Origin of the sequence: Polaromonas sp., from assembly GCF_012927455.1 — a bacterium.
Lineage (GTDB): Bacteria > Pseudomonadota > Gammaproteobacteria > Burkholderiales > Burkholderiaceae_C > Polaromonas.
Map to the genome: position 1 here is coordinate 1 of NZ_JABBPE010000003.1, position 115343 is coordinate 115343.

Annotated in this window: 96 protein-coding genes, 1 tRNA gene and 3 pseudogenes (1 of these 100 running past the window's edge); 52 read left to right on the forward strand and 48 right to left on the reverse strand. The window is 61.3% G+C overall.

What is annotated here, in order from left to right:
• Positions 1-14: 14 nt before the first annotated feature.
• The 3 genes from HHJ18_RS04385 to HHJ18_RS04395 all read left to right on the forward strand — a co-directional run bounded on the left by HHJ18_RS04385 (position 15) and on the right by HHJ18_RS04395 (position 1628).
• Positions 15-179, forward strand: coding sequence for an ABC transporter C-terminal domain-containing protein (locus HHJ18_RS04385; RefSeq protein WP_296912259.1), 165 nt, complete (start codon positions 15-17; stop codon positions 177-179).
• A gap of 262 nt (positions 180-441) precedes the next feature.
• A complete protein-coding gene (locus HHJ18_RS04390; RefSeq protein WP_296911951.1) occupies positions 442-753 on the forward strand; it encodes a hypothetical protein in 312 nt (103 codons plus the stop codon).
• A gap of 14 nt (positions 754-767) precedes the next feature.
• A complete protein-coding gene (locus HHJ18_RS04395) occupies positions 768-1628 on the forward strand; it encodes an enoyl-CoA hydratase-related protein (RefSeq protein WP_296911953.1) in 861 nt (286 codons plus the stop codon).
• Between the two features lie 165 nt (positions 1629-1793).
• Here the strand turns inward: HHJ18_RS04395 and HHJ18_RS04400 are convergent, their stop codons facing one another.
• The 6 genes from HHJ18_RS04400 to HHJ18_RS04425 form a co-directional block, all read right to left on the reverse strand.
• Positions 1794-3134: an anaerobic C4-dicarboxylate transporter gene (locus tag HHJ18_RS04400; RefSeq protein ID WP_296911954.1), complete on the reverse strand. Its 1341-nt coding sequence runs from the start codon at positions 3132-3134 to the stop codon at positions 1794-1796.
• 205 nt (positions 3135-3339) lie between these two features.
• Positions 3340-4185: an NADPH-dependent 7-cyano-7-deazaguanine reductase QueF gene (gene queF, locus HHJ18_RS04405; RefSeq protein WP_296911956.1), complete on the reverse strand. Its 846-nt coding sequence runs from the start codon at positions 4183-4185 to the stop codon at positions 3340-3342.
• A 191-nt stretch (positions 4186-4376) separates the two neighbouring features.
• Positions 4377-5153, reverse strand: coding sequence for a peroxide stress protein YaaA (gene yaaA / locus HHJ18_RS04410; RefSeq protein ID WP_296911958.1), 777 nt, complete (start codon positions 5151-5153; stop codon positions 4377-4379).
• A gap of 86 nt (positions 5154-5239) precedes the next feature.
• Positions 5240-5830 (reverse strand): DUF3501 family protein, encoded by a 591-nt coding sequence (locus HHJ18_RS04415; RefSeq protein WP_296911960.1) that lies wholly within the window; start codon positions 5828-5830, stop codon positions 5240-5242.
• Positions 5831-5842: 12 nt separating this feature from the next.
• Complete coding sequence (locus HHJ18_RS04420; protein WP_296911961.1) at positions 5843-7192, reverse strand: heterodisulfide reductase-related iron-sulfur binding cluster; 1350 nt, start codon at positions 7190-7192, stop codon at positions 5843-5845.
• A gap of 108 nt (positions 7193-7300) precedes the next feature.
• Positions 7301-7723 (reverse strand): rubrerythrin family protein, encoded by a 423-nt coding sequence (locus tag HHJ18_RS04425; RefSeq protein ID WP_296911963.1) that lies wholly within the window; start codon positions 7721-7723, stop codon positions 7301-7303.
• A gap of 387 nt (positions 7724-8110) precedes the next feature.
• Between HHJ18_RS04425 and HHJ18_RS04430 the strand changes: the two genes are divergently transcribed.
• The 5 genes from HHJ18_RS04430 to galU all read left to right on the forward strand — a co-directional run bounded on the left by HHJ18_RS04430 (position 8111) and on the right by galU (position 15495).
• Positions 8111-8785 (forward strand): VOC family protein, encoded by a 675-nt coding sequence (locus tag HHJ18_RS04430; RefSeq protein WP_296911965.1) that lies wholly within the window; start codon positions 8111-8113, stop codon positions 8783-8785.
• Positions 8786-8889: 104 nt separating this feature from the next.
• Positions 8890-10677, forward strand: coding sequence for an FAD-dependent oxidoreductase (locus HHJ18_RS04435; RefSeq protein WP_296911967.1), 1788 nt, complete (start codon positions 8890-8892; stop codon positions 10675-10677).
• Positions 10674-10910, forward strand: coding sequence for a DUF2783 domain-containing protein (locus HHJ18_RS04440; RefSeq protein ID WP_296911969.1), 237 nt, complete (start codon positions 10674-10676; stop codon positions 10908-10910). The genes HHJ18_RS04435 and HHJ18_RS04440 overlap by 4 nt, the downstream gene beginning before the upstream one ends.
• 556 nt (positions 10911-11466) lie before the next feature.
• Positions 11467-14370, forward strand: coding sequence for a valine--tRNA ligase (locus HHJ18_RS04445; protein ID WP_296911970.1), 2904 nt, complete (start codon positions 11467-11469; stop codon positions 14368-14370).
• A 201-nt stretch (positions 14371-14571) separates the two neighbouring features.
• A complete protein-coding gene (gene galU / locus HHJ18_RS04450) occupies positions 14572-15495 on the forward strand; it encodes a UTP--glucose-1-phosphate uridylyltransferase GalU (protein ID WP_296911973.1) in 924 nt (307 codons plus the stop codon).
• Between the two features lie 14 nt (positions 15496-15509).
• Here galU and HHJ18_RS04455 read toward each other — a convergent pair whose 3' ends face one another.
• The 3 genes from HHJ18_RS04455 to cysM form a co-directional block, all read right to left on the reverse strand.
• A complete protein-coding gene (locus HHJ18_RS04455; protein WP_296911974.1) occupies positions 15510-15737 on the reverse strand; it encodes a sulfurtransferase TusA family protein in 228 nt (75 codons plus the stop codon).
• Positions 15738-15822: 85 nt separating this feature from the next.
• Entirely contained in the window at positions 15823-16356 is a 534-nt protein-coding gene (locus tag HHJ18_RS04460; RefSeq protein ID WP_296911976.1) for an NUDIX domain-containing protein, read from the reverse strand.
• A gap of 109 nt (positions 16357-16465) precedes the next feature.
• On the reverse strand, positions 16466-17368 hold the full coding sequence (gene cysM, locus HHJ18_RS04465) for a cysteine synthase CysM (RefSeq protein ID WP_296911977.1): 903 nt from the start codon (positions 17366-17368) through the stop codon (positions 16466-16468).
• 40 nt (positions 17369-17408) lie between these two features.
• On the opposite strand from cysM, the gene HHJ18_RS04470 reads away from it, so the two are divergent.
• A tRNA-Leu gene (locus HHJ18_RS04470) sits at positions 17409-17493 on the forward strand.
• Positions 17494-17577: 84 nt separating this feature from the next.
• Here HHJ18_RS04470 and HHJ18_RS04475 read toward each other — a convergent pair.
• The 4 genes and pseudogenes from HHJ18_RS04475 to HHJ18_RS04490 all read right to left on the reverse strand — a co-directional run bounded on the left by HHJ18_RS04475 (position 17578) and on the right by HHJ18_RS04490 (position 21393).
• A pseudogene (locus HHJ18_RS04475) lies at positions 17578-19326 on the reverse strand (type VI secretion system Vgr family protein).
• Positions 19327-19395: 69 nt separating this feature from the next.
• Positions 19396-19650, reverse strand: coding sequence for an acyl-CoA-binding protein (locus HHJ18_RS04480; protein ID WP_296911979.1), 255 nt, complete (start codon positions 19648-19650; stop codon positions 19396-19398).
• 219 nt (positions 19651-19869) lie between these two features.
• Entirely contained in the window at positions 19870-20637 is a 768-nt protein-coding gene (locus tag HHJ18_RS04485; protein ID WP_296911981.1) for a type III pantothenate kinase, read from the reverse strand.
• A gap of 87 nt (positions 20638-20724) precedes the next feature.
• A complete protein-coding gene (locus HHJ18_RS04490; RefSeq protein ID WP_296911983.1) occupies positions 20725-21393 on the reverse strand; it encodes a helix-turn-helix transcriptional regulator in 669 nt (222 codons plus the stop codon).
• A 90-nt stretch (positions 21394-21483) separates the two neighbouring features.
• On the opposite strand from HHJ18_RS04490, the gene HHJ18_RS04495 reads away from it, so the two are divergent.
• Entirely contained in the window at positions 21484-22785 is a 1302-nt protein-coding gene (locus HHJ18_RS04495) for a HAMP domain-containing sensor histidine kinase (protein WP_296911985.1), read from the forward strand.
• Positions 22786-22831: 46 nt separating this feature from the next.
• Complete coding sequence (locus HHJ18_RS04500) at positions 22832-23833, forward strand: response regulator (protein WP_296911987.1); 1002 nt, start codon at positions 22832-22834, stop codon at positions 23831-23833.
• A gap of 9 nt (positions 23834-23842) precedes the next feature.
• Here the strand turns inward: HHJ18_RS04500 and cqsA are convergent, their stop codons facing one another.
• Both cqsA and HHJ18_RS04510 read right to left on the reverse strand, forming a co-directional pair.
• On the reverse strand, positions 23843-25096 hold the full coding sequence (gene cqsA, locus HHJ18_RS04505) for an alpha-hydroxyketone-type quorum-sensing autoinducer synthase (protein ID WP_296911988.1): 1254 nt from the start codon (positions 25094-25096) through the stop codon (positions 23843-23845).
• 209 nt (positions 25097-25305) lie between these two features.
• Positions 25306-25758 (reverse strand): rhodanese-like domain-containing protein, encoded by a 453-nt coding sequence (locus tag HHJ18_RS04510; RefSeq protein ID WP_296911990.1) that lies wholly within the window; start codon positions 25756-25758, stop codon positions 25306-25308.
• A 210-nt stretch (positions 25759-25968) separates the two neighbouring features.
• On the opposite strand from HHJ18_RS04510, the gene HHJ18_RS04515 reads away from it, so the two are divergent.
• Positions 25969-26883: a PPK2 family polyphosphate kinase gene (locus HHJ18_RS04515; RefSeq protein WP_296911992.1), complete on the forward strand. Its 915-nt coding sequence runs from the start codon at positions 25969-25971 to the stop codon at positions 26881-26883.
• A 30-nt stretch (positions 26884-26913) separates the two neighbouring features.
• Here HHJ18_RS04515 and HHJ18_RS04520 read toward each other — a convergent pair whose 3' ends face one another.
• From HHJ18_RS04520 to HHJ18_RS04535, 4 genes are all read right to left on the reverse strand, one after another.
• Positions 26914-27636, reverse strand: coding sequence for an ABC transporter ATP-binding protein (locus HHJ18_RS04520; protein ID WP_296911994.1), 723 nt, complete (start codon positions 27634-27636; stop codon positions 26914-26916).
• A 17-nt stretch (positions 27637-27653) separates the two neighbouring features.
• Positions 27654-29594, reverse strand: coding sequence for a branched-chain amino acid ABC transporter ATP-binding protein/permease (locus HHJ18_RS04525; protein ID WP_296911997.1), 1941 nt, complete (start codon positions 29592-29594; stop codon positions 27654-27656).
• A 14-nt stretch (positions 29595-29608) separates the two neighbouring features.
• Positions 29609-30484 (reverse strand): branched-chain amino acid ABC transporter permease, encoded by an 876-nt coding sequence (locus tag HHJ18_RS04530; protein WP_296911999.1) that lies wholly within the window; start codon positions 30482-30484, stop codon positions 29609-29611.
• Between the two features lie 103 nt (positions 30485-30587).
• Positions 30588-31823, reverse strand: a complete 1236-nt coding sequence (locus HHJ18_RS04535) for an ABC transporter substrate-binding protein (protein ID WP_296912001.1) — start codon at positions 31821-31823, stop codon at positions 30588-30590.
• Between the two features lie 677 nt (positions 31824-32500).
• On the opposite strand from HHJ18_RS04535, the gene HHJ18_RS04540 reads away from it, so the two are divergent.
• The 5 genes from HHJ18_RS04540 to HHJ18_RS04560 all read left to right on the forward strand — a co-directional run bounded on the left by HHJ18_RS04540 (position 32501) and on the right by HHJ18_RS04560 (position 40545).
• Complete coding sequence (locus tag HHJ18_RS04540; RefSeq protein ID WP_296912003.1) at positions 32501-33610, forward strand: TRAP transporter substrate-binding protein; 1110 nt, start codon at positions 32501-32503, stop codon at positions 33608-33610.
• A gap of 87 nt (positions 33611-33697) precedes the next feature.
• Complete coding sequence (locus HHJ18_RS04545; protein WP_296912006.1) at positions 33698-34324, forward strand: TRAP transporter small permease subunit; 627 nt, start codon at positions 33698-33700, stop codon at positions 34322-34324.
• A 3-nt stretch (positions 34325-34327) separates the two neighbouring features.
• Positions 34328-36286, forward strand: a complete 1959-nt coding sequence (locus HHJ18_RS04550) for a TRAP transporter large permease subunit (protein WP_296912008.1) — start codon at positions 34328-34330, stop codon at positions 36284-36286.
• A 147-nt stretch (positions 36287-36433) separates the two neighbouring features.
• Positions 36434-39823 carry a fused isobutyryl-CoA mutase/GTPase IcmF gene (icmF, locus tag HHJ18_RS04555; protein ID WP_296912009.1) on the forward strand — a complete coding sequence of 1130 codons (3390 nt, stop codon included), beginning with the start codon at positions 36434-36436 and terminating at the stop codon, positions 39821-39823.
• 56 nt (positions 39824-39879) lie between these two features.
• Entirely contained in the window at positions 39880-40545 is a 666-nt protein-coding gene (locus HHJ18_RS04560) for a c-type cytochrome (protein ID WP_296912011.1), read from the forward strand.
• A gap of 140 nt (positions 40546-40685) precedes the next feature.
• Here the strand turns inward: HHJ18_RS04560 and HHJ18_RS04565 are convergent, their stop codons facing one another.
• Positions 40686-40850 (reverse strand): hypothetical protein, encoded by a 165-nt coding sequence (locus tag HHJ18_RS04565; protein ID WP_296912013.1) that lies wholly within the window; start codon positions 40848-40850, stop codon positions 40686-40688.
• Positions 40851-40900: 50 nt separating this feature from the next.
• The gene (locus HHJ18_RS04570) at positions 40901-41971 is read right to left on the reverse strand and encodes a DUF6352 family protein (RefSeq protein WP_296912015.1); all 1071 of its coding nucleotides are present in this window, start codon (positions 41969-41971) and stop codon (positions 40901-40903) included.
• A 357-nt stretch (positions 41972-42328) separates the two neighbouring features.
• On the opposite strand from HHJ18_RS04570, the gene HHJ18_RS04575 reads away from it, so the two are divergent.
• From HHJ18_RS04575 to HHJ18_RS04600, 6 genes are all read left to right on the forward strand, one after another.
• On the forward strand, positions 42329-44707 hold the full coding sequence (locus HHJ18_RS04575) for a DUF6600 domain-containing protein (RefSeq protein ID WP_296912017.1): 2379 nt from the start codon (positions 42329-42331) through the stop codon (positions 44705-44707).
• A gap of 495 nt (positions 44708-45202) precedes the next feature.
• Positions 45203-45976, forward strand: coding sequence for an ABC transporter ATP-binding protein (locus tag HHJ18_RS04580; RefSeq protein ID WP_296912018.1), 774 nt, complete (start codon positions 45203-45205; stop codon positions 45974-45976).
• A gap of 60 nt (positions 45977-46036) precedes the next feature.
• Positions 46037-46741, forward strand: a complete 705-nt coding sequence (locus tag HHJ18_RS04585) for an ABC transporter ATP-binding protein (RefSeq protein ID WP_296912020.1) — start codon at positions 46037-46039, stop codon at positions 46739-46741.
• Positions 46742-46829: 88 nt separating this feature from the next.
• Positions 46830-48023: an ABC transporter substrate-binding protein gene (locus HHJ18_RS04590; protein ID WP_296912023.1), complete on the forward strand. Its 1194-nt coding sequence runs from the start codon at positions 46830-46832 to the stop codon at positions 48021-48023.
• Between the two features lie 92 nt (positions 48024-48115).
• The gene (locus tag HHJ18_RS04595; RefSeq protein WP_296912025.1) at positions 48116-49000 is read left to right on the forward strand and encodes a branched-chain amino acid ABC transporter permease; all 885 of its coding nucleotides are present in this window, start codon (positions 48116-48118) and stop codon (positions 48998-49000) included.
• A gap of 135 nt (positions 49001-49135) precedes the next feature.
• Complete coding sequence (locus HHJ18_RS04600; RefSeq protein ID WP_296912260.1) at positions 49136-50035, forward strand: branched-chain amino acid ABC transporter permease; 900 nt, start codon at positions 49136-49138, stop codon at positions 50033-50035.
• 697 nt (positions 50036-50732) lie between these two features.
• Here HHJ18_RS04600 and HHJ18_RS04605 read toward each other — a convergent pair.
• Positions 50733-51458, reverse strand: coding sequence for an SDR family NAD(P)-dependent oxidoreductase (locus HHJ18_RS04605; RefSeq protein WP_296912026.1), 726 nt, complete (start codon positions 51456-51458; stop codon positions 50733-50735).
• A 1-nt stretch (position 51459) separates the two neighbouring features.
• Positions 51460-52866, reverse strand: a complete 1407-nt coding sequence (dbpA, locus tag HHJ18_RS04610; RefSeq protein ID WP_296912028.1) for an ATP-dependent RNA helicase DbpA — start codon at positions 52864-52866, stop codon at positions 51460-51462.
• 672 nt (positions 52867-53538) lie between these two features.
• On the opposite strand from dbpA, the gene HHJ18_RS04615 reads away from it, so the two are divergent.
• The 5 genes from HHJ18_RS04615 (at position 53539) to HHJ18_RS04635 (ending at position 60304) form a co-directional block, all read left to right on the forward strand.
• Complete coding sequence (locus HHJ18_RS04615) at positions 53539-54519, forward strand: alpha/beta hydrolase (RefSeq protein WP_296912030.1); 981 nt, start codon at positions 53539-53541, stop codon at positions 54517-54519.
• A gap of 177 nt (positions 54520-54696) precedes the next feature.
• Entirely contained in the window at positions 54697-56106 is a 1410-nt protein-coding gene (gene gorA / locus HHJ18_RS04620; RefSeq protein ID WP_296912032.1) for a glutathione-disulfide reductase, read from the forward strand.
• 57 nt (positions 56107-56163) lie between these two features.
• A complete protein-coding gene (locus tag HHJ18_RS04625; protein WP_296912034.1) occupies positions 56164-57663 on the forward strand; it encodes an AMP nucleosidase in 1500 nt (499 codons plus the stop codon).
• Between the two features lie 61 nt (positions 57664-57724).
• Complete coding sequence (locus HHJ18_RS04630) at positions 57725-59533, forward strand: sensor histidine kinase (RefSeq protein ID WP_296912036.1); 1809 nt, start codon at positions 57725-57727, stop codon at positions 59531-59533.
• Positions 59534-59668: 135 nt separating this feature from the next.
• Positions 59669-60304, forward strand: a complete 636-nt coding sequence (locus HHJ18_RS04635; protein WP_296912039.1) for a response regulator — start codon at positions 59669-59671, stop codon at positions 60302-60304.
• A 2-nt stretch (positions 60305-60306) separates the two neighbouring features.
• On the opposite strand, the gene HHJ18_RS04640 is transcribed toward HHJ18_RS04635, so the two are convergent.
• The 7 genes from HHJ18_RS04640 to HHJ18_RS04670 all read right to left on the reverse strand — a co-directional run bounded on the left by HHJ18_RS04640 (position 60307) and on the right by HHJ18_RS04670 (position 69829).
• On the reverse strand, positions 60307-61122 hold the full coding sequence (locus HHJ18_RS04640; RefSeq protein WP_296912040.1) for a TlpA disulfide reductase family protein: 816 nt from the start codon (positions 61120-61122) through the stop codon (positions 60307-60309).
• A gap of 257 nt (positions 61123-61379) precedes the next feature.
• Positions 61380-62357, reverse strand: coding sequence for a rhodanese-like domain-containing protein (locus tag HHJ18_RS04645; RefSeq protein ID WP_296912043.1), 978 nt, complete (start codon positions 62355-62357; stop codon positions 61380-61382).
• A gap of 111 nt (positions 62358-62468) precedes the next feature.
• Entirely contained in the window at positions 62469-65627 is a 3159-nt protein-coding gene (locus HHJ18_RS04650; RefSeq protein WP_296912046.1) for a molybdopterin dinucleotide binding domain-containing protein, read from the reverse strand.
• A gap of 10 nt (positions 65628-65637) precedes the next feature.
• Positions 65638-66717 carry an NrfD/PsrC family molybdoenzyme membrane anchor subunit gene (gene nrfD, locus HHJ18_RS04655; protein WP_296912048.1) on the reverse strand — a complete coding sequence of 360 codons (1080 nt, stop codon included), beginning with the start codon at positions 66715-66717 and terminating at the stop codon, positions 65638-65640.
• 3 nt (positions 66718-66720) lie between these two features.
• Entirely contained in the window at positions 66721-67431 is a 711-nt protein-coding gene (gene dsrO, locus HHJ18_RS04660) for a sulfate reduction electron transfer complex DsrMKJOP subunit DsrO (protein ID WP_366558803.1), read from the reverse strand.
• A 139-nt stretch (positions 67432-67570) separates the two neighbouring features.
• Positions 67571-68659 carry a c-type cytochrome gene (locus HHJ18_RS04665; protein ID WP_296912051.1) on the reverse strand — a complete coding sequence of 363 codons (1089 nt, stop codon included), beginning with the start codon at positions 68657-68659 and terminating at the stop codon, positions 67571-67573.
• A gap of 138 nt (positions 68660-68797) precedes the next feature.
• Complete coding sequence (locus HHJ18_RS04670) at positions 68798-69829, reverse strand: c-type cytochrome (protein WP_296912053.1); 1032 nt, start codon at positions 69827-69829, stop codon at positions 68798-68800.
• 151 nt (positions 69830-69980) lie between these two features.
• Here HHJ18_RS04670 and HHJ18_RS04675 point away from each other — a divergent pair, with 151 nt between their 5' ends.
• The 4 genes from HHJ18_RS04675 to HHJ18_RS04690 all read left to right on the forward strand — a co-directional run bounded on the left by HHJ18_RS04675 (position 69981) and on the right by HHJ18_RS04690 (position 76278).
• A complete protein-coding gene (locus HHJ18_RS04675) occupies positions 69981-70349 on the forward strand; it encodes a hypothetical protein (RefSeq protein ID WP_296912055.1) in 369 nt (122 codons plus the stop codon).
• 222 nt (positions 70350-70571) lie between these two features.
• Positions 70572-71609, forward strand: coding sequence for a zinc-dependent alcohol dehydrogenase family protein (locus HHJ18_RS04680; protein WP_296912057.1), 1038 nt, complete (start codon positions 70572-70574; stop codon positions 71607-71609).
• A gap of 356 nt (positions 71610-71965) precedes the next feature.
• A complete protein-coding gene (locus HHJ18_RS04685; protein ID WP_296912059.1) occupies positions 71966-74740 on the forward strand; it encodes an HAD-IC family P-type ATPase in 2775 nt (924 codons plus the stop codon).
• Between the two features lie 71 nt (positions 74741-74811).
• Entirely contained in the window at positions 74812-76278 is a 1467-nt protein-coding gene (locus HHJ18_RS04690) for a DASS family sodium-coupled anion symporter (protein ID WP_296912265.1), read from the forward strand.
• A gap of 154 nt (positions 76279-76432) precedes the next feature.
• Here the strand turns inward: HHJ18_RS04690 and tcuB are convergent, their stop codons facing one another.
• The 5 genes from tcuB to HHJ18_RS04715 all read right to left on the reverse strand — a co-directional run bounded on the left by tcuB (position 76433) and on the right by HHJ18_RS04715 (position 81877).
• Complete coding sequence (gene tcuB, locus HHJ18_RS04695; RefSeq protein ID WP_296912061.1) at positions 76433-77593, reverse strand: tricarballylate utilization 4Fe-4S protein TcuB; 1161 nt, start codon at positions 77591-77593, stop codon at positions 76433-76435.
• Positions 77580-78986 (reverse strand): FAD-dependent tricarballylate dehydrogenase TcuA, encoded by a 1407-nt coding sequence (tcuA, locus tag HHJ18_RS04700; protein ID WP_296912064.1) that lies wholly within the window; start codon positions 78984-78986, stop codon positions 77580-77582. Before tcuA ends, tcuB begins: the two co-directional genes overlap by 14 nt.
• A 19-nt stretch (positions 78987-79005) precedes the next feature.
• On the reverse strand, positions 79006-80007 hold the full coding sequence (locus tag HHJ18_RS04705) for a tripartite tricarboxylate transporter substrate binding protein (RefSeq protein ID WP_296912067.1): 1002 nt from the start codon (positions 80005-80007) through the stop codon (positions 79006-79008).
• Positions 80008-80056: 49 nt separating this feature from the next.
• Complete coding sequence (locus HHJ18_RS04710; protein ID WP_296912070.1) at positions 80057-80812, reverse strand: SDR family oxidoreductase; 756 nt, start codon at positions 80810-80812, stop codon at positions 80057-80059.
• Positions 80813-80944: 132 nt separating this feature from the next.
• A complete protein-coding gene (locus HHJ18_RS04715) occupies positions 80945-81877 on the reverse strand; it encodes a LysR substrate-binding domain-containing protein (protein ID WP_296912072.1) in 933 nt (310 codons plus the stop codon).
• Between the two features lie 381 nt (positions 81878-82258).
• Here HHJ18_RS04715 and HHJ18_RS04720 point away from each other — a divergent pair, with 381 nt between their 5' ends.
• Positions 82259-83581: a hypothetical protein gene (locus HHJ18_RS04720; protein ID WP_296912073.1), complete on the forward strand. Its 1323-nt coding sequence runs from the start codon at positions 82259-82261 to the stop codon at positions 83579-83581.
• Between the two features lie 81 nt (positions 83582-83662).
• Positions 83663-84622, forward strand: coding sequence for a cation diffusion facilitator family transporter (locus tag HHJ18_RS04725; protein ID WP_296912075.1), 960 nt, complete (start codon positions 83663-83665; stop codon positions 84620-84622).
• Positions 84623-84628: 6 nt separating this feature from the next.
• On the opposite strand, the gene HHJ18_RS04730 is transcribed toward HHJ18_RS04725, so the two are convergent.
• A complete protein-coding gene (locus tag HHJ18_RS04730) occupies positions 84629-85771 on the reverse strand; it encodes a mechanosensitive ion channel domain-containing protein (RefSeq protein ID WP_296912077.1) in 1143 nt (380 codons plus the stop codon).
• Positions 85772-85824: 53 nt separating this feature from the next.
• Positions 85825-87051 carry a formate-dependent phosphoribosylglycinamide formyltransferase gene (gene purT, locus HHJ18_RS04735; RefSeq protein WP_296912081.1) on the reverse strand — a complete coding sequence of 409 codons (1227 nt, stop codon included), beginning with the start codon at positions 87049-87051 and terminating at the stop codon, positions 85825-85827.
• Positions 87052-87181: 130 nt separating this feature from the next.
• On the opposite strand from purT, the gene HHJ18_RS04740 reads away from it, so the two are divergent.
• Together HHJ18_RS04740 and HHJ18_RS04745 are read left to right on the forward strand one after the other, a co-directional pair.
• Entirely contained in the window at positions 87182-88129 is a 948-nt protein-coding gene (locus HHJ18_RS04740; protein ID WP_296912083.1) for an ATP-binding cassette domain-containing protein, read from the forward strand.
• Positions 88126-88977 carry an ABC transporter permease gene (locus HHJ18_RS04745; RefSeq protein WP_296912085.1) on the forward strand — a complete coding sequence of 284 codons (852 nt, stop codon included), beginning with the start codon at positions 88126-88128 and terminating at the stop codon, positions 88975-88977. Before HHJ18_RS04740 ends, HHJ18_RS04745 begins: the two co-directional genes overlap by 4 nt.
• A gap of 151 nt (positions 88978-89128) precedes the next feature.
• Here HHJ18_RS04745 and HHJ18_RS04750 read toward each other — a convergent pair whose 3' ends face one another.
• From HHJ18_RS04750 to HHJ18_RS04775, 6 genes are all read right to left on the reverse strand, one after another.
• On the reverse strand, positions 89129-89704 hold the full coding sequence (locus HHJ18_RS04750) for a hypothetical protein (protein WP_296912088.1): 576 nt from the start codon (positions 89702-89704) through the stop codon (positions 89129-89131).
• Between the two features lie 419 nt (positions 89705-90123).
• A complete protein-coding gene (locus tag HHJ18_RS04755; RefSeq protein ID WP_296912090.1) occupies positions 90124-90786 on the reverse strand; it encodes a hypothetical protein in 663 nt (220 codons plus the stop codon).
• A 198-nt stretch (positions 90787-90984) separates the two neighbouring features.
• Positions 90985-91356: a nuclear transport factor 2 family protein gene (locus tag HHJ18_RS04760; RefSeq protein WP_296912091.1), complete on the reverse strand. Its 372-nt coding sequence runs from the start codon at positions 91354-91356 to the stop codon at positions 90985-90987.
• Positions 91357-91706: 350 nt separating this feature from the next.
• A complete protein-coding gene (pcaG, locus tag HHJ18_RS04765) occupies positions 91707-92297 on the reverse strand; it encodes a protocatechuate 3,4-dioxygenase subunit alpha (RefSeq protein WP_296912093.1) in 591 nt (196 codons plus the stop codon).
• A 19-nt stretch (positions 92298-92316) separates the two neighbouring features.
• Positions 92317-93030, reverse strand: coding sequence for a protocatechuate 3,4-dioxygenase subunit beta (gene pcaH, locus HHJ18_RS04770; RefSeq protein WP_296912096.1), 714 nt, complete (start codon positions 93028-93030; stop codon positions 92317-92319).
• A gap of 50 nt (positions 93031-93080) precedes the next feature.
• On the reverse strand, positions 93081-94037 hold the full coding sequence (locus HHJ18_RS04775; RefSeq protein WP_296912098.1) for an SAM-dependent methyltransferase: 957 nt from the start codon (positions 94035-94037) through the stop codon (positions 93081-93083).
• A 124-nt stretch (positions 94038-94161) separates the two neighbouring features.
• On the opposite strand from HHJ18_RS04775, the gene HHJ18_RS04780 reads away from it, so the two are divergent.
• The 6 genes from HHJ18_RS04780 (at position 94162) to HHJ18_RS04805 (ending at position 99325) form a co-directional block, all read left to right on the forward strand.
• Positions 94162-94617 carry a MarR family transcriptional regulator gene (locus tag HHJ18_RS04780; protein ID WP_296912100.1) on the forward strand — a complete coding sequence of 152 codons (456 nt, stop codon included), beginning with the start codon at positions 94162-94164 and terminating at the stop codon, positions 94615-94617.
• Between the two features lie 80 nt (positions 94618-94697).
• Positions 94698-95117 (forward strand): organic hydroperoxide resistance protein, encoded by a 420-nt coding sequence (locus HHJ18_RS04785; RefSeq protein WP_296912102.1) that lies wholly within the window; start codon positions 94698-94700, stop codon positions 95115-95117.
• Positions 95118-95366: 249 nt separating this feature from the next.
• A complete protein-coding gene (locus HHJ18_RS04790; protein WP_296912104.1) occupies positions 95367-96428 on the forward strand; it encodes a serine/threonine protein kinase in 1062 nt (353 codons plus the stop codon).
• Positions 96429-96557: 129 nt separating this feature from the next.
• A complete protein-coding gene (locus tag HHJ18_RS04795; RefSeq protein WP_296912106.1) occupies positions 96558-97526 on the forward strand; it encodes a tripartite tricarboxylate transporter substrate binding protein in 969 nt (322 codons plus the stop codon).
• Positions 97527-97566: 40 nt separating this feature from the next.
• Positions 97567-98544, forward strand: a complete 978-nt coding sequence (locus HHJ18_RS04800; protein WP_296912108.1) for a tripartite tricarboxylate transporter substrate binding protein — start codon at positions 97567-97569, stop codon at positions 98542-98544.
• Positions 98545-98623: 79 nt separating this feature from the next.
• On the forward strand, positions 98624-99325 hold the full coding sequence (locus tag HHJ18_RS04805; RefSeq protein ID WP_296912110.1) for a substrate-binding domain-containing protein: 702 nt from the start codon (positions 98624-98626) through the stop codon (positions 99323-99325).
• 48 nt (positions 99326-99373) lie between these two features.
• Here the strand turns inward: HHJ18_RS04805 and htpG are convergent, their stop codons facing one another.
• The gene (gene htpG, locus HHJ18_RS04810) at positions 99374-101284 is read right to left on the reverse strand and encodes a molecular chaperone HtpG (protein ID WP_296912113.1); all 1911 of its coding nucleotides are present in this window, start codon (positions 101282-101284) and stop codon (positions 99374-99376) included.
• A 265-nt stretch (positions 101285-101549) separates the two neighbouring features.
• On the opposite strand from htpG, the gene HHJ18_RS04815 reads away from it, so the two are divergent.
• The 5 genes from HHJ18_RS04815 to HHJ18_RS04835 are packed head-to-tail and all read left to right on the forward strand — an operon-like array spanning position 101550 to position 106695.
• Complete coding sequence (locus HHJ18_RS04815; protein WP_296912115.1) at positions 101550-101999, forward strand: spore coat protein U domain-containing protein; 450 nt, start codon at positions 101550-101552, stop codon at positions 101997-101999.
• Positions 102000-102012: 13 nt separating this feature from the next.
• Entirely contained in the window at positions 102013-102477 is a 465-nt protein-coding gene (locus tag HHJ18_RS04820) for a hypothetical protein (RefSeq protein WP_296912117.1), read from the forward strand.
• Positions 102478-102506: 29 nt separating this feature from the next.
• Entirely contained in the window at positions 102507-103283 is a 777-nt protein-coding gene (locus HHJ18_RS04825; RefSeq protein WP_296912119.1) for a fimbria/pilus periplasmic chaperone, read from the forward strand.
• Positions 103284-103333: 50 nt separating this feature from the next.
• Positions 103334-105844, forward strand: a complete 2511-nt coding sequence (locus HHJ18_RS04830) for a fimbria/pilus outer membrane usher protein (RefSeq protein ID WP_296912122.1) — start codon at positions 103334-103336, stop codon at positions 105842-105844.
• The gene (locus tag HHJ18_RS04835; protein WP_296912125.1) at positions 105841-106695 is read left to right on the forward strand and encodes a spore coat U domain-containing protein; all 855 of its coding nucleotides are present in this window, start codon (positions 105841-105843) and stop codon (positions 106693-106695) included. The genes HHJ18_RS04830 and HHJ18_RS04835 overlap by 4 nt, the downstream gene beginning before the upstream one ends.
• A 449-nt stretch (positions 106696-107144) precedes the next feature.
• Here HHJ18_RS04835 and HHJ18_RS04840 read toward each other — a convergent pair whose 3' ends face one another.
• Positions 107145-108281, reverse strand: coding sequence for a PilT/PilU family type 4a pilus ATPase (locus tag HHJ18_RS04840; RefSeq protein ID WP_296912127.1), 1137 nt, complete (start codon positions 108279-108281; stop codon positions 107145-107147).
• Between the two features lie 613 nt (positions 108282-108894).
• Between HHJ18_RS04840 and HHJ18_RS04845 the strand changes: the two genes are divergently transcribed.
• The gene (locus HHJ18_RS04845; protein ID WP_296912129.1) at positions 108895-109377 is read left to right on the forward strand and encodes a hypothetical protein; all 483 of its coding nucleotides are present in this window, start codon (positions 108895-108897) and stop codon (positions 109375-109377) included.
• A 32-nt stretch (positions 109378-109409) separates the two neighbouring features.
• Here HHJ18_RS04845 and HHJ18_RS04850 read toward each other — a convergent pair whose 3' ends face one another.
• Both HHJ18_RS04850 and rsmI read right to left on the reverse strand, forming a co-directional pair.
• A complete protein-coding gene (locus tag HHJ18_RS04850) occupies positions 109410-110639 on the reverse strand; it encodes a multidrug effflux MFS transporter (RefSeq protein ID WP_296912132.1) in 1230 nt (409 codons plus the stop codon).
• Entirely contained in the window at positions 110636-111508 is an 873-nt protein-coding gene (gene rsmI / locus HHJ18_RS04855) for a 16S rRNA (cytidine(1402)-2'-O)-methyltransferase (protein WP_296912267.1), read from the reverse strand. Before rsmI ends, HHJ18_RS04850 begins: the two co-directional genes overlap by 4 nt.
• Before the next feature lie 50 nt (positions 111509-111558).
• Here rsmI and HHJ18_RS04860 point away from each other — a divergent pair, with 50 nt between their 5' ends.
• The 4 genes and pseudogenes from HHJ18_RS04860 to HHJ18_RS04875 all read left to right on the forward strand — a co-directional run bounded on the left by HHJ18_RS04860 (position 111559) and on the right by HHJ18_RS04875 (position 115051).
• Entirely contained in the window at positions 111559-112032 is a 474-nt protein-coding gene (locus HHJ18_RS04860) for a YraN family protein (protein WP_296912134.1), read from the forward strand.
• Between the two features lie 339 nt (positions 112033-112371).
• Positions 112372-113557 (forward strand): annotated as a pseudogene (locus HHJ18_RS04865) (IS3 family transposase).
• Between the two features lie 400 nt (positions 113558-113957).
• Positions 113958-114759 (forward strand): annotated as a pseudogene (gene istB, locus HHJ18_RS04870) (IS21-like element helper ATPase IstB).
• A 169-nt stretch (positions 114760-114928) separates the two neighbouring features.
• Positions 114929-115051, forward strand: a complete 123-nt coding sequence (locus tag HHJ18_RS04875) for a hypothetical protein (RefSeq protein ID WP_296912137.1) — start codon at positions 114929-114931, stop codon at positions 115049-115051.
• A 16-nt stretch (positions 115052-115067) separates the two neighbouring features.
• Here HHJ18_RS04875 and HHJ18_RS04880 read toward each other — a convergent pair whose 3' ends face one another.
• Positions 115068-115343 carry the 3' portion of an XRE family transcriptional regulator gene (locus HHJ18_RS04880; RefSeq protein WP_296912139.1) on the reverse strand. It continues 318 nt past the right edge of the window, so the window shows 276 of its 594 coding nt (coding positions 319-594); its start codon lies off the right edge, out of view — the gene reads right to left on this strand; it ends in the stop codon at positions 115068-115070.

Genomic DNA, 115343 nt, shown 5'->3' on the forward strand with positions numbered 1-115343 from the left:
CCCTGCCGGCGCTCATCGCCCAACTCGAGGCGCAGCAAAAAGCCATCGCGCAGGAACTCTTCGACGGCTCGCTGTACGCCAGCAATGCCAGGCGCGCCGCCGAACTCACTGCGCGTAACACTACCCTTGAGGAAGACCTCATGCAAGCCCTGCAGCGCTGGGAAAACCTGGCGGCTTGAGGCCAATTGAATGGCGCTTGCTGGCGCAGCACAGGATGCTGGTTTCAGCATGATTATGGCCTTTAGCTCAATAGACACGGGCGTAAACAGCTATCTAATTAATAGCAAACCGCTTTTGCCGCCCACTGCCGGCCCGGGGTAGCGCCGCGCGGCCGGCTAATTTAGAACGCTCTTTTACGAAAAATCCTCGGCAGAACTGTTGACAGGTGTTGACAGTACCTTTCACGAAACTTACATTGAAAGCTTCGCACGGAGGCTTTCAATGTCAGTTCCTTCTAAACCTTCCAGAACCCATCCCTGGGACCACCTCGGTTTGACACAATTACAGCGCATCAAGCGCTGGCAGGTCGACCATCAAGGCGCGCGCCCGCTGGAATACCAGGCATGGGAAGCGGCGCTGACGTTCTGGGTGATGGGCTGGATAGGCTGGCTGCCGGCCTTTGCGTTTGAGGCGCCTTGGGCCTACCCGCTGTGCCTGCTGGGCATTCTTACGCCCAAGCTTTATGTATACGGGCGCGCCCGGGCGCAGACGGCTGGGCGTCTCAGGTGCGACTGGCTGGACCTGCTGGCCTGACTTACATTGCAGGCATGCATCCCATCAGCCACCCTCCCCTGACCTGTTTCAGCCTCACCACCACCGACCAGATTGCGCACCTGGTGCTCAACCGCCCGCAGGCGATGAACACCATGAGTCCGGTTTTCTGGCGTGAACTCGATCAGCTGCTGACGACCCTTCACCAGCAGGGCGAGGCACGCGTGCTGCTGATCTCCAGCACCGGCAAACACTTCAGCGCCGGCATGGCGCTGGAAACCTTTGGTGGCGACATCGCCATGGACGACCAAAGCCCCGAAGGCCGCGCGGCGATATTCGACCTGCTGGGCAATATGCAGGCCACTTTCAGCAAGCTGGAGACGCTGCGCATCCCGGTGATTGCAGCAATTCAGGGCGGCTGCATTGGCGGCGCGGTGGACATGGTGAGTGCCTGCTGCCTGCGTTACGCCAGCGCCGACGCGTTTTTCTGCATCCAGGAAATCAACATCGGCATGGTCGCCGATGTCGGCACCTTGCAGCGCCTGCCCAAGCTGATTCCGCTGGCGCTGGTCAAGGAATTAGCCTACACCGGGCGCAGGCTCAGCGCAGCCAGGGCTTTGGGCTGCGGCCTGGTCAACGAGGTGTTCGAGTCGCCCGAGGCCATGCTGGCCGGTGCGCTGCAGTGCGCGCGTGAAATCGCCAGCAAACCGCCCGTCGCCATTTGGGGCAGCAAGCAGGCAATTCACTATGCGCGCGACCATTCGGTAGACGATGCGCTGAAACAAATGGGCTGGCTGCAGGGCGCTATCTGGAGCAACCAGCATGTGCGCGAGGCGGTGACGGCCATGAAGGACAAGCGCCCCGGCAACTTTCCAGCCCTTATTCCGCTTAAAACTTTTGATGAGACCGGGCTGTAGCCCAATCAATACGGGGGTAAGTAGCTATCACTTTAATAGCGGTTGGCGCCCGTATTGATTGGGCTAGAAGCCAAACCTCTTTGCAAGGTTGACCGCACAGACGCAAGGCTCGCTGCGTCTGCTGTTTTTAAGGATTTTTGCGGAAGCCCGTAGCCGGTCCCGCCATCAAATCAGCCCGCGCGCCGACACCAGCAAAAAGCCAATCAGGCAGGAGGTAGAGACGCCGATCAGCCCGGGCAGGATGAAGCTGTGGTTGACCACGTACTTGCCGATGCGCGTAGTGCCCGAACGGTCGAACTGGATTGCGGCCAGGTCGCTCGGGTAGGTTGGCAAGATGTAGTAGCCGTAAGAGGCCGCCGCGAAGGCGACGATGTAGCCCGGCGGCACGCCAATCGACAGACCCACTGGCACCATGGCAGCAATAGCCGCCGCTTGGGAATTGACAAGTTTGGACACCAGCAGCAGCGCGATGGCAAAAGTCCAGGGCTTGGTCTTGATCAGGTCGGTCAGTGCGGCTTTCAGCTCTGGCAGGTGGGCCTCGAACACCGTATCGGCCATCCAGGCGATGCCAAACACCGCCACCACCGCAATCATGCCGGCGCGAAACACCTCGCTCTTGCCAATCAGCATGGGGTCGGTTTTGGTGAACAGAATCATCAGGGCACCGGCCAGCAGCATGAACATCTGGATCGTCAGCACCATCGACACGGGCTTGCCGTTAAAGACTGGGCGCAGCGACGGGAAAGCACCGAGCACCGCCACCACGGCAATGGCAGTGACAAAAATCCACATCGCGGTCCACTGATCCGTCGACAGTTTTTTGCCCATCAGCGTGTTGCTCTCTCCGAAGATGATTTTGCGCTGTTCCGGGTCAGCAATGCGGGCCTGAAACGCCTCATCACGGTCGAGGTCCTTGCCGCGAAACCAGCTGAAGATGCCAATGGCCAGCACACCGGTCAGTGTCGAGGGAATGGTGATTGACAGCAGCATGATGAAATCAATCGGCGCGCCGCCCTCTGGCGCCTTCGCCAAAAAAGCCACCAGCGATACCACCGCCACCGAAACCGGGCTGGCCAGAATGCCCATCTGGCTGGAGATCGAGGACGCCGCCATCGGCCGCTCGGGCCGGATGTTGTTCTTGATGGCCACGTCATAAATAATCGGCAGCATCGTGTACACGACATGCCCGGTGCCGCACAGCATGGTCAGCAGGCAGGTGACGAACGGCGCCAGGATGGAGATGAATTTCGGGTTGCGGCGCAGCACCCGTTCGGCACCTTTGAGCAAAACTTCCAGCCCGCCGGAGGCCTGCAAGGTCGCCGACGCCGCCACCACCGCGATGATGGTGAGCATCACGTCCACAGGCGGCTTGCCCGGCGGCAGTTTGAAGGCAAACGTCATGATGACGATGCCAAGCCCCCCCAGCAGTCCCAATGCCACGCCGCCTTTGCGCGCACCGTAAAACAAGCAGATCAGAATCACGGCGAGCTGTAATAGAAGTGTCATTTTTGGATACCATTGGTAAATTTCATTACTTGAAATATAACACTGGTAAAAACCCTTAATTCTCCAAAAATATGACTCAATTCGAAGAAAGTCATGAATGCCGTCATCGCGAGCCGGGCGGCGCTGCTTGCCGCCTGTGCCAGCCCGTAGGTCGCTTTTGTGAACAGACCGGTGGCGCCGACAGATTCAGCCCCGAAGCGTGGGCTTACTGCCGCGCCGTTCTCGTATTTGCGGGCAAACCTTGAGGATGACTGGTGCGAAACGGGTTGATGTCCAGCCCGCCGCGGCGCGTGTAACGCGCATAAATTGACAGCTTGGCCGGCCGGCAGCGCGTCCACAGGTCCATGAAGATGCGCTCGACGCACTGCTCATGAAACTCGTTGTGGTTGCGAAAGCTCACCAAGTACTGCAGCAGGCCCTCCTGGTTGATCTGCGGACCCGAATAACTGATCCGCACGCTGCCCCAGTCGGGCTGGCCCGTTACCAGGCAATTGCTTTTAAGCAGATTGCTGGTCAGCACCTCGCTCACCGGCGGCTCATCAACGGCGGCGCTCAGCAGGTCGGGGGCCGGCGTGTAGCGGCTGCACTCAATGTCTAGCCGGTCCAGGCTCAAGCCATCGAGTTCGGCTACCGGCTCGCGGTCAAACAGCTCGGGCAGCAGCAGTTTTACGCCCACGATGGACGGCTGCGGCGCGCCGCGCCAAGCCGCTTCACTGATGTCGGCGCGCAGCCGCGCCTGCACCTCGGCAGCGTCGGAAAACCGCGTGTTGTTAAAGCTGTTCAGGTAGAGCTTGAAGGATTTGCTCTCGACGATGTTGGGCGTTTCGCAGGGCACGGTGAAGTGCGCCAGCGCCACCTGCGGCTTGCCGCGCGCGTTAAGCCAGCTCAGCTCGAAGGCGGTCCACAGATCGGCGCCAAAAAATGGCGGGGTGCCGGCGACGCCTAGCTCCAGGCGCTTGGCGGCGCGTGCCATCGGAAACAGCAGCGCGGCATCGTATTGGTCGGCATAGCCGGACGCCTTGCCCAGTTGGGATTGATCAGGGGTGTTCATGGGTAATTTGGCTTCAATTTGATTTTGCACCCTTGCCATGCGGAACCGGCAAGGCCCGCAATTTCAGCCGTCACGCGTCAGAATTGCTATTATTTTCACAGCTGCTTGCACCCGTAGATACTGGGCTAGAAAGGTATTTCATTCAACAATCAAGAAAACCGCGCGGTCAGGCGGCTAACATCCCTGGCGTTTCAGTGGCCCGGCCCGCGCCTGAACACCAAACGATCGGGTTCGGACGCGGCGGCTTCGAATTGATAGCCTTCGGCGTCAAAGCCCTGCAGCTTGCTTACCGCGGTCAGCTTTTTTTCAATCGCGTAGCGCAGCATCAGGCCGCGTGCGCGCTTGGCGTTGAAGCTGATGATCTTGTACTTGCCGCTCTTGAACTCTTCAAACACGCAGCTCACCACACGCGCTTTCAAAGCCTTGCGGTCCACCGCCTTGAAGTATTCCTGGCTGGCCAGATTGACGATAACCGGCGAGCTGTCGGCGGCGGCACGTTCATTGAGGTAGTCGGCAATTTGGGCACCCCAGAACTGGTAGAGATTTTTGCCCTGCGCGGTTGCCAGCGCGGTGCCCATTTCCAGCCGGTAGGGCTGCATCCAGTCGAGCGGGCGCAGCACGCCGTAAAGGCCGCTCAAAATGCACACATGCTGCTGCGCCCAGCCCAGCTGCGCCTCACTGAGGGTTTTGGCCGCCAGCCCGCCGTAGACATCACCATTGAAGGCGAGCACCGCCTGCCGGGAGTTTTTGGCTGTGAATTTTGGCGACCAGACCTGGTAGCGCGCCACGTTCAGGCCCGCCAGCGCATCCGACAGCTTCATCAGCGTGCTGATTTGCTGCGGTGTTTTGGTTTTGAGCACATCGATCAGCTGGGCCGACTGCTGTGTGAAAAGCGGCTTGCTGTGCGCCGCGAGGGGCAGCGCAGTAATGTAATCCAACGCTTTGGCGGGAGAGAGTAAAAACAGCATGGCTTGAGGTAGTTGGGGCGAAGCAAAGCCCTGACTTTACGACAGCGGCACCGCGCCGCGGGCGGCGCAGCCGGCAAAGCCCGGGATCAGCGCAGATCGCTGGCCAGCGACGTCAGCGTTTCTGCGGGAATGGTCACATGCGCCGGGTAATGCGTGTGGTCGCAACCGAGCTTGACGCCGGCGCCGGCCTTGACGGCCGCGCACATGGCTGGGTCCAGCTCGAAACGCACAAAATGCACGGCCGAGGTCTTCTCGTCGTTTTCGCGGTCCATGTCTTCATCGGCAATCGCATAGACGTGGACGTGGCCCTCGACTTCTACAAACAGCCTGTCCTCGACCCCAATCAGACGCGCCAGCTCCCGCTTGCGCTCATTGACGTCGGGGTACTCGATCAGCATCGTGGCCTTCCAGTTGCTGCCATCGGGCATCAAGGGCGCATAGGCGTCGATTTCCTGTTGAATCGCGTCTTCCTCAAAGATTTTTTCAAGGCGCAGCATTTCCTGTATCTGGTAGCGGATGCTGGTTTCGCTCTCGAACTGCACATTGATGTGCTCGCCCAGATGCACGCTGCGCAACTGGCGGTGCGCCATGACCTCCAGTTTTTTTTCCTTGCGGTACTTGCTGTAAGCCTCCAGCGTCATGAGGCTGTCTGCGGTGATTTTTCCGATGGTTTTCATAGTCAATCCAGGTCAGTCAAGACCGTAGGCCGTGCGTATCAGCGTCAAGGGGTGTTTTTGTGGCGGCGTGCCAAGCTGATTGACTTCAAAGCCCTGCGCAATGTGGTGCCCGCCCAGCGGACAGTCGCTGCTGATGACATCGGGCAGGCCGCCATCCTTGTGGCTGGCCATGGCTTTAAACAGCGGTTTTCCGATTTTCATAGCCTGTTGGTGGTAGGGCACTTTCACGCCGAAGGTGCCGGCGTGGCCAGAGCAGCGCTCGTGCGTCTGCACGCTGGTGCCAGGCACCATCTTGAGCATTTCCTCGGTCTTCTTGCCGATGTTCTGCACGCGGCCGTGGCAGGGGATTTGGTAGCTGATCTTGCCGAGCGGCACGGAAAATTCGGTCTTCAGCAAACCATCGCGTTTGCGCGCCATCAGGTATTCAAACGGGTCCCACATGTGCTCCTTGACCAGCTGCACGTCAGCGTCATCGGGGTACATCAACGGGATTTCCTGCTTGAACATCAGCGTGCAACTGGGCACCGCGCTCAAGATGGCGTAGCCCTCTTTGGCGTATTTCACCAGCACCGGAATGTTGGCTTCTTTGCTGCGGTTGACCGCGTCCAGGTCGCCAAGCTCCAGCTTGGGCATGCCGCAGCATTGTTCTTTTTCCACCAGTACATAAGGCACTTCGTTATGACTCAGCACCTTGAGCAGGTCGTGGCCAATGCCGGGTTCGTTGTAGTTGATGTAGCAGGTGGCATAGATCGCCACCTTGCCAGGTGTCTTGACGCCGTCTTTGATCGGATACGGCAGCGACTCCAGCGCGCCTGAGCGGAATTTTTTGGTCGCCAGTTCGGGCAGCCAGGCGTTTTTATCGACGCCCAGCACTTTTTCCATCACGGCGCGCGCCGGTTTGGTTTTATTCACCGCGTTGGCCAGCTGCACCACGATGGGAATGCCGGCAAACTTGCCGTGCACATCGGTGGAGGCCAGAAACTTTTCGCCCAGCCCGACCTCGCCTTTTTTGAACTTGATGGCCTTGGCGCGCAGCATGGTGTGCGGAAAGTCCAGGTTGAACTGGTGCGGCGGCACGTAAGGGCACTTGGTCATGTAGCAGAGGTCGCAGAGGTAGCACTGGTCCACCACCTTCAGGTAGTCCTTCTTGTCCACCGCATCGACCTCGCCGGTTTTGCTGGCATCGACCAGGTCAAACAGCGTGGGGAAAGAGCCGCACAGGCTCACGCAGCGACGGCAGCCATGGCAGATGTCGAAGATGCGCTCCATCTCGTGCAGGCAGGCTTCCTCGTTGTAGTAGTCGGGATTTTTCCAGTCAATGGCGTGACGGGTGGGGGCTTGCAGATTGCCTTCAGTGGCCATGGGTCTGTCTCTTGTTGGAAGTTCGGAAGTTAGCAAGTTGGGAAAGGTCTGGATTGGGCGCTCAAAAGAGCGCCCAACACGCACCATTCAGTGCTTAGTCAACGAGTTTTAGTCAACCAGTTCAGCCAACGCCTTGGTGTAGCGGTTGGCATGCGAACGCTCAGCCTTGGCCAGGGTTTCAAACCAGTCGGCTACTTCGTCGTGACCTTCGTCACGCGCAGTTTTGGCCATGCCGGGGTACATGTCGGTGTATTCGTGGGTCTCGCCTGCGACGGCAGACGCTAGGTTTTCACGGGTGGCGCCGAAAGGCATGCCGGTAGCCGGGTCGCCGCACTGCTCCAGCCACTCAAGGTGACCATGGGCGTGGCCGGTTTCGCCTTCCGCGGTAGAGCGGAACAGCGCTGCCACGTCGGGCTGGCCTTCAATGTCGGCCTTGTTTGCAAAATACAGATAACGGCGGTTCGCCTGTGATTCGCCGGCAAATGCAGCTTTCAGGTTTTCTTCCGTGCGGGAGCCTTTGAGAGCAGCCATGGAAATCTCCTTAGTGTGTTGATGAAATAAATACAGTGAGGCGCTTCGATCCAAAGGGCCGAAGACCCAACTACATTAACGCGATTAAAGCGCTGCGTCTAATTGCCTCCATCAATGCACATAGTTGATAAAAACTATCCGACAAGTCATATCAATAATCATTTTTTATTTAACCATGGTTGGCTTGTTTTCGCCCTTTGTTACTCACGCCTGGCACCAGCACTTTGCCAGGCTTGGCAGGCCCACCGCGTTACGGTACAGTGAATTGGTTACGTCTGGGCTCAATGGGCGCCCGCTCAGCGGTGGAGACGGCAAATTACGGCGCAGACAGCGCAGACAACGGATAGCGCGCATAAAGGGCGCTAAAAAAGGTTCAGGAGATTGCTCATGAATTCACCCATCAAAGACTCGCCTTTCATTGCGGCGGCTCGGGGCCTGCCCCTGACCAGCCTGCCCGCCGCCGCGCCCATCCACCAGCTGCACCACTACGCCTACCGCGCCAAAGACGCCGAGGAAACGCGGCATTTCTACGAAGACATTCTGGGCTTGCCGCTGTACCACATCATCCAGAGCGACTACGTGCCCAGTACCGGCGAATACTGTCCCTACACGCACTTTTTCTTTCGCCTGCAGGACGGCTCCTTCATCGCGTTTTTTGACCTAGGCAATGACGAGGCGGCCTTGCCTTCGCCCAATACGCCGCTGTGGGTCAACCACATTTCATTTCGTGTCGATTCCGTTGCCGACCTGGAAGCCATGAAAATGCGGCTGCAGACCAACGGCGTCGAGGTGCTGGGCGTGACGGACCACCATATCTTCAAGAGCATTTACTTTTTTGACCCGAATGGCGTGCGGCTTGAACTCACCGCGCAGCTGGCGGACGCGGTGCAGATGCAGCAGGAAAGCCAGACCGCCCACGCGCGGCTGGCCGAGTGGACGGCGCGCAAGCAGCAGTGGCGCCAAGAGCGCGCCCAGGGCCAGGCCCCCGAGGCGCTAAAACCTCAGCAAAACGACCGGCCCGAAGTGACCGGAAAATCGGAAAAGGCCGCCAAGCGGGCTTAGCCTGGCGACGGCATTTGCTATGTTTTTAATAGCTGCTAGCGCCCTTCCCATATGGGCTAGAGCCCTAAATCATTGATAAAAGCTGTTGCAGGAGCACCCCACCCATGCTGAAGACCCCCCAAGACGACGCAGTCGCTGCTTCGCTAACCTCGGCAACACTGACTCCAGCTTTTACCAACGGTTATGAATTTGCCCAGGGCGCGGGCTACGTGCTACCCGAATACCCGTTTGTAGAACCGCCCGAGCTCGGCAGCGGCGAAATAATGCGACACCCTGTCGTTATTGTGGGTGGCGGCGTCACCGGCCTGAGCCTGGCCTGTGCACTGGCGCAGTACGGCGTCAAGGCCTTGCTGCTCGACGAAGACAACACGGTGGGCGTCAAGGGGGCGTCGTCGCGCGGCATTTGCTATGCGCAAAAAACGCTGGAGATCTTCAAGCGCCTGGGTATTTACCAGCGCATCGCCAACAAGGGCGTGCAGTGGAGCGTGGGCCGCACTTTTGCCGGGGCCGACGAGGTTTACTCCTTTGACCTGCGCCAGCAGCAGGCGCACTCGCTGAGCCAGCAGCCGCCTTTCATCAATATCCAGCAGTTTTACATCGAGGGCTTTCTGGTCGAGCAGCTGTGCCAAGCCGATGCGCAAGAGCGGCTGATTGACATCCGTTGGAGCCACCGCATCACGGCGTTCAAACAGAATGCCGAATTCGCGACGCTGTCCATCGTGACCCCGGCCGGCCCGTATTTTCTGGAGGCCGAGCATGTGATTGACTGCAGCGGCTCCAAAAGCCCCTTTCGCGCCTGGTGCGGTGCCACGCTGACGGCCAAAAAAGGCGACGACCGCTGGTGCATTGCCGACGTGCGCTTCAAGAACCCGCCGCCGGTTGAACGCCACACCTGGATAGAAGCGCCATTTAACGAAGGGCGCGCCGTCTGGCAGCACCTGATGGCCGACGGCGTCTGGCGCATCGACTACCAGATGCCGCCCGACGCCGACCCGGAGGAAGTCAGCCGCGAAGACGTGGTGCGCGGCCGCCTCAATGCCCAGTTTGGCCGCACGCTCAGCGTTGAGGAATGCGAAATCGTCTGGGTCGGCCCCTACGCCTACCGCAGCGAATGCCTGGACAGCCTGCGCTACGGCCGGGTGTTTTTTGCCGGCGACGCGGCCCATGTGGTGAGCCCGTTTGGCGCACGCGGCGGCAACTCGGGCGTGCAGGATGCCGACAACCTGGCCTGGAAGCTGGCTGCGGTGCTGCAAGGCCGCGCCGCCGCGCCCCTGCTAGACAGCTATGACGAGGAAAGGCATGAGGCGGCGCAACAAAATGTGCGCATCACCAACCGCACCGCACGCTTTTTGCGCCCGGCTGACGGCGCTGAACGGCTGTTTCGCACGGCTGCCCTCAGCCTGGCGCGCCAGCATCTGTTTGCCCGGCAACTGGTCAATACCGGTCGCATGTCCACGCCCAACAACTACACGCGTTCGACGGCCTGCGAGCCCAGCGGCGGCTTGGCCACGCAAAACGTCGCCCTGACCTGGGCCAATGGCAGCCAGGGCGAATTGCTGGACCTCTTTAAATGGGCGGCCGGTCGCTTGCTGTTGCTGATCTTCGGCGACCTGTCGGCCGCGGCAGCAGCGCGGCTGCGGGCGCTTTCGCTCCAGTCCGACATACGCTGCGTGCAGGTGATCGCGCCGGGTGACCGGGCGGTGGCGCTTGAACATGTCGTGGACCAGCACGGCCACCTGCAGGCCACCTGCCACGTCTTTGGCCACGCCTGGGCGCTGCTGCGGCCCGACAGCTATGTCGCCGCCACCGGCGAGAGCATTGACGCTTCGCTGGTGCATGCCCTGTCTGCGGCGCTGGGCACCGGCGCCAACCTGCAGCAGGAGGCCGCATGACCTTATCGAGAACTTCCAACGCCTTCAGCGCCAGTGAAACCACGCTTAAAACCAGTCTGCATTTTCAGGATGCCGACACGTTTTACGAGAACCTGCTGGACGCCCACCATGGCCTAAGCCCTGAAGAGTCCGAGCGATTCAACGCCAGGCTGATCCTGATCATGGCCAACCAGCTGGGCAACACGGTTTTGCTGCAGGCCTGCATTGCCGCAGCCCGCGAGCCAGCCGCCTAGACGGCAGAGCCAGTGCTCGACGGCACCAAAGTCAAAACCATCGTGCTACAGACGCAGGACGCATGCTAACGTTGAAAAAGGCGGTCGGGATCTGCTGTTTCCGTCGTTCCCGCGACGGCGGAAACCCAGTTGCACATGCGCCCGCGTGACAAAAGCGCGCACGTATGACGGCAGGCGTTTAACCCACGCGGCGCCAACTCCGTGTCTCCAAGCGCTATAAATTCAATAGCTGCTCACGCATGTTTTTAGGAGGCTGCAGGCCTTTTTAATGCATGAAATAGGCAAAAATGACCGCCGGAAAGGGTTTGAATCCGGTTCAAACTGCCCCCGCAAGTCAGAAAACAGCCGTTTTACGCCTAAAAAAGGCCCGCAAGCCAATAAATCCGGGCGTTACCAGCTAGCAATTCAATAGCACTGCAAAATCCATTCAATGCTGCCGCCTACAGGCGCAGGCCGTTTATGGCCGCAGGCGGGCGGAGCAGGCTGTCGAATAAAATCAGGCAAGTCCCATCCACCCCAGGCGGCATCCCTGCGATGCCGTTTTTTATTGCCCGCCATGACAGACGCCGCCACGCCCACCCCTGAAGCCCAAAAAGAATTCCCGCCCACGCCAGCGCTGGACAGCCTGGCCAAGTCGTTTGAACCGGCGGCGATTGAAAGCCACTGGGGCCCGTTGTGGGAGCAAAGCGGCCAGTACGAGCCGACGCTGGACGCCGCCAAGCCCTCGTTTTCCATCCAACTGCCGCCGCCCAACGTGACCGGCACACTGCACATGGGCCATGCGTTCAACCAGACCATCATGGATTCGCTGACGCGTTACCACCGCATGCTGGGCCACAACACGCTGTGGCTGCCCGGCACCGACCACGCCGGCATAGCGACGCAAATCGTCGTCGAGCGCAAGCTGCAGGGTGAAGGCAAGACCCGTCATGACCTGGGCCGCAAAAACTTCGTCAGCAAGGTGTGGGAATGGAAGGAAGAGTCCGGTTCGACGATTACGCGCCAGATGCGCCGTATGGGCGACTCGGTGTCGTGGAAGCACGAGTACTTCACCATGGACCCGAAAATGTCCAAGGTGGTCACTTCGACCTTTGTGCAGCTGTATGAGCAGGGCCTGATTTACCGGGGCAAACGGCTGGTCAACTGGGACCCGGTGCTGAAATCCGCGGTGAGCGACCTGGAAGTGGAAAGCGAGGAAGAAGACGGCTTCATGTGGCATATCCGCTACCCGCTGGCCGACGCAGATGGAAAGCCGTCTGCCGACGGAGGCTCGCTGACCGTGGCCACCACGCGGCCCGAAACCATGCTGGGCGACGTGGCGGTGATGGTGCACCCGGAAGACGAACGCTACCGGCACCTGATTGGGAAGGAAGTTACGCTGCCGCTGTGCGGCCGCAACATCCCGGTGATTGCCGACGATTACGTGGACAAGGAATTCGGCACCGGCGTGGTCAAGGTCACGCCCGCGCATGACACCAACGACTATGCGGTCGGCCAGCGCCACCAGTTGCCAATCATCGGCGTGCTGACGTTGGACGCCGCGATCAACGACAACGCGCCCGAGAAATACCGGGGCCTAGACCGCTTCGTCGCCCGCAAGGCCGTCGTGGCTGACCTGGAAGCGCAGGGCTTTCTGGTCGAAGTGAAAAAGCACAAGCTGATGGTGCCGCGCTGCACCCGCACCGGCCAGGTGATCGAGCCGATGCTGACCGACCAGTGGTTTGTCGCCGTGAACAAGGTTAGCGACCAAGACCCGACCGGCAAATCCATCGCCCAAAAAGCGATTGACGCGGTGGACAGCGGCGCCGTGAAATTCGTTCCCGAGCAGTGGGTGAACACCTACAACCAGTGGATGGGCAACATCCAGGACTGGTGCATTTCGCGCCAGCTCTGGTGGGGCCACCAGATTCCGGCGTGGTACGACGAAGACGGCAGGGTCTATGTCGCCACCGACGAAGCCGCCGCGCAGGCCCAGGCGCCTGGCAAAACCCTGCGCCGCGATGAGGACGTGCTGGATACCTGGTACTCGTCGGCGCTGGTGCCCTTCTCGTCGCTCGGCTGGCCTGAAAAGACCAAGGAGCTGGACCTGTTCCTGCCATCCAGCGTGCTGGTCACGGGCTACGACATCATCTTTTTCTGGGTCGCCCGGATGATCATGATGACCACGCATTTCACCGGCCAGGTGCCGTTCAAACACGTGTATATCCACGGCCTGGTGAAGGACGCGCAGGGCAAGAAGATGAGCAAGTCTGAAGGCAATGTGCTCGACCCGGTGGACCTGATCGACGGTATCGAACTCGCCCCGCTGTTAGAGAAGCGCTCGCAAGGCCTGCGCAAGCCCGAAACCGCGCCGCAAGTGCGCAAGAACACCGAAAAGGAATTCCCCACCGGCATTCCCGGCTATGGCGCCGATGCGCTGCGTTTCACGTTCGCGTCCCTCGCCAGCCTGGGCCGCAGCATCAACTTTGACAGCAAGCGCTGCGAAGGCTACCGCAACTTCTGCAACAAGCTCTGGAACGCCACGCGCTTCACGCTGATGAACTGCGAAGGCCAGGACTGCGGCTTGCAAGAGTACAGCAAGGCGCAAGGCGCGCCCGGCGGCGAGTTTGAAAACTACCTGTCGTTCTCACAGGCCGATCGCTGGATTTCGTCGACCATGCAGCGCGTCGAGCTGGACGTGGCCAAGGGCTTTGCCGAGTACCGTCTGGACAACGTGGCCGGCAGCATCTACCAGTTCATCTGGGACGAGTTTTGCGACTGGTACCTGGAAATTGCCAAGGTGCAGATCCAGCAAGGCAACGATGCGCAAAAACGCGCCACGCGCCGCACGCTGATCCGCACGCTCGAAGGCATATTGCGGCTGGCCCATCCGGTGATTCCCTTCATCACCGAAGAACTCTGGCAAAAGGTGGCGCCGGTGGCGGGCAAAAGCGGCGCCTTCATCGGCCTGGCGGCCTATCCGCAAAGCCAGGCTGAGAAGATTGATCCACAGGCCGAAGCGCATGTGGCCAAGCTCAAGACGCTGGTCGATGCCTGCCGCAACCTGCGCGGCGAAATGAAGGTGTCGCCGGCCACCCGCCTGCCGCTGTTCGTGCTGGGCGACAGCGCCTTCATGAGCGCCGTGGCACCGGTGCTCAAGGCGCTGGCCAAGCTCAGTGAAGTCAAGGTGTTCACCCTGGAGGCCGAATGGGCGGCCGCTGCAGAGGCAGCGCCCGTGGCCGTGGTCGGAGAGGCTAGAGTTTGCCTGTACATGGAAGTGGATGTGGGCGCTGAAAAAGCCCGTTTGGGCAAGGAAGCCACGCGCCTGGAAGGCGAACTGGTCAAGGTCCATGCCAAGTTGGCCAACGAGACTTTTGTGGCCAAGGTACCACCGGCCGTACTGGAGCAGGAGCGCAAGCGCCTGGCAGACTTCACGGCCACACTGGAAAAAATCAGGGAACAACTGCTACGCTTGAAATAGCCGAGCGGCTATTCAACTATTTGGTGGCCGCCGGCATCAAGACATCCAAAAGTAAGATGCCCACCCGGCCATCCCTTTTTTTGAAGCTTTCTTGCAGACTAGCGCGCTTACGCGAATTTCTCACGCCAGGTCGGGCTCTAGTCCGGCGACGTGACAGTCAAAAAAACGTCAGACTATAGACTTTTATTTAGGAAGAGCCCGATGCAAAAATTCAAGTTACGCAAAGCAGTTTTTCCAGTCGCCGGGCTGGGCACCCGCTTTTTGCCCGCCACCAAGGCCAGCCCCAAGGAAATGCTTCCCGTCGTGGACAAGCCGCTGATTCAGTACGCGGTGGAAGAGGCTTATTCGGCAGGCATACGTCACATGATTTTCGTGACCGGCCGCAACAAGCGGGCGATTGAAGACCACTTTGACACCGCTTATGAGCTGGAAAATGAGTTGGAAATGGCCGACAAACACGCCTTGCTTTCGCTGGTGCGTTCGGTTCAGCCCAACGACATGAACTTTTCCTATGTTCGCCAGCCGCGCTCGCTGGGCCTCGGGCACGCCGTGCTGTGCGCCGAACACTTGGTCGGCCAAGAGGCCTTTGCCGTACTGCTGGCCGACGATCTGATGGTAGGCCCGAAAGGTGGCGAGCCGGTCATGTCGCAAATGGCGGCGCAGTTCGAGGAACTGCAGCAGTCAATCATCGCGATTCAGGAAGTGCCCGCCGAGCAAACCCGCCGCTACGGCATTGTGGCCGGCGACGAAGTGCGCCCGGGCCTGATCAAGATCAGCCACATGGTCGAGAAACCCGCCCCCGAGGACGCACCCTCGCGCATGGGCGTGGCGGGCCGGTACATTTTGACGCCCGCTGTGTTTGAGCACATTCGCAATCAGTCGGGCGGGGTCGGCGGTGAAATTCAACTGACCGACGGCATTGCCGGGCTGATGCGTGACGAGAGTGTTTACGGCTTTCAATATGCCGGCAAGCGCTACGACTGCGGCAGCAAGGAAGGCTTTTTGGAAGCCACCGTCGAACTGGCTCTGCAGCATCCGGAAGTCGGCGCGCATTTCAGAAACTATCTTGAAAATCTGCAGATCGGCTGGTCTGGCAAGGAACGCAGACTTGACAAGTCGCTGTAAAGCGTTATTGAAAGTCAGCGCCGCTTCAATACGTGAATGAAGTCGCTGCCGGCAGCTTGCTGATCGATCAGCTCGTTGCCGGTCTGCCTGGCAAAGGCCTGAAAGTCGCGGGTTGAGCCGGAATCGGTGGACACCACGCGCAGCAACTGGCCGCTCAGCATTTCGGCCAGCGCTTTTTTGGCTTTCAAAATAGGCAGCGGGCAATTCAGGCCGCGGGTGTCGAGTTCTTTGTCGATGTGCATGGTGAGTCCTTGAATTGGAGTCATTTTAAGTAATAACAGGGCACCACTCGGGTCATCCGGGCCACAGGCTGCAACAGTCCCGCATTTAGGCGGGCTTGCTGTCCCACTCCATGAACTCCGGCGCATAGCCGCGCGTGCGTAGCCAGTCCGCCAATGCGTAGCCGGTGCCTGCCGGCCAGCACCTAATTTTTTCAAAATCGTAGAGTCGGTACTCTGCCAGTTCGGGCGACAGCCTGACCTCGCCAGTGCAGACGGCGTGATACGCAATGATGATCTGGTTCATGCGCTGAAAATCGTAGACGCCGATCAGGTCGAGCGCCGTCGTGTCCAGATTGGTTTCTTCCTTGATCTCGCGCGCAATGCCGCCCTGCGGCGTTTCGCCGGCCTCCATGAAGCCGGTGATCAGCGCAAACATCTTGCCGGTCCATGCGGCGTTGCGCGCCAGCAGAATCTGGCCCTGGTATTCGACCACCGCCGCCAACACCGGGGTGGGATTGTTCCAGTGCGTGTAGTTGCAGGCAGGGCAACGCAGGCGCGCCTTCTCGCCGCTGTCCTCCATTTGCGACAACAGCGCCAGCGGCGTCGCACAGCGCGGGCAAAAGTGGAATTCTTCGGTCATGGACAGTCAGTCGAGGTAAGTGAATGCTATTATTTTTATAGCTGATTACGCCCGTCCCGTAAGGACTACAGGCAATTTTGTTTAAAAATAGAAGAAACGATGTGGAGCATCAGGCCGGAAAGACGCCCGTGGAGAGGTAGCGGTCACCGCGGTCGCAGACGATGAAGACAATCACCGCATCTTTCACCGTCTTGGCAATTTCCTGCGCCACCCAGCAAGCGCCGGCCGCTGAAATACCGGCAAAAATGCCCTCCTCGCGCGCCATCCGCCGGCACATCTCTTCAGCATCGCCTTGGCTGACCAGCACCAGTTCATCCACATGGCTGGGGTCATAAATTTTGGGCATATAGGCCTGCGGCCATTTGCGAATGCCCGGAATGCGCGAGCCTTCTTTGGGCTGGGCGCCAACAATCCGGATGGCTGGGTTTTTTTCCTTCAAATAACGCGAGACGCCGGTAATCGTGCCGGTGGTGCCCATGGCACTGACAAAATGCGTCACCTTGCCAGCCGTATCGGTCCAGATTTCGGGCCCGGTGGTCTCAAAATGGATGCGCGGGTTGTCCATATTGGCGAACTGGTCAAGCACCCGGCCCTTGCCCTCTTTTTGCATCTGGTCGGCCAGGTCTCGCGAGTGTTCCATGCCGCCACTCTTGGGCGTTAGGATAAGTTCAGCGCCAAAAGCTTTCATGGTCTGCGCGCGCTCAATGCTCAGGTCCTCCGGCATGATCAGCACCATGCGGTAACCCTTGATGGCGGCGGCCATGGCCAGCGCAATGCCGGTGTTGCCCGAGGTGGCTTCAATCAGCGTGTCGCCGGGCTTGATCTCGCCGCGCTCTTCAGCGCGCCGAATCATCGCCAGCGCCGGCCGGTCTTTCACTGAGCCGGCCGGGTTGTTGCCTTCAAGTTTGCCCAGAATTACGTTGCCACGTAATTCGTTTTCTTCGGCAGCGATGCGTTGCAATGCGACCAGCGGCGTTTTGCCGATTGCGTCTTCAATGGTTGGAAAGTTCATACGACACACTGTGCCATAATTTCGCTCTTCGCTTCTTCTTGCCCGGGTGGTGAAATTGGTAGACGCAGGGGACTCAAAATCCCCCGCCGAAAGGCGTGCCGGTTCGATTCCGGCCCCGGGCACCAGTCGATCGAGTCAGACAGACTCAGAACTCCTCAGAACCCGCATGTCGCCTAGGCATCGCGGTTTTTTTGTTGTCTCATGCGGCTTCACCGACCACCATGACATACCCTCAAAACGATGGTGTTCGTGATGGTACCAGCGCCTTCCGGGCCACTCAGACTGTGGCTGTGCCAGCCCGACAGCGTGCCGCCGTGGTTCACGCCCGTGTCCGCTCCAGTCTCCGTCAAGCCGCCCACGTTCGGACTGGCGCCGCGCTGCCAGGCGAACTGCAATTTCACGCGGTGGTTGCGCTCGGTGGTGAGTTGTTCACCGGGCAAGCCCAGCACCAGGGCGGTCTGCGGGCCGCTGGCCACAGCCACGGCAGGCGTGCTACCGGCCAGAGGCAACACCGGCACGGCTACGCGAACGGCGCAAAAGCGGTTGCGGTAAGTGCCGCGCTCCAGACGGCTCAGGTCGCCGGAATCATCATTGCTCCTGTTTTGATAGCTGCTTGCGCCCGTAGCTATTGGGCTGTCGGCCGATTTGGCACCTAAACTGGTACTTCCCGTACTGCCTACGCGCTGCAGCAGCTGGCTGACCTGCGCTGGCAGGTTGTTGGCGGCGGCGTGCTCGACCCTCAAGAGCTTGAATTGGCTTTGCTCGCCTGTGTAATGGGCGTGCCCGGTCAGGGTAAAGCGCGCGCCTGCGCTCATCTGGCGGGCACTGCCTGCGCCATGAAAGGTTTTGTTGGGAAGCTCCAGGGCGGCCAGGCGCAGCTGGGCCATTTGCTGGGCAGCCGCTGCATTGGCATAGCGGCGCTGGCCGGCGCCGTCGTACTGCGCCAGGGTGGGCAGGGCGCCAGCGTTCAAACCACTGGCAAGCTCGGCACTGGGGGCCAACAATTGCTGGTGGTCCCAGCTGCTGAGGGCCACGGCGTTGGCGCCCACCTGGCGCTGGGCCGAGAAGGCGGTGATGGTATCTAGCTTTTCTGTGGCGGCGGTGCGGTGAAAGCGAATCGAGGTTAGCGAGGCAGAGGGCGATACGGCAGGCCATTGGTTGAGGCTGGAGGCGGCATCAAAAATCACCAGGCAGTGTTTGGCGTGGGCCGCTGGTTTGTCGTTTGCCTCGTCTCGCCGGGCACTTGTTTTGTCACCTGGCTGCTCGTGTTTAAAGCGGTGACTCAGGCCTTCGCTGGCCAGCAGGCGGCTCAAAAAATCCAGATCGCCTTCCTAGTATTGGGTGCAAATCGCGCGCTTGGTTAGAAGCTGCGTGACCTCGAAGCGAAGATTGGCCTGCGGGTGGTCGGCCAGCAGCTCTTGGGCAATGCCCAGCGCATCTTTGTCTTGAAAGAGGAAAGCGTCGCGGCGCAGCGCCAGGAAAGCTAAAAAAGGTGACAGCGTGAGGCGGTAACGCGCCAGCCCGCCGTCGGCGCCCAGCCAGGCGGCTTCGGTGCAATAGCCGTGCCAGGCGCGGTGGTCACCGCCGGGCAACAAGACACGCAAGGTGGGTTGCTCGCCGATGAATTGCTTAAGGTCCAGCGAGGTGGAACCGCTCAGGCAATCGATGTCAAAGCGAAGCAGGGGATTGACGGCTTCCACGCCATGAAAGCGCTCGACCACCAGCCGGTCCGGCAGCGCCAAGCCCTGGGCGGTTTCCAGCTCAATCAGCCGGGCGCGCTGGGACAGGCCGGTGCCGAACAGGGCCAGCAAATCGGCGGGGTTCAGCCCTGGGGTGTTGAGGCCTTCGGCGCTGGCAAATGCCTGCCCGGCTGCGGCTGGGTTGTTCGTGGTTTTTTCCTCCTCTGGTACCGACAAAAAACTTGGCCACATGCGTATTTTTGCGGCTCCTTGGAACATTAATTGCTATTATTTTGATAGCTGTTAGCGCCCGTATCTATTGGGCTACAGCCGTTTTTACAGCCTATTTCAGCTCAATTCCGCAATCAGGTCGATGTACATCTGCATGGCTTCGTCCTGCGACGTGCCCTTGAGCTTGTTCCAGGCGTCCCACTTGGCTCTGGCCACCATGTCGCTGAAACCGGGTTTTTGCTCAGTGTTGTCCCCCGTGCTGCCTTGCTTGTAGAGGGCGTAGATTTTCAGCAGCGTGGCATTGTCGGGGCGCTCGCTGAGGTACTTCGAATCGGCCATGGCTTGGGCGAAGGTGGCTTGCAGGTCTGACATGGGAACGCTCCTTGTTCAAAAAAATTGCACCCCGAAGAAGGGCTGGGGTCGTGGGGCTATCTTAGCGACCGCCTATTTTCCAAGGCAGGCGGCCTTGAGTTGCTGCTGCGGGGTTGCGGTGAGTTGCGGTGGGCAGCACCAAGTCAGGGCTACTTAATGGCTGCAACCCAATGAAATCGTGCGCAAGTAGCTATGCTTTTAATAGCTAACCAAGACCCATCAGGGGGCAAAGCGGCGCGCGGCGACCTCCAGCAAGCCGTCAAAAATCAGGTTGTCCACCAGCTCAAACCTGACCGACAGGCTGGGTGCCATCTTCCAGCCGGCGCCGCCGGTCATGATGCACTCGGGCGTCTCGCCGCAATGGCGCGTGACGTTTTCCACCATGCGCTGCACCGCGCCGGCGATAGCGAAGGTGCCGCCGCTGGTCAGCGCGTCACTGGTGTTGGTGGGAAAGTCGCGCACGTCGCCGGTGGGCACATGCAGGCCGGCGGTGCCCGATTCAAGCGCGCGCAGCATGATGCCGTGGCCGGGCAGGATGATGCCGCCCAGGAATTTTCCGGAGGCGTCAATCGCCTCGACCGTCACCGCCGTACCGACCATGACCACCACGCAGGGCTTGCGGCTGCCACGCGCCAGCAGGCGGTGGTACGCCCCTATCATGGCGACCCAGCGGTCGGCTCCCAGGCGCGCCGGGTGGTCGTAGCCGTTGCTCAGGCCGGCTTCCTGCGGACTTGACACGACCCAGACCGGGGCGACGTCCCACAGGTCCATCTGCTCTGCCAGGCGCCGCTTGATGGCGTCGCCCGCGACGATGCAGCCGAGAATTCGCGACGGTGGCGGCAAGGCGCGCCATTCGTCCTCGGCCAACCGGTCGATGTTTTCCAGAAACACCGCGCCTTGCGCCAGCAGCTTGGCGCCCACCACGGGCGTGTCGTAGTGGGCCCATTTCAGGCGGGTGTTGCCTACGTCAAGCGCTAGAAAGGTCATTGGGCTGAATTATGAACAGGTTTGCCGCGTGCGCCCGAGGTCGCCCGGCTAAAGTTTTTTGACTGGACACGGCGTCAGGGCTCGCCATCAAATCAGGCCGAACCAGCAAGCGCGCTGCACCGCCGCCAGCTTGTTGTCGACCTTGAGCTTGGTCATGGCATTGGCCAGGTGAAAGTTGACGGTGCGCTCGCTGCAGAGCAACAACTCGCCGCTTTTGCGCGCCGTCGTGCCCTGAAAAGCCAGCTTCAGGCATTCGAGTTCGCGCGGACTCAAGGGGCTGCGGGCCTCTGCCAACGCCCGCTTGAGCAGCGGCCAGATGTTGAGCGCGGACCAGGCCAGCGCCGCCGCCTCGCTGCGGTCGTGCCACTGGCGCGGGCTGAAAAGATAGCACTCGAAAGCGCGCCCAACCGTCAACGGAAACGCGATTCGGACGACGCTCTGGTAGCCATGACCGAGCCAGAGCCTGCGCCAGCGACTGAGATTTTCGAAAGCCGACTTGGATATATCCTGCCAGGCCACCAGCGGCGCATCGGAATCGCGCCAGAGCGCGCCAAAATCCCGGCTCTCGGCTAGCGCCTGGGCGGCTTCAAGCAGGCGCGGCGGATGCAGGGCCAGCACCAGTCGGTCCTCATCACCGGCGAAAGGGTCAGGGCCCAGCACCATCAGGGCTTCGACCGAAAACTCATGCAGGGCGCACATCCAGTCGCTGATGACGCCGTCCAGGCTGACACTGTCAAAATTAGCAGGTAGCTGCATTAGCTCGGCCGCAGGAGAACAAGGACAATGCAGCCAAATGTCAAATACGTCATCAGTGAGGATTCAGCTTGTGCTTGAGAGGTTTTTAAAGTGAGGGTGGTTGACGTCTACGCACGGCTTGCGCAGCGTCCCTGGTTTCAGTGGCTGCGCGAGGAGTTGGTCGTGCCGCCGTTGGAGCCTATTTTGCATCCATCGCCCCGGCGCCTTTGGTGGCTGGGGCTGATGATGCTTTTGGGCAATGCCTTGTTTGCCTGGATCTGGTCGGTCTGGCTGCCGCAACCCTACGAAAACCTGACGCTGCGGGTTATCGCCAGCCTGCTGGGCTTCAGCCTGATGGCGCCGCAAGTGAGCCTGCACCCCGACAGCGCGCTGGTGCAGAAAATTTTTGGTCTCCTGTTCTGGCTGGAGTTACCGGTCTTCTTCAGCTGGATGTACCTGTGCAACAGCGGCAGCGCCGTCTGGCTGGCGACGCTGGCGGTCATGGTGCTGGTTTACTACCATGTCACCGACTGGCGCTTCGCCACCCTGGGCATCATCACGGGCAGCCTGCTGGCTTGGGTGCTGTTTCGCTTCTTGGGACCGGGCGTCCCACCGATCGCGGAAAACCAGCGCATCGTCCATGCCGTGGTGTTTGCATTTGCGTGGACCTGCGCCCTCGTGCTCAGCCTGTCGTCGGCCACTTTGCGGCGGACACAACTGGCGCACGCGCTGACGACCATGGGCATCATGGCGCATGAACTGCGAACGCCGTTGTCTACGGCGGCGCTGATTGGTGACGCGATTGAACTGGAAGTCGAGCGCCAACCGGACAATCCACGCTCGCCGCAGCTGGAAAAGCTGGCTTCGCGCCTGCACGCGCTGGCGCGCAACATGAACCACCAGATCGACACGCAGATCGCCAATGCCAAACTGATGCAGCTGCCGAGCCACGCCGAGCGGATTTTTGCTGCCGAGCTGGTGCAGCAGGTGGTGGCGTCCTATCCCTTCGCCGCCAGCCGCCAGCGTGACTGCGTGCGGGTGCTGATCCACCGTGACTTTACCTTCCTCTCGTCATTCACCCAGTTTTCCCAGGTGCTCGACAACCTGATGAAAAATGCACTGTATTCGCTAATGGCAGCTGACTCCAGGTACCATCCGGGCGCGCTGCGCATCGAAGTCGGCATGCTGCACCAGCGTGGCCGCATCGTCGTGAGCGACGACGGCATGGGCATTGATGCTGCGCTGCTGCCGCATATTTTCAAACCGTTCTTCTCCAGCAACCACGGCACCGGCCACGGCCTGGGCCTGGCTTTTTGCCAGCAAGTGGTGCGCAGCGCGAGCGGCAGCATTTCCGTGAAATCACAATTCGCCGTTGGCGCCACGTTCACGATTGAGTTGCCGCTGGCGGGCTGAGGCTGTGGCCATGACCGTGCTCCAGCGCTGATTTTCAGGAACCCAAATGACTCCGACCCCCTTATCCTTTGCCCTGTACCGCCGCCCGGGCGGCGTGATTTTTCTCGATGACGATAGAGACTACCTTGAGATGCTGGCCGAAGTCATGCCGCCCGACTGGTACGTTCGCATGTTCCTGCGTCCCGTGGCCTGCATTGAGCAGTTGCTGAAGGAGACCCTACAGTGGGAGGCAGACGCCTGGGCACAGCAGGAAATCATCAATCGCTGGCGCGAGGGGGTCTCACTGATTCCGCAGATCCTGCAGTACTGGCGTGACGACGGCATAGCGCGTTTTGCGCTCTCCCGGGTCTGCGTGGTGGACTACGCCATGCCGGCGATGAGCGGGCTGCGGGTCTTGAGCGAACTCACGGGCTGGTCCGGTTCGCGTATTTTGCTGACGGGCCGGGCCGATGAGCAACTCGCGGTATCGGCTTTCAATCGCGGTCTGATCGACCAGTTCATTGCCAAGCAGTCGCCCGGGATTCGCCTGCGCCTGACCGAGGCCATCCAGGGCCTGCGCCACATTCCAGACACACGCCATCAACAGATCTGGCGCGCCACCTTGTCGCGCGCGCAGCATGCGCTGCTGTGTGAACCAGCGATTTCAAAAGCGCTGGAAAAGTTGACGCTGCAGCAGGGCTGGATAGAGCGGGTGGTGATAGGCGCACCGTTCGGCATATTGGCGCTGCACCCGCAAGGTGGCGCAAGCTGGCTGCAACTGGAGCCCTCCGAAAACCTGCAGGAGCTCGCTGAAATGGCCGAATCCCAAGGCTTCGACGCGACCACAGTGGGGGACATCCGCGCCGGCAGACGACTCGTGGACCTGGAACTGCAGCTGGCCCTGGGTGGCGGCCAAAAACCCCGGCCGCAGCAGGCCTTTGCCATCGCCAGCGAGCCGGCGCGCCTGTACGCCGCCATCTTTGCGGTCCCGGAAAGCTTCAGCTCCGGTGAGGCGTCCAGTTACGCGCGTTTTATCACCACCGTGGGCGATCGTGAACTGCAGGACTAGACACCGGGACTAAGAGGAAGCCTGAGCAGCGCGGGCACGCCGTGCGATCGGCCAATCCCAAGGTTTGACGAGGGGCGCAATCTCGCGCGCCACCGCCTCTACGTGGTCCAGTTCCGAATCCATCAGGCCGGCGTTCAACGTGAGCCGCATCATCGCGCGCTTGCTGCTGGTGGCCGGCGCGCAAAACATGGCCGAAAACACGTCGCGCTCCTCCAGTCGGTCACGCAGCACCATGGTGTCGCATTCCATGCCAACTTCAAGCGCGATGATTTGCTGGCTTCCCTGGTGAATCGGGTAACCCAGATCACTCAGGCTGGCGCGCAGGCGCGTAGTGTGCGCCAGCAGGCGGCTGCGTGCCTCATCACTTTGGCGAATCACTTCCAGCGTGGCCGTCAGCCCGGCAATTTCGTGCGGCAGCAAGCTGGAGCTGAAAATATTGGGAAAGCTGGTACAAAAAATGTAGTGCCGCATGTGCGCCGGTGCCGTGAAGAAACCGGCGCGCCCGGCAAAGGCTTTGGCCAGGCTGGCGGTGATGAAGTGCACCCGCTCCGACAAACCGAGCGCGGCGCACAGGCCGGCGCCCTGAGGGCCGTGGGTGCCCAGCGAGTGCGATTCATCGACCAGGATCATGCAGCCGTACTGTTCAGCGACCTCAACGACTTCCACCAGCGGGCAGAGCGCGCCTGTCGTGCTGTAGACGGAATCCACCACCACCAGGCCAGGTCCGGTCCTGGCAATCATGCGCGCCAGGTGGGCCGGGTCGTTGTGCCGAAACGCACAGGCCGGCGCCCGTGCCGCATGGGCGCCCTCCCAGAGGGACGCATGCGCCAGCGAATCCAGATAGACCGGTGTTTGCGCATCGGCAATGGCCTGCAGCAAACCCACATTGGCGGCATAGCCTGACTGGCAGATGAAGCCATCGTCTTTGCCAACCCAATTGGCCAGGGCCAACTCCAGCGCACGGGCTGGATGCTGGTTGAGGTGAAACACGCCGGACTGGACCACAAACTCCTGCTGCTTGCGCAGCGCATCGACCTGGGCCTGGACGATGAGCGGGTGCCCCGTTAAGCCCAGGTAGTCATTGCCGTCCAGCCGTATTGCATTGGAGCCGGGCGGTTTGCCGTGCAGGACAAATTTTCCGCCCCACTGCTGATTCCAGCGCGGTGTGAAGTCGCGTGCGATGCGCTGGGTCAGCTGCGTTCCAAGGGAAGGGTTGCCCAAAGGGCGGGCGGCAGGGGCGAGTTTGCGTTCGAGTGCTTGCATGAAGAGTTCCAATAGAAATGAACTCTCATTGAAAACTGTTACACAAATTGATACGTCTTACCCCCTGTTAGAACTGTCAGGGGTAAAACGCTATCGCCATGAATTATCCAATTAGACTAGAACTATATAACTCATTACTAAATATTTTTGTAGTTATTTTTATTTACTCTAACTGGTCTCAAAAAGTAACTTGTTGCAATACCGCACACCTAACTCTGTTGCCATGGCAGCCCACGAAAGCGCCAGCCTCCCAGATGACCGCGCTGCCCCTGCGCGTCAGCATCTCCTTCGAAGCCTTCCAGAATGTTGTAGGCCTCTATCCCGAGTTCAGTGGCTCGTTGAGCAGCAGCGATAGAGCGGACCCCGCTGCGGCACAACAGCACGACTTTCTTGCCCGGCGGCACGGCGGCTTTCAGGCATTCGTCAAAGCTGGGGTTGACCTCCATGCCAGGCCACTGCTTCCAGGCCAGCGCCACCGCGCCGGGCACATAACCGACCCAGGCGCGCTCGGCGTCGCTGCGCACATCCACCAACACTGCCTGGGCCGACTGCAGCCATGCAAAGGCCAGCTGCGGCAGAATGTCACCGGCGTAGCCCGGCGCCGGCTGTTTCTGCTGTCCCTGGAGCGGAGTAGGAGAGTCCGGTGGGGTGCTGATGCTCATCTGGGAACCTGTCGTATTGAAAGTTGAATCATCTCCATGTTGCGCCGTCAGGCGTGCGTTGGGCAGTAGGCGACCATGGTGAAACTGAAAGTATTTTCCAGCGATCCACCACTGCATGGCAAGTTGAGGAGGCAACTTTTGCAGTGCGCGTTCGATGGCAGGCAAAATCAAGCGAAGCGCAAACACAGCAAGCAACTACCGGAGACTCTAATGCCCCCAAATGGTGACGCCCCTTACACGACGGACTCGCCGCCTACCAAGGCGGACCTCAAGTCCATGGCCAAAATGCTCGCCCCGTGGCAGCCGCCCGAGACCAGCGGCAGCGCCAATAACGCCAACAAAAAGGGCAAGGCCTGCAGCCTCAATGACTTCGATCCTGCAGCCAAGCCTTTTTCTAATGGAGACAAACAGCTTGACAAGGCGGCGGTCGAAGCCCTGGCCAACGAGCTCGACGAGCTGCAAAACTGCTTTTACGGCGACAAACGCTACAAGCTGCTGGTGATTCTGCAGGGCACCGACACGTCCGGCAAGGACGGCGTGCTGCGCGGCGTGTTCGGCCGCATCAGCCCGCTGGGGGTTCGCACCATGGGATGGAAAGCCCCCAGCGAAGAGGAGCGCGCCCACGACTATCTGTGGCGCATCCACCAGGCGGTGCCCGGCGCGGGCGAGTTGATGATTTTCAACCGCAGCCATTATGAAGATGTGCTGGTACCGCCCGTCAATGGCTGGATCACGGCGGCGCAAACAGCGCAACGCTACCAGCACATCAACGATTTTGAACGCATGCTCAGCGAGACCGGCACCGTGATCTTGAAGTTCATGCTGCACATCAGCTTGGACGAGCAACGTGAGCGGCTGCAAGCCCGGCTCGACGACCCTGCCAAACACTGGAAGTTCAGCCTGGGTGATCTGGAAGTTCGCAAACAGTGGAAGCAGTACCAAAAGGCTTACGAAGGCCTGCTCAACGCAACCAGCACTGCCTGGGCGCCCTGGACCGTGGTGCCGGCCAATTCCAAGACTCACCGCGACCTGATGATTGCAAAGCTGGTGCACCATGCCCTGCACAAACTCGATTTGCGCTACCCGCCGGGGGATCCTGCGTTGGAGGGCATTAAGGTCAGCTGACGAGCAAACCCGCGTCAGGGCTCGGCAATATCAGTGGCCGCCCCCCAGGTAGGCCGCCCTGACAGCCGGATCGTCGCGCAGGCTGGCCGCCTCGCCGTGAACCGAGATGCGCCCGTTTTCCAGTACGTAGCCGTAGTCGGCCACCTTCAGGGCGGCGGCGGCGAACTGCTCGACCAGCAGCATGGTCACACCACGCGATTTCAGGTCGGCAATGATGCGAAAAACTTCTTCCACCAAAATGGGCGCCAGGCCCATGGAGGGCTCGTCGAGCAGGACGATTTCGGGGTTCAGCATGACCGCGCGCGCCATCGCCAGCATTTGCTGCTCGCCACCGGACAGCGTCCCGGCTAGCTGGGTGCGGCGCTCCTTTAAACGCGGAAACAGCTCCAGAGCGCGTTCCAGGTCGCCCGGCACATCGCCCTTGGGGCGGCTGCCGGTCAGGCGCGGAAAGGCGCCCAGCAGCAAGTTGTCGGTCACCGTCATGGTGGCAAACACGCGCCGGCCTTCGGGCGAATGCGCCAGGCCCTGCTTGGCAATGGTGTAGGACTCCAGCCCATCGACACGCTTGCCGTGCAGCGTGATTTCACCAGAAGTAGGCTTGATCATGCCGGAGATGGCCCGCATGGTGGTGGTCTTGCCAGCGCCGTTCGAGCCAATCAGCGTGACCACTTTTCCCTTGGGCACCTCCATCGAAATGCCGTGCAGAACCTGCACTTTGCCGTAGCCAGCTTCGAGGTTTTTGATACTCAACATATTGAATTTCTCTTTACTTATGCGGCCGTGCCACCGAGGTAAGCCTCGATCACTTTTTCATCAGCCTGCACCTGGGCGGGCTTGCCTTCAGCGATCTTCTGACCGAAATCAAGCACCGACACCGAGTCGCAAATGCTCATCACCACGTCCATGTGGTGCTCAATCAAAATCACCGTGATGCCGTGGTCGCGGATCTTGCGGATGATGGTGATCAGCTCCTTGATGTCGGGCGCGGTGAGGCCAGCCGCCGGTTCGTCAAGCAGCAGCAACTGCGGATCTAGCGCCAGCGCGCGGGCGATTTCGAGTAGGCGCTGCTTTCCGTAGGGCAGGTTGCGCGCCTCTTCAGTGGCCAGGTCCGCCAGACCGACAAAGCGTAGCAGGCCCAGGCCGCGTTCAGTCGCTGCTTTTTCTTCGCGCTGGTAGCGCGGCGTGTGCAGCGACACGTCAATGATGTTGCTGGCAAAGGTGTGATGCAAACCCACCTGCACGTTTTGAAGCGCCGTCATCTCGCCGAACAGCTGCACGTTCTGGAACGTGCGTGCGATGCCCGACAGCGCGATATCGGACGAGGTGCGGCCCACCACCGAGCGGCCGGCAAACTCGATGCTGCCAGCGGTCGGTACGTAAATGCCAGTCAGCACATTCATCATGGTGCTTTTGCCAGACCCGTTGGGGCCAATCAGCCCGTGAATGGTGCCGCGCTTGACGTGCAAATCCACCTGGTTGATGGCCTTGAGGCCACCAAACTGCATGAGCACGCCTTGTGCGATCAAGAGGTCGCTTCCCGCCTCGCCAGCACCGGCGCTGGTAGCAACCATGACCGCGTCTTTGCCGGTATCGGCCGCCGCCAAGACCCCGGCATCTATATCGACCACCTTGGGCACATGAAACAGGCTTCGGACAAAACCGACGATGCCGTTCTGCAGGTAATACACCACGAACAGAATCATCAGACCGAAAATACTGAGGCGCCAGTCGGTGATCGATTGCAGCCAGAACGAAAAACCGGCCAACGCCATCGTGCCAACGACCGGAATCGCCATGGCTTTTGGGGTGGTGATTTTTTTGACCACCGCGACCACCGCGCCTACCGCAATCAGCAAGGCCAGTGCCGAAGCCACGATGCGGAATAGTTCAAGATCGTCCAACAGTTTGGGCAAAATCACAATGATGGCAGCGCCCAGCAAGGCCCCAGCGCGGCTCTTACGGCCACCCATGATGACGGCCAACAAAAACAATACCGTCAACTCAAAGTTGTAGGTGTTGGGCGAGATGTATTGCTCCGAGTAGGCATAGAGGCAGCCGGCCAGTCCGGCGAAGCCCGCGCTGATCACAAACGCATATACCTTGTAGCGGTAGACCGACACACCCATACAGTCTGACGCGACAGGGCTGCCACGCAAGGCCTCAAAGGCGCGGCCCAGTTGCGATTTAAGAATGCGGTGCACCACCACCAGCGACACCACCATGAGCGTGAACACCAGCCAGTAAAAACCATGTTCATCGAGCTTGTAACTGCCGATGGACGGTTTGGGAATAGTGATGCCTAGCGGTCCTTCGGTAAGAAAAGTCATCTCGTTGATCAAGATCTGGATGATGGTGCCGAAAGCCAGCGTCACCATGGCCAGATAAGGGCCCGTAACGCGCAGGGCCGGCAAGGCCAGCAAAGCACCGAAAGCGGCTGTCACGGCGATGCTGGCGGGAATGATGACCCACAGCGGCGCGCCCAGCTTCATGAACAGCACGCCGGCCGTGTAGGATCCCACACCAAAAAGACCGGCATGGCCAAGCGACACCTGGCCGGTGTAACCCACCACAATGTCCAGGCCGAACAGCAAAATTGCGTAGATCATGATCGTGCCGATCATGTGGATGTAATACGAGTTGCTGGTAAACAGCGGTGCGGCAGCCAGCAGGGCCAGGCCAATCACCGCCGCAATCAAAGTCTTGCGGTTCATCTTGAGGCTTTCTCTTAGACTTTTTTGATGGCGGTTTTACCAAACAGGCCCGCCGGTTTGAAGGCTAGCACCAGCAGCAACAGGACCAGACCGGGCACATCTTTGTAGCCGGTAGAAAGGTAATAACCGGTGGTGGTTTCAGCCACACCGAGGATGATGCCGCCCACAATAATGCCCATGCCGCTGGTCAGTCCGCCAATGATGGCGACCGCAAAAGCCTTGAGCCCCAGCACGGCACCCATGGTGGCGCCAGTCAATGTCAACGGTGCAATTAACGCACCCGCAAACGCGGCAGAGGCGGAGGACAGCGCATAGGAAAAGGTGATCACCAAGCCGGTATTGATGCCCATCAGTTTGGCCGCATCGCGGTCGTTAAACGTGGCCACCACCGCTTTTCCGTAAATCGTCTTGCGATTGAAAAATTCAACCGCCAGCATCATCAGCACAGCACCCACCACCACGAGAATTTCCATGGGCAGCACATTGGCACCAAGAATCTTGAGGGGCGACTCGGGCAGCGGTGAGGGGAACTTCATGTCGTCCCGGCCCCAGACGTTCTCCGCCACGTTTTTGAAAATAATGCCCAGCGCGATGGTGGACATGATCCAGCCGAACTCGCTCTTGATCTTGATCGCGGGGCGCACGCCAATACGCTCGACCAGACCGCCCTGAAACAGACCAAACACAATGACCAGCGGCAGCATGAGCCAGTAATTCACGCCCATATTTACCAGCGTCAAACCGACCATCGCGCCAAGCATGAGTGCATCGCCCTGGCCGAAATTAAGGGTGTCTGAAGTTTGAAATGTCAGCTGGTAGCCAAATGCAATGACGGCATAGATCATGCCCATCGCAATACCGCTGTAGACAAGTTGAAGCAGGATTTCCATAGATTCACTTCCGCGCAATGGCCTTCAAACGGTGGCCGAAAAAAAAGCGCCGCGCCAGCCGTATCAGCTGGCGCGGTTCCATCATTCAATTTGAATCGAAAAACTACTTCTTGACGACTGGCGTGCCCTTCGCGCTGGCGTCTTTCAAGCGAACTTCGGAAGCCTTTTTGAAGTCATCGGGATAGGCATACACCACGCGTTGGCCCTTGACCTCGCCGAAGACAGGGATGTTGGCTGTAATGGCTTCGTGGTCGTTGGCTGTAAATGGTTTGTTGTAGGTGGTCACAACGCCCTCAACCGGAGCCTTCAGCTCTTCCAGCGCAGCCTTGATCTTCGGGCCTTCGGTCGAGTTGGCCTGCTTGATTGCCGCGGCCAGCAGGTACACCGAGTCGTAGCCCTGGGCTGCCGACACTGGCGAGTCGATTCGCGCGTTCTTCGGGTTGAAGGTCTTGAGGTAGTTGATGATGAAGGACTGACGCTTGGGCGTTGTCGGCTCCTGGATAAAGGTTTGCGGCATGCGCGCGCCCTCCCCACCGGGGCCAGCGTTGTCGATGTAGTTGGCCATAGAGAGTGTCCAACTGCCGACCATGGGAACTTTCCAGCCCAGTTTGGTCATGCCGTTGGCAATCTGCGCCAGCTCAGGGCCGATGCCGTAGGTCAGTACGGCTTCGGCGCCGGCTTCCTTGGCCTTGAGCAGTTGGGCGGTCATGTCAACATCCTTGATGTTGAACTTCTCGACGGCGACGGGCTTGATGCCTTTTGCCTCCAGCGCCTTTTCGAGGTCGGCGCGGCCGAGTTGGCCGTAGTTGGTGGAGTCAGCCAGGATTGCGACCTTTTTGAAACCGCGGCGTGTTATGGCTTCTTCCACAATCATCGGCGCCTGAATGCTGTCATGCGCGGAGTTGCGAAAGATGTAATTTTCGGGCTGGTCTTTAAACTGCGTGGTGATGACACTGCCAGTTGCCACGTTATTCATCACAGGAATTTTGGCTTCCTGAAAGAAGCGCTGCGATGCCAGTGCCACACCGGTATTGATGTAACCCACCACAGCGGTAACTTTTTCCTTGTTGATAAGTTCCTGGGCGATTTGCACGCCGCGCTCGTTCTTGGCCTCATCGTCACGCTCAACCAGCTGGATTTTGCGGCCAAGAACGCCGCCAGCCTTGTTGATTTCTTCAGTGGCGAGCCGGACGCCATCACGCATGCTGACACCCATGGACGAAGAACCCCCGGTGAAAGGGCCGGCCACACCGATCTTGATAGGTTCGGCTGCAGCAGCCATTCCAGCGATGCTCAAAACCGCTGACGCAACGGCCAGTTTTGCAAAACGAATGTTCATGTTAGCTCCATAGTGATAAATAAACTTGACGCGCGGTGAACAGCGCGACAACGCCACTTCAGCTCCTGCAGATCGAGGTCGAGCGACTAATCTATCCGACTTGTCGGAAAAATCTGTTAGTGGTTTCCGCAAAAAAACCCCAATACACGGCAAAACGCCGTGAACATTTTTTAGGATTTCACCAAAAATATTTCAAACCTCCTTCTTGCACGATGCACAAGCGCGCAAGAATCTACGGGTTAACCCCACGCCGCAAGCCTCATCCAGCTGCCAGCCTTGCCGATCGCAGCGCGCATGAGGTGCCGTGCGCGCCAGCGCCTGGCGACTTTGCTGGCGTCGTGCATTCAGACGCTGCGGCGAGAGGGGCGCCGTCGTCACCGGTCCCGCTTCGGTGGTCGGACCGGGACAGCTGGCCCCAGGAGCGCACCCGCTGCACCTGCGCACTGCCATGACGCCTTTTCACCGTGCTCCGTATCGCGCTGCGATTTGATGCGAACCAGGTTGCGAGAAACCAGCACCGCCCGGCCCGACGGTCCGCCTTAATGGACAAAGGCAGTTTCACCCCGGCCGGGCGGGTGAGGCAATTGCCGGCAAACCTTGGTAAAAACCCTCTTACACGCCGCGCGCCAAAGGCGAAAGATAACGTGCCAACGTTTTTTTACAAAAGGAGACAAACCATGACAGATATCAAGACCCCCCGCCGCCGCGGCCTGCTGAAAGGCGCTGCTGTCGCCGTCGGCGCGATGTCCGCCCCCATGATCGCCAAGGCACAGACCACGTCTTTTCGTTTCCAGAGCACCTGGCCGGCCAAGGACGTCTTCCATGAATACGCCAATGATTTTGCGAAAAAGGTCAATGACATGGCCGGCGGGAAGCTGAAGATTGAAGTACTGCCTGCCGGTGCCGTGGTGCCCGCATTCCAGCTGCTGGAAGCCGTCAACAAGGGCACGCTAGACGGCGGTCACGGCGTGGTGGCGTACCACTACGGCAAGCAAGCAGCGCTCGCGCTGTGGGGCTCCGGCCCTGCTTATGGCATGGACCCCAACATGGTGCTCGCCTGGCATAACTACGGTGGTGGCAAGGCGCTGCTGGAAGAAATCTACAAATCGATCAACATGGACGTCGTGTCTTACCTCACGGGACCGATGCCGACCCAACCGCTGGGCTGGTTCAAAAAGCCCATCGCCAAAGTCGCCGACATGAAGGGCCTGAAGTTCCGCACGGTTGGCCTGTCGGTGGACATCTTCACCGAGTTGGGCATGGCGGTCAACCCACTGCCGGGCGGAGAAATCGTGCCGGCACTGGACCGCGGCCTGATTGATGCAGCCGAGTTCAACAATGCCACATCCGACCGTATCCTCGGCTTCCCAGACGTGGTGAAAAACTGCATGCTGCAGAGCTTCCACCAGAGTGGTGAGCAGTTCGAAATCCTGTTCAACAAGCCGAAGTACAACGCACTGCCGCAAGAACTCAAGTCCATCATCGACTACGCTGTGCAGGCCGCCAGCGCCGACATGAGCTGGAAGGCGGTCGAACGCAACTCGCAGGACTACATCGAGCTTAAGAAGCAAGGCATCAAGTTCTACAAGACACCCGATGCGATCCTGCGCGCCCAGCTAGAGGCTTGGGACAAGGTCATCGAAAAGAAGAGCAAGGACAATCCGCTGTTCGTCAAGGTGCTGGCCTCGCAAAAGGCCTTTGCGGCCCGCGCCAGTCAGTGGCAAAACGACTACATGGTGGATTTCAAAATGGCCTACAACCACTACTTCAGCAAGAAGAAAGTCTAAGCCCGGACTTCAAGTACACCAGCCATCCGGTTCATCTGGATGGCTGGTTTTTGTTTGTGCGCCCCGCAAGGGCTAACAGGTATTTTTATGCGTGTCCAACGAGTTCTTCATATGGCGGACGAGATCAGCACCTGGGTCGGCAAGGCGGCCGCCTGGCTCATCGTGGCGCTGATGCTGCTGGTCTGCGCCGAAGTCTTCAAACGCTACGCACTCAACGCGCCGACCGCCTGGATTTATGACGTCAACAACATGCTGTACGGCACGCTGTTCATGCTGGGCGGAGCTTACACCCTGGCGCATGACGGGCACGTGCGCGGTGACTTTTTCTACGGCAACATGAAACCGCGCACGCAAGCCTCGCTGGATTTTGTGTTGTATCTGCTGTTTTTCATTCCAGGTATTGCGGCACTCACCTGGGCAGGGTGGACTTATTTTCAGGATTCCCTGGCGATGCATGAACAGACCTTCAATGCCGATCCAATTCCGCTTTACCCTTTTAAGTTCGTCATTCCAGTGGCCGGAGCAATTGTGCTAATGCAGGGCATCGCCGAAATCGTTCGCTGCGTGGTGTGCATCAAGACCGGCGAATGGACCCCACGGCTGAAGGATGCCGAGGAGTCCGATGTGGTGGCGCAGCAACTCGCCGGCAGTGAATACGTCGACGAGGAAGCGCGTCAATTAGCCATCGAGAAATCCATCGGGATGAAGGGCTAAATCATGAGCAACGCAGCACTCGGCATGACCATGCTTTGCCTCATCGTGGTTGTCATCATGATGGGTTTTCCGACGGCTTTTACCCTGATGGGTCTGGGCATGCTGTTCGGCTATGTCGCCTTTTACGATCCCGCAGCCTCCTGGCTGGACAACCGGATTTTCGACCTGATGGTTCAGCGCGCCTTTGGCGCGATGACCAACGAGACACTACTGTCCATCCCGCTTTTTGTGTTGATGGGTTATGTGATGGAACGCGGCGCGCTGGTGGACAAGATGTTTCACAGCGTCCAGCTGGCGTTTCGCAGCGTGCCTGGCTCCCTGGCCGTCACCACCTTGATCATCTGCACCTTCTGGGGCATTGCCAGCGGCTTGGTGGGTGCCGTGGTGGTGCTGATGGGTGTGATCGCGATGCGGCCCATGCTCAACGCCGGTTACGACACGCGGCTGGCCGCCGGCGTGATTACCGCCGGAGGCACCCTGGGCATCCTGATCCCGCCGTCGGTGATGATCATTGTGTATGCCGCCGTGGCCGGCCAGTCTGTCGTCAAGCTCTATGCGGCGGCGATGTTCCCCGGTTTCTTCCTGGCGCTGCTTTATCTCATTTACATCATCGGCTGGGTGCTGATCAATCCGAAAATTGCCCCAAAGCTTCCGCCTGAGCAACAACAGGTGCCGGTGCCGCCTTGGCTCAAGCACCTGTCGAATGCCTATTCCCGCCGCATATTGCCTGCCTTGGCCACTGCGGTGGCTGCGCCGGACAAAGCGCTGCGGCGCAGCGTGGAAGGCGCGCAAATCACCTGGGGCCTGCTGGTTCGCAGCCTGGCGATGTCCCTCGTACCGGTGGCGTTGGTAGCGCTCACGCTGGGTACCGTTTGGTGGTACGTGGTCATTCATTCCCAGGAAGATAACCATAAGCTCCAAATGACGCAGCAAGCGGAAGTCAACACCGATACCGGCGCGACTACTTCCTTGACCAAGCCAGCGGCCAGCGGCGTGCAAGAAGCGCCAGGCGCTACTGGTCTGCAGGAGCCACCCGCCGAAGGCGAACTCAAGGAACTCGGTAATGACGGCGGCCTGGAAGCCCCATCGGGCTCTAGCGAAATGCAGGCCCCCCCCGCAGGTGGCAAAGAACCAATCGAGCCGGCGATGCAGCAGTTGGGCGACCCCGCGGAGCAGGGGCCGCTGACTCCGGCCGTACCTCCAGCCTTTTATACGGGGTTCTGGATCACCTGCGCGCTGGCGCTGCTGCTGCTGGCCTGGTATTACTGGCGTTTTGATGCCGAACAGTTCGAGATCCTCAGAATGCTGGTGTCATCGGTGATGCCGCTGGCCCTCCTGACCTTCTTGGTGCTGGCCGTCATCTTGTTTGGCCTCACCACCGCCACCGAGTCAGCGGCGGTGGGGGCTGCCGGAGCTTTCCTGATGGCCTGGCAGGCGCGCACGCTGAACTTCCAGCGCATCAAGGAAGCGGTGTTCCTGACCGCCAAGACCACCTCCATGGTGTGCTGGCTATTTGTCGGCTCGGCGCTCTTCTCGGCCGTATTCGCCCTGCTAGGCGGCCAGCGTGTGGTGGAAGAATGGGTTCTGTCCATGAACCTGTCGCCGATGCAGTTCCTACTGCTGTCGCAGGCCATCATCTTCATTCTCGGCTGGCCGCTGGAGTGGACCGAGATCATCGTGATTTTCGTGCCCATCTTCCTGCCGCTGCTGGCGCATTTCCAGATCGATCCCATCTTGTGGGGTGTGCTGGTGTTCGTCAACTTGCAGGCGGCCTTCCTGTCGCCACCGGTGGCCATGTCAGCCTTTTACCTGAAAGGGGTGTCGCCGGCGCACGTGACTATCAACCAGATTTTCGCGGGCATGATGCCCTATATGCTGATCGTCATTCTCTGCATGGTGTTCATGTACATCTGGCCGGGGCTGACACTGTGGCTGCCCAACTACCTGTACGGTGGCGGCTAATTCTTCCAGCCTGAGTATAAAAAAGGGTGCTTGGGCACTCGTTTTTAGGCAAAGCAGGTAAGATTGACGTTTACGTAAACGTCAACTAGAACCACAATTTCGTTGAGTATTGCCTTACCCTCAAGTCGCAGCTACCCGGAGATCTGCATGACCGACCTGTCCGCCGAATACAAAGCGCTCGCCAATTACCGCCCCACGCACAAGGTGCGTTTTGTCACGGCCGCCTCGCTGTTCGACGGACACGATGCCGCCATCAACATCATGCGGCGCATTTTGCAGGGCATGGGCGCCGAGGTGATTCACCTGGGCCACAACCGCAGCGTCGAAGAGGTGGTGACGGCCGCCCTGCAGGAAGACGCGCAGGGCATCGCCATCAGCTCCTACCAGGGTGGCCATGTCGAGTACTTCAAATACATGGTCGACTTGCTGAAAAGCCGCGGCGGCGAGCATATCCAGGTCTTTGGCGGCGGCGGCGGCGTGATTGTGGGCCCGGAAATCCGCGAGCTGCAGGCCTACGGCGTGGCGCGCATTTTCAGCCCCGAGGACGGCCAGAAGATGGGCCTGGCCGGCATGATTGGCGAAATGGTGATGCGCTGCGACCAGGACCTGACCGGCTTTGCGCCGACCGACGTGCAAGCCATCGAAGGCCATGGCGAAATGGCCTGGCGGGCGCTCGCGCAACTCATCACTGCGCTTGAAAACGAGAAGGCTAATGAGGCTGTAGTCCAAGCGGTACGGGCGCAAGCTGCTATCAAAAAGATACCAGTTTTGGGCATCACGGGCACCGGTGGCGCCGGCAAGTCATCGCTCACCGACGAGCTGATCCGCCGGCTGCGGCTGGACCAGAACGACCAGTTGCGCATCGCCATCATCAGCATAGACCCGTCGCGCCGCAAGAGCGGCGGCGCCCTGCTGGGCGACCGCATCCGCATGAACGCCATCAATCCCTGGAATTCACAGGCCCCCACGCTTGTCGCTTCGCGTGCCGCGCTGCCCCCCGAGGGGGCTGAACTTGCTTGGGGCGGCCCGGCGCTGCGTTCGTTGCCACCCGGCGGCCAACGTGTTTTCATGCGCTCACTCGCCACGCGCGACTTCGGCTCGGAAATCAGCCCGGCCTTGCCCGACGTGATTGCCGCCTGCAAGGCCGCCGGCTTCGACCTGATCGTGGTTGAAACCTCCGGCATTGGGCAGGGCGACGCCGCCATCGTGCCGCATGTCGATGTGCCGATGTATGTGATGACGCCGGAGTTCGGCGCCGCCAGCCAGCTGGAAAAAATCGACATGCTGGACTTTGCCGAGTTCATTGCCATCAACAAGTTTGACCGCAAGGGCTCGCTCGATGCGCTGCGTGATGTGGCAAAACAGGTGCAGCGCAACAAGGAAGCCTGGAGCACGCCGGCCGATCAGATGCCGGTGTTTGGCACCATGGCCGCGCGCTTTAACGACGACGGTGTGACAGCGCTGTACCAGGCGCTCAAGCCCCGCCTGGCCGCGCTCGGCCTGCATTTTGAGGACGGCATACTGCCCGAGGTCAAGGTGCGCCACAGCACCAACCAGACCCCCGTGGTGCCGGCGGCCCGCACGCGCTACCTGGCCGAAATTACCGATACCGTGCGCGGCTACAAGAAACGCGGCCACGAGCAAGCCACGCTGGCCCGCGAAATCCAGCAGTTGCGCGCCGCCGCCGCCATGCTGACCGCGAGCAAGCCCGACAAGGCCCGAGCCGCCGAGGCCGCCATCGACCTGGCGGTGCAGCGCGAGCAAATTCAGGAGCCGTCTGCTAAAAAACTGCTGGCCCAGTGGCCGTTGATGCAGAAAGCTTATGCCGGCGACGAATACGTGGTGAAGATCCGCGACAAGGAAATCCGCACGGCGCTGACCACCAAATCACTTTCCGGCACCACCATTCGCAAGGTTTGCCTGCCCAAATACGAAGACCACGGTGAAATCCTCAAGTGGCTGATTCTGGACAATGTGCCCGGCAGCTACCCCTACACAGCCGGAACCTTTGCCTTCAAGCGCGAGGGCGAAGACCCGACCCGCATGTTCGCCGGCGAAGGCGACCCGTTTCGCACCAACACGCGCTTCAAGTTGCTGAGCGACGGCATGGCCGCGAAGCGCCTGTCCACCGCGTTTGACTCGGTCACGCTGTATGGCAACGACCCGCATGTGCGGCCTGACATTTACGGCAAGGTCGGCAATTCGGGCGTGTCGATTGCCACGCTGGACGACATGAAGGTGCTGTACGGCGGCTTTGACCTGTGCAGCCCGACCACCAGCGTGTCCATGACCATCAACGGCCCGGCACCGAGCATTCTGGCCATGTTCATGAACACCGCCATCGACCAGAACCTGGAAAAATTCAAGGCCGACAACGGCCGCGAAGCCACCGATACGGAAGCCCTGAAGATCCGGGAATGGGTGCTGGAGAACGTGCGCGGCACGGTGCAGGCCGACATCCTGAAAGAAGACCAGGGCCAAAACACCTGCATCTTCTCGACCGAGTTCAGCCTGAAAGTGATGGGCGACATCGCCCAGTACTTCGTGCACAACCGGGTGCGCAACTTCTACAGCGTCTCAATCAGCGGCTACCACATCGCCGAAGCCGGCGCCAACCCGATCAGCCAGCTGGCCTTCACGCTGTCCAACGGCTTTACCTTTGTGGAAGCCTACCTGGCGCGCGGCATGCACATCGACGACTTCGCGCCCAACCTGTCCTTTTTCTTCAGCAATGGCATGGACCCCGAATACACCGTGATGGGCCGCGTGGCGCGCCGCATCTGGGCCGTCGCCATGAAAGAGAAATACGGCGCCAACGAACGCAGCCAGAAGCTGAAATACCACATCCAGACCTCAGGCCGCAGCCTGCACGCGCAGGAAATCCAGTTCAACGACATCCGCACCACGCTGCAGGCGTTGATCGCGATTTACGACAACTGCAATTCGCTGCACACCAACGCCTTTGACGAAGCCATCACCACGCCGACCGAAGACTCGGTGCGCCGCGCCATGGCGATCCAGCTCATCATCAACCGCGAATGGGGCCTGGCGAAAAACGAAAATCCGTCACAGGGCGCTTTCATCATCGAGGAGCTGACCGAACTGGTCGAAGAAGCCGTGCTGATCGAATTCCAGAACATCGCCGATCGCGGCGGCGTGCTGGGCGCGATGGAAACCGGCTACCAGCGCGGTCGTATCCAGGACGAATCGATGCATTACGAAATGCTCAAGCACACCGGCGAGCTGCCCATCATCGGCGTCAACACCTTCCGTAACCCGCATGGCGACGCGGTTCACGACAAGCTGGAACTGGCGCGCTCGACTGATGAAGAAAAGCAGAGCCAGCTGACGCGGCTGGCCGACTTCCAGCAGCGCCACGCCAAAGAGTCACCGGCGATGCTCAAACGCCTGCAGACGGCGGTGATCGAGAACAACAACGTGTTCGAAGTGCTGATGGACGCGGTGCGCGTCTGCTCGTTGGGGCAGATCACCAACGCGCTGTTTGAAGTGGGCGGGCAGTACCGCCGCAATATGTAAAAAGGCGAAACGCATGGGCCTAAAATATTCCCTTATTCATTAGGGAAGAATTAACGATGGCAATGCGAAATTCAGTGGCACTGGCCACTTTGCTGGTGTCAATGTTTGTCGCTTTTCCGGCCATCTGCCAGCCCGTCAAAGCCATTCCGGCAGCAAGCCTGGACCTGGCTGCGCGCCTGCAAGAGGAGGAAAGCCATCCGGGTCAACGCGAGGCAGCCTACAAGGCCGGCGGCAAGGTCGCGGCTTTCTGCGCCAACTGTCATGGCGAGGGCGGCAACAGCAACAATGCCGCCATTCCCAACCTGGCAGGGCAGAACCCCACGTATTTGCTGGAGCAGCTGCGCCAATTCAGCGATGGGAGCCGCCGCAACGAGTTCATGGAGCGAATGATCAAGGCTCTCAGCCCCGCCGAAAAAATCGGTATCGTTGTTTTCTATTCCAGCCAGGAAGTCACGCACAAGCCATCGGCGAACGCCGCACTGGTCGGCCAGGGATTGGCGTACTACAACAATGTTTGTGCGCGTTGCCATGGCGCGCAGGGTCGCGGAAATGCGAAAGTCGCACGAGTCGCCGGACAGCAGCCAGACTATCTGAACGTGACGCTCAAGCGCTACCGGGACGGTTCAGGTGTGCGCAACGAGCCCCTGATGGCGGCCAATACGCGGCTGATGACAGACGCCGATATCGCCGCCGTCGTTGCCTACGTCTCGTCCATGAAATAGGAGGTCTTGCGCCTGCCCGCTGCGCGCGCAACGGGTGCGGCAAGACCATCCAGGCAAAAAAAAACACCTGAGGCGCCATAGGCTTGAGGTGTTCAGGTGGCAGGCGCGGCGGCGAACAGACAACTCCCGCCGACGCGCAATTAACCGCCTTTTTTCGGGCGTTTGCCGGCGTTTTTCTTGTTGCGGGTTGAAGAACCGCGCTCAAGGCTGATCTTCTGGCCATGGCCAGAGCTGGGGGTGAAGCCCTTGGGGGGCACTGGCTTGGGGGCGCAGATGTCGGCTTCGACTCTGATTTTCTTGGGCATGAAGACTCCGGGTTTAAAAATGGCTTAACGCGTGATTTTAAGCCACAGCGCTACACCGGCTTGCGCAGCGGCAGGTTGATCAGCAAATTCTGTGGTTTCAACCTGAACACGCTTTCGGTATTCATCATCAGTCCCAGATAAACCGGCTTGCCCGCCACATCGGCGCGCATCTCCTGCGGATCGGCAAAATCCAGCCGGAACAGGCTGACCAGGCGCTGCATCCGGTCCGGCTCAATCTCTTGGCCTTCATACAAATCGTTGAGTAGCGCCGTCGCTTCAACATCCAGTCCGACGTGCCAGCGCCAAGCCGCGTCATCGACTTTTTGCAGCGGCTTGATGCTGACGGCGATGCCCAGAAAGTGTTGCACCCACCTGGCCAGCACGCTGGTCAGCGCCTTCAGTCCTGATCGGGCGCGCGTCATCTTGAACACCAGACCGTGGCTCAGGTCGTTGCTGACTTCATGGGTCAAATCGAGCAGAAAGCTGTGGCGACCGCTGCTTTGCCAGTAGTCGGGCGCGTTGATGTCGGTCAGCACCTGCATGTCAATACTGCGCAGCGGCGCCTTGGCTTCCGCCAGAAAGCGCCCAAAGTCGCCCAGTCCGCCGGTCTCATGGAGCATGTCGATCACCTCGCGGTCACCGCTCAGCACTTGGCCGTCCTGCGTGCTGATACGCTGGCTGCGAAACAGCATTTCTGCGGCGCGCAGCTCGTAGGCATCGGTGCCCTGTTCCAGCAGGCTGTGCGTGATGGCCTGCACCAGCAGATCGATGAAAAGCGGCGGGATGTCGATGCGGCCCGCGCCGTCGCGCGGAAACAAACTCAGGTAATAGGCCTCCAGCGTGCCGGCGGCCAGCAGGCCATCGCGAAAGCGCAGAAACAGCGTATAGCTTTCCCGCGCATCGGCATCCTGCACGGCCTGCAAGGCGCTGACCGCGACCAGACCCGAAGGAGAATTAACCAGCGCCGCGTGCAGGGCACGCTCGGCCGGGCAGGATTCGGGCAGCAGCGCCAGCTCGGGCCGGGCCAGAAAAAGCCGCAGGTAGTCGTCGGTGGGCAGCAACCAGCCGCGCGGGTTGCGCTGAAGCTGAAGAAACCCACTAGAAGGCCAGAAATTTTGCATGGACGCAATCGTCGCATATTGCACGGCTGGTTTTTTATTGCCTCTAAAGCGCTACTGTTTTAATAGCTGCTTGCGCCTGTATTTATTGGGCTAGACCCATATTTCATTACTTATTTTGCGTTCAGACGGTCGGCTGGCCAGCCAGTGTTATGCCTTACATCCGCTTGCATGACCTGACCAAATGGCGCACTCTTTACCGGCGCTTAGCAGCCCCACCCGCCGGCTGGCCCGTTATCAGGCTTAGTGCCTCATCAAATGCGGCATGCAACACAGGAAGTGAGCGACCACATGACAACATCCCGCATTGAATCCCGCACTGTTTTGGCAAGCCCTGGTTTTCGGTTTCTCCCGCGTTTTATGGGGAATTTGCTGCTGTTCGCCGCCCCGTTGCTGCTGTCGCTGGCAGCGCTGCCCTCCGTGGCATCGGCGCAGAACACCACGCAGCAAGGCGCGCCGCTAGACCCCCCGGGCCGCGTCGGCCGGCTCAGCCTGACCGAAGGGGCCGTGAGCCTGGCGCCGGCCGACCGCGACGGGCGGCCCGGCAACGATGCATGGACCCCCGCGTCGCTGAACAGGCCCCTGACCAGCGGCGACAAATTGTGGACCGGCCCCCGCGCCCGCTCGGAACTGCACATCGGCTCAACCGCGGTACGCATGAGCGAGCAGACCAGCCTGGATTTACTGGCCCTGGACGACGACGTGACCCAGCTGCGCCTGGCGCAGGGCAGCCTCAAGCTGCGCGTGCGCACCTTGTTTGAAGGCCAGCGCCTGGAAGTCAACACGCCCAACCTGGCTTTCGTCATTACCCAGCCTGGCGACTACCGCCTCGACGTCAACCCCGCCAGCGACGTCACCCGAGTGGTGGCGCAGTCGGGTGGCGGCGTGATTTATGGCGACAACGGCGCGCGGGTAGAGCTGGGCAGCCAGCAACAGGCCAATTACAGCGGCACGCAACTGACACCCGCCGCACTGGGCGCCGCGCAACAAGACGGCTTTGACGCCTGGGCCACGGCGCGCGACCGGCGTGAGGACCGGTCGGTGTCGGCGCGCTATGTGCCACGCGAAACCGTCGGCTACCAGCAACTCGACAACTACGGCGACTGGAGTCAGGATCCGACCTATGGCGCGGTCTGGCAGCCGCGCGCCGTACCGGCCAACTGGGCGCCCTACCGGGCCGGCCACTGGAGCTGGATAGCGCCCTGGGGCTGGACCTGGGTGGACGACGCGCCCTGGGGCTTTGCCCCGTTTCACTACGGCCGCTGGGCCCAGATCGGCCCGCGCTGGGCCTGGGTGCCGGGGCGCATGGCAGCGCAACCGGTCTACGCTCCGGCGCTGGTCGCCTTTGTCGGCGGCAGCAGCGGCGGCGTGAACTGGAACATCTCGATCGGCTCGGGCGGCCAAGCGCGGCCCGGCCTGGGCTGGTTCCCGCTGGCACCGGGCGAGGCCTACCGTCCGGCTTACCGAGCCAGTCCGCGCTACGTGACTCAGGTCAACCAGAACATCGTGGTCAACAACACGGTGAACGTGACTAACATCTACCGCTACCAGCGCCAGCCCGCCGCCGTCACGGCGGCCAGCCGGGAAGACTTTGTGCGTGGCCGGCCTCTGCGTGGCAGCCAGCAGGTGCTGAGCGCCATCGACTTGAACCGCGCCCAAGTTGTGCGCGACCACAGCGCGCTGCCGCAGCGCCCTGAACGCAACGAGCGCGAACGGCCAAGGTCTGTTGCAGCCGCCGCCCTGCCACCTGCCGCGCTGGCCGCACGGCCTGTCGTGGGCAGTCGTGACGAGCGCCGCCAAGAAAGGCGCGATGACAGGCGGCCAGATGAAAACCGCGCTGAAAAACGCGATATGGGCCAGCCCGGTCGTATCGACAATCGTTTGAACGGCGCTGATGACGCGCGCCGCGCTGGCCGGCCCGACAACAGGGAGCGCAATGGCCGCACCCTGCCGCCCGTGTCTGCGCCGCCAGCCGCCGTCGGACTTCTGGGCGCGCAGCCACCTGTCACCAAGCCGATGCCGGTCGCGCCGCCGGGCGCGCGTCCAGCCCAGTCGCCGCCTATTGACCGCACCGCCCAGGAAGCCGAACAACGGGCCAGGCGCGAGCAGCAGCGTCAGCAACGTGACGTAGACCGGAAGCAAAACGTCCAGCGCTCGCCAACTGAAGCATCGCCGGGGCAGCGCGCCATGCGTGAGCAGCCGCAGAAAAACGGCAACGCCCCGCCAGCGGCTGTGCAGGCGCCAGCCGCACCGGAGCGTCGTGCGGCAGAGCAGGCGCAGCAACTTGAGCGTGACCAGCAGCGCCAGCAAACCGAAGCGGCGCAAGGCCAGCGCGCCCAGCGCGAGCAGGTACAAAAGCAGCAGGCATCCGATCAGGCCGCGCTGGCACAGCGACAACAGCAACGTGCCCAACAAGACCAGCAGGGCCAAGCCCGTCAGCAACAGGCACAACAGCAACTGCGTGACCAGCAGCGCCAGCAAAACGAAGCAGCCCAAGGCCAGCGCACCCAGCGTGAGCAGGCGCAAAAGCGGCAGGCATCCGATCAGGCCGCGCAAGCACAGCAACAACAGCAACGTGCCCAACAAGACCAGCAACGCCAAGCCCGCGAACAGCCGCAACCGCCGCCACAGGAGCGGCAAAGGGCACCAGACCCGGAACGGCAGAAAAAGCGCCGGGCAGACACCGCCAACACAGCGGGCAACCCCCAGCCTGATGGCGAGCCCAATCGCAACCGCTAGGCCACGTCGCATTTTGGACCCCGCCTTAGTTCGCTATGTTTTTTATAGCTGACTGCGCCCGTAAAACATGGGCTAGAGGCTCTTTTTAATCAGAATTTGTACTCAATCAAGTGACGCCCTGACCGGTGTCCCTGAACCGGTGCAGTTCCGGCGCAGTTCCGGTGCAGTTCATTCCCTCATTGAACGGAAGGCGCAGAACAGGTCATCAGCCGGTTCAGCAACGAGCCGCCGGGCCACTGCCCGCGTTTGACCGCACCGAATCTGACGGGCTGGCTGGCTGGCTGGCTTTGTCCGTCCGTTCACACCCAAGCCGCAGCTGCTTTGGAGATGGCGCGCCTGGCGCTTAACGCAAAACTACTTAAGGGTCTTACCCGGTAGCACGGCCCTGCCCCCGTAGCTACGATTGGCATAGCGTTTCACGGCGGTTAGCCTGCGCTTGTAGCGGTGCCCAGCCCGACTCCGTGAATTCAATCCCATCACTTGCCGGAGAGTAATTTGTCAGTGGAGTTCATTCTCGAAACACGCGGGCTCACCAAGGAATTCAAGGGCTTTGTGGCCGTCAACAAGGTAGACCTGAAAGTGCAGCGCGGCCACATCCATGCGCTGATCGGCCCCAACGGCGCCGGCAAAACCACTTTCTTCAACTTGCTGACCAAATTTCTCACCCCTACCCAAGGCACCATCGTTTTCAACGGCATCGACATCACCCATGAAAAGCCGGCGCAAACCGCGCGCCGCGGCATCGTCCGCTCGTTTCAGATTTCGGCAGTTTTCCCGCACATGACCGTGCTCGAGAACGTGCGTGCAGCGCTGCAGCGCGACCTCGGCACCTCGTTTCATTTCTGGAAGGCCGAAGACACACTGTTTCACCTGCACGAGCGAGCCAGAGCCTTGCTGGCCGAGGTCGACCTGAGCCACTTTGCCGATGAGCTGACCGTCAACCTGCCCTACGGCCGCAAGCGCGCGCTGGAGCTGGCCACCACGCTGGCACTCGAGCCCGAGCTAATGCTGCTGGACGAGCCCACGCAGGGCATGGGTCACGAAGACGTGGCGCGCGTGACCCAACTCATCAAAAAGGTCTCCGTGGGGCGCACCATCCTGATGGTGGAACACAACATGAGTGTGGTCTCTTCGATAGCCGACCGCATCACCGTGCTGCAGCGCGGCGCCATCATTGCCGATGGGCCGTATGCCGAAGTGTCGAAAAACCCGCTGGTCGTCGAAGCCTATATGGGTACGACCGATGCCGCCTTGCAGGGAGCCCACTGATGCATAGCGCCCTTACGCTTTTCACTTCATGCAATACGCCGCCCTCCATTGAAGCCTCGCATGACTAAAGAACTGCTCCGCATCGAAGACCTGCACGCCTGGTATGGCGAATCGCACATCCTGCATGGCGTGAACCTCTCGGTGAACGAGGGAGAAGTCGTGACCCTGCTGGGCCGCAATGGCGCGGGTCGCACCACCACACTGCGCGCCATTGTTGGCATGACGGGTGCCCGCAAGGGCTCGATTCGCATCAATGGCGAAGAAGCCCTGAAACTGGCACCGCACAAAGTGGCGCGGTTGGGCGTCGGCTACTGCCCGGAAGAACGCGGCATTTTCGCCAGCCTGTCGGCCGAGGAAAACCTGATGCTGCCGCCGACGATTGGCCCGGACGGCATGAGTCTGGCCGAAATTTACGCGATGTTTCCCAACCTGAAGGAGCGTGCCAGCAGCCCTGGCACCCGCCTGTCGGGCGGCGAGCAGCAGATGCTGGCGGTGGCGCGCATCTTGCGCACTGGCGCCCGCCTGCTGCTGCTCGATGAAATCTCTGAAGGCCTAGCGCCTGTCATTGTGCAAAAGCTGGCCGAGATGATCCTAAACTTGAAGGCCAAAGGCTACACCATCGTGCTGGTCGAGCAGAACTTCCGCTTTGCCGCGCCGCTAGCCGACCGTTTCTACGTCATGGAACACGGCCAAATCGTCAAGCAATTTGCACAGACCGAGCTGCAGCAAAACATGGGCATGCTGCAGGAATACTTGGGGGTCTAGGCGGTTTACGCTGCCTGCCCCGTTTTTTTTACGCTAACTCAGCGTAATCCCGCCTAACCTCAACTCATCGATTTAACAGGAGAACTCCATGAAACTGAAAGCACTTGTCGCCGCCCTGGCCATTGGTTTGGGCGCAACCGCTTACGCGCAGAACACCGGCCCGGTCAAAATCGGCTTCATCACCGACATGTCCAGCCTGTACGCCGATATCGACGGGCCGGCTGGCGGCGAAATGATCAGGTGGGCAGCGCAGGACTTTGGCGGCAAGGTGCTGAATCGCCCCATCGAAGTGTTGACCGCCGACCACCAGAACAAGGCCGACGTGGCCAGTTCCAAGGCGCGCGAGTGGATGGACAAAGACGGGCTGAGCATGCTGATAGGCGGCACCAGTTCGGGCACGGCGCTGGCCATGTCCAAAATCGCGGCCGAAAAGAAGCGCCCCTTCATCTCCATAGGCGCGGGCTCTGCCCGCCTGACCAATGAAGACTGCACGCCTTACACCGTGCATTACGCCTATGACACCGTGGCGCTGGCCAAAGTGGCCGGCTCGGCCCTGGTCAAGGCTGGCAACAAGAACTGGTTCTTCCTGACAGCCGACTACGCATTTGGCTATTCGCTGGAGGGCGACGCTTCCACCGTGGTCAAGGCCAACGGCGGCACCGTGGCGGGCGCCGTGCGGCACCCCCTCAATGCCTCTGACTTTTCATCGTTCCTGTTGCAGGCGCAATCTTCCAAGGCGCAGATCCTCGGTCTGGCCAACGCCGGCGGTGACTTCACCAACGCGATGAAGGCGGCCAAGGAATTCGGCATCACCAAGACCATGAAAGTGGCGGGCTTGCTGGTGTTCATCAACGACGTGCACAGCCTGGGCCTAGCCAATACTGAGGGCCTGCAACTGGCCGACAGCTGGTACTGGAACCAGGACGACGCCTCCCGCAAGTTTGCCAAGCGCTTTTTTGACAAGTACAAGCGCATGCCTTCAAGCCTGCAAGCGGCTGATTACTCTGCCGCCACCAACTACCTGAAGGCCGTGCAAACCGCCGGCACGACTGATGCCGACAAGGTGATGAGCACACTCAAGAGCATGAAGATTGACGACTTCTACAACAAGGGCCAGATCCGCGCCGATGGCCGCATGATTCACGACATGTACCTGTTCGAAGTAAAGAGCGCCAAGGAGTCCAGCACGCCATGGGATTACTACAAAACCGTGGCCAAGGTTCCGGGTGAACAGGCCTTCACGACGGCTGCCGAGTCCAAGTGTTCGCTAATGAAGAAATAAGCCGATCCCCGGTGGCTGTGCGCGCTTGCATGCGGCCACTTCTTTCGCTTATTCTCTTTTCATCTCCTCACGACGTGCACTGACGGGTCCTCATGGAAATTTTCGGCATTCCCCTTCAAGCGTTTTTGGGCCAGCTTTTGCTCGGTCTGGTCAATGGCGCGTTTTACGCCCTGCTCAGCCTGGGGCTGGCGGTTATTTTTGGGCTGCTCGGCATCGTCAACTTTGCGCACGGTGCGCTGTACATGCTGGGCGCGTTTGCCGCCTGGATCATGCTTGACCAGTTCGGTATCAACTACTGGGCCGCGCTGTTTCTGGCCCCGCTGGTCGTAGGCGTCCTCGGCATGGTGATCGAGCGCCTGTTCCTCAAACATCTGTACAAGCTTGACCCGCTGTACGGGTTGCTGCTGACCTTTGGCCTGGCGCTGATCGCTGAAGGCCTTTTCCGCGAGATGTATGGCGTGTCGGGCCAGAACTACAACGTGCCCGAACTGCTGTCCGGCGCGACCAATCTCGGTTTCATGATACTGCCCAACTACCGCGCCTGGGTGGTCCTGGTGTCGCTGGTGGTTTGCCTGGGCACCTGGTTTCTTATTGAGCGCACGCGGCTGGGCGCCTATCTGCGCGCCGGTACCGAGAACGCGCCGCTGGTGCAGGCGTTTGGCGTCAACGTTCCCATAATGGTGATGTGCACTTATGGCGCGGGCGCCGCACTGGCCGCGCTGGCCGGCGTGCTGGCCGCGCCCATCATCCAGGTCAACCCGCTGATGGGCTCCAACCTGATCATCGTGGTGTTTGCCGTGGTAGTCATAGGCGGCATGGGCTCGATTCTGGGCTCCATCGTGACCGGCCTGGGGCTGGGTTTGATCGAGGGCATGACCCGCGTTTTTTACCCGGAGGCGTCCAATATCGTGGTGTTTGTCATCATGGTCCTGGTGCTGATGGTCAGGCCGGCAGGCCTGTTTGGCAAGGAGGCATGAGCCATGACTGAAGCTGTGAACCCTACCACCTCCACCTCCGCGCCGTTGAAGCCGCCCGCGAACCCTGCGAGCAGATTCAAACAGATCACTCGCATCACCTATCTGGCGTTGCTGGCGCTGGCGCTACTGGCACCCATGATTGGCCTGTACCCGGTGTTTGTCATGAAGCTGCTGTGCTTCGCGCTGTTTGCGTGCGCCTTTAATTTGTTGCTGGGCTTTACCGGTTTGCTGTCGTTTGGCCACGCCGCCTTCTTCGGCTCGGCCGCCTACGTGACCGGCTGGTTTGTCAAATCACAAAACTGGACGCCCGAGATGGCCGTGCTGGCTGGCGCCGTGGCGGCCGGGCTGATTGGTCTAGTGGTGGGTCTGGTCGCCATCCGGCGTCAGGGCATTTACTTTGCCATGATCACGCTGGCGATTGCGCAAATGGTGTATTTTGTCTGCCTGCAGGCATCTTTTACCGGCGGCGAGGACGGCTTGCAGGGGGTGCCGCGCGGCCAGCTACTGGGCCTGTTCTCGCTCGAATCCGACACCGCGATGTATTACTTTGTCGTGGCGGTTTTTGTACTGTGCTTTCTGTTCATCGCGCGCATCGTCAATTCACCGTTTGGCCAGGTGCTCAAGATGATCCGCGAGAACGAGCCGCGCGCCATCTCGCTGGGCTACCAGGTCGACCGCTACAAGTTGCTGGCTTTCATGCTGTCGGCTGCGCTGGCCGGGCTGGCGGGCTCGCTCAAGACGCTGGTTATGGGTTTTGCCACACTGTCCGATGTGCACTGGTCCATGTCGGGCGAGGTAATTTTGATGACGTTGCTGGGCGGCGTGGGCACCTTCTTCGGCCCGGTCTTCGGCGCAGGCGTGGTGATCTCGCTGCAAAACCTGCTGGCCGACAAAGTCGGTTCCTGGGTCACAGTGATCATTGGCGCCATCTTCGTGATCTGCGTGCTGGCCTTCCGCAAAGGTGTGGTCGGCGAACTGCAGGCGTTCATGGAACGCCGGCGCAATGCTGCTTTGAAGGCCAAGCCGGCCAATTAAGCCGCCTCCAATGAAACGCTTCGGAGCCCCATTTCTGACCGTCAGCCGCCAGCCAATCAAGCCAGCGCCGGCCCGCACCGCCTGGCGCATGAAAAACCTGCACCCGCGCGACAAAATCTGACGCAAACCGCGGTGCAGCACCATGGCACTATTCGCACTATTCGCACTATTCGCCCAGTTTCCCCCGGCTTCAAGCTGCAGAGGCACCATGAACCTCGCCTCCCTGCGTATCGCCATCAGCGCTTGGCGCCTGCGCTTCCATCAGCGTCAACCCGCCTGGCGTGTATGGCCGCGTGAACAGGGGCGAGCCCGTTCCCCAAGCCGCATGGGTCAACGCCCGCCCGGCGGTAATTACGCAAACGCCTGTGGCTGTGCAGCGCCAGCCCATCGACCTCTATGCGCTGCCGGCACACTCCAAGCAACTGGTCGCGTTGTAGCGGCCGTTACAACGCCTGCGCCCAGCCCGTCGTCTTTGGGACCGTTGGGTACGCAACCGCCATGCGCAGGCGCTCTGCGGAAATAATCGCGACCGTGATGGCTACGGCGTGCGCAGCTCGCGGGGCGGTCAGCCTAACAACCCCAACCGGCGTTGACTGACACCGACCGTTGGGACAGCAAGACGGTGATTTGCTATAAATTTAATAGCTGCTCGCGCAAGCAGCGCTTGCGTCAGGGGACTAAAATGCTTAAAAATTACTTAAAACGGCAGTTTTTGATTCCGGTAGTCCACCAGACACCCTGTATCAGCCGGCACCAGCCCGCCGAGCACCGCCAGCAAATCATCAGCGGCGTCTTGCGCCGGCCGCACCTTCAAACCCGTTTTGGCAAAGGGCTGGCTTAACGCCGTATCTACCGTACCCGGATGCAGCGCCACGCAAATGCTTTGCCGGTTGCGGCGCGTCAACTCAATCGATGCGGTTTTGACCAGCTGGTTCAACGCCGCCTTGGACGCCCGATAACCGTACCAGCCACCCAGTGCGTTGTCGCCAATGCTGCCGACCCTGGCCGATACAAACCCCGCCACGCAGCGACCCTGCCGGGGCAACAGCGGCAGGAAATGCTTCATCACCAGCGCCGGGCCCAAAGTGTTGATGGCGAACACGTGGGTCAGGTAGGCCGCGTCCAGATTAGCCCAGCTGCGTTCAGGCTGGCCGGGCTCACCATGAAGAAAACCGGTGGCAACCACCAGCAGGCGAAGCTCAAGACTCGCCTGCCTGCACACCGCTGCCACCGCCTGCGCTGCGGCAGCGATGCTGCTTTCATCCAGGTAGTCGATGCGCAACTCCGCATGGCGCCCCAAACCCAGCACGCGGGCGTAGCTGCCCTGCTGCAATCGGGCCAGCAAGGCAGCGCCCAGCCCGCCACCCGCGCCTATCACTGCGGCCAGGCCGGCAGACGCGATGGCAGCGGGCGTCCCGGTCATCTCAAGCCTCGTCCATGAAACGCACTTTGACGCTTTTCCCCTTGACCTTGCCGCTGGAGAGCTTTTGCTGCGCCTCATTGGCAATCGCGCGATCCACTGCGACATAGGTGGAAAACTCGTTGACGTTGATCTTGCCGACCTGCTCGCGCGTGAAACCGGCCTCGCCGGTGAGAGCACCCAGCACATCACCGGCGCGGATTTTCTCCTTGCGGCCGCCGACAATTTGCAGCGTGACCATGGGCGGCAGCAAGGGCTCGTTGCTGGCCGGCGTCAGATCGCCCAGCTTGTGCCATTCGGACTCGGCTTTTTGCAGCTGCTCGATTTTTCCGACCGAGCCCATCTCGTCCATGCTGGCCAGGCTGATCGCCCAGCCTTCTTCGTCGGCACGGCCGGTGCGGCCAATGCGGTGAATGTGGACTTCGGCATCGGGCGTGACATCGACATTGATGACCATCTCAAGCTGCGAAATATCGAGCCCGCGCGCCGCCACATCGGTGGCCACCAGCACCGAGCAGCTGCGATTGGAAAACTGCACCAGTACCTGGTCGCGCTCGCGCTGCTCCAGCTCACCGAACAGCGCCAGCGCACTGAAGCCCTGGCTTTTGAGCAGCGCCACCAGCGCGCGGCATTGCGACTTGGTGTTGCAAAAAGCCAGTGTGCTGGCGGGCCGGTAGTGGCGCAGCACTTGCGCCACGGCATTGAGGCGCGCCTCGTCATGGTCGCTATCGGGCACCTGGTACCAGCGCTGGCGGATTTTGCTTTTTTCGTGCTGCGCCTGCACCGCGATGGTTTGCGGCTGCTTCATGAACTGCTGGCTGATTTTGGCGATACCTTCCGGGTAGGTCGCCGAAAACAGCAGGGTTTGCCGTTCTTTAGGGCACTGTTTGGCCACCGTCGCAATGTCGTCATAGAAGCCCATGTCGAGCATGCGGTCGGCCTCATCCAGCACCAGCGTGTTCATGGCCTCCAGATTGAGGTTGCCGCGCCCCAAGTGGTCCATGATGCGGCCCGGCGTGCCGACCACAATGTGCGCGCCGTTCTCCAGGCTAGCCGTCTGGTTGCGCAACGGAACACCGCCGCACAGCACCACCACCTTGACGTTTTCTTCAGCCCGCGCCAGGCGGCGGATCTCGGTCGCGACTTGATCGGCCAGTTCACGCGTCGGGCACAGCACCAGGGCCTGCACGGCAAAACGCCGAACGTTGAGCTTGGCCAGCAGCGCCAGCGCAAACGCCGCCGTCTTGCCGCTGCCGGTCTTGGCCTGGGCAATCAGGTCTTTGCCGAGCAGCGCCACCGGCAGGCTGGCAGCCTGAATCGGCGTCATCTGCAGGTACCCGAGCTGCTGCAGATTGGCCAGCACGTGGGCCGGTAGCGAGAGGGCGCTGAAGTCAGTAGGAGAAGTAGTCATATACCCCGATTATCGTGACTCGCGCCTTGCCCGCAGTGCAGCAGGGCTGGCAAGCAACATACCGGTAGGCCGTGGACGGTCCCGCTGGCTTGAACTTTTTGGCCGCTTTTGATGATTCAGCACCCCATGCAACTTGGATTAACTCAAGCGACGGCAAGGCACTTGGCGTGTTGGACCAGTTGTTTTCAGACACAGTTCAAACAACGCTTTCGCCAGGCGTTTTCCGGGCATTTGCCTTGTTGACTCACCTTGGCGATCGTTCATGCTGACCGGCCTGGCCGTGGCAGGCGACTTTGCTCTGGCAACGCAGTGACGGCCGTGGTCCTCGTCGTTTGCGCCAGCCGGGGTTTTAGTACGGATGCATTTCACCACCGATGTGCTGGCCGGCATGGCTGGCGGTCTGCATCGGCGCGGTTTTCTGGTACCGTACCGCCGGCATGGGTGGGCAGGCACCCCGGCCTGAAACCTGCCTCTGGCCATAGGTCGCCTGGCGAGATCGGCGTATCCCGGACCCAAAAACGATGCCCCGGCGACCTCGCGCGCAAAGCGCGATTCCGGCGAGCAGGTTATTATATATTGCGTGCAATTTAATTTTTCTCAATATATAACGGCGCCCCAAACTCATGATGCCGTTCTCTGCTTTTTTAACCTGACAACGAAAGCGAACCCTCCATGTCCAAAAACAACGTCACTGCCAACGCAGGTCAATCGCGTCGCCATCTGCTTGTTGGCAGCCTTGCCGTGGCAGCCAGTGCAGGCGCGGCGGCTGCAACCCATGCCGGCAACGCTGCCCCCATGAAAGCTGACCACACAGCAGCCCGCCGCACCAACATGATCACCACCAAAGACGGCACCCAAATTTCTTACAAAGACTGGGGCTCCGGCCCGAACACCGTGGTCTTCAGCCATGGCTGGCCTTTAAGCGCTGACGCCTGGGAAGACCAGATGATGTATCTGGCCTCCAACGGCTACCGCTGCATTGCGCATGACCGGCGCGGACACGGCCGTTCCAGCCAGCCCTGGGAAGGTAACAACTACGACACCTTTGCGGCCGACCTCGACACCCTGGTGACGACACTGGACCTCAAAAACGCAACCTTCATCGGTCACTCCATGGGCGGCGGTGAAGTCGCTCGCTACCTTGGCAAGTTCGGCAGCGCGCGCGCTTCCAAAGCGGTGCTGATCGCTGCGGTGACGCCGCTGATGCTCAAGACCGACAACAACCCCGAAGGCACACCCATGAGTGCTTTTGACGGCATCCGCGCCGGCCTGCAGGCTGACCGCGCGCAGTTCTACAAGGATCTGACCACCCCGTTTTTCGGCTTCAACCGCACCGGCATCAAGGACTCGCAAGGCCGCCGCGACACCTTCACCGCGCTCGGCATGCAGTCCAGCCTGCGCAGCTCGTACGAGTGCGTCAAGCAGTTTTCAGAAACCGACTTCACGCAAGACCTGAAAAAAATGACGCTGCCGACGCTGGTCATCCACGGAGATGACGACCAGATCGTGCCTATCGCCCCGTCCGCCATTGCGGCATCAAAGATTCTGAAAAATGCCCGTCTTGAAGTTTACAAAGGCGGCTCGCACGCGATTCCGCAAATGAACAAGGACAAGCTCAATACGGACTTGCTGGCGTTCCTTAAGCAGGTCTGAGCAGCGACGGGCGGCGGCTTTACGGGAGCAACAGTCAAATAGGCGCCAGGTTTTTGATGCATTGAGCCGCCCATCTGCCGGTATGCTGGCATGCGCGGGGACATGACCCCACCGGCGAGCGGTTGCTGCCCGGTGGTAAGGTCAGTACGCCCCTTCGCGTAAACAGGAAAAACCTATATGCAGACTTTCGACTTCGATCTTTTTGTTATCGGCGGCGGTAGTGGCGGTGTGCGCGCCGCCCGCATGGCGGCCCAGCGCGGCGCCCGTGTTGGCTTGGCTGAAGTGGCCAAGATGGGCGGCACCTGTGTCAATTTGGGCTGCATCCCGAAAAAGCTCTACAGCTACGCGGCGCACTTTGCCGAAAGCTTTGAAGAATCGCACGGCTTTGGCTGGGTTGGCGAGGCGCCCAGGCTGAACTGGGAAACCCTCAAATCCAATCGCGCCCGCGAGATTTCGCGGCTCAACGGCATTTATCTGCAGCTACTCCAAGGCTCGGGCGTACACATTCTTGAAGGCTGGGCCACGCTGGTCGATGCGCACACGGTAGCGGTAGCCGGCCAGCACTACACGGCTAAGTCGATCCTGATTGCCACCGGCGGCAAACCCAGCATTCCCGCCGTGGCGGGCTGCGAGCATGTCATCACGTCCAACGAGATGTTTGACTTGTCGCCCTTCCCGCAGCGCCTGCTGGTGGTGGGCGGCGGCTACATCGCCTGCGAGTTTGCCTCGATCTTCAACGGGCTTGGCAGCCAGGTCACGCAACTCTACCGCGGCCATCAGGTGCTGCGCGGCTTTGATGAGGAAGTTCGCGCCTTCATTGCCAGTGAAATGGTCAAGACCGGCATCACCCTGCACCTCAATACCGACGTGGCCGCCATAGCGCGCTCCGGCAAGGACCTGCAGGTGCGGCTGGTCGATGGCAGCCACATCAGCGTCGATGCGGTGCTGTACGCCACCGGCCGGGTTCCGCTGGTCGAGGGTTTGGGCCTGGAAACAGCGGGCGTCAAGCAAAACGCGCTCGGGGCGATTCAAGTGAACGAGCAGTACCAGACCTCGGTGCCGTCTATCTACGCGCTGGGCGATGTGACCGCGCGCATCCAGCTCACGCCGGTGGCGCTGGGCGAAGCCATGGTGGTAGTCGATCAGCTGTTTGGCCCGCAAGCAGGCCAAAAACCGCGCAGCATGAGCTACGAGTTCATTCCCACGGCGGTGTTTACCCATCCGAATATCGGCACGGTCGGCTATTCCGAGGCGGATGCGTGCGAAAAATTCGGCAAAATCCGCGTTTACCGCAGCGACTTCAAAGCGCTCAAGCACACGCTGAGCGGCAGCACCGAGCGCACGCTGATGAAGCTGCTGGTTGAAGACGCCACCGACCGCGTGGTCGGCCTGCACATGGTCGGGCCGGACGCCGGCGAGATCGTGCAGGGTTTTGCCGTGGCCATGAAGGCCGGAGCCACCAAGGAAATCTTCGACAGCACCATTGGCATACACCCCACCGTGGCTGAAGAATTTGTGACGATGCGCGAGCCCGTCAACGCCGGTGCCGGGTTGCCGACCGTGACGACACGCATTGACAGCCCTTGATGACCCAGCTCAGCATCACCGTAGCGCCCGCCTCCATCCAAAAAGCTAAAGCCCCCCATGCCCTACCTGTCGCCCTTCATCGCCCCCACCCGCTACAACGATCCGGCAGCGGCGCTGGCGCAGGTCCGCGCCATTTACGACCAGCAGATTGCCCATCTGCGCAGCGCCATGCAACGCTACGTCGCTGGCGAAACGCTGCCCGGCCATGTGCGGGCCTGTTACCCCTTCGTGCGCCTGCACACCGAGACCGTGGCGCGCGCCATTCTTGAAACGCCTGACATCTCACAACTCAGCTACGGCTTTGTGGCCGGCCCCGGCCGCTATGAAACCACGCTGACGCGGCCCGATCTGTACGGCCACTACTACCTGGAACAATTCCGGCTGCTACTGCAAAACCACAACGTTGAACTTGAAGTCGGCACCAGCACCCAACCCATCCCGGTCCACTTTTCATTCGCCGAGAACGATCACATCGAAGGCGCCATGAGCGCTGAACGCCACATGCTGATGCGCGACCTGTTTGACTTGCCTGATTTGGCCGCGATGGACGACGGCATTGCCAATGGCACATATGAACCACGCCCGGGCGAGCCACAACCGCTGTCGCTGTTCACGGCGGCGCGGGTCGACTACTCGCTGCAGCGGCTACGCCACTACACCGGCACCTCACCCGACTGGTTCCAGAATTTTGTGCTGTTCACTAATTACCAGTTTTATATTGACGAGTTCGTTCGCCTTGGCCACGAAACCATGGCGGACCCGAACAGCGAATACATCGCGTTTATCGAGCCCGGCAACCTGGTGACCCGGCGCGTCGGCTTGCCTGCTCGGGCCGGCGACGAACTGGGCGTGGCACCGCCCCGCCTGCCGCAAATGCCGGCGTATCACCTGCTGCGCGCGGACCGCAGTGGCATCACCATGGTTAACATCGGCGTCGGGCCGGCCAATGCCAAAAACATCACCGACCACATCGCGGTGCTGCGCCCCCACGCCTGGATCATGCTGGGCCACTGCGCCGGCCTGCGCAACAGCCAGCAGCTTGGTGACTATGTGCTGGCGCACGGCTATGTGCGCGAAGACCATGTACTCGACGAAGACCTGCCACTGTGGGTGCCGATTCCGGCGCTCGCTGAAATCCAGCAAGCACTCGAGCAAGCCGTGCAGGACGTGACACACGCCGAAGGGCTGGACCTCAAGCGCATCATGCGCACCGGCACCGTCGCATCCACCGACAACCGCAACTGGGAACTGTTGCCCAGCAACCAGGTGCAACGGCGCTTCAGCCAGAGCCGCGCCATTGCACTGGACATGGAGAGCGCCACCATTGCCGCCAACGGCTTTCGCTTTCGCGTGCCTTACGGTACCCTGCTGTGCGTCAGCGACAAGCCACTGCACGGCGAGATCAAGCTGCCGGGTATGGCTAACCACTTTTACCGCGAACGCGTTGACCAGCATCTGCGCATCGGCATACGCGCCGTAGAACTGCTGCGCCCGCCAGGCAGCAGCCAGCTGCACAGTCGCAAGCTGCGCAGCTTTTCGGAAGTGGCTTTTCAGTAAACATCCCTGACACTTTTTTTGCCGCTGCAGCGACCCAGATTCAGGGGTGGAAGATAAATCCATGTTTTTGTTCCGCCAGATAGTCCAGTTCGGGCTCTTGTTGATGGGTTCGGGTTTCTTATTTCAGCCGTCTATTGCCGACAGCGGCGATAAGGCGGTAGTACGCATTGGCGTGTTGGCCTATAGAGGTCCAGAGGCCGTACAGGAGGACTGGTCTGCTCTCAGAAACTGGCTTGACGCCGCTCTTCCGGACCGCCGTTTTATTCTGCTTGATTTCGATCAGTCCGGCCTGACGCGTGCAGTGCATGACCAAGCCATTGACTTCGTCATCACCAGCAGCGGTCACTATGTCGCCCTCGAAGACAGCGAAGGCGCCAGCCGCATTGCCACCATCGATTCGCCCTGGGCTGTGTCACCGCGGAAATCGATTGGATCGACCATCGTGGTTCGTCGCGACGCACCGCTCCAGACGCTGGCCGATCTGGCCGGCAAGCATGTCATGGCGGTCGGACCGGATGCCTTCGGCGGTTACCAGATTGCCGCCGGTGAACTGCTGTGGGCAGGTGTCGATCCCGAGCGCGATCTGGGCCGCCTGCAGTTCACGGGTTTTCCGATTCAGAAAATCGTCCATGCGGTTCGCGCCGGCCAGGCCGATGCCGGCATCATTCGATCCTGCCTGCTGGAGCAGATGATCCGAAGCGGCGAAATCGGCAAAGAAGAATTGCGCGTGCTGGCGCCCATCGCCACTCCAGGCATGAAGTGCCAAACATCATCAAAGCTTTATCCCGACTGGCCCTTCGTCACCTTGCATCAGACCCCGGCGGATTTATCCAAACGTGTCGCCATGGCTTTGCTGGCGATGCCCAACAGCGCCGAGGGCTATAGCTGGACAGTGCCCAGTGATTACAAGGTGGTCGATGACTTGTTTCGGGAACTCAAAATCGGCCCCCATCGCTATCTGCGCGAATGGACTTTCGAGTGGCTCTTGCGGCGCTACTGGGGCTGGCTACTGCTGGCTCTGGCCCTGCTGGTGGTCTGGGCCGTCTACACCGTGCGGGTCGAACAGTTGGCAAGCCAGCATAGCCGCGCACTGCGCGCCGCACAGGAAGATCAGCGCCGCATGGCCGAGGAGGCACGCCTGCGCCAGGCCACGCTGGACCATACCGCGCGACTGGCCATTCTTGGTGAAATGGCCAGCGCGATTGCGCACGAATTGAACCAGCCGCTGGCGGCGATCGGCAACTTCGCCCAAGGCATGGCTAGGCGCATTGGCGCAGGACGACTGGAGCCGGAGGTATTGCTGGAAGGAACCGGTGAAATCGTCACGCAAAGCGAACGGGCTGCCAGCATCATTCGCAACATCCGCGCTTTTGCCCAAAAAAGACCGCCTGAACGGAAGTCGCTCGACTTCAGCGCAGTCGTGGGTGAGACCATCGCCCTGTTCAGCGGTGCCCATCCGCAAGCGCGCCTGAGCTGGCAGCCCGCCGCCACACAGACACCAGCCATCGTGATGGCCGACGCCTTGCAGCTTCAGCAGGTCATGATGAATCTGCTGAAAAACGCACTTGATGCGCAGCAGACTGCCGGTCATGCCCAGGCGCCCATCAAGCTGCAATTGCGAACCGATGACGGCGCCTGCCTGGTCACCGTCAGCGACGCCGGCTGCGGTCTTGCGCCCGAACAGTTTGCGCGCCTGTTCGAACCTTTTTTCACCACCAAACCCGATGGCCTGGGCCTGGGTTTGTCGCTGAGCAAAGGCATCATCGAATCGTTTGGGGGAACGCTGTCGGCCAGGCCCAATGATGGCCAGGCCGGGCTGACGGTTTGCATCAGCCTGCCACTGCAAGCGTTATCCTGCACTGCCGCTTAAAGTTTGACAGCTAAAAAATCTCTTAATGAAAACACTTTTCTCTGACTTCCAACCTACTCACTTTTGGGCTCAAGGCACCGCTTACCCCGTGCGGTTTGCAGCATGACAGCTCAGCCTATAAACGCACGCGATGCCATGCTTTTTGTCGTTGACGACGATGCGGCCATGCGCCGCTCGCTGGCCTACCTGTTTGATTCAGCAGGCTGGCGCGTCGCGTCTTTCGAGTCGGCGCATGACTTTCTTGACCGCTACGACGGACATGTGCCGGGGTGCCTGGTGCTTGACGTGCGCATGCCGCTGATGAGCGGGCTGGAACTGCAGCAAGCGCTCAAGAATCGTGCTATCAGCTTGCCCATCATCTTTCTGACCGGCCACGGCGATCTGGCGATGGCGGTACAGGCGATGAAAACAGGCGCCTGCGACTTCCTCGAAAAACCCTGCAAGGACCAGGTGTTGCTCGATGCGGTGACACGCGCGGTGCAGCGCAACATCAGGGACTGCGAGGCAAACACCCAATGTCACACGGCCCAGGCGGCACTAGCTGCCCTAACGACACGCGAGCGCGAGGTGGCGGAACTGCTGGCGCTTGGCAAACCCAACAAGATTATTGCCCGCGAACTTGGAATCAGCGAAAAAACGGTCCAGGTGCATCGCCACAACACCATGGAAAAACTCGGCATCCATTCGGCAGCGGAAATCACCCGTTTGCTGATGGCATCAAAGACGGCGCCAGCCGATTCACATCAGGAACCGCCCGGTCAAGCTGCATAGCCTTATCGAGGCTGCGTGCGCAAGCGATTCAATTTACTCGCCAGCGAAGCAGCCGATAGCTCGCCCAGGTGGGTATCCACCAGCCTTCCGCCGGCGTCATAGAACAAGGTGGTTGGCAAGGACCCGGAGCCGACCTCGCGGCCAATGCCGGAAGAAGCATCGAGCAAGACATTGGCAAGGTCGAGCCGATCGGCGGCCAGATACTTCTGCGCGGTGGCTGCGGCTTCACCCTGATTGATAAACACAAAACTCACCCCGGTTTCCCGCTTTTGCGCGGCAGCGAGCACCGGCATTTCGCGCCGGCACGGCGGGCACCAGGTGGCCCAGAGGTTGACGACCATCGGCTTCCCGGCAGCCAGCACGGCAAGCTGGGTTGGCGCACCGGCCAGCGTCGTCAACGCCTGTTGGGGCAGCGCCGGTTGTTGCGTCAGACTTTGCCCCACGAACATCGCGCCGCCCCAGACCAGCGTGCCGGCCACCAGTCCCGAGGCCAGCGGCTTACGCAGTGCGGGCCGGCGCCAGCCACGCCAGAGAGCCAGCAGCAGCGCCGCGCCGATTCCGGCCCAGGGTGTGAAACCGCCATCCCGGATATCGAGCATGGACCAGGGCGCGCTGCGGTAAGTGTCGAACCAGATGACGATGAAAGCCAGGCGCGCCACCAGCGCAGCGGCAATCACCATGTCACTCAAGGTATTGCCCAAGCCCGTCGGCTGGCCGCGCCCGGCCAGCTTGCCCACCCATGCCGCCACCAAGAATGCCAGCGCCATCAGCAGCAAGTTAACCGACACCGCCAGCGGGCCCAGATTCACGGTCAGCATATTCCGACTCCTGACAACAGCATGGCAACTGCCGGCAGTCGCTGCACGGTCTGTCCATGCGCCACCCAATCGGCTATCGCACCGGGCAGCAAGTTCTTATTGATTCGCATAGTGGCTTCCTGTTGGCTTGCAAAATTGGCTCCAGAGTAACCTGCCATGCGCAAAAGCCCAGGCGGGGCAGATCCGCCTGGGCGCGCGAAGGGGAAGGCTGCTAACGCGGTCACACGGTAAACGTTACCGCACTTGCTGCGGCTATGCTATTGCCGCGCAACCGACTCGAGCGCCCGCTTTTCCAGCGTCCACTGATGCATGGAGCCGTCATACAGGCGCGCCTGCTTGTTGCCGAGAATCTCTGACAGCACAAACCAGTTGCCGGCGGCCAGGCTGCCGGTATTGCAATAAGTAATTACGGGGGCTTGCGGATCGACGCCGCTGGCCTTGTAGACATTGCGGTAAGTCGCCAGGGAAAGCATGCGGGTCGCAGCGCCATCGGTCGTCAGCAATTCCGAGGAAACGTTTTTGGCGCCCGGAATATGACCATAGCCCGACACCATGTCTTTTTTGCTCAGCCCCAGATACTGGGAAGTGATGCGCGCATCCACCAGCTGCACGCTCTTGCCGGCAAGCGCTTTTTCAACATCTTCCGAAGTTGCCACCATCTGTGCGCGCTCAGGCTTGGCCACCCAGTTGCCCTCAAGCACTTTGGACGGTGCCGTAGTAAGGTCACGGCCTTCGGCAAGCCACGCCGCTGTACCGCCGTTGACGATGGCAATGTTGTCTTCGCCATACACCTTGAATTGCCAGTACAGACGGGCCGCCTCATTCAAGTCGGAAGGATGCTGACCTGCCGCCACGATCACGACCGGACGGCCCTGCTGCACCCCCCATTGGCGTGCCAGCTTTTCAAAGTCGGCGCGCTGCGGCAGCATGAACTTGACCTTGAGCGCCCCGATGACGCGCTCGACTCGCACGCTGGCGTTATCAACTGGCGCGGCATCCTGAATGTGGCCGCCAAGTTCGCGCAGCACCTTTTTGCCACTCTTCTTGTCGGTCTCAAACTGCGCTGTCGTCAGAAAGGTCTTCTGATCCGGACGAACATCGAGCACCGTGACTTCGGCCTTGTTGCTGGCCAGCCATTCGCCATCCACCACGGGACCTGGTACCTGCAAGGCCCAGCCCCATTGGGCGACGCAAAGCAGGGCAGCGCCCGTCATGTACTTCATCGGCATTTTCATCTTGATTCCTTCAGTGATGTTGATTTGGAACCTGGGCTTGCAGATACAAGCGCGTCTGGCAGCCTCTTATGTCGGTTATGTCCGCTACGTCCGCTCTGTCCGCAATGTCCATCAGGCCCGCACCAGCCTTGCCGGCAAGCCCTGCCGCACCGTGCTGCCCGCCACCGGATCGACAAACACATTGCGTCCGTTGCGCGTCGGGTCGCTCAATCCGAGATCGTTGAGATTGATGCCAGCGCCTATCGCCGCTTCGTGCGGTTGCGCTCTGTCGCCGATGCGGTGCGAGCGCGCACCGAGTTCGCGATGGCCAAAGCCGTGTTCCACCGCCACCACGCCGCGCTGCACGCCGTGGCGCAGCAGCACGGTCGCCCTGGCGCGGCCTCCCGGGGTTTCGAGATAGACCTGGTCGCCGCTGCGCAGGTCCAGCCCGGCCGCATCGTCCGGATGCAGCGCCACCGGGTTGTCCGGATGGATGCCGCGCAAGCGCCGCGCGCCAATACTGTAGGAGTTTTGCAGCGGCGATTTGTAGCTGATCAATTGCAGCGGCCATTGCGCCTCGGGGTAGTGGCTGCGCACCAGAGTCCCATCCGCGAAAGCCGGTTGCTGCCAGGTCGGACTGCCCGAAAAGCGCTTGCCACTCAAGCTGCTTTTGCTGGTGCCGACATTTTCGTTGTACAGCATCATGGGTTTGGTGAAGCGGTACGTGGACCAGTCTGACGGATAAGGCGCTTCTTCCTGCGCTGCAGCAACGACAGCGCCCACGGCCAACGGTAGCCTCATGCCGAACATTTCCTGCAAGCTTTGATAACGCCCTCCCCGCGCCAGCATAAACGCCACCTTGCGCCACTCTTCGGGCTTGAGGGTTTTTTCCAGCTGGGGTCGAATGCGGCTCACGCCCGACAGCAAGAGATCGTCGTCGCTCGCGTCAGGCACCGGCGCCTTGCCCTGCCACGCAATATTGGCACCGCCGCGCAGGTACCAGTCTTCGGGCCGTTCCAGCGCGCAGGGCTCGCCGCTGCTGTCGGTCAGCCCGGCCGCGCCGAAGCCGGGCAGGGCCAGGGCCTTGGCCAGCGCCAGGAAGAAAGTTTCCATGCCGATAGCCTGGCCGTCGGCCAGCTTCTGGGCTTTGGGCTCGACCACTGGCCAGCGTGCCGTGCTCAGTTTGACGGCCACGCCAGCCCAGGCGCCGGCCCAGCCCCAACTTTCATACATCAGCGAATCCGGAACGATGTAGTCGGCAAAAGCGTTGGTTTCGTTGGTGAACGGATCGACGGACACGATCAGTGGCAGCTTCTTCGGATCAGCCAGATCCTTTTCAATCTGGGCGCGCAGCCCGGTGATGCCGTAGAGCGGATTGCAGCTCCACAGGATCAGCGCCTTGAGCGAATACGGATAGCCATTGACGGCGCTGCTCAGCCATTCAGATGCCAGGCCGGGCGCATTGGGGTACCACGGTGCTTGCGCCGGGTAGGCCTTGCCCCCGGCCTTTTTGCGCTTGAACTCGGCGGTTTTTTCGTAAGCAACGTTGCGTCCGAGCGGCATGCCGCCGGGCTTGACCGCGCCGGCAAAGCTTTCCAGGTTGTAGCGCGGCCCGTCGCCGGCATCTTTGAAGCTGCCACCGTTGACCAGCGTGCCGCCCTGGCGGTTCAGATTGCCGATCAGGGTGTTGAGCATGAGCAGCGCGTAGGCATTGTAAAAGCCGCTGCCGGCCATCATGCCGCCATGCGCACTGAGCGCGGCGCGCTTGCCGTGGCTGGTGAATTCGCGCGCCAGCCCCTCGATGACGGGCACGGGAATGCCGCAGGCAGCCGAATAATCGGCCAGGCTGTGCTTGAAGGACTGGTCGCGCAACAGGCTCATCGCGCTTTGCAGCTTCAGCGTTTCGCTGCCGATTTGCAGCGCGCCGTCAAAAAACAGTTCCGCCTTGGCTTTGGCATCGGTGTGAATGACGGCTTGTTGCGCCGCGAGATCGAAGACGACGAAAGGATCCTTTTCCTGGTAGCGCTCTTCTTCGGCCAAAGCCATGCCGAGATCCGAGCCACGCAGGTAGCGGCCATCGCGCGCATGACCGGGCTGCACGATCACCAGGTGGGTGGCGTTGCTCCAGCTCGCCTCGCCGGCGGCCTCGGCCGCCTTCAAGTTGGGCTGAACCAGATAGTGCCGGTCATAGCGTTCCTGCTCGATGATCCAGCGGATCATCGCCATCGCCAGCGCGCTGTCGGTGCCCGGCTTGATCGGCACCCAGCGGCTGCGCTCGGCTGAAGCCAGGCTGTCGGCGTGGCTCAGCACCGGATCGACCACCACGTAGCTGAATTGGCTGTTGCCCGCGCGCGCCTTGGCCAGCAGCGTGCCTTGCCGCTTGAACGGGTTGCCGGCATTGCCGGGCGCGGTGCCGACAAAGATGCAGAACTCGACATGCTCCAGGTCCGGCTTGGCATGCGGCATTTTCTTCATGTCGCCGAACATTGCGCCCGAACCGCTGCGGTAGGCGCCGCCGCAGTAGGACCCATGGCCCACCATGTTCAGGCTGCCGTAAGACTGTTTGAAGAAACGCTCGACAAAGGGCTCGCGGCCCTCGTTGGTGCTCGACATCAGGCCGACCTGGTTGACCCTGGGGCCAAGTTCGGGTTGCTGCGCATCGATCGGCGTTTGCAGGTCGCGCAAGGCGCGCAAACCCTGCACCTCGCCTTCACCGAACAAATTGCCGCCTTCGACGATCTCCTTGACCAGCTGGTCGAACGCGATCGGCTGCCACTGGCCGCTGCCGCGCGGGCCGACACGCTTCATCGGCGCCAGCACGCGAAAGGGCGAATCCATTTGCTCCAGCACGCCGTTGCCGCGCCCGCAGGCGGTCGAGCGGCCTTTCAGTCCTTTTTCCTGGTAGCGCGTGAGCGAGACAAAGCTGCCCCTGATCGAGGTCTGAAAAGGCAGCGGCGGATCAGCTGACAGCGGGCTGTACGGGTTACCGGCCACGCGCAGTACCTTGCCGCCTTTTTTATCAATGCGCACCCGCACACCGCAAAAGGTGGTGCAGCCCATGCACATCGTGTAGCTGACCTGCTGCTCCGGGTTGATGCGCAAGGCGCCGGTGGCCGGATTGACGCTGAACTCGGGCACCAGCGAATTGCCGTGCAGGCGCTGCTGAGGCTTGTCCTTGCCGAGCACATGATCAAGCATGCGCCCTGCCGTTGTCGAGGCGCCGGCGGCAAAGGCCGTGAGGCCGCCGCCAATGGCAGCCTTGCGTAAAAATGAACGCCGTTTGTCTTCCATGAATAACCCCTTAGTGCTCAGCCATCGCGCTATCGGGGAGCGCACTGGCTGGCTGAGTTTTGCGGCTGGCAACGCTGTCAAAGGCCGGCCCGGCCCATGGCAGGTAATCAATCATCAAGATCAGCAATGCGATCCATAAACCAAAGGTGCCGACGATGCCGAGCAGGCCGTCGCTGCCCAGCGGCAGCTGGTAGTCGTACAGGCCTGCGCCGGTTTTAGGAATGTCCTGGCCGCCGATGAGGATGGTCCAGCGCATCATCCAGGCACTGTGCACGGCAATCAGACCGGTCATCAGGCCGCTGCTAGCCGGGCGCCAGATCGCCAGCGCCATCGGCAGGATGCTTGCCAGCACCGCCCACACCGCCGTGAGCTGCCAACGCGGCAGGCCGGCCACCTGATTCAGGGCGGCGCTGTGCGAGGGGCTGAGGCCGGACAGGCTGACGAACAGCCAGCTTCCGCCCAGCGTCAGCACCGCCGCCAGCGCGAGCACCAGCAGGCGGCTCAAACTGATTTCCAGCTGCCTGTCGTGGCGGCCAATCAAGCGGTTGAACAGCAGCAGCAAGCCGACGGCGCCGACAAAGGCCGTCGCGGCAAACTGCAGGGGCAGAAAAGGCGTGTTCCACAGCGGCCGCGCTTGCACCACCATCACCTCCATGCCGGTATACAGCGCCACCAGCACGGCGCCTGCCAGCGTCAGCAGCGCCGCGGCGGCGAGGGCCGGCCGCCTGGCCGGGCCGCCGCGCAGCGCCAGCCACGCATACAGCATCAGGCCGCCGAGATACACCGGAATAAAAAAGGAGCCCCACGACATCCACGATTGCGGCTGGAAATACAGGTAGAAATAATAAAACCGCCCCGGACCGTGCAGGTCGGCCAGCAAGGCCACCGGCGCTGTCAGTCCGCAAACCAGCGCGCCGAGCAGCGCCAAACGGCCCTGTCTCTCATGCTGGGCGCGACCGAAAACAAAATACGGCAGCGTCAGCATGAAGCTGCCATAGCTCAGCCCGATCAGGAAAAAGTACTGCACGGCCCACGGCAACCAGGCGGCGCCGCTGGTCACGTTGAACACTTCGATGATTTGACTGTTCATGGTTCACGCTCCAGCATCGCTTGGTTGCCATAGAGTGCCTTCGCCCTCGACGCGGCCCTGAAAATGCGTTTCCAGTCCCAGGTAAAACACCTGCGGCTGCGATCCCATTTCCGGCTTCAGCACCTTGACCTTGTTTTGCTCAAGCAACTGGCGAACCTGGCTGCCCGCAGCGTTGAGGTCGCCAAAGATGCGCGCCCCGCCCACGCAGCTTTCAACACAGGCCGGTAGCAGTCCGGCATCGATCCGGTGGGCGCAAAACGTGCACTTGTCCGCCTTTCCGGTGTCGTGGTTGATGAAGCGCGCGTCGTAGGGGCAGGCCTGCACGCAGTAGGCGCAGCCCACGCAGCGATCGCCGTCAACCACCACGATGCCGTCGGCGCGCTGGAAAGTCGCGCCGACCGGGCAGACCGGAATGCAGGGCGGCTCCTCGCAGTGGTTGCACAGGCGCGGCAGCATGTAGGTGCCGGTATGCGCGCCGTCATGCACTTCGTAGGTGGAAACGAGGGTGCGAAAACGGTTTTCCGGCACGGCGTTCTCCATGATGCAGGCCAGCGTACAGGCTTGGCAGCCAATGCACTTTTGCAGGTCAACCACCATGGCCCAGCGCTGTTTTCCATCACCTGCTACGGCTTGCGCAGCGATGGCGGGAACCATCGCCGCGCCGGCGCTGATGGCTGGCAGCACGCGTAAGAAGTTGCGTCGTGAGTGAATCAATTGAAGCCCCTGGTGCTGATCGCTTCGCCGCCACCCCTGCCATCAAGGCAGCTGTAATTGCTATTAATTCAATAGCTGCCTGCGCCCGTCCTGATTGGGCTAGAGCCTTATTTGATACATAAATTCGGCTCAAACCCGGTCAATAACCCCAATAGGCCTTGGCTTTCGCCAGCGCATCGGTGATCGGCTGGAACGGCCCGTACTTGTGCTGCGCCAGCGGGAACATCGGCGCAAAGCGCGGGTCATCGCTGGCCAGCCCGAGTCCATCGACGCGCGGCATGGTGTAGTCATAGGCGGCGTCCGGGGCTTTTGAAAACCAGTTCGGCACACCGGTCGGGCTGGTGCCGGTCCAGTCATTGACAAACCTGGCGTCAAACGGGCGGTCTTTCGACAGGATGTAGGCCGTGACGTCCCAGGCATCCTGCGGCGACATCCGCGTGCTCGGGTCCAGGCTGTTGACCTTGTCGTACGGCATGTTGCCATTGACCAGCGTTACCGCCGTGGCCAGCCGTCCCATGCCCGCCATCAGGCCAAAGCTGTTGGCGCCCCACAGCGCCGGGTAGCGGTAGCGCTTCTCGTCGTCGCGCCACACGCCCTGGCCATCTTCCTGGTGGCAACTCTGGCAGCTGTCCTTGTAAATGGTGGCGCCGCGCTGCGGATTGGCGGCGGTGGTCAGCAGGGGCAGCTTGGGAAATTCCTGGCCTGGCACCTGCTTGTAGGTGTAGCCCGCTTGCAGGCCGGTCGACAGAAAGCCGAAGTAGGCAACGATGTCCTGCATCGCCGGGCTGCCTGTGGGCAGCGCCTCGCCGGCCAGCGAGCGCTCGAAGCAGCCGTTGATGCGCGCGGGCAGGTCACGTTTTATGTTCTCCCGCGCACTGAAGGCGCCGGGCGCCGCGTATTTGTAGGTACCCACTACCCAGGGTGAGGCGTTGGGACGCGTGCCATCGTCCAAGTGACAGTTGGCGCATGACAGACGGTTGCCGACGTAGGGCTTGCCATTGGCGGCGCGCTGGGTGCTCTCGGCGCCCAGGTACTTGTAAGTGCTGTGGATGAGTTCCTTGCCCCGAGTGGCTGACGCGTTCATCGTGGCCGGATCAGGCAGCTTGTACGACGGAGCGTAAAAGGCGTTGAAATCCCCGGGGTCGGTGCCGCTGCCCGCCAGCACTGGGCCGGACGCGGCCATGGACGCCGCCAGGACTGTTAACAGCAGATATTGACGTGTTTTCATAACAAGGTTCCTTCTGAGAGACTGTTCGACTTTGCGAAAAGCGCTTGACAAATTGGCGCTGGCCAAGGGCCTGGGCCAGCCGGCCAGCGCGCCCCGTAAGACGCGATGGCCTGGCGGCCTGAAGCGCGCGCTACGGCGTCATTTGGCCGGAGACACGCCTTTTTCACGCGCTGCCTGAATCGGCTGCCACGGGCCATACTTGTGCTGCTCGGCCGAAAAGCCCGGCGTGTAGGGCGGGAACGCCGCATCGACCGGCTTGTTCTTGCGCGCCGGAAAATCCGCCACGGTATTGGCCTTGACCGGGCGCGGCTGGCTGTTGATGAAAGCGGCGACGTCGAAGGCCTGCTCATCGGTCAGCACCGCGTTCAGGTGCGTGATGCCGCTGGGCATGTTGCCCTTGATGAAGCCGGCGGCAAGCGTGATGCGTGCCATACCAGCGCCGTCGTTGTAGCTGTCGGCGCCCCAGAGCGGTGGAAATTGGTAGCCGTTGGCATCGCCGGCCTTGCCGCGCCGCACGCCCTGGCCGTTCTCGCCATGGCAGGCCACGCAGGTGCTTGCATAGACTTGCTTTCCAGCCACCGGGTCGGCTGCGCGTGCCAGCGCTTTAAGCTTGAGCGTGCCGCCGCCTTCCAGCTTGACGCCAACCGGCAGGCCGGTCGACAAGAAGTGCAGGTAGGACATGATCGCCTTCATCTCGGCACTGTCCAGCGGCAGTTTTTTGCCGTTCATGCTGCGTTCCATGCAGCCGTTGACGCGCTCCTCGGTGGTCGAAACCGCGTCTTCGCGGCCGCGGTACTGCGGAAAGCTGACAAAGGTGCCGACCCAGGGGTTGCCGAACTTGCGCCCGCCCGCGTCCATGTGGCACGAGACACAGCCCAGGTTGTTGCCGGCGTAGCGCTTGCTCACGTCCTTCACCTCCGGGCCGATGTGCTTGTAGGTTTCTTCCATCAGGGCCTTGCCCTGGCGCACCGACTGGCCGTACTTGTCGTCGGGCAGTTTGCTGATGTCGGGCGCTTGCCAGTCTTTCTGGACTGGCGCGGCTGCGGCTGGTACAGCGGGTGTGGCGGCAGCCGCCGGTGCAGCAACAACGGCGGGGCTTTGCGCCAAGGCGTTCACCGTCAAGCCTGCGCCTACGGCCAATGCCATGATCAATCTGTGTGTGTGTTTCATTTCAAATTCCTGTTTGCTGCAAGTTAGGCCTGAGGGCTTACATGCATCCTAGGAGCGAAGGGGTCTTGAAGCTATTGGATGTTTGCGGCGGTCGCCTATACAAAGTTGCCAATTTACACAGAGTGGAATTTGTGGCAGGCAGTAGCTAGCCATGCAGCTGCGCGCAGGCCTGCGCGCCACAAGACTGCTGAGCGGCTTCCCAGAAGTGGCTCTCCAGCAGAACTTTTGCTATGTTTTTCATAGCTACTTACGCCCGTATTTATTGGGTTATAGCCATTTTTCTTGTAAAAACATGACTTATCGCCCCCCATTGCAAGCGGTCTTTGCAGTTCGTCCCTGTTTCCGGGCAAAAAGCGCGGCAGTTCTGCGCGCGCTGATTGAAGCCGAACGCCACGCTCCAGGCGTCAAACAAAACCCCCTGACCTCTTTCCGCCAATCCTTGATTTTGCGCAAACCCGCCTGCACGGTCTGGTATGAGACTGTTGCATATTTAACAAGATCTACCAGGCTTTTGAAATAGGGCGAGCGGCAAAATCATTCTTGGCTTAGCCAGCTCCGCCAAATAGCCTAGACAGGCGCTTTCGCCGGGAACCCGGCCATCCATGCGCGACAAAAAAACAAGCATTAAAAATGCAGTGCTGCACGCAAGAACTTTCCGGTGACGCAGCCCAGGCAAGATCCATGAACAACCGATTCCCTCAACCCTGCTAATTAAAAGACCGGCCCTGAAAGGACCCTCGCCATGAAAGCTCTCGTTTACAACGGCCCTGGAAAAAAAGCTCTGGAAGAAAGACCCAAGCCAACCATCAAGGACCCCACCGACGCCATCATCAAGGTGAGCAAGACGACGATTTGCGGCACCGACCTGCACATCCTCAAGGGCGATGTCGCCACCTGCAAGCCCGGGACCATTCTGGGGCACGAAGGGGTGGGGGTCGTTGACTCCGTCGGACCGGGCGTCACCGCGTTCAAGGCAGGTGATCGGGTTCTGATGTCCTGCATCAGCGCCTGCGGCCGCTGCGAATACTGCCGCAAGAGCATGTACTCGCACTGCACGACCGGGGGCTGGATACTGGGCAACAGCATCGACGGCACGCAAGCCGAGTTCGTGCGCATTCCCTATGCCGACACCAGCCTGTACCCAATTCCGAAGGGTGCCGATGAAGAGGCCCTTGTCATGCTCAGCGACATCTTGCCGACCGGCTTTGAGTGTGGCGTGCTGAACGGCAAGGTTCAACCTGGCTCCAGCGTCGCCATCGTCGGCTCCGGCCCCATCGGGCTGGCGGCCCTGCTCACGGCACAGCTCTATTCGCCGGCCGAAATCATCATGATCGATCTGGACGACAACCGCTTGGCCGTGGCCAAACGCTTTGGTGCAACCGCCACCGTGAACAGCGCCGATGGTAAAGCGGCGGCGAAGGTGCTGAAAATGACGGGCGGGCGCGGTGTGGACACGGCCATCGAGGCGGTGGGCATTCCCGCCACCTTCGAGCTTTGTACTGACATCGTGGCGCCGGGCGGCACCGTTGCAAATGTCGGTGTGCACGGCGTGAAGGTCGATCTGCATCTGGAAAAGCTGTGGTCGCACAACGTGACCATCACCACGCGGCTGGTCGATACGGTGTCCACGCCCATGCTGCTCAAAACCGTGCAGTCCAAACGCATCGACGCCAGCCAGCTGATCACGCATCGCTTCAAACTCGACCAGATACTTGACGCCTACGAGACCTTCGGCAAGGCCGCTGACACCAAGGCGCTGAAAGTGATTATTGAGGCGTGAGAACCAGGGGCCGGTGACCTGCTTGCTGCGGGCACCACCCGCAGCCGGCGGCTCGCCTGGATGGACGGCAGCAGTCAATATGCTATGTTTTTTATAGCAATTTGCGCACGTAAGCCCTGGGCTACCGGCTTGAAACACCTCTACTCAAGGGTTTACTCTCAGTCTCGAAACCAATGTCCCGGGAAGCTCGGGTTAGCGCGGCGTAACCCGACCTACATGTGAAGAGCAACGAGTGGCGACGTTCGTTGTATAAATAAGCCGCAGCGCGCTAATTACGTGCGTTAGCAGCTATTTATTTAATAGCAAATGCAATGCCAAAAAACTGATTTCTTCGACGAAGAACATGAAGCAAGCCGATGACAGTCCATAAGACCCCTGCACCGGTCAGCCACAGCGATTCGGACGCCGCGCCGCATGCGCTGACGATCGACGCGCTGGCCGCGCAGCATGATGTTCAACTGGAACTTGGTCTGTCAGCAGAGCAACTTGGACAGCGCAAGAAAAAATACGGGCCCAATCGGCTGCCCGAAGCCCCGCCGCGTTCTGCCTGGCGAGTGTTTTTCGCGCAGTTCAAAAGTATTTTGATCATGATTTTGATCGGTGCGGCGACGCTTGCCGCGCTGATCGGCAACACCAAGGATGCACTTGTCATTGTGGCTGTCGTCCTGATCAATGCCACCGTCGGCTTTTACCAGGAATACCGCGCTGAACAAAGTCTGGCGGCCCTCAAGGGCATGTTGCCGGTGCGGGCACGCGTGCGCCGGGAAGGCAAAAAAATTGAAGTCCCGGCTGAGGATCTGGTGCCTGGGGATGTGGTGCTGCTGGAGGCGGGCGACCCGGTGCCGGCTGACGGCAGATTGCTTCTTGCGGCGGGGCTGGAAGTAGACGAGTCAGCCTTGACGGGCGAGTCGCTGCCGGTCGGCAAGCAGCTTGACGCGCTTCAAGCGCCGGACGTTCCCCTGGCCGAGCGCACCAACATGCTCTACATGAACACCCTGCTCACGCGCGGCCGGGCCGAGATCATCGTCACGGCAACAGGTGCCCACACGGAGATGGGACAGTTGTCGCAGGAACTCGCTGCAACGACTGAAGTGCCCACGCCGCTGCAACTCCAACTCGACCAGTTGGGCAAGCGCCTGGGCGCGATTGCCCTAACGCTGGTAGCCCTGCTGTCCGGCCTGGCGCTCTGGCGCGGCGACGGCCTGGCGCATATTGCGCTGGACGCGATTGCGCTGGCCGTCGCCGCCATGCCCGAAGGTCTGCCGGTGGTGGTGACGGTGACACTCGCGCTAGGCATGCGCAACATGGCGCGCCACCAGGCCATTGTCAAGCGCCTGGCTAGTGTTGAAACACTGGGATGCACGACCGTCATCTGCTCTGACAAGACCGGAACGCTGACGCTTAACCAGATGACGGCGCGCGCTTTCTTTTATCAAGGCGCACGCTTTGACGTCTCTGGCGAGGGGTATGCGACGGATGGAGAAATCAGTGCGGCCGGCGCGGTGGACGCGGCTTCAGCCCTTCCCGATCTGCATGCGCTGTTGCTGCCGCTGGTCGCCTGCAACGACAGCCGGGTTGACAATGGAAAAGTCATCGGTGACCCGATGGAGGGGGCATTGCTGGTGCTGGCGCACAAAGGCGGCCTCAATCCCGCGCAGGTCGCCGAAACACTGCCGCGCCTGGCGGAAATTCCGTTCGATGCGGTCCACAAGTTCATGGCCACTTTTCACCGTGAAGACGGCCAGGTGCGGATGTTCGTCAAAGGTGCGCCTGACGTGTTGCTGGCGCTTTGCACGCAGGTGCTCAATGCAAATACACAAGGTGCGGAAGGTGCGGAAGTTGCGGGGGGTCCGCTCGACGTTGCTGCACGCCAGCTCATAGAGGCGCACTACACGGAACTCGGCAACCAGGGCCTGCGCGGGCTGCTGGTCGCCTCGCGGAGCATTTCTGACAGCGCGTTTGACGCATCAGGCGATCTCGCTGCATGGGTCCGCGACCTCAGCTTCGTCGGCTTGATCGGGCTGATGGACCCACCCCGCGCCGAGGCCAAGGTAGCCATCGCCGAATGCCGGGCGGCGGGCGTTACCGTCAAGATGATCACCGGTGACCACCAGCTAACCGCATCAGCCATCGCGGCTGAACTTGGGCTCAAGGGCAAAGCCATGACGGGCGCAGAGCTTGACCGAATGAATGCGGAACAGCTGGCCGCCGCCATAGACAATGTCGCCGTTTTCGCCCGCGTGACCCCCACTAACAAGGTCAAGATCGTGCGCGCGCTGCAGAAAAAGGGCCATGTAGTGGCCATGACCGGCGACGGCGTGAATGACGCACCGGCTTTAAAAAGCGCCGACATTGGCGTTGCCATGGGCAGCGGCACGGCGGTTGCAAAGGCCGCCGCCACTGTGGTCCTGCTTGATGACAACTTCGCGACGCTGGTCAGCGCGGTACGGCAGGGGCGCACACTCTACGACAACATCGTGAAGTTCGTGCGCTTCCAGTTGTCCACCACCATAGGCGCCATCCTGTCCGTATTCCTTGCGCCGCTGCTGGGCCTGCCCGAACCCTTTACAGCGGTGCAAATTCTGTGGGTCGCGATCATCATGGACGGACCGCCCGCTGTGTCGCTCGCGCTCGACGCCGCGCGCCCGGGCATCATGCACGAGCCGCCGCGCAGCCGGTCCACGCCGCTGCTCACCCTCAACCGCCTGGGCAAGGTCATTGCCTACGGCGTCACCATGACGGTGGGAACGCTGGCGGTGCTGTACTTCTGCCTGCAGGCCGGCATGGCCCAGCAGGCCCCAACCCTGGCGTTCACTACCTTCGTGCTGTTCCAGTTTTTCAACGTGTTCAACGCACGCGTCGAACGCGGCACGGCATTCAACCGGCAGTTCTTCAAAAACGCGATGCTCTGGGCTTCGCTGGCCGGCGTGATCGGCCTGCAGGTTGTTGCCGTGCATTGGCCGCCTGCCCAGTCCATTTTTGGAACCTGGCCCCTGTCCCTCGGTGAATGGGGCATCGCCACCGGCGTAGCGGCCACCATCTTGCTGCTGGAAGAAGCGCGCAAGCTGACGGTGGCTTTGTTTGAACGCCTGCGTTCAGGAACGAAGAAGCCTGGACCCCGCACACAGTAGGAGGACGCACCGTAACCACCGCACCCAACCCGTCCTCCGGGGCATCGTCGTCGCCCAGGTCCAGCGCCAGCATCGTCAAACGCGCCGGCCTGTTTGTCGCGCTGGCCGCATTGCTGGCCATCTTGTGGATGCCCACGCCACAGGGCCTGCCACCCGCCGGTCAGGTGATGCTGGCCATCCTCGCCTTAGCCGTGGTGGTCTGGATGACCGAGGCGCTCGACTATGCGGTGAGTTCGGTGGTGATAGGCGCGCTGATGATTTTCCTGCTGGCCTATGCGCCCGATTCGGCCAAGCCCCTGGCTGCCGACATGGGCACCGGGGCGGCGCTCGGCCTGGCCTTGTCGGGGTTTTCCAACAGCGCCGTCGCGCTGGTGGCGGCGGCCTGCTTCATTGCCGCGGCGATGACCGCCACCGGGCTGGACCGGCGCATCGCGCTGGTGGTGCTGTCCAAAGTGGATGCCGACACCAACCACATCGTGTTGGGCGCCATGGTGGTGGGTCTTCTGCTGTCCTTCGTCGTGCCGAGCACGACTGCGCGCGTGGCCTGCCTGGTGCCCATCATGATGGGCTTCATCCTGGCCTTCAAGGTCGACAAACGAAGCCGCTTTGCCGGACTGCTGGTCATCACCGCCGCGCAGACCGCCAGCGTCTGGAACATCGGCATCAAGACCGCCGCAGCCCAGAACATGGTGGCGGTGGGCTTCATTGAAAAACAGTTTGGCACCAGTATCAGCTGGACCGAGTGGTTCATCGCCGGCGCGCCGTTTTCGGCCTTCATGAGCATCGCGGTTTACTTCATCATGACCCGCATGATGAAGCCCGAGATGAAAGAGATTGCCGGCGGCCGCGCCACCATACAGTTGCAGCTTGAGGCCATCGGGAAGATGACGCTGAAGGAGTGGAAGCTGCTGGTGATCGTGCTGGTGTTGCTGGGTTTTTGGTCCACCGAAAAGGTGCTGCACAACTTCGACACCTCGTCGACCACGATTGCCGCCATTGCCCTGATGCTGGTGCCGCGCCTGGGCGTGATGGACTGGAAGGCATCGCAGCGCGGATTCCCGTGGGGGACGGTGGTGCTGTTCGCCGTCGGCATCAGCGTGGGCACCGCCCTGCTGAAGACGAACGCCGCCGGCTGGCTGGCCAACCTGATCGTGCACAACCTCGGGCTGCAGCAGGCCAGCGCCTTCGCCATCCTGATGCTGCTGTCGCTGTTTTTGATCGTTATTCACCTGGGCTTCGCCAGTGCCACGGCGCTGGCGTCCACCATGATTCCGATCATCATCAGCGTACTCACGGCGGTGCAGACGCCGGGCATCAACGTGATCGGCATGACCATGCTGTTGCAGTTCGTGGTGAGCTTTGGTTTCATCCTGCCGGTGAATGCGCCGCAAAACATGATTGCCTACAGTACGGACACCTTCGACGCCCGCGACTTCATCCGCACCGGCCTGGTGATCACACTGGCCGCCGCCGTGTTGCTGGTGATCTTCGCGCTGACCTATTGGCCGTGGATGGGCTACATGAGCAAGGCGGTCTGAAACTACTGCAACGCAATGGTCCAAATACCCAGGAAACAGCATTGTTGCCGCAGCATCGGTTGAATTCGGATCTGCCTGTAAATTGCTATTTATTTTATAGCTGCTTATGCCCGTGTATGTTGGGCCATGGCCTTGTTCTGCACCCGATATCGAGTCAGTCGCTGCCCAGTTTCAGGCGGCTGGGCTGACGTTTTTCAATCGCCCATTTCAGCAGCGCAGCACAGCGGAAAACACCATGGGCAAACTTGCCGTAAGGCAGCGTGGCAAACAGCGCCATCACCACGCCCAGGTGCAGCGCCAGCAGCACAGCCATGGCAGCGCTGTCGCGCCAGAGCAGCAGGGCCAAGCCGCTCAGGCTGGTAAAAAACAGCAGGGCGATGAAGCCGCGGTCCATCGGTTGTTGCGCCGCATCGCCGTGCTGCGGGTGGCGCCGCAGGTTCAGCCACAGCAACCCGGCCGGGCCTATCAACAGGCCGATGCCGCCTGCGCTGCCGAGCAACACCGGCACGCTGTTGAAGCTGTAGGGCGCCGGCCACTTGAGCAGATAGTGGTACAGCGTGGCCACGCAGGTCGCGGCAAAACACAGCATGAAGCCATAAAAAGTCAGGTGGTGAAAACGCCGCCGCCACAGCGTGAAAGCGTCGTCAGCTTCGTTGCAGCCTTCGCCATGGCCGCCGCCCAGATACTTCAGGCGCAGGGAATCCGAGGCCGCTTCGGCCATGGCAGCCCCCGATACATGGCCTGGCGAGACCTCGCGCCAGAACTTGCGCACGCCCAGGCCGAGTGCCAGCGCGGCAAATATAAAAACTGGCGCGAACATTGACACCAGCAGGTTGTGCGGAAAGATGGCGTAGAAGTTGCCCGCCAGCGGCGCGTGCAGCAGCGTGCCTTGCAACGCCACCGCCAGCAGCAAAAACAGCGCCAAGCCTGCTGCCAGCGCCAGCGAAAGCGTCAGGCCGTTGCGCTGGTACAGCGCGCCCAGCGCCGGTGGCCAGGCGTAGTCGGCATAGCTTTGGCCGCGCACCCGGGCCATGGCCTGCGGCACATTGACGGCAAACTCGTGCGGCGGCGCGTACTGGCAGGCGTGCAGGCAGGCGCCGCAGTTGTGGCACAAATTGGCCAGGTAGTGGATGTCGGCCTTGCCAAATTCCAGGCGCCGCGTCATGGCGGGGAACACCGCGCAAAAACCTTCGCAATAGCGGCATGCGTTGCAGATCTGCAGCTGCCGGCTCACTTCGGACTCGTACCGCGTCAGCACCGCTTCACCGCTTGCGAGCGCGCGCGCTTCACGCGTCAAGGCTTCAAGCTGCTGCATGAACTGCTCCTGTATTTATGGCAGCCTGCGCAGCCTGTACGCCGGCTATACGGCCAAAGGCAGTGCCGATCGTCATGCCGACACCGGCCGTATAACCCTTGCCCAGCACGTTGCCGGCCATGATTTCACCGGCGGCAAACAGGTTGGCACTGGGCACTCCGCCAAATCGCACGGCGGTGGTTTCATCGGTCTTCAGGCCGAGGTAGGTGAAGGTGATGCCGGGCTTGAGCGCGTAGCCATAAAACGGCGCCGTGTCGATGGGCCGGGCCCAGTGCGACTTGGCCGGTGCCAGGCCGTCGGTGTGGCAGTCGTCGAGCGCGGTATGGTCGAAGCTGCCGCCGCGGCAAGCGGCGTTGTAATGGTTCAGGGTCTGCGCGAACGTGGCCTGGTCCAGTCCCAACTGGCGCGCCAGATCGGTCAGGCTGTCGGCCTTGACCCCGGCAAACACCGGCGGCATGAAGCGGCCAACGGCCTTGGCGTCGATGATGGAATAAGCCATCTGCCCGGGCTGCTGCGCCACCAGCCGTCCCCAGATCGCATAGCGCTTGGGCCAGAAATCTTCGCCCTCATCGTAAAAGCGCTCGGCCTTCTGGTTCACCACCACGCCAAGCGACACGCAATCGATCCGCGTGCAAATGCCGCCGTCGTAGAGCGGCGCGCGCGCGTCGATGGCCACCATATGCGCCTGCGTCGGCTCGCCAATCGTGTCGGCGCCCTGCTCTATCAGGTCGCGCAGCAGCACGCCCATGTTGAAGCGCGTGCCGCGTATGGCAAAGTTGTCGGCTGGCCATTCACCGGCCTCGTTCTGACCCCAGGCTTCGCGCAGCCACGCGAGGTTGGACTCGAAGCCGCCGCTCGCCACCACGCAGGCACGCGCCTCAATGCGCTTTGACGCGCAGTGCGCCGCGACAAAGCGGCCTGCCTCCAATTCCAGTCGGTCCACTGGCGAGTCGTAGCAGACCTGCACGCCCAGCGCTTCGGCGCTGCGGTAGTAGGCGTTCATCAACGCCTTGCCGCCGCCCATGAAAAAGGCATTGGTGCGCGACAGCTGCAATGTGCCCGACAGCGAGGGCTGAAAGCGCACGCCGTGCTGGCGCATCCAGCCGCGGCAGTGCGAAGACGCCCGAATCGCCAGCCGCGCCAGCGCCTCGTTGGTCTGCCCGCCGGTGACCTTGAGCAGGTCCTGCCAGTACTCCTCTTCCGGATAGGCCTCGCTCAACACGTCCTGCGGCGCATCGTGCATGCAGCGCAGATTGCGCGTGTGCTGCGAGTTGCCGCCGCGCCATTCACGCGGCGCCGCTTCCAGCAGCAACACGCTGGCGCCGGCCTCAACCGCCATCAGCGCGGCGCACAGCGCGGCATTGCCGCCGCCAATCACCAGCACATCAACCATGCAACACCATACTAGTTCCTCAATCGGCGTGAATGCCGGCGCGCTTGACGATGTCGCTCCAGATTTTTTGCTCGTCCGCAATGAAGGACGCAAACTCGTTGGAAGGCCCGCCGCCGCTTATTGCGTTGTCGCTAGCAAAGCGCGCCGTCACGGCCGACGATTTGAGCGCCTTGAGCGATTCTTCCTGCAGGCGTTTGACGATGTCCGCCGGCGTTCCGGCCGGTGCCAAAATGCCGTACCACTGTGAGGTCTCGAAGTTCTTGAAACCCATTTCAGCTACCGTCGGCACGTCGGGCAGCGCCGAGATGCGCTGGCTGGTTCCGACCGCGATGGCGCGCAGCTTGCCGCTCTTGATGTACGCGCTCAAGGCGGGCAGGCCAGCCGACGAAGCCTGGGTGCGGCCCGACAGCAGATCGGTCAGTTGCGGGCCGGTGCCGCGGTAGGGAATGTGCGTGATGAACATGCCGCTGACCAGCTTGAGGTATTCCATTGCCAGGTGCCCGGCGCTGGCGTTGCCGGCCGAGCCGTAATTGAGCACGCCCGGATTCTTCTTGGCGTAGGCCACAAACTCCTTAAAGTTTCTCGCCGGTACATCGGGATGAATCACAAAGACGTTGGGTACCTTGGCCAGCAAGGTCACCGGGATGAAATCCTTGTTCACGTCATAAGGCTGGTTTTTCAGCATGTAGGGGTTGACGGCCAGCGTGCCGACATGGCCCAGGATGATGGTGTGGCCGTCGGGCGCAGACTTTGCCACCTCCTGCATCGCCACTGTGCCGGCCCCGCCCGGCTTGTTCTCTACATAGACGCTTTGCCCAAGCTGTTTGCTAAGTTCGGCGGCCACCGAGCGCGCGACGATTTCAGACGTTCCGCCAGGCGCAAACGGCACCACAAAGCGGACCGCGCGAGATGGCCAGGCCGCTTGCGCCATGGCCGGCAGGCCCAGCGCCAAAGCTCCCAGACCAGCGCCCAGGCCAGCGGCCTGCAGCAGGGTGCGGCGGGAAATTGAATGCTTCATCATGAGATGTCTCTTTCTTTTGGGTTATTGCGCGGGCATCCGGCCGGAACATTTAGAACTGGTAGCGGCGCAAGCCACCATCCACCGGAATCACAGCGCCAGTGATGTAGCTGGCCAGCGGCGACGACAAAAAGCACACCAGGTTGGCCAGGTCTTCCGGCTCGCCATAACGGCCCACGGGGATTTCGTTGTCGCACTGCCACTGCCGGTACTCGGGCGTGTAGTTGCGAAAAATCTGTTCTGAATGAATCCGCCCCGGCGCAATGGAATTGACCGTGATGCCGTTCTTGCCCACCATGCGGCTTAGCCCCTTGGCCCAGCTGTGAATGCCGGCCTTGGCGCAGAACGCGCCATTGACATGGTCGGGCTCGCTCTTGCCGGTGATGCAGATGATGCGGCCCCAGTTGCGTGCAATCATCTGATCGAGCAGCGCCTGCGCGACCTGGCGCGGGCGGTGAAAGTTCAGGGTGATGGCTTCCTGCCAGCGCTCTTCACTGACATGCAGGTCGGCAAAGGAGCGCGAGCCACCGGCGTTGTTGACCAGAATGTCTAGGCCGCCCAGGCCCGCCAGGGCAGCATCGGTCAGCGTTTTGGCGGCGTCTTCAGCGTACAGATCGGACTCGATCACCACCGGACGGTGGCCGCCCCGACTGACAATTTCATCGGCCACCTGGTTGAGCAGCGCCACGCGCCGCGCCGAAATCGCCAGCCTGACGCCCTCGGCCGCCAGCGCCAGCGCAATGCCGCGGCCAATGCCGGTGCTGGCGCCCGTGACCAGCGCGGTCTTATCTTTGAGTTGCAGATCCATGGTGTCTCTCGGTGGCAAAGGTGAACGGTCTTTGAAGCGCAATGTAGCGCTTAAAGCCGCTCGGCGAAAGCCGGCCTCACGCATGAGGCCATCACAAATCGTGATGGCAAAGGCGTGGCCGGCACGGCGGCCTCAGCGGGCCAGCAGCTTGGCCCCGACCCAGCGGCCTGAGCGCACCGCTTCGCTCGCGCAATCGGCCAGCACCACGCGCGCGGCCAAGGCGGCGGGCGACAACTCGTCGTCCGACAGGCTGCACAGCGCGTTGCCGCGACGCGCCAGCGTGTCGGTGATTTGCGCCAGATGAAAGCGCTGCGGCGCATCCTGAAAACGGCTCACCGCAGCCCACGGCTGCAGCGTACAGCCCAGGCCGCTGTCGACCGCATCCATCAGCATGGCCAGCGAGTCGATTTCGGCCACCAGCGTGGGCCTGAATTTGGCCCGCGCAAAGGCGCTTTCCAGCGTGCTGCGCAAACCGTGCAGCCCGGTCGGCAAGATCAGCGGCAGCCCGGCCAGCTGCGCCAGCTTGACGCGGGCCGCTGGTTCGCGCAACAGGGAGCGGCGCGACTGGATCAGGAACAGTTTTTCCTCCAGCAGCGGCATGACGCTCCAGCGCCGCCCTGCCTGGGTGTTGAAGAGCATGGCCAGGTCCAGCTGGCGCGCATTGAGCATGGCCGTCAGGTGCCCGGACAGGCTCTCTACCATGTGCAGGCGCACATCGGGATAGCGTTCACGCATGGCCAGCAGCAAGGGCAGACCCAGCACGGCGGCGGTGCTGGGCGCCAAACCAACGCTGACCGTGCCCGACAGGCGCGACTGCTGCGCCGCACGCGCGGCCTGCTCGGCATGGCGCAGCACCAATTGCGCCTCGCGAAAAAAAGCCAGCCCGGCCTCGGTCGGCGTCACCCCCTTGGGGCTGCGCTGCAGCAACCGGGTCGACAGCTCGCTTTCAAGCCGGCTGATCTGCTGGCTCAAGGCCGATGGCACCAGCTCCAGGTCCAGCGCGGCCCGGCTGATGCTGCCCATCTCAATCACCCGGACCAGATAACGCAGCTGGCGCAGTTCCATGCAGATTCTCCTTGCGTCGCGCTAGACCATCACCATTTGTGATGCCCTCAATGATCGCATGGTGCAGCGCTCCAGCGTCGAAAACGATGATTCCGGCGCGCGCACCCGGTATTGTTGCGGCTGAGAGGCGCGGGTGTTTTCATGATCTGCGTCATCATGCGGCTTGTTGTCAGCTGGCAAACTGAGGCTCTGAGTACTTGGGGTAGCGGCCGCTGCAGAAGGCAAACCGGCTTTGTATATCTTATTTTCACGGAAGCGTTACACCATGAATGCCCATGAAATCCTCCCATGGCCGGCCGGCGCGACTAACTATGATAATCAGCGGAGCGGCACCCTGGCATCGCGCAGCAACAAACTCCCGGTGACTGACGGAATTTTTCAATGACCTCTCCTGTCGCATCCCTCCCAGTGGCGGCCGGCCTTGCCGCATCGCCTAACGCAGCCCTGATCAAGGTGCTCAACAGCAAATGTTTTTGCATCAGCCTGGACGCCGACGCGCTGCAGCAAGCATTGCAATCGGAAATTGGCCAACCCGACCTGTTTGAGCTGATACGCGAGCGCTGCCCGTACCTGTTCGCGGCGCGCCCGGTGTTTGTGTCGCAAACCCACACGGCGCGCATGGCGCAGTTGGTGCAGTCCATTGAGGCGGTCGTCGCACTGCCGGCTTACCGTGAGGAGGTGTTGGCGCAGTCGCCCGCCATCGCGCGGCATGACCCGGGCGGCGCCAAAGGGGTTTTTTTTGGCTACGATTTTCATGTCACCGAAGACGGCTTCGGACTGATAGAGATCAACACCAACGCGGGCGGCGCCATGCTCAATGCCGTGCTGGCGCGGGCGCAACGTGCCTGCTGCCCGGCGATCGACGAAATGGTGCCGACGCCGGCCAGGGCCGATGCGCTGGAACAACGCATCGTGGCGATGTTCCGCAATGAATGGTCGCTGTCGGGTCATGAAGGGCCGCTGCGCAGCATCGCCATTGTTGACGAAGCGCCAGAGCAACAGTACCTGTACCCCGAGTTTCTGCTGTTTCAGCAACTGTTCCAGCGCCACGGCTTGCAGGCGGTGATCGCTGGCCCGGCCGATTTCAGTTTGCGCGATGGCCTGCTCTGGCACGGCAAGCTGGCCATCGACCTGGTCTACAACCGGCTGACCGATTTTTCATTGGCGAGCCCTGCCAGCGCCACGCTGCGCGAGGCCTACCTGGCCAACGCCATGGTGCTGACGCCGAACCCGCAGGTGCATGCGCTGTACGCGGACAAGCGCAACCTGGCCTTGCTCAGCGATGCGAACCGACTTGATGCCCTGGGTGTGCCGCAGGCCACCCAGGACTTGCTGCTGGCCAGCATTCCACACACCGAAGTGGTCAAACCGGAGAACGCCGAGCGGCTTTGGCGCGAACGCCGGCGCCTTTTCTTCAAGCCCTTTGCCGGTTTTGGCGGCCGTGCCGCCTACCGTGGCGACAAGCTGACGCAGCGCGTCTGGCAAGACATTCTTGCGGGCGACTATGTCGCGCAGGCGCTGGTCATGCCCGGTGAGCGAACGATTTCTGGCGAACCGCCAGCGCAGGTGCTGAAGTTCGATCTGCGCGACTATGTCTACGACGGCCAGGTGCAATGGGTGGCGGCAAGGCTTTACCAGGGCCAGACCACCAACTTCCGCACGCCCGGCGGCGGCTTTGCGCCGGTGTATGAAGGGCCGGCATGAGGGCGCCATGCGCCGCAGGCAAGCTAACGCCGTCAAGCCACGCACAACGATGAATACAAGCCAAGCCCCCAGGAAAACACAATGAGCGCCGGACACGACCACGGGCATTCCCATGCCCCCGCCCAATTCAACACAGCCTTCGCCATAGGCATTACGCTGAACATCGCTTTTGTACTCATTGAAGGTTTTTATGGCTGGAAGATCAATTCGCTGGCCCTGCTGGCCGACGCCGGCCACAACCTGAGCGACGTCGCGGGGCTGGTGCTGGCCTGGGGTGGCGCGCTGGCGGGCAGGCTGCGGCCCGATGTGCGCCACACCTACGGCTGGAAGCGCGCGTCCATCCTCGCCGCCTTCGTCAATGCCTTGCTGCTGCTGGTGGCCATGGGTTCGCTGGCCTGGGAAGCGTTCGGTCGCCTGGGCCGGCCGGAGGCCACCGAGGGCTGGACCATCATCGGCGTAGCCGCTGTCGGTATCGTCATCAACACCGCCACCGCTTTGCTGTTTATGCGCGGACGCAAGGACGACCTGAACATTCGCGGCGCCTTTTTGCACATGGCGGGCGACGCACTGGTGTCGCTGGGCGTGGTGATAGGCGGCGCGCTTTACCTGTGGCAGGGCTGGGACTGGATCGACCCGGTGATGAGCCTGGCGATTGCCGTGGTGATCGTGCTGGGCACCTGGAGCCTGTTCAGGCAGTCGCTGCACCTGCTGTTTGACGGCGTGCCCGAGGGCGTCGATCTGGCCGCAGTGCGCCAGCTGCTGCTGGGCCTACCCGGGGTGGCCGAGGTGCACGACCTGCACGTCTGGGCCATGGGCACCTCACAGACCGCACTGACGGCGCACCTCGTGTTGAACGATCAGACGTCCGATGTGGGCGCCGTGCTGCACCAGGCCGAACACGAACTGCACGAGCACTTCAAAATCCGGCATGTCACCTTGCAGGTCGAACCTGCGGCCTATGCGCGCCTGTGCGCGCTGCGTGGCAACACAGGCTGCGCGCAGCCGGGCGGACAGGCCACTGCTGCTGTTGAAATCGGCTGATGTGCCTCAGCCTTTAGGGACCGGACCGATCGGGTCTGCCTGCGATCCCTGCGATCCCTGCAGGCCGTGCGGTGGCGCCGTGGCGATGGCCGCCTTGATTTCAGCCAGTTCGGCCCGCATCAGCGGTAGATGCTGCGGATAGTCGCGCTGCATGAAATCGATCAGCGCCTCGCGCACCTTGCAGCGCAAGTCCCAGTTCAAGCTGGAATTGGCCGAGGTCACCAGGACACGCAGTTGCATGCTGCGCTCACCGGCTTCAACCAGTTGCAGCAGGCACAGCCGCTTGTCCCACTCGGGCGCGGCCTCGCAGGCGCGCTGAGCCGCCTCGCGCAGCGGCGCCAGCGGCATGCGGTAATCGACCCAGACGAAAACCGTGCCGATGATCTGGGCGTTGCTGCGGGTCCAGTTCTGGAACGGGTTTTCAATAAACCATTGCAGCGGAATGATCAGGCGGCGCTCGTCCCAGATTTTCAGCACCACATAGGTGCCGGTGATTTCCTCGACGCGGCCCCACTCGCCCTGAATAATCAGCACGTCGTCAATGCGAAACGGTTGCGCCAGCGCGATCTGTAGCCCGGCGATCAGGTTGCTGAAGACCGGCCGCGCCGCGATACCGGCCACAATGCCGACCACGCCGGCTGAAGCCAGCAGGCTGGCGCCGAACTGCCGCGCCTCGGGGAATGTCATCAGCATCAGCGCCAGCCCGGTCAGCAGCACGATGAACATCGCCGTGCGGGCCAGCATGCGGGTCTGGGTGTGAATGCGGCGCGCCTGCAGATTGTCTTCAACATCCACCGGATGCAGGCGGACAACGCCTTGCGCCAGGCCGCGCGCCACACGCAGGCCCAGCCAGGTCAGGGTCGTCAGCAGCAGCAGCACGTTGGCATGGCGCACCCCGGCGATCAGCGGAAAGGTGTTGGGCGCGACCTGCCAGACGGCTTGCAGCGCAATCAGCGGCAGCAGCAGCAGGGCCGGCGCCCGGCAATGGCGCGCCACCACGTCCGTCACCGGCATGGTGCGCGTCATGCGCAGCACAATCGTCGAACTGATGCGGTGCACCAGCAAGGCCAGCAGGATGCTGATCAGGGCGGCCACCAGGATATGCAACGACGAGTCATCGGCCCAGGAGATCAGCTCAGCAATATTCATGGGCCTTTTCAATTTCGCAATCCTTTAATCCTTCAATGGTCTTGGCCTCGCCGTCACGCAGCGCGGGGCCTGACCAGCGCGGCCGCCAGTTTGGCATTGACACGCGCCAGTTCCACATCGTCGGCAAAGGCCAGCGCCACGCCCATGCGGCGCTTGACAAAACTCTCGGGCTTGCCGAACAGCCGCAAATCGGTGCCCGGCACGCGCAGCGCCTCGGCCACGCCGTCAAAGACGATGCCCTGGGCATCAACGCCACCATAAATCACGGCGCTGGCGCCCGGACTTTTCAGCGCGGTATTGACCGGCAAACCCAAAATGGCGCGCGCATGCAGCTCAAACTGGCTTTGCCACTGCGTGGCCATCGTCACCATGCCGGTGTCGTGCGGGCGCGGGCTGACTTCACTGAACCACACCGCGTCGCCCTTGACAAACAACTCCACGCCAAAAACGCCCAGCCCCGAGGGCTTGCCGTCAAAACCAGCGCCCAGGTTGTCGGTCACGGCCTTGGCGATGTCGCGGCTCTTTTGCAGCGCTGCCGCGGGCATGGCGTGCGGCTGCCAGCTTTCCACGTAGTCGCCAGCGACCTGGACATGACCGATGGGCTCGCAAAAATGCGTTTCAACCTGGCCATCGGCCCCCAGAGCGCGCACTGTGAGCTGCGTGATCTCGTAGTCAAAATCAATAAAGCCTTCAACAATCACGCGGCCACCGGCCACGCGCCCGCCCGCCATGGCGTGGTCCCAGGCGGCTTGCACATCGGACAAACCGGAAATTTTGCTCTGGCCCTTGCCCGACGAACTCATGACCGGCTTGACGACGCAGGGGTAGCCGATCTTGGTGTCGATGGCGGCTTGCAGCTCTTGCGCGGAGTCGCAAAACACATAGGGGCTGGTCGGCAGGTCCAGCGTTTCGGCCGCCAACCGCCGGATGCCTTCGCGGTCCATGGTCAGGCGCGCGGCGCGCGCCGTCGGGATCACGCGCACGCTGCCGGCCGCTTCGAGTTGTTCCAGCATAGCCGTGGCAATCGCTTCAATTTCAGGCACCACCAGATCGGGCTTTTCTTTTTCAATCAGCGCCTTCAATTGCGCCGGGTCGCTCATGGTGATGGTGCGCGCATGGTGCGCCACCTGCTGGCCGGGCGCGTGCTCGTAACGGTCTACGGCAATCGTTTCTACGCCCAGGCGCTGCAGCGCAATCAGCACTTCCTTGCCAAGCTCGCCGGCGCCTAGCAGCATGACTTTGGTGGCGTGGGGGGACAAAGGGGTTCCGATGGTGGGCATAAGGGCCAGAGAAGTAGTTTGAAAAGAGACGCGGCAAAACAGCTGCCGAACGCTGCAATTTACCGCAACTTGTCCGGGGTCTGAGAAATTGGCTTGCCGGCCGCCCGAAAAGTCCGGGGACAATGCGGCGATGACTTCAGCTGCCTCTTCAGTCGCCACCTCACCGATTTTCTCGGTTCAGTCCCTGAGCAAACGCTACGGCACGACCACCGTCGTCAACGATCTTTCCTTCGACATCGCACCCGGTGAATGCCTGGGCGTGATTGGCCCGAACGGCGCCGGCAAAACCACCACCATCCGCATGTGCCTGGGCTTGACGGCGCCCGACGCCGGCCGCATCACGGCCTTCGGCTTGCAGATGCCGCACGATGCGCTGGCCATCAAGGAGCGCCTCGGCATCGTCAGCCAGTTTGACAGCCTGGATCCGGATTTTTCCTGCGCCGAAAACCTGCTGGTGTTTGGCCGCTATTTTGGCCTGAAAGACGCGGTCATCAAGGCGCGCATCCCCAAGCTGCTGGAGTTTGCCGCGCTCACGCACAAGGCCGACGCCAAGCTCAGCGAGCTTTCTGGCGGCATGAAACGGCGTCTGAGCCTGGCGCGCGCGCTGGTCAATGACCCGCAATTGCTGCTGCTCGACGAACCGACCACCGGGCTGGACCCGCAGGCGCGGCATCTGATGTGGGAGCGGCTGCAGCGGCTGGTGCAGCAGGGCAAATCGATTTTGCTGACGACCCATTTCATGGACGAGGCCGAACGCCTGTGCAACCGACTGCTGGTGCTGGACCACGGCAAGAAAATGACCGAAGGCGCGCCGCGCCAGCTGATTGCCGACAACCTGGAGCCCGATGTGGTCGAGGTCTATGGCGCGGGCGCACTGGCGCTCGCCGATTCGCCGCTGAAAGCGCTGGCTGCGCGCACCGAAGTCAGCGGTGAGACGGTATTTTTCTACACGCAAAATGCCAAGCGGCTGCTGGACGCACTGACGGCGTACCCGCAGCTGCGCACGCTGCACCGCCCTGCCAACCTGGAAGACCTGTTCTTGAAGCTGACAGGCCGACAGATACGAGAGGATGCATGATGTCTGCCCTACCCCCACCGGCCCCGCTATCCCCCTTACCTACCCCCACGCCCTGGCGCGACCTGTTCAGGGCGCCGCAACTGAGCTGGCGCTGGTTGCCCGTCTTTCGCCGCAACCTGCTGGTCTGGCGCAAGCTTGCCATTCCCAGCCTGGTTGGCAACATCGCCGAGCCGCTGATCACGCTGGTGGCCTTTGGCTACGGGCTGGGCGCGCTGGTCGGACAGGTTCAGCTTGACGGCGCGGCCGTGCCCTACATCCTGTTTCTGGCCAGCGGCGCGATCTGCATGAGCGCCATGAATGCCGCATCCTTCGAGGCGCTGTACTCGGCCTTTTCACGCATGCATGTGCAGCGCACCTGGGACGGCATCATGAACGCGCCGGTGCGGCTTGACGACGTGGTGCTGGCCGAAATGCTCTGGGCCGCGTTCAAGGCGCTGTTCACCACCACGGTGATTCTGGGCGTGATGCTGGTGCTGGGCATCAGCCACAGCCCCATGCTGCTGCTGGCCTGGCCGCTGCTCGGGCTGGTCGGCATCGTGTTCTCCAGCATTGCGCTGATCTTTAACGCACTGGCCAAGGGCTACGATTTTTTCACTTACTACTTCTCACTGTTCCTGACGCCCACGATGTTTTTGAGTGGCGTGTTCTTTCCGCGCGATCAGCTGCCCGGCGTGATGCGGGTGATTTCCGACTGGTTGCCGCTAACGGCTGCGGTGGAGCTGATACGCCCGCTGTTTCTGGGCCAGTGGCCAGCGCATGCGGCGCAGCATATGGCCGTCCTGCTGGCCTATGCGGTGATTGGTTTCTGGCTGGCGCTGGCGCTGACGCGCAAGCGTTTTCGGAGTTGATCGGCAATTGAGCCGCAACGAGCGCCCATAACCCGATTTACCGACAAATAATGCCTGTAGCCCAATCAGGACGGGCGCAAGCAGCTATCTAATTAATAGCAAAGGACCGGCTCACGCCACCTCTAGGCAGCTCAGCGCACCCGCGCAGCCTTCAACTCACCTTGATCGTCGCCCACATGCCGTCGATGAAGTGCGGACGCACGTTGCAAATCACCAGATAGCTTCCGGGATTGGCGAAAGACACCGACTCCACCCGGTTTGGCGAGTTGGAGGGGTCCGAGGTTGGAGCGATGCCCGGAGGTGGACCGCCTGTCGTGCGAATGCCGAGGTAATGAACCGGCAGCGCGCTGGGCGGCGCCGGCTCATAGAGAAACAGACCGGCGGGCGGCACCACGATTTGCCCCAGCACCACACCCGGCGCAAAAACAATGATCTGGTGAAAGCCGGCAACAACGAAATTCACCACACCAGCCTTGTTCACCTTGATCTCACGCGGCAGGATGTGGTGATTGGCCGCGTTGCCCGGCTGCGCGGTGTTGAGCCCGGCGCCGAACGACACCGTCACGCTGGCACGGTCGTTGTCAATGTCGTGGACATGCTCCTGAACACGGTCTACAAAGCCTTGAAGCTTTTCCTTCGTGCTTCCTTGAGCCCATGAGCGGTGCGGAGCCAGCCCCAACGCAGCGACACCCCATATCAAACCGGTGGAAACCTTGCGACGATCCATAACGATCTCCTTGTGTTTAGTTTTGGGGTTTTGCCACAAGCCCATGAGAAACAGCTCGCCAGACCCCGGCTAACAAGCTGCGCGAACGCTACGCAAAGTGACCCAGCGCCATTTCAGAACGCCGTTTCCTGTCAAAGCTAGCGCCATCCAGCAGTATTTATGAATGCATTCAAATCACCAAGGGACGTTTCCTTTTTGCGCCACATTTACATCTGAAAACTTCCAGCTTCGTGTCAGCCCGCGGGCGCAATCCGGCGCCAACCACGCGTGGCAGCGGGTGGCGACAGGCATTCACAGCGCTACTATTTTCATAGCTACTCACGCCCGTATTACATTGGCTAGCGGCCTAAAAAACCATTAAAAGAAGTTAACGGCAGCGCACAGGGAGCAAAAGCACAGCAAGCGGATGCTGCAGCTGCTCAATTGGCGGCAAAGCAGTACAGCAGCCCGCTGCCACCGGTAGATTTGAGCGCTTCCATGCCGCAGCCGCGCGTGGCGTGCGAGGCGTTCCACGATTTCATCGGGGCAGACTCGTTCAGCCCGATACGGTCGTGGTGGCCGACCATGGCCGAGCCTTCTCCGCTCTTGGTCCAGTTGCCGCAGGTGGTGTCGGCGGCTGAAGTGTCGACGCGGCCATCGGCGCTGGAGCCGGTCAGGATGTCGTGCATATTGACCGTGTCGCCGCGGCCACTGATGACCTCGCCTTTTTCCGTCAGCGAGTTCTGCTTGCTGAGTTTGTTGTCGGGCCCGTGCAGGTCATCGACGCTGCTGGCCACTACCACGCCCTTGGCGTTTTGCCACGGGCCGCGGCCAATGCGGTCGCGCGCATTGACGGCCGCGGCCGCGCCGCTGGCCGTGCTGCTGAGGTAGGCGCGCCAGTTCTTGGCGCTGGAACCGGCTGAGGTGGCAAGCTTCTGGCAATAGGCATCGGCGCCGGCCAGGCCGCCGAGGTCGGCGCCCTGGCCCGGGTTGGCGCTGGTCAAGAAAAAGCTCATCGGGCTCTGCGAGGTCGTGGACATCGGCGCGCAAGCGGCCAGTGCGCAGACCGAAGCCAAAAGAGCGTGTTTGATTTGTGATTGCATGGCTGTCTCCTCGAGCGGGTTGGTTTTCAGGGGGTTGAAATGCCATTGCACGATACCCTGAGTGCCGATCAGATTCAACCGGGTATCCCTCGGGCGCCCGCGCTCGCCGCGCCGGCCCGGCTCAGGCCAATGCTGCGATCGATCTCGCGCTCCGTGGATTCCGTTGGCTCCGCGCCGGCGGGGCAATTTGCCGATCAGCTACATCCCGGTGTCGTAGAAAAACTCCTCGCGCGCTATCTTGCCGTCGCGCACTGTGTAAAGACCGACCTCGTCCAGCTTCATCCGCTTACCCGAGGGCTTGTTGGTGACGTCGTACTGGAAGCCCACGACAAAGCGGTCTCCATGCGGCCACGGGCCCGTCACCACGGCGGAATGCACCTCGTGGTTGTCCCTCCACCATTGGCCCTTAGCTTTGACCGCCGCCAGGCCTTTGGCCTCCTGCTCCATGCCCGGCATGGCCGCGGCTTCCACGCTCACCATGTCGTCGGCAAAAAGTGTCTCCAGCGCCTCGTGGTTTTTGCCTTCCCGGCAAAGCGCCACCATCTTGTTCGCAATCTCCATCGTGTTCATGTGATTTCCTTTGAGTCGGTATTGTTGACACCTGCTGCGCTGCCCGGCGCACGTCAAGCGGCGCGCCGTCTTTGCGCACGCACCTGCTGCACGATGTTGAAACGCCGGCGGCCTGGCCGCAAGCTTCGGGTACAGACCTTAACGACGATTACTTCTACTCACGATCGAGGTTTTAGTTCCCGGCCTTGCCGCTTGCACTGCACCGACCGGTGCCAAGGCATGGCTGGCCAGGGCTGCGAGCAAGCCCCGAAATGCTATTAATTTGATAGCTATTAACGCCCGTTACGTATGGGCTATAGGCTTAAAACACCTGGAAAATAAGTCCAACCCAGTCCTGCGCCCTCCAGCGCTCACAGATCAAAGAAAACCGTTTCCTTATCACCCTGCATGTGAATGTCAAAGCGATACACCGGCCCAGCCCCGGTTATCTCACGCCTGGCCATCAGGGTGGCGCGCCGCCCGGCCGGTACGCTGGTCAGCACCGCATCCGCAGCGTTGGCTTCGGCTTCATCGTCAAAGTAAATCCGTGTGAAGGTGTGCACCAGCAGGCCGCGCATGGTCAGGCAGACGTTAATGAACGGAGCCTGGCCGGGCGCGGCGACGCCGGGCTTGACGGTGTCGAAGGCAAAACAGTTGTGCGCCAGCGTGCCGGTGCCGCAGCGGCCAAAGCCGCTGAAGCCCTTGGCCTGCGCATCGGCCACGGACGTGACGGGCTGGCCGCTGGCGTCGGGCTGGCTGATTTCAAGCAGCGCGTCGCCCACCGGCTGACCGGCGCCGTCAAACACCTGCCCGGTGATGCGGATGTGTTCGCCGGCGGCCTGCGGCTGGGCCAGCAGCGGGCTGAACAGGCTCTTGAGGTCGTAACCGTACTGCGCCGGCGTGAGGCCGTAGGCAAAGTAAGGGCCGACCGTTTGCGAGGGGGTTTGCAGGAGTTTGCGCATGATGGCGGGCCCTTATTCACTACTCAAAACGCGTGCCCTGCGGGCCGCGCAGCACGATGTCAAATACGTAGCCGAGCGCGAAGTCGGGCTCGGTCACGTCCAGGCTGAAGTGGGCGACCATCAGCTCGCGCGTCCCTGGAGGCACGCCCTGGTAGATCGGGTCATGGGCGAGCAGCGGGTCGCCGGGGAAATACATCTGCGTCACCAGCCGGCTGGCAAAGTAGTCGCCGAACAGGGAAAAGTGAATGTGCCTGGGCCGCCAGGCGTTGGGGTGATTGCCCCAGGGATAGGCGCCGGGCTGGATGCTCGTGAAACTGTAGCGGCCCTGCTCGTCGGTCAGGCAGCGGCCCGCGCCAGCGAAGTTCGGGTCCAGCGGCGCCTGGTGCTGGTCCGCCCGGTGCACGTAACGACCAGCGGCATTGGCCTGCCACACCTCGACCAACGTGTGACGCACGGGGCGGCCGTCTTCATCGCTGACGCGGCCACAGACAATGATGCGCTCGCCCAGCGGCTCGCCATTTTTGATGGCGTTTTTGGTCAGGTCATGGTCCAGCGGGCCGAGTTGCGCAGCGCCGTAAACCGGCGCATGAAGCTGCGCCAGCGCTTGCTGGATGGGCAGCAAGGCCTGGGTCGGGCCGCGCAGCAGGGTTGATTTGTAGCCCGGGGAAATCAGCGGCGAATGGCTGGCCCAGTCGCGCGGGGCCAGGGCGCTGGCTTCAGGGTCTGGGTTCATCAAGGTCTCCAATAGTCGTCAGCAACGGTGATCGGTGGTGTCAAAAAAGGCTAGGGCAGCACGGCAAAACGGGTTTCCAGCGCAGCCAGGCCGAGCTCTTGCAGCAGCTGCTGCAAGCGCGCCTGCGCCGCACGGGTTTTGTTGGACTGGCCGGACTGCCCAGACTGCGATGGGGCCGGGCGGCTGGCCAGAATCAGTTCATTTTTCATCGAATGCTCCCAGCCCACCAGTTCGGTCACCGTGACCTGGTAGCCGCTGGCTTCAAGCTGCAGGCAGCGCAGCACGTTGGTGATCTGGCTGCCAAACTCGCGCGCGTGCAGCGGATGGCGCCAAAGTTCGGCCAACGGGGTTTTGACCAGCGCAAGAGCCTTGCTTCTTTTCAGCACGCCGGCCACTTCAGCCTGGCAGCACGGCACCAGCACCATATGGCGCGCCTGCTTGGCCAGGCCAAAAGCAATCGCGTCGTCGGTGGCGGTGTCGCAGGCATGCAGGGCCGTCACGATGTCGATGCGCTCTGGCAGTTCGGACGAGACCGTGGACTGCTGCACCGACAGGTTTAAAAACGACATGCGGGCAAAGCCCAGGCGCGTCGCCAGCGCACGCGACTTGTCGACCAGCTCGGCGCGGCTTTCAATGCCGTAAATATGGCCAGCGGTCTTTTGGCCGGAGTGCGCCACGTTGAAAAACAGGTCGTACAGGATAAAGCCGAGGTAGGACTTGCCAGCGCCGTGGTCGGCCAGCGTGAAATCGCCGTCAGCAGCGGAAACCTGCTCGAGCAGCGGCGCGATGAACTGGTAGAGGTGCAAGACTTGCTTGAGCTTGCGCCGGGTGTCCTGGTTGAGCTTGCCCTCGCGTGTCAGGATGTGCAATTCCTTCAGCAGTTCTATCGATTGGCCGGGGCGAAGCTCTTCAATGACTTGAGGCGGCGCCGTGGTCCGGCCGCTTGTTTGGCGGGACGGCTTGCCGGGGCGTGGGGTGCTGGTGTGTGGGGGACGGGGGTTTGACATGGCCCTCCTAGTTTAGTGTGCCCCCCCCCCCACTTGGGCCATGGCCGCGAAGCCGCAGCACCTCACCTGTTCGCTTTTTTGCATTTACATTGCACACAATTTACTTGCACGATATAATTAATCTATGCATAACAACAAAATAGACAACGCCGACCACATGCTGCAGCTGGACCACCAGCTCTGCTTTGCGCTGTATTCGGCGTCGCTGGCCATGACGCGGATCTACAAGCCACTGCTCGCTGAACTCGGACTGACCTATCCGCAGTACCTGGCCATGCTGGCGCTGTGGCAGCAGGACGGCCTGATGGTGTCGGAACTCGGCAATCGGCTTTTTCTGGATTCGGGCACGCTGACGCCCTTGCTCAAGCGCCTTGAAGCGGCCGGGCTGATCACGCGCTTGCGCGCCGTGCAAGACGAACGCCGCGTTCACATCACGCTGACCGCCGCCGGGCGTCAGCTCAAGGCCCAGGCCGCAAAAATTCCGGGCTGCATCATCAGCGCCACCGAATGCTCCCTTCCCGAATTGATGGCGCTGACCAGCCGGGTGCAGGACTTGCGCCAACGACTGCTTGCGTCATGACTTCGCGCCTGCTGCCGGCTCAATTTTTTTGATTTTTCAACCCCCGCCTTCATCCCAAGGCATTTTTCAAAGGCAACACCATGACCACGAAACTCGACAAAGTGCTTTACACCGCCCATGCCCACACCACCGGCGGGCGCGACGGCCAGTCCAAAACCGACGACGGCCGCCTCGCCGTCACCCTGAGCTCGCCCGGCACCGCGGGCACCGGCACCAACCCCGAGCAGTTGTTTGCCGCCGGTTACTCGGCCTGCTTCATTGGCGCCATCAAGGCAGTGGCGGGCACGCAAAAAATCACCGTACCCGAAGGCACCAGCGTTGACGCCAGCGTCGACCTGGGCAAGATTTCCAATGGCTATGGCATTGCCGTTCGCCTTGAAGTCACCCTGCCCGGCATGGAGCCCGCAGCCGCCCAGGCGCTGGTGGACGCAGCCCACCAGGTCTGCCCTTATTCCAACGCCACGCGCGGCAATATCGACGTGGCGATCACGCTCAAGTAATTGATGGGCCGCCGCGCAGGGGACTTCACTCCGGGCGGCCCGGCATTACAACTGGTGGCGCATCCGATGTGCCGCCAGTTGCTACTGTTTTAATAGCTGCCTGCGCCCGTACCTATTGGGCTAGAAGCATATTTCATCTCTTAAATAGGCTGCAAAGCCATTGCAGACCGGATCAGCCCGGTCAGCCGCTGGCGGCGTGTAGTCAGACCCTGATGCGCTACGGGGCACTTCTGGGTCGACAATTGGGGTATGACTGAACACAACAAGGCAGCTCCGGCGCGCGACGCCGTCCACGCTTATGAAAGCCTGACCCCCGACGTGGTGCTGGACGCACTGGCCAGCGTCGGTTTGCTGGGCGATGGCCGGCTGATGGCGCTGTCTAGCTACGAAAACCGGGTCTATCAGGTCCATCTGGACAGCCCGGCCGGCGATGCCGAGTTGGCCGGCGACATCGTGGTCGTCAAGTTCTACCGGCCGGACCGCTGGAGTGATGCCCAGATAATCGAAGAACATGCGTTTGCCGCCGAGCTGATGGCGGCCGAAATTCCGGTGGTGGGCGCGCTTGTGCTGAACGGTCAGACGCTGAATCACTTCAAGGGTTTCAGTTTCAGTGTTTCGCCAAGTCGGGGCGGGCGCCGCCCGGAACTCGACAACCCGGAAGTGCTGGAATGGATTGGCCGCTTTCTGGCGCGCATCCACACCGTGGGCAGTGCCCAGCCTTTCACGCACCGTCCTGCGCTGAACCTGCAAACCTTCGGCCTCGCCTCACGCGACATTTTGCTGGCCGGCGGTTATTTGCCGCTGGACATGGAGTCGCGTTGGCGCAAGGCGTTTGAAGAGGTAATGGTGGTGGCGCAGACCGTTTTTGAAAGCGTTGCCGATCCGGAGGGCGGTGTGCGCAGCCTGCGTCTGCACGGCGACTGCCACCCTGGCAACATTTTGTGGACGCCCGAAGGCATGCCGGGCGCCGGCCCGCATTTTGTCGACCTGGACGACGCCCGCAGCGGGCCGGCCGTGCAGGACTTGTGGATGCTGCTGTCGGGTGACCGCGCGCAGTGCACGCGGCAATTGGGCGCGCTGGTGGACGGCTATGAAGAGTTTCGCGCCTTTGACCGGCGCGAACTGGCGCTGATCGAGCCGCTGCGCACCTTGCGCCTGGTGCATTACAGCGCCTGGCTGGCGCAGCGCTGGCACGACCCGATTTTTCCCATCAACTTTCCCTGGTTTGGCTCCAGCGACTACTGGAAGGGCCAGGTTGACATGCTGGAAGAACAGCTTGAGGCCATGCAGGACGCGCCACTGGTGGCATAGCCGGCTTTGGAGCGGCGGCCTTGCTGCAGCTAGGGATTGCGATGACGGCCAAAGCGACAGGAACCGTTAGCATGTTCTGACCGGCAGAGCCCCAAGCTACGGTGGCCGCCGGACCACAAGGAGACACGCATGATTCGTCGCTCGCTGCTGCTGGCCAGCCTGCTCATTTTCGCGACCAGCTGGTGCACCGCACAAGGCGCCTGGCCCAGCAAACCCATCACCATGATCGTGCCCTTTCCACCGGGTGGCCTGGCTGACCTGGTGGCCCGCCCGGTGGCCGAAGCGATGTCGCGCGATCTCGGGCAACCGGTGGTGATTGAAAACAAAGCGGGCGCCGGCGGCGGCATTGGCATGGGGCTGGCCGCCAAGGCCAAAGCCGATGGCTACACCATTTTGCTGGCGCTGTCGTCCTTGACCGTATTTCCGGAGGCCGACGTTTTGCTGGGCCGGCCTGCCATGTTTGCTTTGCCTGATCTCAGGCCAGTGGCACGCTTCACAGCCGACCCCACGGTGCTGGCGGTACGCGCCGACGCGCCCTGGAAAACCGTGCAGCAGTTCATTGACGACGCAAAAAAACGCCCCGGCGCCATCAACTACGGCTCGTCAGGTAACTACGGCACCATGCATGTGCCTATGGAAATTCTGGCGCAAAACGCCGGGGTGAAGATGACGCACATTCCGTTCACCGGCGCCGGCCCGGCCGTGGTGGCGCTACTCGGTGGCCAGATCGATGCGGTGTCGTCGGGGCCGGCCACCGTGCTGCAGCAGGTCAAGGCTGGCAAGTTGCGCGTGCTGGCGCACTGGGGCATTGGCCCGCTGGCCGCGCTGCCCGAAGTGCCCAGCCTGAAAGACGCCGGCTTCAATGCCGAGTACGCGCAGTGGTCAGGCCTGTTTATTCCGCAGGCCACGCCAGAACCGATTGCGCAGCGCCTGCGCGCAGCCGCCAAGGCCGCGGCGCAAGACGCCCGTGTCAAAGAAGTCATTCTGGGCGCTGGCAGCCCGGTGCTGTACCAGGACAGCTCCGAATTTGAAAAGTATGTGCAGGCCGATGCCAGACGAATGGCCGATGTCGTTAAACGCATCGGGAAGGTGGAGTAGGCCCTCCGAGCCCGTCACCCCCTTGCCATCGAAGAACTTTATGCAACGTGGTTTCCTTCGTTCACTGGTGTTGCTCATCGGCCTGATGTCATCGCTAGCGGCCGCGCCCGCGCTGGCTCAGAGCTACCCCGGCAAGCCGGTGCGGGTGATCGTGCCCTTTGCAGCGGGCGGCCCGGCCGATGTGTACGCGCGTTTCATGGCGCAGCGCCTGCAGGAGGCGCTGGGGCAGTCCTTCGTGGTGGACAACCGGCCGGGCGCGGGCTCGGTGATTGGCACCGACGCGGTGGCAAAGGCGGCGCCCGACGGCTACACCTTGCTGCTCATGTCCAATGCACACACCGTCAACGAATCGCTGATTCCGAACAAGCCGTTTCAATTGATGCGCGACTTTGTAGCGATTGCGCCACTCAACTACTCCGATTTGGTGCTGGTTGCCAACCCGGCCTTGCCGGCGTCTACCCTGAAAGACCTGATAAGCCAGGCCAAGGCCAGCCCGGGCAAGCTCAACTACGCCTCATCCGGTCCGGGAACGCCCTACCATATGGCGGGCGAGCTATTTAAAAGCATGGCGGGCGTTTACCTGGTGCACATCCCCTACCGCGGAAGTAGCGGCGCGCGCACCGACGTGATAGGCGGCCAGGTCGACGTGATGTTTGACGCGGTCACGACCATGGCCGAACAGGTGAAGGCTGGCAAGGTCAAGGCGCTGGGCACCACCGGCAAGACCCGCTCCGAGGTGCTGCCGGATGTGCCCACGCTGAACGAAGCGGGCGTGCCGGGCTATGAAGCCACCATCTGGCTGGGTTTGATGGCCCCGCGCGCAACGCCCAAGGCGGTGGTCGACAAGCTCAACGATGCAGTCTCCAAAATTGTTGGCCAGCCCGAGATCAAACAACTCTGGGGCAAGCAGGGCGCCGTGCCTCTGGTCATGACGCCCGAGCTGTTTGACAAGTACGTGCGTGACGACATTGCCAAATGGGCACGCGTGATCAAGACCGCCAATATCAAGGTCGACTGAAATCCTGCCTACGCCTTTGATCCCTGGCTTTTTGCCGTATCAGCACTCACGTCACGAACCACTTCACTTATCAGACACCATGAAACTCCTTCATTTGCTCAGCGGTGGCGCAGCCCAAGGGTTGGTCACCCAGCTCGAAGACCGCTTCGAGGCGAAATCGGGCTGCGGGATTGACGCCAGTTTTGGCGCTGTCGGCATGATGAAAGACAGCCTGCTTGCGGGCGCGCCCTGCGACGTGCTCATCCTCACTGAAGCTTTGATCGGCCAGCTCACTGTCAGCGGCGAACTCGTTGCGGGCAGCGCTCAGGCGCTGGGCGTGGTGAAGACCGGCGTCGCAGTCAGGGCCGGCGAGCCAGCGCCTGATGTGGGCAGCCCGGCCGCGCTCAAAGCCGCGTTGCAATCGGCGCGCGGCATTTACTTTCCCGATCCGCTCAAGGCCACAGCCGGCATTCATTTCATGCGCGTGCTCAAGCAATTGGGCCTGGACACCGAGCTGGCCGGCCGGCTGCGTCCGTTTCCGAACGGTGCTACAGCCATGAGAGCGCTGGCGGAGGCGGCAGAAAAGGAGCCCGGGCTGCTGGGCTGCACCCAGATTACGGAGATATTGAACACGCCGGGCGTGCAACTGATCGCACCGCTGCCCAAGGAGTTTGAGCTCGCCACCGTCTACACCGCAGCGCTGTGCACGCGCGCCACCCAGCCGCAGGCGGCGCGAGAGTTGATTGCGTTGCTGGCCAGCGCGGACGCCGCCGCGTTGCGTCGCGTCTGCGGGTTTGACTAACCCGCTTTAAAAAAGCGCCGCCAGCACGGCGACGCCGTCATGGCCCCGTCAGGCTTTTTCCAGCAGCTGATTGACGCGCCGCACATAGGCGGCAGGATCATCGGGCATGCCGCCTTCGGCCAGCAGCGCCTGGTCAAACAGAATGTGCGCCAGATCGTCAAAGTGATCGCTGCCTTCGAGTTTTTTGACCAGCGGGTGCTGCGCATTGATTTCCAGAATCGGCTTGACTTCAGGCGCTGGTTGGCCGGCCTGCTTGAGCATGCGGGCCAGCTGCGTGGACATGTCGCCGTCCTGCACCACCAGGCAGGCCGGTGAGTCGACCAGGCGCGTGGTGGCGCGCACGTCTTTGGCCTTGTCTTTCAACACCTCTTTAAGCTTGTCGAGCATGGGCTTGAACTGGGTTTGCGCTTCTTCCGCGGCCTTTTTCTCGTCTTCGTCCTGCAATTTGCCCAAGTCCACCGCGCCTTTGGAAACCGACTGCAGCGGCGTGCCGTCGAACTCGTGCAGGTAGTTCAGCGCCCATTCGTCGACGCGGTCGGACATCAAGAGCACTTCAATGCCCTTTTTGCGGAATATTTCTAACTGCGGGCTGTTTTTGGCGGCAGCCAGCGTGTCGGCCGTGATGTAGTAAATCGCGTCCTGGCCTTCCTTCATGCGCGCCTTGTAGTCGGCAAAGCTCACGCTGGTGGTGTCAGTCGTGGAACTGGCAAAACGCAATAGCTTGGCCAGGCGTTCGCGATTGGCGAAATCTTCACCCAGGCCTTCTTTCAGCACAGCGCCAAATTCGGCATAAAAGGCCTTGAACTTGTCCGCCTCATTGGCGGCCAAGTCCTCAATCATGGCCAGCACGCGCTTGGTGCAGCCTTCACGAATCGCCTTGACCGCACGACTTTCCTGCAAGAGCTCGCGCGACACGTTGAGCGGCAGGTCCGACGAATCCACCACGCCTTTGACAAAGCGCAGATACGTCGGCAGCAGCGCCTGCGCGTCGTCCATGATGAAGACGCGCTTGACGTACAGCTTTACGCCGGCGGCCTTGTCGCGGTTGAACATGTCCATGGGCGCCTTGGCGGGGATAAACAGCAGCTGGGTGTACTCGGTCGATCCTTCCACGCGGTTGTGCGTAGTGGCCAGCGGCGCTTGGCTGTCATAACTGATTTGCTTGTAAAACTCGTCGTAGTGTTCCTGTGTGATGTCTTTTTTGGGCCGCGTCCAAAGCGCCGCCGCCTGGTTGACGGTTTCCCACTCGCCGGTGGCGACCATCTCGCCCGGCTGGCGACCACCAGAGGGGTCATTCGGAATTTCTTCGCCGTCCTTCCATTCTTCCTTGGGCATCAGGATCGGCAGCGAGATATGGTCAGAGTATTTGTTGATGATGCCCTTGAGCTTCCAGGCGTTCAGGTAGTCGTTGGCGTCGTCTTTCAGGTGCAGGATGACGCTGGTGCCACGCTCGGCACGCTGGCTCTCGCTGACTTCGAACTCTCCCGTGCCCTCGCTCACCCAGCGCACGCCCTGTGCAGCAGGCAGGCCGGCGCGGCGGCTTTCCACGGTGATCTTGTCAGCGACGATAAAGCCCGAATAAAAGCCGACGCCGAACTGGCCGATCAGCTGCGCGTCGTTTTGCTGGTCACCCGACAGCTTGGCCATGAAGTCGCGCGTGCCGCTCTTGGCAATCGTGCCGAGATGCTCAATCGCCTCTTGCTGCGACAGGCCGATGCCGTTGTCGGTGATGGTCAAAGTTCGGGCCGTCTTATCAAAACTCACGCGCACCTTGAGCTCGGCATCGCCATCCTGCAGCGACGCATCGTTGAGCGCTTCAAAACGCAGCTTGTCGCAAGCGTCCGAGGCGTTGGAGATCAACTCGCGCAAAAAGATGTCTGGATTGGAGTAAAGCGAATGCGTGACCAGCTTGAGCAGCTGGGCGACTTCGGCCTGAAAGGAAAGGGTTTGTTTTTGCATGATTTAATGAAAATGTGTTTTTTTGTTACATGTTCGAATGAAAAGTCCGAGAGCGAAGCTACTTCCGGCAATGCTTTCAACTGGTTACGTCAGTCTGTTTTCTCTTTAAATCCAATAACTTCAACGGTTATTTGTGAAAAATTACCTATTTTTTAAATGTTTTAACAAGTAAATATATCGACTATTTGTAGTGTTTAGTTACATTAAGGTTGCTTTCAGCAGCAATCCGTTTTCTCTCTATTTTATTTCCAACCGGAGATTCCCCATGAAAAAGCTTCTTTCCATCGTCGCCTTGAGCATGCTGGCCTTGTCCGGCCTCTTGACCGCACCCGCACATGCCGCCGCCGTCCCCGCCAACTTCAACGTGTTGATCAACCTGACTTCAGCTTGCCTGCTCACGACCCCAGCCGACCTGACCTTCAACTACACCTCCTTCCAGGCCGGTGCCGCATCAGGTTCCACCACTTTCAACGTCAAGTGCACGAACACGCTCCCGTTCGCACTGTCGCTCGACCTGGCTTCAGTAACAGACGCTGCCACCAATCTGGCATACACCCTGGCACTAAGCGGCGCGACCGCAGCAGGCACCGGCGTGAATCAACTCATCACCGTCACCGGCACCATGGCGCTCGGTCAGGTAGGCACCTGCGCGACGGCGACCTGTACCAACGGTGCCAGCGCCAACAAGCAACGCATCCTGACTGTCACCTACTAAGCAGGCAAGCACCGTGCGCGCCCCCGCATTACTGCTGGCGTTCAGCTGCGCCTTGGGAAGCTGGGCCGCTCCGGCATCAGCCGGAACGGGATCGGTCTTTCTTGATGTCAACATCATCCTGAATAAGCCGGGCGCTGTTGCGGCACCTGCGTCAAGCGCCGCAGCGGGCATCCGCTTATCGGGGGGCTGGTCGCAGGTGTGTATCAGTGAAGCGCTTAGCGAGCAAGCCAACGCGCTGGTGCGTGTAGTGTGCGGGGAAGAGCAGTTTGTCGCCATCACGCCGCTGCCGGGCAAGGCCTTTTTTGCGACGCATGGTGCGGCATTGCGCTACTACCTCGACCCGGGCTTTGCCGGGAAGATGGTCAGCGCGCTGGGCGGCAACAGCGCAACCCATATCGGCGCGGGTACCGTCACCGTGTTACCTATCTACAACGCCAGCGGCGCCGACGGGCCGCTGGAGATGCTGGTAAGTTTTTAAGTGCCCCAGCGGCTGCTAAGCTCGGCGCCATGAATCTCTTCCTCAACATGTTCAAGTTCGCCTCAACGCCCTTTCTGCCGACTCCGGTCGCTATCATTTTGTTAGCAACCGGCCTACTCACCGGGGCGCCGGCATGGGCCGGCGTTTTCTCGGTGACGCCCGTGCGCATTTACATGACGCCACGGGACCGGGCCATCGCCGTGACCATCACCAACGAAGGCGACACCGATGTGGTGTTGCAGGCTGACCTGAACGCCTGGAGCCAGCAAGCCGATGGCACCGACCAGCAAAGCCCGACGGAAGATCTGATTCTCTCGCCGCCCATCATCAAGCTGGCGCCCAAGGCCCGTCAGGTCGTGCGGCTGGCATTGCTCAAGCCAGCCGATGCCAGCCGGCAGCTGATTTACCGCCTGATCATGCGGGAAGTCCCCGAAGCGGTGACCTCCAGAGACAAAACCATACAGGTACCGATTGCACTGGCCATGTCCATGCCGGTATTCATCACTCCCCCGGCGGCCAAACGCGAGATGAGCTGCCAGGCGTCCCCCGCCACTGCACAAGCCCTGACTGACACCCTGAATGTCAGCTGCAGCAACAGCGGCACGGCGTATGCGCAGGTGCGTGAAATTCTGGTCATGCGCGGCGCGCAGATGCTAGCCAGATTCGAGGGCGGCAGCTATATCCTGCCCGGAGCGCGCCGGGTGATGAGCGCCAAGGCCGAGCAAGCCATCGCGCCGGGTGCCGCACAGCTGAACGTGAGCTTCGACGATGGAAAGTCGCAGACCTTTGACGTAATGATTCCCTAAAACCCGTGCCTGTTGCCAGGTGCTTGCTCCGTCGGTCTACTCCTCCAGCCATGCGAGATCGCACCACCTTCCCGCTCCTTCTCCTTCTGCCAAAGCCCTGCGCCCTGATACGGATGAGCTGGGGCTGGGCGATGATGGCCGCCGCTGGGCCGCTGATAGCTGCCGAGCCTGCGGCGGCACCTTCCCCAACCTCCCCACCGCCTGCAGCATCCGCATTGAAACTCTCGCGCGCTTTGGGTTCCAGCACACCCGCTGCAGTTCCTCCGCCGATTCAAAGCATCCCGACCCCAACGCGCCTGCTGCCGCTGGAAATCACGGTCAACGGGGTGCAGGCCGGCAACTGGGTTCTGCTGGAGCGCGACGGAGCGTTGTATGCTCCGGCCGACGCATTTGACGAATGGCGCGTCAACCGCCGGCCCGCTGCCGAACCGCTGGTGCACCAGGGCCAGCCGTGGTACCCCTTGTCCGCAGTGCCGGGCTTTGATGCGCAGTTCAACTTCGCCAACCAGTCGCTTGACCTCAACTTCCAGCCACAGGCCTTTGCCGCCACGCGCCTGGCCCAGCCGGTGTCCGAGCGTCCCACGCTGACCTCCCCCAGCCTGGGCGCGTTCGCCAACTACGACATCAGCTACACCCGCAGCGCGCTGCGGGGCGTGGGGTCCATCCAGGAACTGGGCGCCCTGGTGGAGCTAGGTGTCTCCAACGGCTGGGGCGTGCTGACCAGTAGCCACGTGGCACACAATCTCACCAGCCACGATCCGCTGACGCCGCGCAATGTGCGACGCCTAGAAACCGCTTTCACGCGCGACCGGCCCGACGACAACCTGACGCTGCGCCTTGGCGACAGCAGCACACGCAGCGGCGCCTGGGGGCGCTCCGTTTATTTTGGCGGTGTGCAGCTCAGCCGCAACTTCAGCTTGAGCCCGGGCTTTATTGCCCAGCCGCTGCCGGTGGTCACCGGCCTTTCCAGCGCACCCAGTACGGTGGAGCTGTATATCAATGATGCTTTGCGGCAAACCTCGCAGGTGCCGACCGGCCCGTTTGCCATCGACAACTTGCCGCTGCTCACCGGCAGCGGCCAGGCCCGGCTGGTGGTGCGCGACGTGCTCGGCCGGGAGACCGTGCTGGTGCAGGATTTTTTCAGCCACAGCGAATTGCTGGAGCAGGGCCTGAGTGACTGGAGCGCCGAGGCGGGCGCGGTTCGCAAAAACCTCGGCCTCAGCAACGCGGACTACGGCCAACGCTTTACGTCCGGCCTGTGGCGCTACGGCTTCGACAAAACCCTGACACTGGAGGCGCGCGGTGAGCTCGGGCGCGACACCCGTGGCGCAGGCCTGGGCCTGGTTCGGGCCTTGCCCTTTAATATGTTGGGCCAGATTGCCGCTGCCTTCAGCCGCGACGACAGCGCCGGACGCGGAAGCCAGTGGCTGATGGGCCTGGAACACTCCAGCCTGCGTCATGGTTTCACGCTGCGCAGCCAGGGTGCGTCGCCCGGCTACCGGCAGATCGGGCAGGATGCCAATTCGCCCGCCTTCCAGCGTCAGCTCTCAGGCAGCTACACCTATTCGTCCGAGCATTTCGGCGCCGTCGGCCTGGGCTACGCCCGCGTCAACAACTATGGCCAGAGCGCGTTTAGCACTTACAGCGCCAACTATTCGATCCGGCTGGGTGAGCGCAGCTCGCTGTCCTTAACCGTGGTCCGGGTCAGCGGCCTCGCCGGCGGCAACGGCGGCGGCACTTCAGTCGGCGTGAACCTGCTGGTTCCGCTCGAGCGCCAGCTGGCGATTTCCAGCAGCCTGTCGCGCCGCGGCGGCCAGACCGACGGCTACGTCAGCGCCAACCAGGGTCTGAGCGGCGACACCGGCCTGGGTTGGCGCGTGCTGGCGGGCGAGCGCAGCGGGCAAAACTATGCCGAAGGCGGCCTCTACTACGGCGGCACGCAAGGCATGGTGACGGCCGACCTCAACGCCTCAGCTTCCCAGCAAACCGTGCGCCTGGGTGCACAGGGCGGGCTGGTGGCCATCGATAGCCAGCTGTTTGCGTCGCGCCAGATACAAGGCAGCTTTGCGCTGGTCGAAGTGCCGGGCTATGCCGATGTGGGCGTGGGTTTCCAGGGCAGCGTGCTGGCGCGTACCAACCAGGATGGCAAGGCGCTGGTACCCCACCTCTTGCCCTACCAGGCCAACAGCATACGACTAGACCCGAGCGAGCTGCCGATCAGCGCCGAGCTCGACAGCATCGAGCAGGTGGTGGTGCCGGGCAATCGCAGCGGCGTGATCGTCAGGTTCCCGGTGCGCAGCGGCCGTGGTGCGCTGATCAAAATCGTGTTGGACGACGGCGAGCCGGCACCTGCCGGGGCCGAGATCGAACTGATGGGCGACAAGCAGGAATTCTTTGTGGCGCGCCGCGGTGAGGCATTTGTCACGGGATTGCAAGCCAAGAACTCACTGCGTCTGAAATGGAACGGCGCAGCCTGTCAATTCGAAGTCACACTGCCGCCAGGCAATCTGGACAACATTGCCCGGGTCGGGCCTGTGGCATGCCAAGGAGTCACGCGATGAAAGGGTCCCACTTCATGATGCGCCTGAGGCGCTTCAGGCCTGCGCTGTTGGCCTGCGCCTTCTGGCTTCTGGCGCAACCGGCTCAGGCCGTTATTTCCTGCACCGTGTCGTCACCCGGGTTCACGTCTTTTTATGACACGACTGCGGGCACAGCCAATGACAGCGTATCCAGCGCAACCATCACTTGTACCCGTGCCAGCGGGGATGCCAGCACCCAGACCTATTCCCTGGCGACCAACCAGGGACTGAGGTCCAGGTCAAACAGTTACCGTGCCAGTCAAAATGGCCAAACCCTTAACTACGATGTGTATAAGAATGCCGGCCGCACCACGACCTGGGACCAGAGCAATCCATTTACCGGCACCATCAATTTTGGAGCCGGAACCTCCGTCACACTTTCACTGCCCTATTACACCCGCATTCCGGCACTGCAAAATGTGCCAGCGGGCGTGTACACCGATACCGTCACCATGACTCTCACCTACGGCGCAGCTACGGCAGTGGCCAGCTATCCGGTGCAGAACTACGTCAATACCACGTGCCTTATCAGTACACCGCCCGGCAGCGTGACTTTCAACTATGCCTCCTTCCAGACCGCTGCCGCAACGGCCAGCACCACATTCACGGCACGCTGCACCAGCGGCCTGCCCTATACCCTAAGCCTGGATGCGGGAGGAGGCACTCAGCTGGGCATCAACTATAGTCTGCTGCTGCCGGTGACCACGGGCACCGGCAACGGGGTGAACCAGACCTACTCCATCAACGGCACGGCAGTTGCCAACCAGGCAGGTAGCTGTGCCAGCCCTACCTGTTCAGCAACAGACTCACGGACACTGACCCTGTCCTTTTGACGGAAACCGGAAGAATATCTACCCGGCCATTCCGCAATCCACTGGTTTCCTGGCGCAAACGCAAGGCGGCGAGCGGGTCGTGATGCCGGACCAGTGCACTGTCCGGCAGATCGCCATCATGGCCCGTCTCTACGCATCCTGGCCTGCTCCCCTGATCCCCCAGTCGCGCCCGCAGTGCGGCGGCGATGGCAGGCTCACTGCTCGTGCGGACATTCATAAGGCTGTGTCAGTCGGCCGTTTTTGCTACTATTTCAGTAGCATGTTACGCCCGCCCCATATGGGCTACAACCTATTTTTATGCCTATCCAGGGACGACAGGCAACACCGATCGCCGGTCACGGATGCCCAGCCGGGTCCCTGGGGAAATAGTTGTTCCGCTGGGTGTTCCGCTTATCGCCATCAGGCCAAAAGCGGCCGACCTCTTGATCTCGTTGGCTGCTTCGCCCGCCTTACCTGAACAGGCCGCTGGTGGCGCTGTCTGGCGTTTCGGCTTCAATCGATAGCTCGCCGCTTTCATCCGGGCTGACACCGGACGTGAGCCTGATGCGCAACGACAGGTCGGTTCGCGAATCCGCATTGCGCAGCGCTTCGTCCAGCGAAATGCGGCCATCTTCGTACATGCTCTGCAGCGCCTGATCGAAGGTGCACATGCCGATTTCGGCGCTGCGGCTCATGGCCTCCTTGATGGCGGAAATGTCTCCCTTGATGATCAGGTCCGAGACGTAAGGCGAGCGCACCAGGACTTCAACTGCCGGCGCCAGCTTCTGGCGCAGCCCCGGAATAAGCCGCTGCGCGACCACACCCGCGAGGTTGAGGCTGAGGTCGACCAGCAGTTGCCTGTGCGCTTCTTCGGGGAAAAAGTTGAGGATGCGCTCCATCGCCTGGTTGGCGTTGTTGGCGTGCAGGGTAGACAGGCACAGGTGGCCGGTTTCCGAGTACGCAATGGCCTGCGCCATGGTGGCCCGGTCGCGAATCTCGCCGATCATGATGACGTCGGGGGCCTCGCGCAAGGCATTTTTCAACGCCGCCTCGTAAGACAGGGTGTCAATCCCGACCTCGCGCTGGTCGATGATGGAGCGCTTGTGCTCGTGCATGAACTCGATCGGGTCTTCTATCGTGAGGATGTGCCCGGTCGCCTGCTCGTTGCGAAAATTGATCATCGCCGCAAGCGTGGTTGATTTTCCCGAGCCGGTGGCGCCGACCACCAGCACTAGGCCGCGCTTGAGCATCATCAGGCGCTCCAGCACCGGGGGCAAACCAAGCTCGGCAATCGCCGGAATTTTGGACTTGATGTAGCGAATCACCATGCCGGTCTCGCCACGCTGCATGAACACATTCACGCGAAACCGGCCAATTCGCTCGGCGGAAATCGCCAGATTCATCTCCAGGCAGGCTTCAAACTCGGCAATCTGCTTTTGCTGCATCACCGAATACGCCAGTTGTTTGACTTCTCCGGCGGCCAGCGCGGGCATTTTTAGCGGGTAGGTGATGCCCTCGATCTTGGCGTTGACGGGCGCGCCAACGCTGAAGAAAAGGTCCGACGCACCCTTTTCAACCATCAGACTAAGAAACTTGAAGACTTCCATTTATCACCTCAAACAGGATTTCAGGATTTGGCAAAGATGATCGTCCGGCCGCCGGGCGAACCCGCTACCCGGGGTAGCGGATGCAGTTTCGGTACGCAGGTGGGCGCGATCAGTGGGCTTGGTTCACTGGGCAACCGCAGCAGCGCAGGGCAAGGTAGCGTCGCGCAAGGCCGGTCGGAGGCAGCTTCTGACAGACACCAACGGACGCTCGGAAAAAGCAAGCGCAACGCCTGCGCAATTACCTTGGGTTGACGCGTTTATGTAAATAGTCACCATCCGCGTCCTGTCTGCCTGTGTTAGATCAGTCGATCAAAGCGGATAGTGTAGTGCGGCGTTCTGCAGCATCCCGGCCGGTGCGTCAGTGCTATACATTTAATAGCTACTTGCGCCCGCCTATAAAGGGCTAGAGGCCTTTTTTATTGCCAAATCGCGTGGCAGTGCAGTGTTGGCAGCAGCTGCCTTGCCGCAAATCGTGGATTCGCGCCAATTTCCGATGCGCTTCTGCTGGTCGGGGCGGGGAACATTGCCCGCCCGCTGGCATCGAAAAGACATGGGTTTTTAACCGTCCGGAAATAGAAAACAGGAAACAGTCCGGATTTAACAGGAGTTTGTCATGCGGGCCGTCAGAACCTTTTCAAGTTTGCTCGTTGTTGTACTGGGCCTTGCCGCCTGTGGCTTGACGGCGGTACAACCCGGCATGTCGCAGCAAGAGGTGCTGGCGCATTACGGCAAGCCATCTCGGCAGCTGCCCTACGGCGCGGGAACGCGCTTGCAGTATTCGGCCCAGCCCGCCGGCCAGACCGCCGTGATGGTCGATCTGGACGCGGCCGGCACGGTGCTGGCGGCACGGCAGGTCCTGAACCTGGCGGAGTTTTCAAAAATCGCTCTGGGCAAGTGGACCCGCGAGGACATGGAGCGAGAGTTTGGCCGGCCGGCCACGGTCGACCGCGTGGCCGCCTGGTCTGGCGATGTCATGACTTACCGCTGGCTAGACCGTGACGAAAGCATGTTCTTCTGGGCCTATCTGGACGGCGGCAATGTGGTTCAGCGCACCGGGCAGGGCATGGAATTCCCGATGCGATTCAATGACAACTGAATCAGGCCACAGCCCCGCAGCGGGTTGTTCTTTTATTCGTGCGCTACCGCGCCGATTTCCGGCCAGCGGTGGTGCAGATAAAGCCAGGCCAGCAGGCCAATGCTCATCATGCCCAGTGAGGTTGCTGCCAGCGCCGGTGTGGAATGCATCACCAGCGGGGCAATCACCCCGGCGACCAGGCCGTTGGCCGAAGAACCAACAAAGGCCTGCAGCGAAGAAGCCATGCCGCGCCGCAGCGGGTAGAGATCCAGCACCAGCAGCGTCACGACCGGGACCATCAGCGCCCAGCCAAAGGCGAACAAGGCAATCGGAAACAGCGCCCAGGACACATGGGCCGTAAAAAACAGATTGGCAAGGAGATTGAGCACCGACGTCACCAGCATGATGACAAAGCCGTGGCGTATCTGCCGTTTCGGGGCGATTTTTCCGGCCAGCCGGCCGCTCAGCCAGGCGCCCGACATGATGCCGGAGATGGTGAGAATAAAAAACCAGAAAAACTCGGTGGGCTGCAGTGCCAGGCGCTCGCCGAGGAAGGCCGGCGCCGACAGCACGTACAGAAACATGCCGTTGAAAGGCACGCCGCTGGCCAGTGCCAGCAACAGGAAGCGCGGGCTGGATCCAAGCTGCCAGTAGCCGCGCATCAGGTGCCGCACTTCAAAGGGCTGGCGATCTTCCGGCCTCAGGGTTTCCGGCAGGAAGCGGTAGTTGGTCCCCCACAGCAGCGCGCCCACCGCGGTCAGAAACCAGAAAATGCTGTGCCAGCCCAGGTGCACAAACAGCCAGCCGCCGACGATGGGGGCCAGCGCAGGCGCCACGCCGAAGTAGATGGTGACCTGGCTCATGACCTGCTGGGCCTGCGCCGGCGGGTACATGTCGCGTATCACGGCGCGCGACACGACGATGCCCGCGCCGGTAGACAGGCCCTGCAGGGCCCTGAAAAAAACCAGTTGCTCAATGCTTTGCGACAAGGCGCAGCCGCTTGAGGCCAGCGTGAACATGGCAATGCCCCACAGCACCACGGGCCGGCGGCCAAAGCTGTCTGCCAGCGCGCCGTGAAACAGGTTCATGAAGGCAAAGCCGAACAGGTAGGCCGACAGCGTTTGCTGCATTTCCACCGGCGACGCGCCCAGCGACCGGGCGATACCGGCGAAGGCCGGAATGTAGGTGTCAATCGAAAACGGCCCGAGCATGCCCAGCACGGCCAGCAGCACTGACAGGGTCCAGCGCGGCGCGCGCCAGAGTTGGTCGGCGTTGGGATTCATGCGTCTTTCAGCCTCAAGGCCGTTTCGTACAGCTCATTGCGCGGCGCGCCGCTGATGTCGGCCGCCAGCTTGACGGCAGTTTTTAGAGGCAATTCGGCCAGCAGCAGTTGCAGCACGCGGGTGCTGTCATCCAGCCCGGCCTGCGGCGCCGTGGCGTGCAGCACCAGCGCAAACTCGCCGCGCGTGCGCTGGGTTCCGGCGGCCAGCCAGGCTGCAAAATCCTGCGCGGGCATGGTGGCAATTTCCTCAAACTGTTTGGTCAGTTCGCGCCCCACCGTCAGTGGCCGGCCCTGCAACACGGCCATGGCGCGCGCCAGCGCTTCGATACGGTGCGGGGCTTCCAGAATCACGGTGGCTCGCGCATCGGCCTGCAGCGCGGCAACCGCCTGGTCGCGTTCGCCCGCCTTGCTCGGCAGAAAGCCGGCAAACACAAAACCCGTGGCGTTGTCGGCGCCGCCCTCCGGCCGGGTCACGCCCGCCGCGCTCAGCACCGCCGTGACGCTGCTGGCACCGGGCAGCGGCACCACCTTCAGCCCCGCAGCCCGCACCGCTGCCACCAGACGCGCACCGGGGTCGCTTACGGCCGGCGTGCCGGCATCGCTGACATAAGCGACGCGCTCGCCGCGCTGCAGGCGCTCGACCACCAAAGTGGCGGCTTCGGCTTCGTTGTGCTGGTGCACCGCCAGCAGCGGCTTGGCGGCGCCAGTTTCTATGCCATAGTGGCGCAGCAGCGGCTGCGAGTGGCGCTTGTCTTCGCAGGCGATGGCATTCACCAGTTGCAGCACATGCAGGGCGCGCAGGCTGATGTCGGCCATGTTGCCAATCGGCGTCGCCACGACATACAGCGTCGCTTCTGGATAATGCTGCATGCCTGCTGCGGCGTGTGCCGCGTCCAGTGCCAAGGTGAAAGAAGCGTTCAATGTGGTTTTCCAGAAAACAGGCGGCCCCGATACCGCCGTTAGCGCCGAATGACGCAGTGGGCACAACGCTGGCGACGCCGGCCTTGCCGGGGCAGATTACCACCAAGTCGCGCGGCGATGCGGCCGAGTCTGCCGCGCGCGCCTACCTGGTGCAAGTCGGGCTGAAATTCATCGAGGCCAATTATCGGACGCCCGGGCGCGGCGGCGGCGAGATTGATCTGGTGATGCGCGCAAGCGACGGCACGCTGGTGTTTGTCGAAGTGCGCCAGCGCTCGGGCGCCTCGCATGGCGGCGCGGCGGCCAGCATCAGCGCGGTCAAGCAGCGCCGCATTGTGTTTGCGGCAAGGCACTACCTGATGCGGTTTGCCAGCGCACCGCCGTGTCGCTTCGACGTGGTGTTGGTAGATGGCGTGCTTAGTGCCCAGCGTGCCGCGAATATCGAGTGGTTGCCCGCCGCGTTTGACGCTTCGTGAGTCGCAGCAAGGTCGCCACGCGATCGCCATAATTTGTAAGCAGACCTTGCGTTGTCTCGCTTGCCTGCGCTTCTCTAGAGTTGGCCTGCACCAGTGTGCCCAATAATTAAGTTTGATTTGGCGCCCATATGAATCAAGGGCTTACTGCCGCTGGCTCAGAGATTTGTGACCAAAATCGTTTGATTTGCTTAATCAAACAGAATTATGAAAGGGCGTTTTGTACGAACTCGTATGCCGCGATGCCATAAGGCGCGCCGGAAGCCGCCGGAGACATGACGACCTTGCCCGCGAAAAACGTATCCCTTACTGAGTGGAACAATTCAGATAAGGAGAAAGTAAATGACGAAGACATCAAGGGCACGGTACACGCTCGAATTCAAGCAAGAGGCGGTCAGACTGGTTCAGGGCGGGCAAAGCATTGCGGCGGCGGCCAGAACATGAGGGGTGGTCGAGCAGACGCTGTTCAACTGGGTCAAGGCTCAGCGCCAGGGTCGGCTCTTGGGTGTTGACAGCAAGCCTGTGAGTGCCGAGCAGATGGAGATCAGCAGGCTGCGGGCCGAGCTGGCACGGGTGAAGATGGAGCGCGATATTCTGGGAAAAGCGACGGCGTACCTCGCAAAGGGATTGACTTGAAGTACGCCTTCATACAGCGCCACCGCAGCGTGTGGCCCATCTCGGTGCAGTGCCGGGTGCTTGAGGTGAGCGTGGCCGGATACCACGAGCACTTCGTGCGCAGGGCCAGCAGCGCCCAGCGCTGCCACGTAAGCGATGACGCGCTGCTGGTGCATATCAAAGCCATCCACGCCGAGAGTCGGGGTGCCTACGGCTGGCCGCGCATCTGGAAGGAACTGCTCGCACGCGGCATCCGTGTGGGTAAGGAACGCGTGCAAAAGCTCATGCAGCTGCACGGCATCAAGGCAAGAGGCAAACGCCGCTTCAAAGTCACCACTGACAGCAAGCACGATCTGCCGATCTCGCCGAACCTGCTTAACCGCGAGTTCACAGTCGCTGAGCCACACCGGGTTTGGGTGGGCGATATTACCTACATTGCAACCGACGAGGGCTGGCTGTTTCTGGCTGTGGTGATCGATCTGTTCAGCCGTCAGGTGGTGGGCTGGTCGCTACCCGAAGACATGACTTCTAGCATCGTCATTGACGCATTACGAATGGCCTGGTTCAAGCGGCATCCCGGCAAGCACACTGGGCTGATGTTCACAGCGACCGGGGCAGCCAGTGCGCCAGTGGGGCGTTCAGGGACGTGCTCAAAGAGTACGGCATCAACAGTTCCATGAGTCGGCATGGCAACTGTTGGGACAATGCCTGCAGCGAGACCCTGTTCGGCTCATTGAAAGTAGAGCGCTTGCACGGGCAACGCTTTGAGACAAGGCGACAGGCCAAAGATGAAACGATGGCGTGGCTGCTTTGGTATAACCGTACAAGACTGTATTCAACGCTGGCTTACGTCAGTCCAGTGCAGTTCGAGCAAACCTGGCTTGCAACTCAAACCAGGCAAGCCCATTCATGATCTCGGTTATGGGATACGGATTTCAGGGGCAAGGTCACGAAGCACCCTCAGCGCAGGAGCGGCTCCACGCGCAAGTGAGAGCCGGTACGGATGGTTCACCTCAATCCTGCTCAACGTATGAATGGCAAAAAGGAGGAACACCAGCGATTAAAAAATGCCGCTTAAATTCAGCCTCGCAGGCGACAACTAGCTTGACATTTACCGGCAGTGGAGTCCGGCGCACTCAGTACCGTACACGTCCTCAATGTACTGGCCCGGCTCAAAGCCAGTCCTGTAGTGGATGTGGTCCAGACGAGCTTGCAGCTTGCAGATGCTCCTGTGGCCAACACAGCGCGCTAGGACAGCCTGCGCGGTGCGTTGCAAGCCTGCGTAGAATCTTCTGTAGCGGTGGCGGTGCAGCATGCGTGAAGTCACCACAGAACGCAAGGAGCCACGCCTGTACGGCATGGTCGATGCGTGGAAGGACTTGACGACTCAAGGCGAGGCAAACACGGCAACAGCCCAATGGTTAATTGAACACCTGCTGCAAGCCGAGCTGACTGACCGTGCGGTGCGCTCGGTCAGACACCAAATGAACGCCGCCAAACCTGGTGCACCGTGATCTGGCGGGATTTGACTTCTGCTCTTCCAGAGTCGATCAGGTCTTGGTCAAGCAGTTGGCCACACTGGCGTTTACGGATACGGCGCAAAACGCGGTGCTCATTGGTGGGCCGGGTACGGGTAAGACGCATTTGGCAACTGCCATTGCAGTGGCAGGCATCGTCGCGCAAGGCAAGCGGGTACGGTTTTACTCGACAGTCGATTTGGTGAATATGCTGGAGAAAGAAAAGCGTGACGGCAAGGCTGGGCGTATGGCGTTATCACTGATGCGCATGGACTTGGTGGTACTTGATGAGCTTGGTTATCTGCCGTTTAGCCAGGCCGGGGGAGCGTTGCTGTTTCACTTGCTCTCCAAGCTGTATGAGCACACCAGTGTGGTTATTGCCACCAATCTGAGCTTCGCCGAGTGGCCCAGTGTGTTTGGGGATGCCAAGATGACCACCGCATTGTTGGACCGGCTTACCCATCACTGCCACATTGTGGAGACGGGCAACGAATCGTAGCGCTTTCAGCACAGCACCATGGCGGGGAAGTCTCGGATCAAGGCCAGGGAGCAAACCCGCAAGGTTGCCAAGGAGGTGGAACTGGGCGACGCCGCATGAGGTTGATCACCATCGCAAAACCCATCGAAGGGATGCGATCAAAAAGCCCCCATTGAGTACCGAGACAGCCTCGGACTTACGGCATAAACCAGTCTAAGATTTATGCCGCACCCCCGTCAGCCGCAAAAATCCGCGTGTCTCGGAAAAGCACCGCTATAGTGCGCGCCACTTGGTTGAAAACTTTTTCCAGCTCACGAAGGTCTTTCGCCGTTTGGCCACCAGCTTTGACAAGCTTGACATCCAGTTTCTGGGCTTTGTATACATCGCCGGCATCATGCAGTGGCTTCACTGAACTTTAAGAACAACGTCTAGAAAGTCGCGGGCGTATTCACCCAAAAAATTCTTGCAGTGACCTTGCCGACATTGCGATACCCATGAGGCGTCTGGCTGGAAAAATAAAACGCATCCCCAGCTTGGACCAGATGACGCTCACTACCTATTATCAATTCAAGGTTGCCCTCCAGAACGAAGCCAACTTCTTCCCCTACATGCTCTATCAAGCCATCGCTCGCCTCGCCTGGCGGAACGATGTGAATATTGGCCTGCAGCAAGCCACCCCGTTTGGGAAGCGTGATGCGCTCTAA

What these genes read in the sequence shown, in the direction of transcription:
- HHJ18_RS04390 (WP_296911951.1), top strand. Translation starts at nt 442, where the DNA reads ATGTCAGTTCCTTCTAAACCTTCCAGAACCCATCCCTGGGACCACCTC.
- HHJ18_RS04395 (WP_296911953.1), top strand. Translation starts at nt 768, where the DNA reads ATGCATCCCATCAGCCACCCTCCCCTGACCTGTTTCAGCCTCACCACC.
- HHJ18_RS04400 (WP_296911954.1), bottom strand. Translation starts at nt 3,134, where the DNA reads ATGACACTTCTATTACAGCTCGCCGTGATTCTGATCTGCTTGTTTTAC.
- queF (WP_296911956.1), bottom strand. Translation starts at nt 4,185, where the DNA reads ATGAACACCCCTGATCAATCCCAACTGGGCAAGGCGTCCGGCTATGCC.
- yaaA (WP_296911958.1), bottom strand. Translation starts at nt 5,153, where the DNA reads ATGCTGTTTTTACTCTCTCCCGCCAAAGCGTTGGATTACATTACTGCG.
- HHJ18_RS04415 (WP_296911960.1), bottom strand. Translation starts at nt 5,830, where the DNA reads ATGAAAACCATCGGAAAAATCACCGCAGACAGCCTCATGACGCTGGAG.
- HHJ18_RS04420 (WP_296911961.1), bottom strand. Translation starts at nt 7,192, where the DNA reads ATGGCCACTGAAGGCAATCTGCAAGCCCCCACCCGTCACGCCATTGAC.
- HHJ18_RS04425 (WP_296911963.1), bottom strand. Translation starts at nt 7,723, where the DNA reads ATGGCTGCTCTCAAAGGCTCCCGCACGGAAGAAAACCTGAAAGCTGCA.
- HHJ18_RS04430 (WP_296911965.1), top strand. Translation starts at nt 8,111, where the DNA reads ATGAATTCACCCATCAAAGACTCGCCTTTCATTGCGGCGGCTCGGGGC.
- HHJ18_RS04435 (WP_296911967.1), top strand. Translation starts at nt 8,890, where the DNA reads ATGCTGAAGACCCCCCAAGACGACGCAGTCGCTGCTTCGCTAACCTCG.
- HHJ18_RS04440 (WP_296911969.1), top strand. Translation starts at nt 10,674, where the DNA reads ATGACCTTATCGAGAACTTCCAACGCCTTCAGCGCCAGTGAAACCACG.
- HHJ18_RS04445 (WP_296911970.1), top strand. Translation starts at nt 11,467, where the DNA reads ATGACAGACGCCGCCACGCCCACCCCTGAAGCCCAAAAAGAATTCCCG.
- galU (WP_296911973.1), top strand. Translation starts at nt 14,572, where the DNA reads ATGCAAAAATTCAAGTTACGCAAAGCAGTTTTTCCAGTCGCCGGGCTG.
- HHJ18_RS04455 (WP_296911974.1), bottom strand. Translation starts at nt 15,737, where the DNA reads ATGCACATCGACAAAGAACTCGACACCCGCGGCCTGAATTGCCCGCTG.
- HHJ18_RS04460 (WP_296911976.1), bottom strand. Translation starts at nt 16,356, where the DNA reads ATGACCGAAGAATTCCACTTTTGCCCGCGCTGTGCGACGCCGCTGGCG.
- cysM (WP_296911977.1), bottom strand. Translation starts at nt 17,368, where the DNA reads ATGAACTTTCCAACCATTGAAGACGCAATCGGCAAAACGCCGCTGGTC.
- HHJ18_RS04480 (WP_296911979.1), bottom strand. Translation starts at nt 19,650, where the DNA reads ATGTCAGACCTGCAAGCCACCTTCGCCCAAGCCATGGCCGATTCGAAG.
- HHJ18_RS04485 (WP_296911981.1), bottom strand. Translation starts at nt 20,637, where the DNA reads ATGACCTTTCTAGCGCTTGACGTAGGCAACACCCGCCTGAAATGGGCC.
- HHJ18_RS04490 (WP_296911983.1), bottom strand. Translation starts at nt 21,393, where the DNA reads ATGCAGCTACCTGCTAATTTTGACAGTGTCAGCCTGGACGGCGTCATC.
- HHJ18_RS04500 (WP_296911987.1), top strand. Translation starts at nt 22,832, where the DNA reads ATGACTCCGACCCCCTTATCCTTTGCCCTGTACCGCCGCCCGGGCGGC.
- cqsA (WP_296911988.1), bottom strand. Translation starts at nt 25,096, where the DNA reads ATGCAAGCACTCGAACGCAAACTCGCCCCTGCCGCCCGCCCTTTGGGC.
- HHJ18_RS04510 (WP_296911990.1), bottom strand. Translation starts at nt 25,758, where the DNA reads ATGAGCATCAGCACCCCACCGGACTCTCCTACTCCGCTCCAGGGACAG.
- HHJ18_RS04515 (WP_296911992.1), top strand. Translation starts at nt 25,969, where the DNA reads ATGCCCCCAAATGGTGACGCCCCTTACACGACGGACTCGCCGCCTACC.
- HHJ18_RS04520 (WP_296911994.1), bottom strand. Translation starts at nt 27,636, where the DNA reads ATGTTGAGTATCAAAAACCTCGAAGCTGGCTACGGCAAAGTGCAGGTT.
- HHJ18_RS04525 (WP_296911997.1), bottom strand. Translation starts at nt 29,594, where the DNA reads ATGAACCGCAAGACTTTGATTGCGGCGGTGATTGGCCTGGCCCTGCTG.
- HHJ18_RS04530 (WP_296911999.1), bottom strand. Translation starts at nt 30,484, where the DNA reads ATGGAAATCCTGCTTCAACTTGTCTACAGCGGTATTGCGATGGGCATG.
- HHJ18_RS04535 (WP_296912001.1), bottom strand. Translation starts at nt 31,823, where the DNA reads ATGAACATTCGTTTTGCAAAACTGGCCGTTGCGTCAGCGGTTTTGAGC.
- HHJ18_RS04540 (WP_296912003.1), top strand. Translation starts at nt 32,501, where the DNA reads ATGACAGATATCAAGACCCCCCGCCGCCGCGGCCTGCTGAAAGGCGCT.
- HHJ18_RS04545 (WP_296912006.1), top strand. Translation starts at nt 33,698, where the DNA reads ATGCGTGTCCAACGAGTTCTTCATATGGCGGACGAGATCAGCACCTGG.
- HHJ18_RS04550 (WP_296912008.1), top strand. Translation starts at nt 34,328, where the DNA reads ATGAGCAACGCAGCACTCGGCATGACCATGCTTTGCCTCATCGTGGTT.
- icmF (WP_296912009.1), top strand. Translation starts at nt 36,434, where the DNA reads ATGACCGACCTGTCCGCCGAATACAAAGCGCTCGCCAATTACCGCCCC.
- HHJ18_RS04560 (WP_296912011.1), top strand. Translation starts at nt 39,880, where the DNA reads ATGGCAATGCGAAATTCAGTGGCACTGGCCACTTTGCTGGTGTCAATG.
- HHJ18_RS04565 (WP_296912013.1), bottom strand. Translation starts at nt 40,850, where the DNA reads ATGCCCAAGAAAATCAGAGTCGAAGCCGACATCTGCGCCCCCAAGCCA.
- HHJ18_RS04570 (WP_296912015.1), bottom strand. Translation starts at nt 41,971, where the DNA reads ATGCAAAATTTCTGGCCTTCTAGTGGGTTTCTTCAGCTTCAGCGCAAC.
- HHJ18_RS04575 (WP_296912017.1), top strand. Translation starts at nt 42,329, where the DNA reads ATGGGGAATTTGCTGCTGTTCGCCGCCCCGTTGCTGCTGTCGCTGGCA.
- HHJ18_RS04585 (WP_296912020.1), top strand. Translation starts at nt 46,037, where the DNA reads ATGACTAAAGAACTGCTCCGCATCGAAGACCTGCACGCCTGGTATGGC.
- HHJ18_RS04590 (WP_296912023.1), top strand. Translation starts at nt 46,830, where the DNA reads ATGAAACTGAAAGCACTTGTCGCCGCCCTGGCCATTGGTTTGGGCGCA.
- HHJ18_RS04595 (WP_296912025.1), top strand. Translation starts at nt 48,116, where the DNA reads ATGGAAATTTTCGGCATTCCCCTTCAAGCGTTTTTGGGCCAGCTTTTG.
- HHJ18_RS04600 (WP_296912260.1), top strand. Translation starts at nt 49,136, where the DNA reads ATGATTGGCCTGTACCCGGTGTTTGTCATGAAGCTGCTGTGCTTCGCG.
- HHJ18_RS04605 (WP_296912026.1), bottom strand. Translation starts at nt 51,458, where the DNA reads ATGACCGGGACGCCCGCTGCCATCGCGTCTGCCGGCCTGGCCGCAGTG.
- dbpA (WP_296912028.1), bottom strand. Translation starts at nt 52,866, where the DNA reads ATGACTACTTCTCCTACTGACTTCAGCGCCCTCTCGCTACCGGCCCAC.
- HHJ18_RS04615 (WP_296912030.1), top strand. Translation starts at nt 53,539, where the DNA reads ATGTCCAAAAACAACGTCACTGCCAACGCAGGTCAATCGCGTCGCCAT.
- gorA (WP_296912032.1), top strand. Translation starts at nt 54,697, where the DNA reads ATGCAGACTTTCGACTTCGATCTTTTTGTTATCGGCGGCGGTAGTGGC.
- HHJ18_RS04625 (WP_296912034.1), top strand. Translation starts at nt 56,164, where the DNA reads ATGCCCTACCTGTCGCCCTTCATCGCCCCCACCCGCTACAACGATCCG.
- HHJ18_RS04630 (WP_296912036.1), top strand. Translation starts at nt 57,725, where the DNA reads ATGTTTTTGTTCCGCCAGATAGTCCAGTTCGGGCTCTTGTTGATGGGT.
- HHJ18_RS04635 (WP_296912039.1), top strand. Translation starts at nt 59,669, where the DNA reads ATGCTTTTTGTCGTTGACGACGATGCGGCCATGCGCCGCTCGCTGGCC.
- HHJ18_RS04640 (WP_296912040.1), bottom strand. Translation starts at nt 61,122, where the DNA reads ATGCTGACCGTGAATCTGGGCCCGCTGGCGGTGTCGGTTAACTTGCTG.
- HHJ18_RS04645 (WP_296912043.1), bottom strand. Translation starts at nt 62,357, where the DNA reads ATGAAAATGCCGATGAAGTACATGACGGGCGCTGCCCTGCTTTGCGTC.
- HHJ18_RS04650 (WP_296912046.1), bottom strand. Translation starts at nt 65,627, where the DNA reads ATGGAAGACAAACGGCGTTCATTTTTACGCAAGGCTGCCATTGGCGGC.
- nrfD (WP_296912048.1), bottom strand. Translation starts at nt 66,717, where the DNA reads ATGAACAGTCAAATCATCGAAGTGTTCAACGTGACCAGCGGCGCCGCC.
- HHJ18_RS04665 (WP_296912051.1), bottom strand. Translation starts at nt 68,659, where the DNA reads ATGAAAACACGTCAATATCTGCTGTTAACAGTCCTGGCGGCGTCCATG.
- HHJ18_RS04670 (WP_296912053.1), bottom strand. Translation starts at nt 69,829, where the DNA reads ATGAAACACACACACAGATTGATCATGGCATTGGCCGTAGGCGCAGGC.
- HHJ18_RS04675 (WP_296912055.1), top strand. Translation starts at nt 69,981, where the DNA reads ATGCAGCTGCGCGCAGGCCTGCGCGCCACAAGACTGCTGAGCGGCTTC.
- HHJ18_RS04680 (WP_296912057.1), top strand. Translation starts at nt 70,572, where the DNA reads ATGAAAGCTCTCGTTTACAACGGCCCTGGAAAAAAAGCTCTGGAAGAA.
- HHJ18_RS04685 (WP_296912059.1), top strand. Translation starts at nt 71,966, where the DNA reads ATGACAGTCCATAAGACCCCTGCACCGGTCAGCCACAGCGATTCGGAC.
- tcuB (WP_296912061.1), bottom strand. Translation starts at nt 77,593, where the DNA reads ATGCAGCAGCTTGAAGCCTTGACGCGTGAAGCGCGCGCGCTCGCAAGC.
- tcuA (WP_296912064.1), bottom strand. Translation starts at nt 78,986, where the DNA reads ATGGTTGATGTGCTGGTGATTGGCGGCGGCAATGCCGCGCTGTGCGCC.
- HHJ18_RS04705 (WP_296912067.1), bottom strand. Translation starts at nt 80,007, where the DNA reads ATGATGAAGCATTCAATTTCCCGCCGCACCCTGCTGCAGGCCGCTGGC.
- HHJ18_RS04710 (WP_296912070.1), bottom strand. Translation starts at nt 80,812, where the DNA reads ATGGATCTGCAACTCAAAGATAAGACCGCGCTGGTCACGGGCGCCAGC.
- HHJ18_RS04715 (WP_296912072.1), bottom strand. Translation starts at nt 81,877, where the DNA reads ATGGAACTGCGCCAGCTGCGTTATCTGGTCCGGGTGATTGAGATGGGC.
- HHJ18_RS04720 (WP_296912073.1), top strand. Translation starts at nt 82,259, where the DNA reads ATGACCTCTCCTGTCGCATCCCTCCCAGTGGCGGCCGGCCTTGCCGCA.
- HHJ18_RS04725 (WP_296912075.1), top strand. Translation starts at nt 83,663, where the DNA reads ATGAGCGCCGGACACGACCACGGGCATTCCCATGCCCCCGCCCAATTC.
- HHJ18_RS04730 (WP_296912077.1), bottom strand. Translation starts at nt 85,771, where the DNA reads ATGAATATTGCTGAGCTGATCTCCTGGGCCGATGACTCGTCGTTGCAT.
- purT (WP_296912081.1), bottom strand. Translation starts at nt 87,051, where the DNA reads ATGCCCACCATCGGAACCCCTTTGTCCCCCCACGCCACCAAAGTCATG.
- HHJ18_RS04740 (WP_296912083.1), top strand. Translation starts at nt 87,182, where the DNA reads ATGACTTCAGCTGCCTCTTCAGTCGCCACCTCACCGATTTTCTCGGTT.
- HHJ18_RS04745 (WP_296912085.1), top strand. Translation starts at nt 88,126, where the DNA reads ATGATGTCTGCCCTACCCCCACCGGCCCCGCTATCCCCCTTACCTACC.
- HHJ18_RS04750 (WP_296912088.1), bottom strand. Translation starts at nt 89,704, where the DNA reads ATGGATCGTCGCAAGGTTTCCACCGGTTTGATATGGGGTGTCGCTGCG.
- HHJ18_RS04755 (WP_296912090.1), bottom strand. Translation starts at nt 90,786, where the DNA reads ATGCAATCACAAATCAAACACGCTCTTTTGGCTTCGGTCTGCGCACTG.
- HHJ18_RS04760 (WP_296912091.1), bottom strand. Translation starts at nt 91,356, where the DNA reads ATGAACACGATGGAGATTGCGAACAAGATGGTGGCGCTTTGCCGGGAA.
- pcaG (WP_296912093.1), bottom strand. Translation starts at nt 92,297, where the DNA reads ATGCGCAAACTCCTGCAAACCCCCTCGCAAACGGTCGGCCCTTACTTT.
- pcaH (WP_296912096.1), bottom strand. Translation starts at nt 93,030, where the DNA reads ATGAACCCAGACCCTGAAGCCAGCGCCCTGGCCCCGCGCGACTGGGCC.
- HHJ18_RS04775 (WP_296912098.1), bottom strand. Translation starts at nt 94,037, where the DNA reads ATGTCAAACCCCCGTCCCCCACACACCAGCACCCCACGCCCCGGCAAG.
- HHJ18_RS04780 (WP_296912100.1), top strand. Translation starts at nt 94,162, where the DNA reads ATGCATAACAACAAAATAGACAACGCCGACCACATGCTGCAGCTGGAC.
- HHJ18_RS04785 (WP_296912102.1), top strand. Translation starts at nt 94,698, where the DNA reads ATGACCACGAAACTCGACAAAGTGCTTTACACCGCCCATGCCCACACC.
- HHJ18_RS04790 (WP_296912104.1), top strand. Translation starts at nt 95,367, where the DNA reads ATGACTGAACACAACAAGGCAGCTCCGGCGCGCGACGCCGTCCACGCT.
- HHJ18_RS04795 (WP_296912106.1), top strand. Translation starts at nt 96,558, where the DNA reads ATGATTCGTCGCTCGCTGCTGCTGGCCAGCCTGCTCATTTTCGCGACC.
- HHJ18_RS04800 (WP_296912108.1), top strand. Translation starts at nt 97,567, where the DNA reads ATGCAACGTGGTTTCCTTCGTTCACTGGTGTTGCTCATCGGCCTGATG.
- HHJ18_RS04805 (WP_296912110.1), top strand. Translation starts at nt 98,624, where the DNA reads ATGAAACTCCTTCATTTGCTCAGCGGTGGCGCAGCCCAAGGGTTGGTC.
- htpG (WP_296912113.1), bottom strand. Translation starts at nt 101,284, where the DNA reads ATGCAAAAACAAACCCTTTCCTTTCAGGCCGAAGTCGCCCAGCTGCTC.
- HHJ18_RS04815 (WP_296912115.1), top strand. Translation starts at nt 101,550, where the DNA reads ATGAAAAAGCTTCTTTCCATCGTCGCCTTGAGCATGCTGGCCTTGTCC.
- HHJ18_RS04825 (WP_296912119.1), top strand. Translation starts at nt 102,507, where the DNA reads ATGAATCTCTTCCTCAACATGTTCAAGTTCGCCTCAACGCCCTTTCTG.
- HHJ18_RS04830 (WP_296912122.1), top strand. Translation starts at nt 103,334, where the DNA reads ATGCGAGATCGCACCACCTTCCCGCTCCTTCTCCTTCTGCCAAAGCCC.
- HHJ18_RS04835 (WP_296912125.1), top strand. Translation starts at nt 105,841, where the DNA reads ATGAAAGGGTCCCACTTCATGATGCGCCTGAGGCGCTTCAGGCCTGCG.
- HHJ18_RS04840 (WP_296912127.1), bottom strand. Translation starts at nt 108,281, where the DNA reads ATGGAAGTCTTCAAGTTTCTTAGTCTGATGGTTGAAAAGGGTGCGTCG.
- HHJ18_RS04845 (WP_296912129.1), top strand. Translation starts at nt 108,895, where the DNA reads ATGCGGGCCGTCAGAACCTTTTCAAGTTTGCTCGTTGTTGTACTGGGC.
- HHJ18_RS04850 (WP_296912132.1), bottom strand. Translation starts at nt 110,639, where the DNA reads ATGAATCCCAACGCCGACCAACTCTGGCGCGCGCCGCGCTGGACCCTG.
- rsmI (WP_296912267.1), bottom strand. Translation starts at nt 111,508, where the DNA reads ATGCAGCATTATCCAGAAGCGACGCTGTATGTCGTGGCGACGCCGATT.
- HHJ18_RS04860 (WP_296912134.1), top strand. Translation starts at nt 111,559, where the DNA reads ATGTGGTTTTCCAGAAAACAGGCGGCCCCGATACCGCCGTTAGCGCCG.